The 113202-nt window shown below is 67.1% G+C and carries 102 protein-coding genes (2 of these 102 running past the window's edge); 57 read left to right on the plus strand and 45 right to left on the minus strand.

The window, feature by feature from the left end; genetic code table 11:
- Together CNE_RS29315 and CNE_RS29320 are read left to right on the plus strand one after the other, a co-directional pair.
- On the plus strand, nucleotides 1-662 hold the 3' portion of the coding sequence (locus CNE_RS29315; protein ID WP_013953927.1) for a BON domain-containing protein. 391 nt of this gene lie to the left of the window's left edge; 662 of the gene's 1053 nt are visible here — the last part of the coding sequence; its start codon lies off the left edge, out of view; the stop codon is at nucleotides 660-662.
- 7 nt (nucleotides 663-669) lie between these two features.
- Nucleotides 670-1305, plus strand: coding sequence for a ParB-like protein (locus CNE_RS29320; protein ID WP_013953928.1), 636 nt, complete (start codon nucleotides 670-672; stop codon nucleotides 1303-1305).
- Between the two features lie 37 nt (nucleotides 1306-1342).
- Here CNE_RS29320 and CNE_RS29325 read toward each other — a convergent pair whose 3' ends face one another.
- The 7 genes from CNE_RS29325 to CNE_RS29355 form a co-directional block, all read right to left on the minus strand.
- A complete protein-coding gene (locus tag CNE_RS29325) occupies nucleotides 1343-2197 on the minus strand; it encodes an alpha/beta hydrolase family protein (RefSeq protein ID WP_013953929.1) in 855 nt (284 codons plus the stop codon).
- Complete coding sequence (locus CNE_RS29330) at nucleotides 2184-3377, minus strand: DUF3182 family protein (RefSeq protein ID WP_013953930.1); 1194 nt, start codon at nucleotides 3375-3377, stop codon at nucleotides 2184-2186. The genes CNE_RS29325 and CNE_RS29330 overlap by 14 nt, the downstream gene beginning before the upstream one ends.
- Before the next feature lie 54 nt (nucleotides 3378-3431).
- Complete coding sequence (locus tag CNE_RS29335; RefSeq protein WP_013953931.1) at nucleotides 3432-3998, minus strand: low affinity iron permease family protein; 567 nt, start codon at nucleotides 3996-3998, stop codon at nucleotides 3432-3434.
- 735 nt (nucleotides 3999-4733) lie between these two features.
- On the minus strand, nucleotides 4734-5207 hold the full coding sequence (locus CNE_RS29340; RefSeq protein WP_010810663.1) for a PRC-barrel domain-containing protein: 474 nt from the start codon (nucleotides 5205-5207) through the stop codon (nucleotides 4734-4736).
- An 85-nt stretch (nucleotides 5208-5292) separates the two neighbouring features.
- On the minus strand, nucleotides 5293-5667 hold the full coding sequence (locus tag CNE_RS29345; RefSeq protein ID WP_013953932.1) for a hypothetical protein: 375 nt from the start codon (nucleotides 5665-5667) through the stop codon (nucleotides 5293-5295).
- A gap of 200 nt (nucleotides 5668-5867) precedes the next feature.
- Complete coding sequence (locus CNE_RS29350; RefSeq protein WP_041228732.1) at nucleotides 5868-6674, minus strand: sensor histidine kinase; 807 nt, start codon at nucleotides 6672-6674, stop codon at nucleotides 5868-5870.
- A gap of 141 nt (nucleotides 6675-6815) precedes the next feature.
- A complete protein-coding gene (locus CNE_RS29355; protein WP_013953934.1) occupies nucleotides 6816-8216 on the minus strand; it encodes a sigma-54-dependent transcriptional regulator in 1401 nt (466 codons plus the stop codon).
- Between the two features lie 356 nt (nucleotides 8217-8572).
- Between CNE_RS29355 and CNE_RS29360 the strand changes: the two genes are divergently transcribed.
- Complete coding sequence (locus CNE_RS29360) at nucleotides 8573-9634, plus strand: sigma-54 interaction domain-containing protein (protein ID WP_013953935.1); 1062 nt, start codon at nucleotides 8573-8575, stop codon at nucleotides 9632-9634.
- On the opposite strand, the gene CNE_RS29365 is transcribed toward CNE_RS29360, so the two are convergent.
- On the minus strand, nucleotides 9619-11625 hold the full coding sequence (locus CNE_RS29365; protein ID WP_013953936.1) for a hybrid sensor histidine kinase/response regulator: 2007 nt from the start codon (nucleotides 11623-11625) through the stop codon (nucleotides 9619-9621). The two genes, CNE_RS29360 and CNE_RS29365, sit on opposite strands and share 16 nt — an antisense overlap.
- Before the next feature lie 189 nt (nucleotides 11626-11814).
- Nucleotides 11815-12822 carry an SDR family oxidoreductase gene (locus CNE_RS29370; protein ID WP_013953937.1) on the minus strand — a complete coding sequence of 336 codons (1008 nt, stop codon included), beginning with the start codon at nucleotides 12820-12822 and terminating at the stop codon, nucleotides 11815-11817.
- Nucleotides 12823-13077: 255 nt separating this feature from the next.
- Between CNE_RS29370 and ligD the strand changes: the two genes are divergently transcribed.
- From ligD to ku, 4 genes are all read left to right on the plus strand, one after another.
- Entirely contained in the window at nucleotides 13078-15819 is a 2742-nt protein-coding gene (gene ligD / locus CNE_RS29375; RefSeq protein WP_013953938.1) for a DNA ligase D, read from the plus strand.
- A 144-nt stretch (nucleotides 15820-15963) separates the two neighbouring features.
- Nucleotides 15964-16365: a hypothetical protein gene (locus CNE_RS29380; protein ID WP_013953939.1), complete on the plus strand. Its 402-nt coding sequence runs from the start codon at nucleotides 15964-15966 to the stop codon at nucleotides 16363-16365.
- 308 nt (nucleotides 16366-16673) lie between these two features.
- On the plus strand, nucleotides 16674-18683 hold the full coding sequence (locus tag CNE_RS29385; protein ID WP_013953940.1) for a hybrid sensor histidine kinase/response regulator: 2010 nt from the start codon (nucleotides 16674-16676) through the stop codon (nucleotides 18681-18683).
- 215 nt (nucleotides 18684-18898) lie between these two features.
- Complete coding sequence (gene ku / locus CNE_RS29390) at nucleotides 18899-19918, plus strand: non-homologous end joining protein Ku (RefSeq protein ID WP_013953941.1); 1020 nt, start codon at nucleotides 18899-18901, stop codon at nucleotides 19916-19918.
- A gap of 70 nt (nucleotides 19919-19988) precedes the next feature.
- Here the strand turns inward: ku and CNE_RS29395 are convergent, their stop codons facing one another.
- A complete protein-coding gene (locus CNE_RS29395; RefSeq protein ID WP_013953942.1) occupies nucleotides 19989-20429 on the minus strand; it encodes a BON domain-containing protein in 441 nt (146 codons plus the stop codon).
- 288 nt (nucleotides 20430-20717) lie between these two features.
- Nucleotides 20718-20978: a hypothetical protein gene (locus CNE_RS29400; protein ID WP_013953943.1), complete on the minus strand. Its 261-nt coding sequence runs from the start codon at nucleotides 20976-20978 to the stop codon at nucleotides 20718-20720.
- Between the two features lie 235 nt (nucleotides 20979-21213).
- Here CNE_RS29400 and CNE_RS29405 point away from each other — a divergent pair, with 235 nt between their 5' ends.
- The 9 genes from CNE_RS29405 (at nucleotide 21214) to CNE_RS29445 (ending at nucleotide 29223) form a co-directional block, all read left to right on the plus strand.
- Nucleotides 21214-22170: an oxygenase MpaB family protein gene (locus CNE_RS29405; RefSeq protein WP_404997170.1), complete on the plus strand. Its 957-nt coding sequence runs from the start codon at nucleotides 21214-21216 to the stop codon at nucleotides 22168-22170.
- 745 nt (nucleotides 22171-22915) lie between these two features.
- A complete protein-coding gene (locus CNE_RS29410; RefSeq protein ID WP_013953945.1) occupies nucleotides 22916-23242 on the plus strand; it encodes an RNA chaperone Hfq in 327 nt (108 codons plus the stop codon).
- Between the two features lie 225 nt (nucleotides 23243-23467).
- Nucleotides 23468-24775 carry a flagellin FliC gene (locus CNE_RS29415; RefSeq protein WP_010810679.1) on the plus strand — a complete coding sequence of 436 codons (1308 nt, stop codon included), beginning with the start codon at nucleotides 23468-23470 and terminating at the stop codon, nucleotides 24773-24775.
- A 137-nt stretch (nucleotides 24776-24912) separates the two neighbouring features.
- Nucleotides 24913-25290: a flagellar protein FlaG gene (locus tag CNE_RS29420; RefSeq protein WP_013953946.1), complete on the plus strand. Its 378-nt coding sequence runs from the start codon at nucleotides 24913-24915 to the stop codon at nucleotides 25288-25290.
- 33 nt (nucleotides 25291-25323) lie between these two features.
- Nucleotides 25324-26730, plus strand: a complete 1407-nt coding sequence (fliD, locus tag CNE_RS29425; RefSeq protein WP_013953947.1) for a flagellar filament capping protein FliD — start codon at nucleotides 25324-25326, stop codon at nucleotides 26728-26730.
- 38 nt (nucleotides 26731-26768) lie between these two features.
- Nucleotides 26769-27194 carry a flagellar export chaperone FliS gene (gene fliS, locus CNE_RS29430; protein WP_013953948.1) on the plus strand — a complete coding sequence of 142 codons (426 nt, stop codon included), beginning with the start codon at nucleotides 26769-26771 and terminating at the stop codon, nucleotides 27192-27194.
- A gap of 1 nt (nucleotide 27195) precedes the next feature.
- Complete coding sequence (locus CNE_RS29435) at nucleotides 27196-27537, plus strand: flagellar protein FliT (protein WP_013953949.1); 342 nt, start codon at nucleotides 27196-27198, stop codon at nucleotides 27535-27537.
- 70 nt (nucleotides 27538-27607) lie between these two features.
- Nucleotides 27608-28933 carry a flagellar hook-length control protein FliK gene (gene fliK, locus CNE_RS29440; protein ID WP_013953950.1) on the plus strand — a complete coding sequence of 442 codons (1326 nt, stop codon included), beginning with the start codon at nucleotides 27608-27610 and terminating at the stop codon, nucleotides 28931-28933.
- Nucleotides 28930-29223 carry an EscU/YscU/HrcU family type III secretion system export apparatus switch protein gene (locus tag CNE_RS29445; protein WP_013953951.1) on the plus strand — a complete coding sequence of 98 codons (294 nt, stop codon included), beginning with the start codon at nucleotides 28930-28932 and terminating at the stop codon, nucleotides 29221-29223. The genes fliK and CNE_RS29445 overlap by 4 nt, the downstream gene beginning before the upstream one ends.
- Before the next feature lie 71 nt (nucleotides 29224-29294).
- Here CNE_RS29445 and fliE read toward each other — a convergent pair whose 3' ends face one another.
- On the minus strand, nucleotides 29295-29618 hold the full coding sequence (fliE, locus tag CNE_RS29450) for a flagellar hook-basal body complex protein FliE (protein ID WP_041228734.1): 324 nt from the start codon (nucleotides 29616-29618) through the stop codon (nucleotides 29295-29297).
- Between the two features lie 406 nt (nucleotides 29619-30024).
- On the opposite strand from fliE, the gene fliF reads away from it, so the two are divergent.
- From fliF to CNE_RS29495, 9 genes are all read left to right on the plus strand, one after another.
- Nucleotides 30025-31755 (plus strand): flagellar basal-body MS-ring/collar protein FliF, encoded by a 1731-nt coding sequence (gene fliF / locus CNE_RS29455; protein ID WP_013953953.1) that lies wholly within the window; start codon nucleotides 30025-30027, stop codon nucleotides 31753-31755.
- Nucleotides 31742-32752: a flagellar motor switch protein FliG gene (gene fliG / locus CNE_RS29460; RefSeq protein ID WP_013953954.1), complete on the plus strand. Its 1011-nt coding sequence runs from the start codon at nucleotides 31742-31744 to the stop codon at nucleotides 32750-32752. The genes fliF and fliG overlap by 14 nt, the downstream gene beginning before the upstream one ends.
- Entirely contained in the window at nucleotides 32739-33557 is an 819-nt protein-coding gene (gene fliH / locus CNE_RS29465) for a flagellar assembly protein FliH (protein ID WP_013953955.1), read from the plus strand. Before fliG ends, fliH begins: the two co-directional genes overlap by 14 nt.
- Nucleotides 33550-35025, plus strand: coding sequence for a flagellar protein export ATPase FliI (gene fliI / locus CNE_RS29470; protein ID WP_013953956.1), 1476 nt, complete (start codon nucleotides 33550-33552; stop codon nucleotides 35023-35025). Before fliH ends, fliI begins: the two co-directional genes overlap by 8 nt.
- Entirely contained in the window at nucleotides 35003-35461 is a 459-nt protein-coding gene (gene fliJ / locus CNE_RS29475; RefSeq protein WP_013953957.1) for a flagellar export protein FliJ, read from the plus strand. Before fliI ends, fliJ begins: the two co-directional genes overlap by 23 nt.
- Before the next feature lie 26 nt (nucleotides 35462-35487).
- Nucleotides 35488-36912, plus strand: a complete 1425-nt coding sequence (locus CNE_RS29480) for a flagellar hook-length control protein FliK (protein WP_013953958.1) — start codon at nucleotides 35488-35490, stop codon at nucleotides 36910-36912.
- A 202-nt stretch (nucleotides 36913-37114) separates the two neighbouring features.
- On the plus strand, nucleotides 37115-37531 hold the full coding sequence (locus CNE_RS29485) for a type II toxin-antitoxin system HicB family antitoxin (RefSeq protein ID WP_013953959.1): 417 nt from the start codon (nucleotides 37115-37117) through the stop codon (nucleotides 37529-37531).
- 31 nt (nucleotides 37532-37562) lie between these two features.
- The gene (alkB, locus tag CNE_RS29490; protein WP_013953960.1) at nucleotides 37563-38225 is read left to right on the plus strand and encodes a DNA oxidative demethylase AlkB; all 663 of its coding nucleotides are present in this window, start codon (nucleotides 37563-37565) and stop codon (nucleotides 38223-38225) included.
- Nucleotides 38226-38309: 84 nt separating this feature from the next.
- Complete coding sequence (locus CNE_RS29495; RefSeq protein ID WP_041228736.1) at nucleotides 38310-38798, plus strand: GFA family protein; 489 nt, start codon at nucleotides 38310-38312, stop codon at nucleotides 38796-38798.
- A 59-nt stretch (nucleotides 38799-38857) separates the two neighbouring features.
- Here the strand turns inward: CNE_RS29495 and cysK are convergent, their stop codons facing one another.
- Entirely contained in the window at nucleotides 38858-39775 is a 918-nt protein-coding gene (cysK, locus tag CNE_RS29500; RefSeq protein ID WP_013953962.1) for a cysteine synthase A, read from the minus strand.
- A 427-nt stretch (nucleotides 39776-40202) separates the two neighbouring features.
- Here cysK and CNE_RS29505 point away from each other — a divergent pair, with 427 nt between their 5' ends.
- Together CNE_RS29505 and bcsS are read left to right on the plus strand one after the other, a co-directional pair.
- Nucleotides 40203-42362, plus strand: coding sequence for a glycosyltransferase (locus CNE_RS29505; RefSeq protein ID WP_013953963.1), 2160 nt, complete (start codon nucleotides 40203-40205; stop codon nucleotides 42360-42362).
- Nucleotides 42359-43090 carry a cellulose biosynthesis protein BcsS gene (bcsS, locus tag CNE_RS29510; RefSeq protein ID WP_013953964.1) on the plus strand — a complete coding sequence of 244 codons (732 nt, stop codon included), beginning with the start codon at nucleotides 42359-42361 and terminating at the stop codon, nucleotides 43088-43090. Before CNE_RS29505 ends, bcsS begins: the two co-directional genes overlap by 4 nt.
- A 34-nt stretch (nucleotides 43091-43124) precedes the next feature.
- Here bcsS and CNE_RS29515 read toward each other — a convergent pair whose 3' ends face one another.
- The 3 genes from CNE_RS29515 to CNE_RS29525 form a co-directional block, all read right to left on the minus strand.
- Entirely contained in the window at nucleotides 43125-43754 is a 630-nt protein-coding gene (locus tag CNE_RS29515) for a DUF938 domain-containing protein (protein ID WP_013953965.1), read from the minus strand.
- A gap of 130 nt (nucleotides 43755-43884) precedes the next feature.
- Nucleotides 43885-44397, minus strand: a complete 513-nt coding sequence (locus tag CNE_RS29520) for a GNAT family N-acetyltransferase (protein WP_041228739.1) — start codon at nucleotides 44395-44397, stop codon at nucleotides 43885-43887.
- A 112-nt stretch (nucleotides 44398-44509) separates the two neighbouring features.
- Complete coding sequence (locus CNE_RS29525) at nucleotides 44510-46495, minus strand: PhoX family protein (protein ID WP_013953967.1); 1986 nt, start codon at nucleotides 46493-46495, stop codon at nucleotides 44510-44512.
- Between the two features lie 297 nt (nucleotides 46496-46792).
- Between CNE_RS29525 and CNE_RS29530 the strand changes: the two genes are divergently transcribed.
- Both CNE_RS29530 and CNE_RS29535 read left to right on the plus strand, forming a co-directional pair.
- A complete protein-coding gene (locus tag CNE_RS29530; protein WP_041228740.1) occupies nucleotides 46793-47410 on the plus strand; it encodes an IMPACT family protein in 618 nt (205 codons plus the stop codon).
- Nucleotides 47403-47717: a 2Fe-2S iron-sulfur cluster-binding protein gene (locus CNE_RS29535; protein WP_013953969.1), complete on the plus strand. Its 315-nt coding sequence runs from the start codon at nucleotides 47403-47405 to the stop codon at nucleotides 47715-47717. Before CNE_RS29530 ends, CNE_RS29535 begins: the two co-directional genes overlap by 8 nt.
- Nucleotides 47718-47769: 52 nt before the next feature.
- On the opposite strand, the gene CNE_RS29540 is transcribed toward CNE_RS29535, so the two are convergent.
- A complete protein-coding gene (locus CNE_RS29540) occupies nucleotides 47770-48867 on the minus strand; it encodes an extracellular catalytic domain type 1 short-chain-length polyhydroxyalkanoate depolymerase (RefSeq protein ID WP_013953970.1) in 1098 nt (365 codons plus the stop codon).
- A gap of 132 nt (nucleotides 48868-48999) precedes the next feature.
- On the opposite strand from CNE_RS29540, the gene CNE_RS29545 reads away from it, so the two are divergent.
- Nucleotides 49000-49200: a DUF3606 domain-containing protein gene (locus tag CNE_RS29545; RefSeq protein ID WP_010810704.1), complete on the plus strand. Its 201-nt coding sequence runs from the start codon at nucleotides 49000-49002 to the stop codon at nucleotides 49198-49200.
- Between the two features lie 311 nt (nucleotides 49201-49511).
- Nucleotides 49512-50261, plus strand: a complete 750-nt coding sequence (locus tag CNE_RS29550; protein WP_013953971.1) for a carbonic anhydrase — start codon at nucleotides 49512-49514, stop codon at nucleotides 50259-50261.
- Between the two features lie 30 nt (nucleotides 50262-50291).
- Here the strand turns inward: CNE_RS29550 and CNE_RS29555 are convergent, their stop codons facing one another.
- The 7 genes from CNE_RS29555 to czcI form a co-directional block, all read right to left on the minus strand.
- On the minus strand, nucleotides 50292-51044 hold the full coding sequence (locus tag CNE_RS29555) for a sulfite exporter TauE/SafE family protein (RefSeq protein WP_013953972.1): 753 nt from the start codon (nucleotides 51042-51044) through the stop codon (nucleotides 50292-50294).
- A gap of 13 nt (nucleotides 51045-51057) precedes the next feature.
- The gene (locus CNE_RS29560) at nucleotides 51058-51414 is read right to left on the minus strand and encodes an antibiotic biosynthesis monooxygenase family protein (protein WP_013953973.1); all 357 of its coding nucleotides are present in this window, start codon (nucleotides 51412-51414) and stop codon (nucleotides 51058-51060) included.
- Nucleotides 51415-51440: 26 nt separating this feature from the next.
- Entirely contained in the window at nucleotides 51441-52571 is a 1131-nt protein-coding gene (locus CNE_RS29565) for a cytochrome P450 family protein (RefSeq protein ID WP_041228742.1), read from the minus strand.
- A gap of 150 nt (nucleotides 52572-52721) precedes the next feature.
- On the minus strand, nucleotides 52722-55898 hold the full coding sequence (locus tag CNE_RS29570) for a CusA/CzcA family heavy metal efflux RND transporter (RefSeq protein WP_013953975.1): 3177 nt from the start codon (nucleotides 55896-55898) through the stop codon (nucleotides 52722-52724).
- A 12-nt stretch (nucleotides 55899-55910) separates the two neighbouring features.
- Nucleotides 55911-57179: an efflux RND transporter periplasmic adaptor subunit gene (locus CNE_RS29575; protein ID WP_013953976.1), complete on the minus strand. Its 1269-nt coding sequence runs from the start codon at nucleotides 57177-57179 to the stop codon at nucleotides 55911-55913.
- 16 nt (nucleotides 57180-57195) lie between these two features.
- Nucleotides 57196-58464 (minus strand): TolC family protein, encoded by a 1269-nt coding sequence (locus CNE_RS29580; RefSeq protein WP_013953977.1) that lies wholly within the window; start codon nucleotides 58462-58464, stop codon nucleotides 57196-57198.
- A 94-nt stretch (nucleotides 58465-58558) separates the two neighbouring features.
- Nucleotides 58559-58933: a cation efflux protein, CzcI family gene (gene czcI, locus CNE_RS29585; protein WP_013953978.1), complete on the minus strand. Its 375-nt coding sequence runs from the start codon at nucleotides 58931-58933 to the stop codon at nucleotides 58559-58561.
- Nucleotides 58934-59218: 285 nt separating this feature from the next.
- On the opposite strand from czcI, the gene CNE_RS29590 reads away from it, so the two are divergent.
- Nucleotides 59219-59563 (plus strand): hypothetical protein, encoded by a 345-nt coding sequence (locus tag CNE_RS29590; protein WP_013953979.1) that lies wholly within the window; start codon nucleotides 59219-59221, stop codon nucleotides 59561-59563.
- 52 nt (nucleotides 59564-59615) lie between these two features.
- Here CNE_RS29590 and CNE_RS29595 read toward each other — a convergent pair whose 3' ends face one another.
- The 4 genes from CNE_RS29595 to CNE_RS29610 are packed head-to-tail and all read right to left on the minus strand — an operon-like array spanning nucleotide 59616 to nucleotide 62867.
- A complete protein-coding gene (locus tag CNE_RS29595) occupies nucleotides 59616-59822 on the minus strand; it encodes a zf-HC2 domain-containing protein (RefSeq protein ID WP_013953980.1) in 207 nt (68 codons plus the stop codon).
- A gap of 41 nt (nucleotides 59823-59863) precedes the next feature.
- The gene (locus CNE_RS29600; RefSeq protein ID WP_041228744.1) at nucleotides 59864-60457 is read right to left on the minus strand and encodes a sigma-70 family RNA polymerase sigma factor; all 594 of its coding nucleotides are present in this window, start codon (nucleotides 60455-60457) and stop codon (nucleotides 59864-59866) included.
- Nucleotides 60458-60515: 58 nt separating this feature from the next.
- Nucleotides 60516-62138, minus strand: coding sequence for an AAA family ATPase (locus CNE_RS29605; protein WP_013953982.1), 1623 nt, complete (start codon nucleotides 62136-62138; stop codon nucleotides 60516-60518).
- Nucleotides 62139-62189: 51 nt separating this feature from the next.
- Nucleotides 62190-62867: an alpha/beta hydrolase gene (locus tag CNE_RS29610; RefSeq protein ID WP_013953983.1), complete on the minus strand. Its 678-nt coding sequence runs from the start codon at nucleotides 62865-62867 to the stop codon at nucleotides 62190-62192.
- A 460-nt stretch (nucleotides 62868-63327) separates the two neighbouring features.
- On the opposite strand from CNE_RS29610, the gene CNE_RS29615 reads away from it, so the two are divergent.
- The 8 genes from CNE_RS29615 (at nucleotide 63328) to CNE_RS29650 (ending at nucleotide 72418) form a co-directional block, all read left to right on the plus strand.
- Complete coding sequence (locus tag CNE_RS29615) at nucleotides 63328-64392, plus strand: AraC family transcriptional regulator (RefSeq protein WP_013953984.1); 1065 nt, start codon at nucleotides 63328-63330, stop codon at nucleotides 64390-64392.
- A 305-nt stretch (nucleotides 64393-64697) separates the two neighbouring features.
- Nucleotides 64698-65486 (plus strand): SDR family oxidoreductase, encoded by a 789-nt coding sequence (locus CNE_RS29620; RefSeq protein ID WP_013953985.1) that lies wholly within the window; start codon nucleotides 64698-64700, stop codon nucleotides 65484-65486.
- Nucleotides 65487-65566: 80 nt separating this feature from the next.
- Nucleotides 65567-66856, plus strand: coding sequence for a styrene monooxygenase/indole monooxygenase family protein (locus CNE_RS29625; protein ID WP_013953986.1), 1290 nt, complete (start codon nucleotides 65567-65569; stop codon nucleotides 66854-66856).
- Nucleotides 66857-66931: 75 nt separating this feature from the next.
- On the plus strand, nucleotides 66932-67456 hold the full coding sequence (locus CNE_RS29630; RefSeq protein WP_013953987.1) for a flavin reductase family protein: 525 nt from the start codon (nucleotides 66932-66934) through the stop codon (nucleotides 67454-67456).
- Between the two features lie 100 nt (nucleotides 67457-67556).
- Entirely contained in the window at nucleotides 67557-69155 is a 1599-nt protein-coding gene (locus CNE_RS29635; protein ID WP_013953988.1) for a phytoene desaturase family protein, read from the plus strand.
- A 27-nt stretch (nucleotides 69156-69182) separates the two neighbouring features.
- Nucleotides 69183-69962, plus strand: a complete 780-nt coding sequence (locus CNE_RS29640) for a cyclase family protein (protein ID WP_013953989.1) — start codon at nucleotides 69183-69185, stop codon at nucleotides 69960-69962.
- Nucleotides 69963-70006: 44 nt separating this feature from the next.
- The gene (locus tag CNE_RS29645) at nucleotides 70007-70951 is read left to right on the plus strand and encodes a SphA family protein (protein ID WP_041228746.1); all 945 of its coding nucleotides are present in this window, start codon (nucleotides 70007-70009) and stop codon (nucleotides 70949-70951) included.
- 213 nt (nucleotides 70952-71164) lie between these two features.
- A complete protein-coding gene (locus CNE_RS29650) occupies nucleotides 71165-72418 on the plus strand; it encodes an adenylate/guanylate cyclase domain-containing protein (RefSeq protein ID WP_013953991.1) in 1254 nt (417 codons plus the stop codon).
- A gap of 17 nt (nucleotides 72419-72435) precedes the next feature.
- Here the strand turns inward: CNE_RS29650 and CNE_RS29655 are convergent, their stop codons facing one another.
- Nucleotides 72436-73689 (minus strand): IS256 family transposase, encoded by a 1254-nt coding sequence (locus CNE_RS29655; RefSeq protein ID WP_148271683.1) that lies wholly within the window; start codon nucleotides 73687-73689, stop codon nucleotides 72436-72438.
- A 440-nt stretch (nucleotides 73690-74129) separates the two neighbouring features.
- Between CNE_RS29655 and CNE_RS29660 the strand changes: the two genes are divergently transcribed.
- Nucleotides 74130-74819, plus strand: coding sequence for an ArsR/SmtB family transcription factor (locus CNE_RS29660; protein ID WP_013953993.1), 690 nt, complete (start codon nucleotides 74130-74132; stop codon nucleotides 74817-74819).
- A gap of 26 nt (nucleotides 74820-74845) precedes the next feature.
- The gene (locus CNE_RS29665) at nucleotides 74846-75352 is read left to right on the plus strand and encodes a DUF6630 family protein (RefSeq protein ID WP_013953994.1); all 507 of its coding nucleotides are present in this window, start codon (nucleotides 74846-74848) and stop codon (nucleotides 75350-75352) included.
- Nucleotides 75353-75381: 29 nt separating this feature from the next.
- Here the strand turns inward: CNE_RS29665 and CNE_RS29670 are convergent, their stop codons facing one another.
- Together CNE_RS29670 and CNE_RS29675 are read right to left on the minus strand one after the other, a co-directional pair.
- Entirely contained in the window at nucleotides 75382-76314 is a 933-nt protein-coding gene (locus CNE_RS29670) for a LysR family transcriptional regulator (RefSeq protein ID WP_013953995.1), read from the minus strand.
- Nucleotides 76315-76460: 146 nt separating this feature from the next.
- Nucleotides 76461-78137 carry a phospholipase D family protein gene (locus CNE_RS29675; protein ID WP_041228748.1) on the minus strand — a complete coding sequence of 559 codons (1677 nt, stop codon included), beginning with the start codon at nucleotides 78135-78137 and terminating at the stop codon, nucleotides 76461-76463.
- A gap of 409 nt (nucleotides 78138-78546) precedes the next feature.
- On the opposite strand from CNE_RS29675, the gene CNE_RS29680 reads away from it, so the two are divergent.
- Together CNE_RS29680 and CNE_RS29685 are read left to right on the plus strand one after the other, a co-directional pair.
- Complete coding sequence (locus CNE_RS29680; protein WP_013953997.1) at nucleotides 78547-80082, plus strand: amino acid permease; 1536 nt, start codon at nucleotides 78547-78549, stop codon at nucleotides 80080-80082.
- 70 nt (nucleotides 80083-80152) lie between these two features.
- Nucleotides 80153-81829: an amidohydrolase gene (locus CNE_RS29685; RefSeq protein WP_013953998.1), complete on the plus strand. Its 1677-nt coding sequence runs from the start codon at nucleotides 80153-80155 to the stop codon at nucleotides 81827-81829.
- Nucleotides 81830-81931: 102 nt separating this feature from the next.
- On the opposite strand, the gene CNE_RS29690 is transcribed toward CNE_RS29685, so the two are convergent.
- Nucleotides 81932-82135 carry a type II toxin-antitoxin system RelB/DinJ family antitoxin gene (locus CNE_RS29690; RefSeq protein ID WP_013953999.1) on the minus strand — a complete coding sequence of 68 codons (204 nt, stop codon included), beginning with the start codon at nucleotides 82133-82135 and terminating at the stop codon, nucleotides 81932-81934.
- A gap of 255 nt (nucleotides 82136-82390) precedes the next feature.
- On the opposite strand from CNE_RS29690, the gene CNE_RS29695 reads away from it, so the two are divergent.
- The 7 genes from CNE_RS29695 to CNE_RS29725 all read left to right on the plus strand — a co-directional run bounded on the left by CNE_RS29695 (nucleotide 82391) and on the right by CNE_RS29725 (nucleotide 90018).
- Complete coding sequence (locus tag CNE_RS29695; protein ID WP_013954000.1) at nucleotides 82391-84553, plus strand: TonB-dependent siderophore receptor; 2163 nt, start codon at nucleotides 82391-82393, stop codon at nucleotides 84551-84553.
- Between the two features lie 278 nt (nucleotides 84554-84831).
- Complete coding sequence (locus CNE_RS29700) at nucleotides 84832-86355, plus strand: NCS1 family nucleobase:cation symporter-1 (protein ID WP_013954001.1); 1524 nt, start codon at nucleotides 84832-84834, stop codon at nucleotides 86353-86355.
- 57 nt (nucleotides 86356-86412) lie between these two features.
- Nucleotides 86413-87147 carry an aspartate/glutamate racemase family protein gene (locus CNE_RS29705; RefSeq protein ID WP_013954002.1) on the plus strand — a complete coding sequence of 245 codons (735 nt, stop codon included), beginning with the start codon at nucleotides 86413-86415 and terminating at the stop codon, nucleotides 87145-87147.
- 38 nt (nucleotides 87148-87185) lie between these two features.
- On the plus strand, nucleotides 87186-88157 hold the full coding sequence (gene puuE / locus CNE_RS29710) for an allantoinase PuuE (RefSeq protein ID WP_041228951.1): 972 nt from the start codon (nucleotides 87186-87188) through the stop codon (nucleotides 88155-88157).
- An 89-nt stretch (nucleotides 88158-88246) separates the two neighbouring features.
- Complete coding sequence (locus tag CNE_RS29715; RefSeq protein ID WP_013954004.1) at nucleotides 88247-89065, plus strand: GntR family transcriptional regulator; 819 nt, start codon at nucleotides 88247-88249, stop codon at nucleotides 89063-89065.
- 114 nt (nucleotides 89066-89179) lie between these two features.
- Nucleotides 89180-89599, plus strand: coding sequence for a cupin domain-containing protein (locus CNE_RS29720; RefSeq protein WP_013954005.1), 420 nt, complete (start codon nucleotides 89180-89182; stop codon nucleotides 89597-89599).
- A 68-nt stretch (nucleotides 89600-89667) separates the two neighbouring features.
- Nucleotides 89668-90018: a hypothetical protein gene (locus tag CNE_RS29725; protein ID WP_013954006.1), complete on the plus strand. Its 351-nt coding sequence runs from the start codon at nucleotides 89668-89670 to the stop codon at nucleotides 90016-90018.
- A gap of 78 nt (nucleotides 90019-90096) precedes the next feature.
- On the opposite strand, the gene CNE_RS29730 is transcribed toward CNE_RS29725, so the two are convergent.
- From CNE_RS29730 to CNE_RS29745, 4 genes are all read right to left on the minus strand, one after another.
- Complete coding sequence (locus CNE_RS29730) at nucleotides 90097-90477, minus strand: DUF427 domain-containing protein (protein ID WP_013954007.1); 381 nt, start codon at nucleotides 90475-90477, stop codon at nucleotides 90097-90099.
- A gap of 101 nt (nucleotides 90478-90578) precedes the next feature.
- Complete coding sequence (locus CNE_RS29735) at nucleotides 90579-91571, minus strand: tripartite tricarboxylate transporter substrate binding protein (RefSeq protein ID WP_013954008.1); 993 nt, start codon at nucleotides 91569-91571, stop codon at nucleotides 90579-90581.
- 76 nt (nucleotides 91572-91647) lie between these two features.
- Nucleotides 91648-92805 carry a CaiB/BaiF CoA transferase family protein gene (locus tag CNE_RS29740; protein ID WP_013954009.1) on the minus strand — a complete coding sequence of 386 codons (1158 nt, stop codon included), beginning with the start codon at nucleotides 92803-92805 and terminating at the stop codon, nucleotides 91648-91650.
- A gap of 8 nt (nucleotides 92806-92813) precedes the next feature.
- Nucleotides 92814-93761, minus strand: a complete 948-nt coding sequence (locus CNE_RS29745; RefSeq protein WP_013954010.1) for a hydroxymethylglutaryl-CoA lyase — start codon at nucleotides 93759-93761, stop codon at nucleotides 92814-92816.
- Nucleotides 93762-93982: 221 nt separating this feature from the next.
- On the opposite strand from CNE_RS29745, the gene CNE_RS29750 reads away from it, so the two are divergent.
- Together CNE_RS29750 and CNE_RS29755 are read left to right on the plus strand one after the other, a co-directional pair.
- Nucleotides 93983-94945 carry a LysR family transcriptional regulator gene (locus CNE_RS29750; RefSeq protein WP_013954011.1) on the plus strand — a complete coding sequence of 321 codons (963 nt, stop codon included), beginning with the start codon at nucleotides 93983-93985 and terminating at the stop codon, nucleotides 94943-94945.
- Nucleotides 94946-95128: 183 nt separating this feature from the next.
- A complete protein-coding gene (locus tag CNE_RS29755; protein ID WP_013954012.1) occupies nucleotides 95129-95821 on the plus strand; it encodes an SDR family NAD(P)-dependent oxidoreductase in 693 nt (230 codons plus the stop codon).
- Here CNE_RS29755 and CNE_RS29760 read toward each other — a convergent pair.
- Nucleotides 95808-96764: a LysR family transcriptional regulator gene (locus CNE_RS29760; protein ID WP_013954013.1), complete on the minus strand. Its 957-nt coding sequence runs from the start codon at nucleotides 96762-96764 to the stop codon at nucleotides 95808-95810. The two genes, CNE_RS29755 and CNE_RS29760, sit on opposite strands and share 14 nt — an antisense overlap.
- Before the next feature lie 118 nt (nucleotides 96765-96882).
- On the opposite strand from CNE_RS29760, the gene CNE_RS29765 reads away from it, so the two are divergent.
- A complete protein-coding gene (locus CNE_RS29765) occupies nucleotides 96883-97560 on the plus strand; it encodes a type 1 glutamine amidotransferase domain-containing protein (protein ID WP_013954014.1) in 678 nt (225 codons plus the stop codon).
- Nucleotides 97561-97689: 129 nt separating this feature from the next.
- On the opposite strand, the gene CNE_RS29770 is transcribed toward CNE_RS29765, so the two are convergent.
- The 6 genes from CNE_RS29770 to CNE_RS29795 form a co-directional block, all read right to left on the minus strand.
- Nucleotides 97690-100122 carry a penicillin acylase family protein gene (locus CNE_RS29770; protein WP_013954015.1) on the minus strand — a complete coding sequence of 811 codons (2433 nt, stop codon included), beginning with the start codon at nucleotides 100120-100122 and terminating at the stop codon, nucleotides 97690-97692.
- Nucleotides 100123-100247: 125 nt separating this feature from the next.
- Entirely contained in the window at nucleotides 100248-101831 is a 1584-nt protein-coding gene (locus CNE_RS29775) for a sulfite reductase subunit alpha (protein ID WP_013954016.1), read from the minus strand.
- Between the two features lie 11 nt (nucleotides 101832-101842).
- A complete protein-coding gene (locus CNE_RS29780; RefSeq protein WP_013954017.1) occupies nucleotides 101843-102859 on the minus strand; it encodes an FAD:protein FMN transferase in 1017 nt (338 codons plus the stop codon).
- 5 nt (nucleotides 102860-102864) lie between these two features.
- Nucleotides 102865-103704 carry a DUF4198 domain-containing protein gene (locus CNE_RS29785; RefSeq protein WP_013954018.1) on the minus strand — a complete coding sequence of 280 codons (840 nt, stop codon included), beginning with the start codon at nucleotides 103702-103704 and terminating at the stop codon, nucleotides 102865-102867.
- 18 nt (nucleotides 103705-103722) lie between these two features.
- On the minus strand, nucleotides 103723-104247 hold the full coding sequence (locus CNE_RS29790) for a DUF2271 domain-containing protein (protein ID WP_013954019.1): 525 nt from the start codon (nucleotides 104245-104247) through the stop codon (nucleotides 103723-103725).
- 55 nt (nucleotides 104248-104302) lie between these two features.
- The gene (locus tag CNE_RS29795; RefSeq protein WP_041228750.1) at nucleotides 104303-104959 is read right to left on the minus strand and encodes a PepSY-associated TM helix domain-containing protein; all 657 of its coding nucleotides are present in this window, start codon (nucleotides 104957-104959) and stop codon (nucleotides 104303-104305) included.
- Between the two features lie 462 nt (nucleotides 104960-105421).
- On the opposite strand from CNE_RS29795, the gene CNE_RS29800 reads away from it, so the two are divergent.
- Nucleotides 105422-106978, plus strand: coding sequence for a methyl-accepting chemotaxis protein (locus CNE_RS29800; RefSeq protein ID WP_013954021.1), 1557 nt, complete (start codon nucleotides 105422-105424; stop codon nucleotides 106976-106978).
- Nucleotides 106979-107100: 122 nt separating this feature from the next.
- Complete coding sequence (locus CNE_RS29805; protein ID WP_013954022.1) at nucleotides 107101-107352, plus strand: GlsB/YeaQ/YmgE family stress response membrane protein; 252 nt, start codon at nucleotides 107101-107103, stop codon at nucleotides 107350-107352.
- Here CNE_RS29805 and CNE_RS29810 read toward each other — a convergent pair.
- Nucleotides 107325-110576 (minus strand): transglycosylase domain-containing protein, encoded by a 3252-nt coding sequence (locus CNE_RS29810; protein WP_013954023.1) that lies wholly within the window; start codon nucleotides 110574-110576, stop codon nucleotides 107325-107327. The two genes, CNE_RS29805 and CNE_RS29810, sit on opposite strands and share 28 nt — an antisense overlap.
- A 224-nt stretch (nucleotides 110577-110800) precedes the next feature.
- Nucleotides 110801-111835, minus strand: coding sequence for an aldo/keto reductase (locus CNE_RS29815; RefSeq protein ID WP_013954024.1), 1035 nt, complete (start codon nucleotides 111833-111835; stop codon nucleotides 110801-110803).
- A gap of 301 nt (nucleotides 111836-112136) precedes the next feature.
- Here CNE_RS29815 and CNE_RS29820 point away from each other — a divergent pair, with 301 nt between their 5' ends.
- Nucleotides 112137-113202: the 5' portion of an NAD(P)/FAD-dependent oxidoreductase gene (locus CNE_RS29820; protein ID WP_013954025.1), read on the plus strand. It continues 164 nt past the right edge of the window; 1066 of the gene's 1230 nt are visible here — the first part of the coding sequence; its start codon is at nucleotides 112137-112139; its stop codon lies off the right edge, out of view.

The raw sequence follows: 113202 nt of genomic DNA on the forward strand, positions 1-113202 counted from the left end.
GCTACCGCGATGAAGACCGCTTCGGCCCGCGCGGACGCCGCAGCGAAGCGGACGACCCGCGCCGGCCTGGCCGTGCCTGGCACGGTGAAGAAGACTGGGGTGAACGCGGCGGCCGCGCCATGCACTGGCGCGAAGGCATGGAACGCGACCGCGCGCAGCGCGCCGGCCAGCCCAGCTATGGCGGCGGCTACTTTGGCGACGCCGGCAGCGGTGGCCAGTCGTACAGCGGCGGCCAGCGTGTGTACCCGGATGATCCGGGCTACCGGCGCTACGCGCCTTATGCAGCGCAAGCGGGAGCGCCAGGCGGCCAGCGCGGGCGCCGTCCGGTTGGCCCCAAGGGCTACCGCCGCACCGATGAGCGCGTACGCGAGGATGTGTGCGAACGCCTGGCGATGAACCCGTATGTCGATGTCGGCGACGTCAGCGTGGAAGTGGCCAACGGCGTGGTGACGCTGGACGGCACCGTGCGCGAGCGCCGCGAGAAATACGTGATCGAGGACATTGCCGATGCTGTGTTCGGCGTCACCGAGGTGGACAATCGCCTGCGCGTACAGCGCCAGCCAGGCGCCGCGTGGGCGGCCGGCTCAGAGGTCGGCGGCGACGATGCCGCCGGCACGGCGGCTCCGGGGACCTCGCCCGAGCGCACGCTGAACAAGAGCTGATGCGCCCATGCGTCGCCAGCCTCGCAAGCTGCGCCCCGGCAGCAAGCTGATGGTGCCGCTGGATGCCCTGCGTCCCACCCAAATCACGGTAGGCGGCTACCACGTCGCGCAGAAGGTCCATGTCACCCGGCGCGTGCCGCCGGAACGCCGCGCCGCGTTCCTGGACCGGCACCGCGTACACCTGGTGATCGGTCCGGAACAGGCCCTGTACGTGGTCGATCACCATCACTGGGTGCGCGCATGGCACGATCTCGGGCTCACCCATGTGCCGGGCCTGGTGCGCGCCGACCTGAGCGACATGAACGTGCCGGCGTTCTGGCGCCACATGGTGGCCGAGCATATGGTCCACCCTTACGACGAGCACGGGCGCCGCCGTCCGCTGACGGAATTGCCCGGCGGCATCCACGACATGCGCGACGACCCGTATCGCAGCCTGGAGGCCTTCGTGCAGCTGGCCGGCGGCTATCGCAAGGTCAAGACCGCCTACATGGATTTTCGCTGGGCCGACTACTTCCGCCGCCACGTGGCGGGCCCGTTCGATACCACGCATCACTTTGCCATCGCGCTGGCGCAGGCGTTCCGGCTGGCGCACGCAGCGGGCGCGCGCGGCCTACCGGGCTATATCGGCTCATTGGGGTGCTGAGCGGGTTCAGCCGTCTTTGCCTGCTGTCAGCGACACGCTATTGCGCGCCGGATGCCGTTGCCGGGGCGCTGGCGGACTCGGCGAGCGGCATGCCCGGTTCGTCGGCCGGCACCTGCGGCGCGGGCGGCTCCGCGCGTTCGGCGCTGACCGGGCCGGCGCGCGCGACGGTAATCATCTCGCGCAGCCAGTTGACCAGCAGGCTGCTGTAGGCGCGCTGGCTTTCCTCTTCCGTCAGGCCGTGGTCGGCCCCCTTGATCACGCGGTAGGTCATGGAGCTGGCGTGCACGCAGGCATCCACGTAGCTCATCACCGCGGCGTGCGGCACCACCTGGTCGTGCTCGGATTCAATCACCAGCACGTCGCCGGCAAATTCCGCGCAAGCGCGCAGGGCTCGGTTGCTCTCGGGCGGCACCACGCTGCGACGGTAGGCCACCAGGTCCTGTTCGCGATGCAGCTGGCGCTTGGGCAGTTCCCAGCCCGAGTCCATGTACAGCGCCGGCGCGCGGAACGCCATCCAGCGCACCTGGCGCAGCGTGCTCAGCAACGCAGCCAGGTAGCCGCCGTAGCTGCTGCCCACCACCGCGATGGCGTTGCGGTCCACTTCGGGCTGGCGGACCAGCACATCGTAGGCGGCCACCACGTCGGCCAGGTTGCGCATGCGGCTGACCGTCTCGTATTGCGCCTGGGTCCCGGCGTGCCCGGTCAGGTCGAAGGTCAGGCAGACACAGCCCAGCCCCGCCACCTTGCGCGCGCGGGCCAGGTACTGCTGCTGGCTGCCGCCCCAGCCATGGACGAACAGCACGCCCGGCAGCCTGGTCTGCGGGCTGATCAGGGTGCCGGCAATGGTGCCGCCTTCGCTTTGTATCTGCACTAGGTCTTCATGCGTTGCCATCGGATTCAGGCTCCAGTCGTGCGTATTTGGTCAACGGACCGGCGTGCCGGTCCTCTCCCTGGAAGTAGATCTCGGCGTCGTCCGGCACGCGCACGCCCTTGCCATAGACCTCGCGCGTGGCAGCCACCACGCGGGTGCGGCGCGGATCCTCGAGCAGCGCGGCCAGCGCCGCCAGCTCGGCGCCGGTCGCGCCGCCCACCCGCCAGGACTGTTCCAGCACGCCCCCAAGCACTTGCCCGTGGCCGGCGCTGCCCGCGGGCGGGCCGAAGGCGACGTCGTAGTTGCAGCGAGAAAGCACCATGCCCCCGGCATCGCCATAGCAGGCCAGCGCGGCTTCGTGGTACACCATCGCGGCCCGCACCGCGGCCAGCGTGCGGGCGTCGAACGGATGCTGCAGCAGCGCCTCGAGGCCGCCGCGCACCATCGTCAGCGTGGAGCCGCCATAGACCTTCTGCCCGTGGTTGTTGGCAGTGAGCCCTTGCGTGCCGCAATAGCTGGCCCGCAGGCCCGCCAGCTCCACCTGCCCCACGCTGTAGGTCTGCGGCGCGTCCAGGTCGCGCTCCGCCACCAGGCCATGGGCTTGCACCACATCGGGCGCCATCGCGGCGAGCGCCTCGTCCAGCGAGCGTTCGTCGTGGACCACGCGCTGGCCCAACCCGCCGATGCCGCACGGTTCCTTCAGCCGTACTGGCCCCAGCGCCAGCAGGCGCATTGCCGCAATCCGCGCATCGCTGAGCGTGAAGGCGGTAAAGCCCGGCAGCGTGGCGCCCACTACGCGCCGCACAAAGTCCTCGGACCAGCCCCGCGGCGCTGCGGCGCCGGGCGCCACCAGGCCGTGCGTGATCGCCTTGGTGGCCACGAAGGCGTAGGGCACCACCCCGCCAAACAAGTCGCCCGCGTCCCGCACGCCGAGGTCCTGCGCCAGCGTACGACCTACCAGAGTCTGCGCGGGCACCAGGTATGGCGCAGGCAGCCCCGCATCCGGCGCGGAGTAGGGGCCTGCAAAGGAAAAGCCCGCGATGTCAGCGACCTTGCGGGCAATATTGGCAAGGGTCGTGCCGAGGTGGCTGTCGGCCTTGCCCAGGGACTCGCAACCGTAGACCATCACCGCGCGGCTGCGTGCCGGCGGGTTGCCCGGGGCAGCGCGTTTTCGATGCGTTGACTTGCTCGGTTCGGACACGGGCGGCTCCTTGCTGGTAGCTCTCGCTCGATGGCGTGGGAGGGGCCGCATGGGCTAAGAGCTGGGCGCCACGGTGGGTGAGCGGCTCCCGGCATCGCTGCCGGCCAGCCGGCGCCCGCGCGCTGCGCGCGCCTGCCGCTTGGCGGCGTGGTTCTCGCGCGCCTCGTCCAGCGAATGGCTCGACTTGATACCGTCTTCCTTGTCAGCCAGCTCGGCCAGGTGGCGATAGAAGGTCACCAGCTGGCGCAGTTCTTCCTCATCCAGGTCCTCGATCGACACCAGCATATTGCTGGCTTCGCGGTGCGAGGCGAGAAGTTCATTGAGCTTCAGGTGGACCGCGACCGCGTCCTTGTTCTGGCTCTGCTGGATCAGGAACACCATCAGGAAGGTGACGATGGTGGTGCCGGTATTGATGACCAGTTGCCAGGTTTCGGAATAGGCAAACAGTGGGCCGGTGATGGCCCATGCGGCTATCACGGCGACGGCCAGCACGAATGCGACGGGCGATCCGGCCTGGCGTGTGGCGGCGCCGGCGAAGCGGTCAAAGGCATGCAGCACGCCATGCTTGCTGGACCCGGTGCGATGGCTAACGCCTGGCGGGATTGGGCTGGAATTGTTCATTGTTGCGCTCTCATGGAGTGTGGATGTTTGGAATGGCCTTCATGTGGTTGGTTTAGGGTGTTTGGCGGGCGTGGGTGGTTTTGGCTTTGCGCCATGCGGTCGCTAGTCGCTCTTGGCTCTTTAGCTTTACAAAAAGTAACCAAAAAACGCGTCGCCTATGCGGCTGGCAATCAATTACGCGGCGTTGGTCATATGGGCGGCGGTGCTTGCCGTTTTGGTCGCGGTTCGACCCTGCTAACGCCATGTGAGTGTGGGACAGTGCCTGCGATAACCGGCTTTTGAACGATCCCCAAGTCGGGCGGTGGCCCGCGCTCTCGAGCGATATCGCATCAACGCCTTCGGCTGCGCTTCGCGCAAGCGCCCAATGACCGTCAGCGCATTTTGGGCCAGCGCAGCAGCCGTAGGCGTCCCCGCGATGCCGCTTGCAGCATGCGGCCTACGCCCTGCATGGGGATCGTTCAATAGTGGGTTAACGGAGGCACTGTCCCACACTCACATGGCGTAGCAGGGTCGAACGGGCACCCAAGCCTAACGGCAAGCACCACCGTGTGAACCACCAACGCCGTGGAATTGATTGCCAGCCGCTCAGGCGACGCGTTTTTTGGTTACTTTTTGTCGCTCGGACAAAAAGTGACTCGCCGGCTACGCCGGCGAAACAGCGACGCCCGCCAAGAACGACAAGCAGCCGCATGGCGCAAAGCTAAAGAGCCCAAGAGCCATACCCCACCTTCCCCCTCACCTCCTCCTCTCATCCCAAGGGTCATACCGATCCGCCTCCCAATAAGGCGAAATCCCGTAATACTGGTGAATGCTGGTAGCCCACTGCGAATCCGCCATGCTGGGCCAGTGGTCCTTGTCAAACCCCGGCGCGGCCTTGAGCCGGTCCCTTTCAACACCAAGCACAAAACACTTGCGCCGCGTGTCGAGCGTGAGCGCCGACCACGGCAAGGCGAAGAGCTTTTCGCCAATGCCAAGGAAGCCGCCCATGGCCAGCACTGCGTAGGCCACGCGCCCGCCCAGCACGTCGATCATGATGTGGTCGATGGTGCCGATATCATCGCCAGCGGGGTCAACCACCTTGTTGCCCTCAAGCGTGTCGGCTGCCATCACGAACGGGCCGGGACCCGGGGAATCGCGGTCGATGCCGCCGACGATGGATGCACCGTGCGGCGGCCGTTCTTCAGGGGGTTCAGGTTGGACTCGGGTCATGGCTATCTCCGTTTGGCGGGCTGCGGCGCAGGGCACTGAGCCGCCGCGCCGCGGCACCTGGACTTCAGGGTTGCGGACATGCGCTTCAGCGCTTCGTGGCCGACCCCTTGCGCTGGCTGGCCGGCTTGGCGCCCACGGGCTGCTTTTCGCTGCCCCGCTTGAGCTTCCAGTCGACGTCGTCGCGCGCGGTCTGCGTCTTCTTCTCAGCGTGCATGGCTGCACTCGGCGAGATCGGGTCGCTGGCCGGGAACGTCATCTCCAGTGAGTCGTCCACGGCGGCCTGGTAGGTCTTGGCTTCCTTGCCCCGTTGCTTGTCGCCGGCGACGGCCTTGCTGCCTGCGCCGGCCTTGCCTGCGGATGGCCCGCTCATGCGGGCAGCCCGAGACTTGTCGGATTTCGCGCCGGACGGCTTGTGAGCAACCTGCGCGGCCTTGTCGGATTTGCGGCTGGCTTTGGGCATGGTTGTACCCTCCTTGGTTGGGTCATTCATCCATGCAAGGCGCGGGCCAGAAACGGGAGAGGCCAGCAGAGCGGCCGGGAGCGGTGCGGGCGCTGCCGTAACGCCGCGGGGGCGGCGAGTGCGGCAAAGGCCGGCCGGCAAGCGCTACGCGTAGCGCATGCGACATGCCGGTAAAAACTACATCAATGCGCCGCGCCGCGTCAGGCCTGCATGTGGCGCGGGAACCTGACAACAATGCAGACGCTGATCCTGTCACTATCGCAGCCATCGCTTTCCGCGCTCAGCGCCGCCCCGTGCATTTCCACCATGCGGCGCGTCAGCAGCAGCGCGCTGCTCTGCCGGGCCGGGGTCGCACCGTCCGGTGCCGCCCGGCGCCCGAAGAAATCGGTCAGCGCGGCCAGCCGGCTGGCGCTGCGCTGCTGGTCCAGCGGCGGGCTCTCGGTGATGCGCAGCTTCACGTGATCCGGCTCGCTGAAAACATGCACGGCGACCGAGCCGCCGGCCGGCGCGCGCCAGATGCAGTGCACCAGCAGGTGCCGCAGCAGCGGGGCCAGCCGCACGGCGTCGCCATCGATCAGGTAGGCCGATTCGGACGATTCGACCGTACCGTCGGTGGCGACCGGTGACAGCAGCACGCCCCGGGCTTCGGCCGCGGGGCGACGGTCGGCGACGGCCTGGGCCGTGAGCGCCAGCAGGTCCAGGCGCTGCCAGCGCGGTGCGCCCTCGTCGGCCAGCAGCCGCACGGCTTCTTCCATCTCCTCGATCAGCGCCAGCTGCTGCTGCGTGCCGGAACGAATGCCGTCCAGCGCGCGCTGCGCGGGCGCCGGCGTGGTATCGAAGGCGCGGTCCAGCACGTAGGCCCAGCTCTGGATCGCGTTCAGCGCGGAACGCAGGTCATGCGCCGATTGCTCGATCAGCGCGCTCACCTCTTGCACGCTGCGCACGGCAGCGGCTGGCGAAGAAAGCGGAGCGTCCGGCATCGCGGACTGCGCGGGTTGCTGCGTCATGTGCGGCTCGGCATTGGCACGTCCCCGGCCGCATTGGCCGGGCTGGATGCATTGGACGGAAGCAAGAAACGTGCTGCACAGGGCGCTGCGGTCCGCAGGCACCGGCGCAATCCCCGCAAACGCAGGCACTGGCTCGCGCCGTCAGCCGGTAGCCGACGATCCGGTGTCGTTGCGCGAGGCGCGCAGCCACTCTGGCAATTCGCCGCGCGCGGCATAATCTTCCAGCCGGTTGTACAAAGTCTTCAGGCTGATGCCGAGGATCTCGGCCGCGTGCTTCTTCACGCCGGCGCATTGCTCCAGCGTGGCGAAGATCAGCTGCCGGTCGGCATCGGCCAGGGACATGCCCACCGGCACCGACACCACCGCCGCGCCCGGCGCCTGCGTGGCCGCGACCTGCAACGGCACCTGCACCTCGGTGATGAGATCGTCGTCGGACATGATGAAGGCGCGCTGCACGAAGTTGCGCAGCTCGCGCACATTGCCGGGCCAGGCGTGCAGGCGCAGGCTGTCCAGCACATTGGGCGCGAAGCGGCGCCGGGTGCCCTGCTCGGCATTGAGTTGCTCCAGCATCAGGTTGGCGATCTGGATCACGTCGTCGCCGCGCGCGCGCAGCGGCGGCAGTTCTACCGGGAACACGTTCAGCCGGTGGAACAGGTCCGCGCGCAGCTTGCCGTCGGCCACCGCATCTTCGGGGTTGCGGTTGGTGGCGGCCAGCACGCGCACATCGGCATGGCATTCGCGGTTGGTGCCCACGCGCATGAAGGTGCCGGTCTCCAGCACCCGCAGCAGCTTGACCTGCAGCTCGGCGGGCATCTCGGTGATCTCGTCCAGGAACAGGGTGCCGCCGTCGGCGCGCTCGAAATAGCCCTTGTGCTGGCGGTCCGCGCCGGTAAAGCTGCCGCGCTCGTGGCCGAACATCTCGCTTTCGATCAGCGTGGGCGAGATCGCGCCGCAGTTGACCGCCAGGAACGGCTGGCGCCGCCGCGACGAGAGCTCATGCACGGTCTGCGCGGCCAGTTCCTTGCCGGTGCCGCTTTCGCCGATCAGCAATACCGTGGCTTCAGTCGGCGCCACGCGCGCGAGCTGGTCGTAGACCACCTGCATCACTTCGGAACTGCCCATCAGCCGGCCAAAACGGCCGTAGCGGCGCAACTCGCCGCGCAGCGAATGGATCTCGGCGCGCAACTCGCCGGTGGTGGCCAGGCGCCTGAGCACGGTCTGCAGCCGCGCCACGTTGATGGGCTTGACCAGGTAATCGGTGGCACCAGCGCGCAGCGCTTCGACCGCGCTTTCGACGCTGGCATAGCCGGTCGTGAGGATCACTTCGACGCCCGAGGCGCCAACCTCGTCGAACAGCTCCATGCCGTTGCCGTCCGGCAGGCGCAGGTCGGCCACGATCGCCTCCGGCATGCGCCAGCCGATCTGCAGCCGTGCCTCGCGCAGGGTGCCGGCGGTGGCGGAACTGAAGCCTTCCATGGCCACGATCTCGGCTAGCGCGGCACATGCGTTTTCGTCGTCATCGACAATCAGGATGTGGGGCATACGATCCGTCAGTGAGACCTATTGGAAACTTGGGCGAAATCCACTGGCACCTGCGTTCGCGCGCCACGGCGGCCATTGCTGCCGGGCTCAGGACGCCCGCCGGCGCGCTCCATGCGAGGCGTGGCGCGACGGGCACAGGGGCGGCAAGGATTTCGACTGCGACATGGTCAGCCGGTTGCACAAGTCCACTGCGTAATCCCAGTCTAAGCGCGGGCGGGCACGGTCGTTGCCGGTGTCCGTCTGACACAGCTGTCGGATGTTTCCGCGCGGGGTTGTGCATCTATGGCAAGCCACTGCGCCAAAGGCTAGCATAGGAACTTCCCACGACAAGCCCGATCTCGACCGAGGCCTTCATTGTGCCCGTGACCGCCAGCACACCGCGGCGCAGCAACGCCGCTCCCTCTGGCCAGCCCGCCAGCCACGCCGCCAGCCTATCCGAGCAGGCGCGCGAGGCCGCGCCGCGCCGCGCCATCCCTTCGCAGGTCTCGCTGCTGTGGGAAAGCGCGTCGCCCGTCATGCAGCGCTTGCTGGCCCAGATCGAGCGCGTAGCGCCCACCGATGTCACCATGCTTGCGGTAGGCGAAAGCGGCTCCGGCAAGGAAGTGGTGGCACGCGCGGTGCATGAGCGCAGCGCGCGCCGCAAGGGCCCCTTCATCGCGGTCAACTGCGGCGCGATCCAGCCCACGCTGATCGAATCAGAGCTGTTCGGCCACGAGAAAGGTGGATTTACCGGCGCGATCGAGCAGAAGGCGGGCTACTTCGAGCAGGCCCATGGCGGCACGCTATTTCTCGATGAAGTCACCGAAATGCCGCTCGACATGCAGATCAAGTTGTTGCGGGTGCTGGAAGGCCGCACCTTCCACCGCGTCGGCGGCGACACGCCCATCACCACGGACGTGCGCATCCTGGCAGCCACCAACCGCGACCCGGTCGAGGCAGCGCGTGCCGGCCAGTTGCGGGAAGACCTGCTGTACCGGCTGGCCGTGTTCCCGCTGCATATCCCGCCGCTGCGCGACCGGCCCGATGATATCGTGCCGCTGGCACGTCACTTCCTGGCCGAATACAACGCCATGGAGCGCACCGACAAGGCCTTCTCCGCCGCCTCGCTGGAGCGGCTGGTGCGCTATGACTGGCCGGGCAATGTGCGCGAGCTGAAGAACGCGGTCTACCGCGCCTTTATCCTGGCGGACAAGGTCGTGGAAATCGGCAACCCCAACCTGGCCACGCAGCCGCCGCGACCCACCACGGTGGACGGTGTGGTCAGCGTGCGCGTGGGTACCACGCTGGCCGACACCCAGCGCGAGATCATCATGGCCACTTTGGCGCGCTTTGACGGCGACAAGCGCCAGGCCGCGCGCGCGCTCGGCATCAGCCTGAAGACGCTGTACAACCGGCTGGACGCCTACCGTTCCTTGTAAGGCGCCGGCGCGGCCAGCACGCGCGACAGGGCCTCGATCGCCAGCGGCTTGGTCAGGTACGCATGGAAGCCGGCCAGTTCGCTGCGCCGCTGGTGTTCAGCAGTGCAGCGCCCGGTCAGCGCCAGGAACTGCACCGAGCGCGGGCCGCACGCCTGGCGCAATGCCGGCAGGACGTCAAAGCCCGACATTTCGGGCATCTCCAGGTCGAGCAGCACGCAATCCGGGCGGAATTCGGCGACCATGTCCAGTGCCTGCTGGCCGCCATGGGCCGCGCGCGCCTCATGGCCGAGCAGGCCCAGCAGCTCGGCCATGCTGTCGGCTGAATCGGCATTGTCGTCCACCACCAGCACGCGCCGTCGCGGCACCGGCCCCCGCGGCGGCGTGGCGGCCTCGCGCCGGCGGGCGGTGGCGCGCGGCAGGATCACGGTGAAGGTGCTGCCCTTGCCCGCGCCACCGCTGTCGGCCTGGATCGCGCCGCCGTGCGCCTCCACCACGGCCTTGGCCAGTGCCAGCCCGATGCCCAGGCCGCTGCGGCTGTCGGCGTCGCCCTCCTGCGCGAACAGGTTGAAGATGCGGTCCAGCGCCGCCGGCGCGAGACCCCGGCCGGTATCCGACACGGCGGTGATCACGCGCGCTGGCTCCACGCTCACGTGCACGCTGACGGTGCCGCCGCGCGGGGTGTACTTGACCGCGTTGCTGAGCAGGTTCAGCAGCACCTGCCCCAGCCGCGCGGCATCGGCGCGCACGTAGGGCGAGCTTGCCGGCAGCGCCACCACGAGCTGCTGGCCGGCCGCCTCCAGCGCCGGGCGGATTGCTTCGATGCTGGTGGTCACCACGTCGTTGTACGAGGTTGGCGTCAGTTCCATCTTCAGCTTGCCGGCGGTCACGCGGCCCACGTCGAGCAGGTCATTCACCAGCCGCTCCAGTTGATGCAACTGGCGGTCGATGATCCCCGCGCAGCGGCCCACGCGCGTGTCGGCATCCGGGGTCAGCGCGATCACTTCCACCGCGTTGCGCACCGCCGCCAGCGGATTGCGCAGTTCATGCGCCAGGATGGCCAGGAACGATTGCAGCCGGCGGTTGCCGGCCTCGAGCGTTTCCAGCCGCAGCGCATCGCTCAGGTCGCGGGCAGTCCACAGCAGGCTGGTCGGGCAGCCGGCGGCGTCGCGCACCAGCACCATGCGCGTATGGCAACGCACCACCGAGCCGTCCTTGCGTGCCACGCGCTCGTCGCCGGCCCACTGGCCGCAGGCGTGCGCGGCTTCCAGCGCCGCGCGGTCGCGCCCCGCGGCGGCATCCTGGCGGGAATAGAGCAGTGCCTGCGGCTGGCCGACTGCTTCGGCCTCGGCGTAGCCGGCCAGGGCCTGCGCGCCGACGTTCCAGGTGCGGATGGTGCCGTCCAGGTCAAGGTCGCACACCGCGGTGCCGGGCAGGTTTTCGGCCAGCAGGCGCAGCCGGGTATCGGCCAGCCCGGCGTGCTCGGATGCGGCCTGCTGCACGGTAATGTCGCGGCACGACACGATAAAGCCGGTGGCCTGGCCCGCTGCGGACTCTCCGGACAAGGCATCGGCATGCTTGAGCGCCGCGCCCGGCTCGTCGGTCGCGCCAATGGCCCGCATGCGGCAGGACGCCTGCAGCAGGCTGCCGTCGCGCCGCACGCGCCAGCCCTGGTCGCGCGCGCTGCCGCCAAGTGCGGCCGCCTGCAGCCATTGCTGCGGCAGGCCGGCAGCGACATCTTCAGGGCGATGCAGGCAGGAAAAGTGACGGCCGGTGATTTCCCCGGCGCTGTAGCCGAACACGCGCCGCGCGGCATTCGGCCACATTGCAATGCACCCGCGCGCATCGGTCTCGAACACGGCGCAGTCTTCCACCGCGTCGAGCAGGCGCCCGTACCGTGCCGCCAGCGGGACGCCGGCATCGTCCACCCTGGTGCCGTCCGGCTCGCCGACGGGTGACGCACGGACACCTTTTGCCGCTCGCGGCTCGGACATGAGCACACCTTCTGTGTGATGGGGTGAAGCCAGCAGGCCCCGTGCGCGGGCGGCCTGGCGGCGCCGCGAGGCGGAGGGCCGAATGCCCGCAAATGCGGGCATCCGAGTCAATGATAGGTGTTCGCGGCCCATGCGCCACCAATGTGCGCGGCACCGGACAGCAGGGTCTGTTCCATATGGGAACAGACCTTAGCGCTTGTGCCGCAACTGGTACACCGCGGCAACCGCGGCTGAGGCGCCCACCACCAGTGCAGTGGCCAGCATCGGGTGGCGCGCCGTGGTGGTGTAGGGGCAGGATTGCAGCGCGTTGTGGCTGCCGCTGCGTTCCTGCAGGCCGCTGCCGCTGCCATACAGCGCGTTGTCCTCGAGCGGACCCGCGGGGTGGTGCGTCTGTTGCGCGCGGCCCATGAAGCGGCGCATGAAGCGGTCGAAGGTGTGCGGCGCATGGTACGCCGCGGCCGAGAACGCCTTGGCGGCCGCACCGACGAAGAGCTCGCGGCGCGGGTTCGCGGCGGCAAACAGGATTGCGTCAGCGGCCAGCGCCGGGTCATACAGCGGCGGCGGCAGGCGCGGCTCGACATCGAGGAAATTCTTGGCGTGCATCGCCAGCGGCGTTTCCAGTCCGGCAGGCTTGATCAGCGTCACGCTGACCGGCGCCTGCTCCTGCTCCAGTTCCAGCCGCAGCGAATCCGTAAAGCCCTTGATCGCGTGCTGCGAGGCCGCGTAGGCGCTCTGCAGCGGTAGTGGGCCGTCCGCCGCCTCGCTGCCCATGTTGATGATGGCGCCGCCGTGCTCGCGCAGGTGCGCGGCCGCCGCCAGCGAGCCATGCACGGTGCCCCAGTAGTTGGTATCGAACAGCCGCCGCTGGTCTTCCAGCGGCACATCGCAATGGCGCCCGAAGATGGTCACGCCGGCGTTGTTGATCCAGGTATCGAAGCCGCCGAAGCGCTCGATGGCAGCCTGCGCCACCTTGCCAACCTCTTCATGCTTGCCGACATCGGCCACCACGGTGATGACTTCATTGCCATGCTCGCGCAACTCTTCGGCCAGCTGGTGCAGCGAACCCTCGCTGCGCGCCACCAGCACCAGCCGTGCGCCCTGCTGCGCCGCCTTGCGCGCCGTCACCAGGCCCACGCCGCTGCTGGCACCGGTCAGGACGATGACCTGCGAGCCAATGTTCTTCAGGGTTGGTTTCATCGCCGCTTCCTCCTCGGGGTGGCCCGGCACGGTGCCGGGCATGCCGCTGGGGAGTCGCAAGGAGCGTTCCTGTCCGGCCCTGCTCTGGGCGGCGGCGCCACGGCGGGCGGGCCGCCGCAGATTTACAACGCCCGGTAAGAACCACATGTCGCTACGCGCGCATGGGTTGCCACAGCGCACTGTAGGACGGGCGCCGATTTCAGCGGCGGCATGTGCTGCCTAAGCTGGAGACATCCCACGTAACCGGCGACAGCCATGGCCAAGACCACGCGACCGACAGCGCCACAGGATCCAGGCAAACGCCGCGCCTTAGCAAAAGCCGCCGGCAAGCACACGGGCAAGCGCGCCAGCACGGCGCGCCCGGCGGCACGCGGCGCGCCAGCCGCCAAGGCCGCCCCCGCTGCGCTCGATAAATACCGCCGCATGCGCGACTTCGGCGCCACGCCGGAGCCCGCCGGCGGCGCCGCGCGCACCCGCGGCAAGCCGCGCAAGCGCGCCGGCGAGCTGTCCTTCGTGATCCAGAAGCACGCGGCGCGTCGGCTGCACTATGACTTTCGCCTTGAGCTTGGCGGCACGCTGAAAAGCTGGGCCGTGCCCAAGGGCCCGAGCCTGGACCCTGCCGACAAGCGCATGGCCATCCATGTCGAGGACCACCCGCTGGACTACGCCGGCTTCGAGGGCGTGATCCCGGCCGGCCACTACGGTGCCGGCACGGTCATCGTCTGGGACCGCGGCACCTGGTTGCCGGTGGGCGATGCCGAGGCCGGCTACCGCGCCGGCAAGCTGAAGTTCGAGCTGCGCGGTGAAAAGCTGCACGGCCACTGGACCCTGGTGCGCATGCACGGCAGCCGGCAGAAGGAGCAGGACGCCTGGCTGCTGATCAAGGAGCGCGACGAGACCGCCGTGCCGGCATCGGAGTTCGACGTGGTCGAGGCCTTGCCGGACAGCGTGCTGGGCGGCACGCAGCGCAAGCCTGCGGCAAAGCGCGCAAAGACCGCCCAGCCGCCTGACGAAGCCGCACCAGATGCGCGCAGCACGGCGAAGTCCCTGAAGCCGCCGCGCGGCGCGCCGCGCGCGGCCTTGCCGCTGGCGCTGGCGCCGCAGCTGGCCACGCTGGTGGAACAGCCTCCGTCGGACGCGCAGGCCTGGCATTACGAGATCAAGTTCGACGGCTACCGGCTACTGGCCCGCATCGCCGGCAAGGATGTGCGCCTGTTCACGCGCCAGGGCCACGACTGGACCAGCAAGCTGCGTGCGCTGGCGCGCGACGTCGGCACCCTGGGCCCGCCCGACGGCTGGCTCGATGGCGAGATCGTGGTGCTCGACAAGCATGGCGCGACCGACTTCCAGGCGCTGCAGAACGCCTTCGATACCGCGCGCGTCGAGGCCATCCAGTACTTCGTGTTCGACCTGCCCTACTTTGCCGGCCATGACCTGCGCAAGGTGCCGCTGGTGGAGCGCCGCGCCCTGCTGCGCCGGATCTTCGCGCACAACACCTCGCCGCGCCTGCAGTTCAGCGAGGACTTCGAGGCCAGCCCTGCCGACATGCTCGAGGCAGCCTGCCGCATGAAGCTTGAAGGCGTGATCGGCAAGCGCGCCGACGCCAGCTATGTCAGCGCGCGCACCAATACGTGGATCAAGCTGAAATGCACCTTGCGCCAGGAGTTCGTGGTGGCGGGTTTCACCGACCCGAAGGGCAGCCGCGCCGGCATCGGCTCATTGCTGCTTGGCGTGCACGACAGCGGCGGGCGGCTGCGCTACGCGGGCAATGTCGGCACCGGCTTCGACACGCGCACCCTGGCTGCGCTGCGCACGCAGCTGGACGCGTTGCGCACCGATTCCGCGCCCTTTGAGAGCGTGCCGGCAGGCGTGAAAGGGCACTGGGTGCGGCCAAAGCTGGTGGCCGAAGTCTCGTTCGGCAGCTGGACCCGCGAAGGCCGCGTGCGCCATGCCGTCTTCCACGGCCTGCGCACCGACAAGCCCGCGCGCGCGGTGTCGGTGGAGCGGCCGGCAACGCCGGCAGCCAAGGGCAAGCCGGCGCCAAAAGCAGCAAAGCACACCGGGACACAGCCGAAGGCCGGCACCGCCGCAAAGCGTGCAACCGCCGCCGGCGGCAAAGTCGCGATCAGCCATGCCGGGCGCGTCATCGACACAGCATCCGGCCTGACCAAGGGCGACCTGGTGCGCTACTACGAACGCGCCGCACCACTGATGTTGCCGCACCTGCGCGGGCGTCCGATCGCGATGGTGCGCGCGCCGTCGGGCGTGGGCGGCGAGCAGTTCTTCCAGCGCCATGGCGACACGCTGCGGGTGGACGGCCTCAACGTGCTTGATTCGGGCCTGTGGCCCGGGCATCCCGCGCTGCTGGAAATCGCGTCAGCCGAAGCGCTGGTGTCCGCGGCACAGCTCAACGTGGTGGAGTTCCACACCTGGAACGCCAGCAAACGCAGCCTCGACCGCCCCAACCGGATCGTCTTCGACCTGGACCCGGGCGAAGGCGTGCCCTGGGCACAAATGCAGGAAGCCGCCACGCTGATGAAGGCGCTGCTCGATGAACTCGGCCTCGCCAGCTTCCTGAAGACCAGCGGCGGCAAGGGGCTGCACGTGGTGGTGCCGATCACGCCGCGCGCGGGCTGGGACGAGGTGAAGGCGTTCGCGCATGACGTGGTGCGCCATGTCGCCAAGACCATTCCGCAGCGCTTCGTGGCCAAGAGCGGGCCACGCAACCGCGTTGGCAAGATTTTCATCGATTACCTGCGCAATGGCGTCGGTGCCACCACAGCGGCGGCATTCTCGGCGCGGGCACGCCCGGGGCTGGGCGTGTCGATGCCGGTGTGGTGGGAAGAACTCGATACCCTGCAAGGCGCGGCGCAGTGGACCGTCGCCAATGCGGGCCCAAGGCTCGACGCCCTGGCCGCCGACGACCCATGGGCGGACTACGCCGACACCCGGCAGGCGATCACGCGCGCCGCTGCGCGACTGGCTCGCACCGGCTAGCCATCCCGCCCGTTCTGCCGGATTCCGCAGCTAACGCCAAGCGGCACATTTCTTGCCGCATCCCGGTCATGGCACACGGCCCGGCGCACCCGCCGCGTGCGCCGCGTTGCACTGCTGCCAGTGCAGCGACGACATGGAGACGTGATGATGAGCCAACTCAGGATCGCCGCGAAGATTCGAGCCGCCGCCGCCGACGCCGCGCCACGCAACCGGCGCACCTTGCGTCACCTGCTGGTTTCCTGCGCAATGCTGTCCTTCGCCGCCAGCCCGGTGCAGGCACGCCTGCCGGCGCCAACGCCCGAGCAGCAGCAGGCCGCCGAAGCCAAGAAGACCAAGGAAGCCGAAGCGGCCAAACAGCAGGCCGACGCATTGGGCCGGGTCCAGGACCAGATCGCCGCGCGCTTTGGCAAGGGCGCCACCAGCAGCGGCGCCACTGAGGCCGGCAAGATCCCGCAGAAAGCTGCCGAAGCGACCGGCTCAACTGGACCGCACGGCGGCACCTCCCCCAGCGCCGAAGCGCATGGCGGCGAGGCGGCCCGCCACTGAAGCGCGCAACGCATGCCACGCCGTTCACTTGCGCGCTGCGTGCCGGGCGACGCCTGCCCGGCACGTCTCTTGCCACTGCCAGCGCAACAGCCTGGCACAGACCGCAGGCGTACTGATGCAAAAGGGGGAATGGCGATGGACGACTTCTGCACGCATGTAATAACTACAACCGGCAGCCGCGCCGGCGCGGCAAAGCTTGCAAGCGGTGCGGCGCGGCCGGCGCGGTTTTACACGGCGCCGCGGACCATCCCGGGCCTTGCCCCTGAGCAACCCTCCGCGGGCGCGCAAGCGCCTGTCAGCGTGATGCCATGAAGCCGCACGCCGCCAACCCGGCCCCGCTGATTCTGAATGTCGATGACCGCGAGGGGCCGCGCTACGTCAAGAGCCGCATCCTCCATCGCGGCGGGTATTCCGTGATCGAGGCCGCCAGCGGCCATTCGGCGCTGTCGCTGGTGCGACAGCATGCGCCCGTGCTGGTGCTGCTGGCAGCCCGCCTGCCCGATATCAGCGGGCTGGAAGTCTGCCGGCTGCTCAAGGCCGATCCACAGACCGCGCACACGCTGGTGCTGCTGACCTCGCCGGGGCTGGCGCAATCGCGCCAGCGCGCAGAGCTGCTGAACTGCGGCGCCGACGGCCACCTGGTCGAGCCTGCCGAGCCGGACGAGGTGTTGTCGAGGATCCAGGCGCTGCTGCGGCTGCGCGGTGCTGAGGACGCCTATCACCGCACTTCGCGGGCACTGCATGCGCATGAAGACATGTTCCGCCAGCTGGCCGAATCGCTGGCCGACGTGGTGTGGATCCTCGACCCGGCCGAGCCCCGCCTGCTGTTCGCCAGCCCCTCGCTCGCCGCGGTGTGCGGCGATACACCCGAGCAGCTGGTGCAAGCGCCGCGCCGCTGCCTGGAGCACGTGGCCCCGGCCGACCGGGCGCGCGTGGAAGCGGCCTTTGCCAGCATGCTGGGCGATGGCAGGCTGGACATCGAGTTCCGCCTGACGCGCCCGGACGGCGAGCTGCGCGATATCCGCGCGCAGGCGTTCCCGGTGCGCAGCGCGGAAGGCGCGCAGGCCGACGCCGGCGCGCCGCCGTCACGCATTGCCGGCACCTGCCAGGACGTGACGCTGCAAAACCGCGCCGAACGCGCGCTGCACGACGAGGAACGGCGCAAGGACCAGTTCCTGGCCATGCTGGCGCATGAACTGCGCAATCCGCTGGCGCCGCTGCGCAGCGCCGCGGACCTGTTGCAGCAGCTCTCGCCCTCGCGCGAGGACATGTTCCGCGCGCGCGACATCATCGGCCGGCAGCTGCACCACCTGACGAGGCTGGTGGATGAGCTGCTCGACATCTCGCGCTTCAACCAGGGCCGCATCACGCTGCGCGAGGAGCTGGTGGAACTGCGCACCGCGCTCAGTACCGCGGTGGAAGCCGTGCGCCCCACGATGGAGGCCTGCGGCCATACGCTGCGCCTGTCGCTGCCCGAGCAGCCCCTGCCGGTACGGGGCGACCTGGTGCGCCTGACGCAGATCTTCAGCAACCTGTTGCAGAACGCCGCAGCCTACACGCCCGCCGGCGGCCAGATCGCCGTCGATGCCAGTCTTGAAGACAGCGCGGCGGACACTGCGCCCGATGCCGCGTCCGGTGGCCGCGTTACCGTGCGCGTGCGCGACAACGGCGCCGGCCTGTCAGAGGCGCTGCAGCGGCAGCTGTTCGATCCGCTGGCCCCGCACGACGACGGCACCCAGCCAGAGCCGCTGCGCAGCGCGTTCCAGCAGGACGGTCCCGGTATCGGCCTGACGCTGGTGCAAAAGCTGGTGCGCCTGCATGGCGGCACAATCCGCGCCGACAGCCCCGGCCCCGGACAGGGCAGCACCTTCACGGTGACGCTGCCGCTGGAGCCATGGCAGAAGTGGCACCCAGGCTCCGGCCGCGCTGCGCCGCACCGCGGCGTGCCGCGCCGGATCATGGTGGTGGACGACAACCCTGACGCGCTCGAAGCCATGATGATGACGCTGCAGACGCTCGGCCATACGGTGGTGACCGCCGCCGACGGCCCCAGCGCGCTGGCGCGCGCCACCGACGCCCGTCCGGAGGTAGTGCTGCTGGACCTGGGCATGCCCGCCATGGACGGCTTCGAGACCGCGCGCCGGCTGCGCGCGCTGCCCGAGATGCGCGGCGCCACGCTGGTGGCGCTGACCGGCTTCGGCCAGCCCGAGGACCGCCGCCGCGCGCTGGAAGCCGGCTTCGACCAGCACCTGGTCAAGCCAGCCGACCTGGACGCGCTGACACGGCTGCTGGACGAACTCAGCGCGGGCCACCCCTAGCGCGGTTGCCAGTGCCGGCGGCCGATCCCATCCACCCTTGAACAAGGAAGCTCCGTGCATACCACGCCCGACCCCGACATCCCGCAGCGCAAGCCTGAAACCCCGCCGCCGGAACCTCCGCCGGGCCCGCCCGAACCGGTGGCAGATCCGCCTCCGGGCGATCTGCCGCCACCGCCGCCGCAACGTGCCCGTGCGGCTGGCAAAGGAGCCGTCACGTGTCACGCATCATCTGGAAAGGCGCCATAACCTTTGGCCTGGTCAACATCCCGGTGGTATTGCGGCCCGCGTCGCGCAGCCAGACGCTGGACCTGGACCTGCTGGACGTGCGCGACATGGCGCCGGTGGGCTACCAGCGCATCAACAAGAGCACCGGCAAGCCGGTCGACAAGGAACATATCGTCAAGGGCTACCAGTACGCCAAGGACGAATACGTGCTGCTGAACGAGGAAGACTTCCGCCAGGCCAATGTCGAGGCCACGCAGACGGTGGATATCGTCAGCTTTGTCGACGCGCAGAGCATCCCGCCGTACTACTTCGATACGCCCTACTACCTCGAGCCCGACAAGCGCGGCGAGCGCGGCTACGCGCTGCTGCATGAAACCATGCGCCGCACCGGGCGTGCCGCGCTGGCGCTGGTGGTGCTGCGCGCCCGCCAGCACCTGGCCGCGATGCTGGTGCACGGCGACGCGCTGGTGCTCAACACTATGCGCTTTGCCGACGAGGTGCTGCCCATCTCTGAACTGCGCCTGCCCAAGGCAGCCACCGGCAAACCCACCGGCGCGCACGCGCGCGAGATCGAGATGGCCACCAAGCTGGTCGACGACATGAGCGAAGACTGGGAGCCGGAACAGTACCGCGACAGCTATCGTGACGACCTGATGGCGCGCATCGAAGAAAAGATCGATTCCGGCAAGACCCACCAGCTGACCCCGCCTGCGGCAGAGGAAGAAGCGCCGCGCCAGGGCGCCAAGGTCATCGACATGGTGGCGCTGCTGCGCCAGAGCCTGGGCCAGCGCGGCAAGGAAGACAAGGAAGGCGCCGCGCCCGCGCGCCGCAAGACCCCTGCGCGGCATGCCGCCGCCAGTAAGCAGCCCGCTGCAAAGCGGGCTGCGACCCCGCCTGCCAAGCGCGCCAGCACTGCCGCCAAGACCAAGCGCGCACCGGCCAAGCGCGAGTCGCACGCGCCGGCCGCGCGCAAGAGTGCAGGCACTACGCGCAGGAAGCACGCGGCTTAGGCCGGCGCTGCGGTTCGCCAAATCCCGATGGGGTTCTCCCTCTCCCGCTTGCAGGAGAGGGAGCAATGTCTCAGCGCGACGACACCTTCAGGTTGTCATTGACCGACGTCACGCCCTCGACGCTGCGGATCGCGTCCAGCGCCATGTCGTGCTGCTGCTGGCTCGGCACCGTGCCGCTCACGTCGACCGTGCCCTGCTGGGTCTTCACATGGATGGCGGTGGACTTGAGGTCCTTGGTCGTGAGCAGCTTGGTCTTGATCTTGGTGGTGATGGCGCTGTCCTCGACGGCGCGCTTGGTCTTGTCGACGCTCATGTCCGAGGCGGCGCCCCGGTCAGGGTCGGCACGGCCGGGCATGCCCGGCGCGGAATTGACGGGCGCCGCAGGGGTATTGTCCGCCGCAACCAAGATCAGGCCGCTCTTGTCGAGCGCCAGCGCGCTGCCGGCCGCCGCCAGCGCCGCAGCAACACAGACCATCCGCACCGTGCGCGCGGGGATTCGGGAAAAACGCATGGCTGCCTCCTGTTCGGGTCACCAGCGCATCCGCTGCCGTGCCTTGCCTGGCACGCGGAACCACTGGTAAGCCATTTTTCAGCAAGCTCCATACCTGCCGGCCAGGCCGCGCCAGGCGTCCCTGACGGGGCCCAGGGTGTGTAAATCGGGCCGCCCGTTGTAAAAGCGCCCGCCGCACGGTGTGCTGCATCGCGCGCTATAGCGCCGATGCCGGCGGCACCCGGGTCCTTCCATGCATGGCATGGCGATTGCGAATCAGGGAATGCGGCAGTTCGCCGCGTCAAGGAGCTAGCAATGGGACAGCAGCAACAGCCGGGTCAATCGCAGTCGGGCCAGAAGCCGCAGGATCAGAAGCAGCAGGAACAATCTGGCCAACGCGGCAGCCAGCAACAGCCGGGACAACAACAAGGCGGCGGTCAGATGGGTAACCAGGACCGCAAGCAGGACCAACAACAGCAGCAGGATCGCGGCAGCTCGCAACCGGGCCAGCAAAGTGGCCAACGCAGCGGCCAGCAAAGCGGCCAGGGCGGGCAACAGGGTGGTCAGCAAGGCGGACAACGCCAGCCGTAATCCGCGCCAGCCACGAAAACAGGCAGCTTTCCGGGTATGTGCGGCCGCAACATGCGGTGCGGCCGCAGGGGCATACGCCGGAGATTGGCAGGCCGGGACTCCCGCGAGGGGGCTCCGGCCCTTTTTTCGGCAACCGCAGCGGCGTGACCCCGCGCACATCGTCCCACATCCCGTGTATGCTGGCCCTAACTTCCCCATCCAGGCACCACCTGCCTTGTCCAGCTTTACCGACCCCGCCGCCGGCCGCTCTGCGCAGCCACGACGCGGCCCGCTGAACCATCTCTCCACCAGGCTGCGTGAGCGCGCCGGCGCGCACGTGCGCGCGCTGACCCGCAGCAATTCCGGCCTGACCCTCGACTACGACAACCCGCCGGGCGATCCCGGCCTGTTCGGGCCCGACGCGGTCTGCTGGCGCGTGCATGCCGACTTTCCGGCAATGCTCGCGGGCGGCGTCAGCGCGCTGCTGCTGCAGACGCTGCATCCGCTGGCGCTGGCCGGGGTCTGGGACCACTCCAGCTTTCGCACCGACATGCAGGGGCGCCTGGGGCGCACCGCGCAGTTCATCGCGGGCACCACCTACGGCAGCCGTGCCGATGCCATGGCGCTGATCGGGCGCGTACGGCGCATCCATGCCGGCGTGGTTGGCGTGGCCCCGGACGGGCGGCACTATGCAGCCTCCGATCCGGCGTTGCTGACGTGGGTGCACGTGGCCGAGGTCTCGAGCTTCCTGGCTGGCTACCTGCGCTATGTAGGGCCACTGGGCAGCGCCGAGCAGGATCGCTACTACGACGAGGTCGCGCGCATCGCCGAGATGCTGGGCGCGGCCGACGTGCCGCGCTCGCGCGCTGAAGTCACGGCCTACCTTGAGGCCATGCGGCCTGCGCTGCTGGCCAGCGAACGCACCAGCGAAGTGGTGCGGCTGGTGCGGAAGGTGCCGGTGGCCAACCCGCTGCTGCAGCCGGCGGTGCGCATCATGGCCGACGCGGGCATCGCCCTGCTGCCGCCGTGGGCACGGCACCAGCTCGACCTGGACGGCCCTTCGATACGGCGCCCGGCCGCACTCGCGGGCATGCATGTGCTGGCACCGGCGCTTCGCTGGGTGCTGGGCGCCGGCCTGGCAGCGCGTGCACGGCGGCGCGTGGCCCGCGGCACCGCCACCACGGCCGGCTGAGGGCCGCGCCGGCTATCGGCGTTCAGCGGACACTTCTTGAAGGGAAATGAGAATTGGCGGCAAAAACCCTCGCATTTCGGAGGATTGCGCGCCGCGAAAGTGGCGTTAAATCTGCCTCGGCATTCCGAACGGCCGGTCGGATTTACCAGCCGCACCAGCCACAGCGCCACAGAGCGCGATTCAAACGACGCAGGCAAAAAAGAAGCCTACGCGCGGGGTGCTCGTAGGCTTTCCAGGACTGCTCGAGCCGAAAGGCTCTTGCCAAGAATATAAACGCGCTTACATGAGGTGTAAATCCCGTTTCTATCAGGGGATTCCCTCATGACGATATGAGGTCGTTTGCGCACTTTTGATGATTTGGGCCCTGACGCTACATCAGGGCATTTTTCGCATGGGCTGGCAATTTCCTCACGGGCCCCGTCCACACCGGGCCTGCCGGCCACCCGCCCTGGCCGCAGCATGCGGCAGCGCACAATCGGCTACAATATCCCGGCTTCGAGAGCAACACCTTTTATAGAACGAGGACTCTAGATCCGAATTGGCGCGCGGTTCGTCAACGCTTGTAGAACTTTGTTACTCTCAGCCCCGAAGTATTCCCCTTCTCTTCTGGCAGCACCAACCGGCGACGCCGCAGCTACCGAGAGCGGATGTTTCCCCTGCCGCCCTGGCCGCACCGCACCCCAACGCGCCGGCCAACGGACCATTATCAGCCGCCAGAACCCTAGTGGGCTCTTCCGGAGTCGTTGTGAAGAAGAAGGAAACCCGGCCCAGGTCACCGAGCCGAAAGCAACTGCAGCACCAGCAATTTGCTGCATACAACACCAGCCAGGCGCCTGTGATCGTCCACCTGTCCAACGGCGCGCGACTGCAGGGCCTCGTGCTGGCGTCGGACGACTACGTGGTGCTGCTTGGCCGGCAGCCGGACGACATCCGGCCCACGGTGGTCTACAAGCGAGCCATCTGCCTGGTCACGCTGGCCAATGCGCCGGACGCGCCGGTGGTGGCACCGGATCCGGCCCCGGCGCCGGACTTCCTGCCGATCTACATTCCCCGCACCCGCAAGCGCCGCTAGGCCAACGCCCGCCCCGCACGCCTTCCCGCCCCGCCGCCCCTTGCCGCGCGGCGTCTCCGCCCGCCCTGCCGGCACCACGCGAAACTATCGCGGAGATCACTCTAAACCTTTCCCTTGCCCGGTCGATAACCCAAGCAACGGAGGCACTCTACGCCCTGCAAAGCAGGCCGCCAACGTTACGGCACTAGCCGGAATGCCCAAAACTTTGCATATAGGAGTCGTACCATGGCGCAAGTCATTAACACCAATTCGTTGTCTCTGATGACTCAGAACAACATGAACACGTCGCAATCGTCGCTGAACACGGCGATCCAGCGCCTGTCGTCGGGCCTGCGCATCAACAGCGCCAAGGACGACGCCGCCGGCCAGGCCATCGCCAACCGCTTTACCTCGAACATCCGCGGCCTAACGCAAGCCCAGCGCAACGCCAACGACGGCATCTCGCTGGCACAAACGACGGAAGGCGCGCTGACCGAAGTCAACAACAACCTGCAACGTATTCGTGAACTGTCGGTCCAGGCGGCCACGGGTTCGAACTCGTCGTCTGACCTGAAGTCGATTCAGGATGAAATCAACCAGCGCCTGTCTGAAATCGACCGTACGTCGCAACAGACCGACTTCAACGGCGTCAAGGTTCTGGCCGGCAGCAACAAGCTGTCCGTCCAGGTTGGCGCCAACGACGGCGAAACCATCTCCATCGATCTGAAGCAGATCGACAGGACCACGCTGGGCCTGAGCGGCTTCTCGGTGGCCAAGAACTCGCTGGACGTCGGCCCGAAGATCACCACGATCAACGCTGCCGCTGGTACCGGTTCGTTCAACGTGAGCTTCGCTGCAGGCGACGTCACCAAGATCAACGCCGCAACCGGCAAGACCTTCGCCGCAGCGGACCTCGAACTGCACGAAGTCAAGACGGCTGCCGGCGCGAACTCCGGCCAGTTCGTCGTGAAGGCTGGTGACGACTACTTTGCAGCTTCGGTTGATCGTGCCACCGGCGCCGTAAAGCTCAACGAAGCTGATGTCGCATTCGACGACACCGCCAATGGCATCGCCGGCCCCGTCACGCTGCAAGACCAGGTTGTGCGCGTTGCCAACAATGCTGCAGGCGTAGCCACGGGCTACGTCACCGTCCAGGGCAAGAACTACGTCGCTGCCGGTACCCTGGCCGACGGCGGTGCCGCCGGCACCCTCAACGTGGCCGTTGGCACGATCTCCCTGAGCGGCGCCACCCCCACGGCCGAGTTCACGGGCGTTCCCACCGGCAACGCGCTGAAGAAGATCGACGCCGCGCTGAAGCAAGTTGACGACCTGCGCAGCTCGCTGGGTGCTGTCCAGAACCGTTTTGACTCCGTCATCTCGAACCTGGGCACCACCGTGACCAACCTGTCCTCGTCGCGCTCGCGCATCCAGGACGCTGACTACGCAACGGAAGTGTCGAACATGACCCGCGCGAACATCCTGCAACAGGCTGGTACGTCGGTCCTGGCGCAAGCCAACCAGACCACCCAAGGCGTGCTGTCGCTGCTGCGTTAATCGCGTCGGCGAAACGCGCAAGAAGGCTGGGCCGCAAGGCCCGGCCTTCTTGCCCGAGGAGCATTTCGCAGGCAGCCCGACTGCCTGCAAAGCGTTTCTCCTGGAACTGAGCCCTGCCAACCCGGACGGAGTATTCGATGGCGCCTTCCCCGACAGTGAACCCCTTTACCGTGCGGATGCCAGCCGAAGGCTTAGCCGTTGCCATGCCGTCTGGCGGCGCCACCACCATGGCCAGCCAGGCTACGCAGCGACAGGATCGTGCCGTGGCCAGCGACCACACAGTAGCCGCCCAGGGATTGGAAACCAGCGCCGCCATCGGCGAGCTGGTCGACGCGCTCAAGACCACCACCATCGGCCTGCGCTTCGAGATCGACGACACCACGCACCGCGTCGTCACCAAGGTGATCGACAAGGAAACCGGCGACCTGATCCGGCAGATGCCCACCGAAGAGGTGCTGCGCATTGCCCGCGCCATCGACAAGCTGCAGGGGTTGTTCATCAACCACGCGGCCTGAGCCCTGAATATCAGTTGAAGACGAGACAATAATATGGCAACGATCTCCTCCATCGGCATCGGTTCCAACCTGCAACTGAGCGATCTGCTGGACCAGCTGCAGAAGGCCGAGCAGGCACCGCTTGACGCCATCAATGCGCAGGCCAAGAGCTACCAGACCAAGTTGTCGGCCTACAGTCAGGTGCAGAGCGTGCTGGATGCCTACCAGGGCGCGGCGAAGAAGCTGTCCGATGCTGCCACCTTCGGCGCCGTAAAGGCCAGCGTCGGCAACACGGACGTGATGACCGTCACCACCGCTGCCAACGCCGTGCCTGGCAGCTACAGCATTACTGTCAACACGCTGGCCACCGCGCAGTCGCTGGTGAGCAGCAACGTTGCCGACCAGAAGGCCGCGATCGGCGGCGGCGAGCTCGTGTTCGACTTCGGCGAAGCGCTGGCCACCGGCGGCGCCGCCACTACCACCAAGAAGGTCACCATCCCCGCGGATTCTTCCCTCGAAGGGATGCGCGATGCCATCAACAAGGCCGGCATCGGGGTGACCGCCAGCATCGTCAATGACGGCAGCGCCAGCCCATACCGCCTGGTATTGACGTCGGACAAGACCGGAACGCAAGCCACCATGCGCGTGTCGTCGACCGATGCTGCACTGAACAGCGTGGTTGCGTTCGACCCGGCCGCGGCGCCCGCCGCCAACAAGATGGAACAGAAGGTGCCGCCTGCCAATGCGACGCTGAAGATCAACGGCATCGACGTGGTCAGCCAGAGCAATTCAGTGGTGGACGCAGCGCAGGGCGTGACCATGAACCTTGTCAAGCCAGGCACGACATCGCTGGTGGTGACCCGTGACAACGTCGCAATCAAGGCCGCCGTCCAGGCTTTTGTCACCGCCTACAACAACATTCAGAGTTCCGCCAAGTCGCTGACGGCATTCGATACCAAGGCCGGTACGTCCGCGGCATTGACCGGCGACGGCACGCTGCGCACGATCCAGTCCGGCCTGCGGTCGATGCTGGGCGGCGCCATGGATGACGGCAACGGCGGCACGATCACGCTGATCGACGTCGGCATCAGTTTCGACAAAGACGGCACGATGAAGCTGGACGACACCAAGCTGACCAAGGCGATAAACGACAACCTGGGCCGCGTCACGTCCCTGTTTTCCAGCACCACCGGCGACGGCGGAATCGGCAAGCGCGCCAGCACCTATATCGAGGGCCTGAGCAAGACCGATGGCGCGCTGAAGGTGGCTCAGGATGGCATCACCAAGACGCTGAAGGACCTGGAAGACGACTATGACCGCGTCCAGGACCGCGTTACTGCCACGGTTGCTCGATACAAGGCCCAGTTCACGCAACTGGACCTGGTGGTCGCGCAGATGAACCGCACAAGCAGCTACCTGACGCAGCAGTTCAATGCGCTGAACAACAGCGCCAAAAAGTAACCGTCCCGCCGCATCCCACAGCCTGAAGGAACCCAACCATGTTCGCCCGCGCATCCGCCAATGCCTACGCCCAGGTCGGCGTCCAGACCGGTGCCATGAGCGCCAGTCCGCACAAGCTGATCACCCTGCTGTACGACGGCGCGCGCGCGGCGATTGCGCGGGCGAAGTTCCACCTGGAAGGCGGCAGTATTGCCGAACGCGGCAACGCCATCTCCAAGGCCATCGACATCATCGACAACGGCCTGCGCGCCGTGCTCGACCATGAGGCTGGCGGCGAGATCTCCGCCAACCTCGAATCCCTGTACGAGTACATGGTGCGCCGGCTGATGCTGGCCAACCTGCGCAGCGACGCAGCGCTGCTGGCCGAGGTCGACACGCTGCTCGAAAGCCTGGCTTCGGCCTGGGCGCAGATCGACGACACGGCCGCGGCCGCGGATCAGCAACCCGCCTTGCAGGACAACTGACATGGCTTCCCTTCCCAAGTTTTCCCCGATCGTGGACTGCTACGAGGAAATCCTCGCGCTGTCCGCACGCATGCACGAGGCCGCCCAGGCAGCTGACTGGGACACCGTAGCCAAGCTGCAGCAGGGCTACCTGGCCCAGGTGGATCGCCTGCGCCAGATGGACCACGAGGCACCGTTTTCCGATGCGGAACGCATGCGCCGCTACCAGTTGCTGGACCGCATCCTCACGTACGACGCCCGCATCCGTGACCTGGCCATGCCGCAGCTGAAGAAGCTCGGCGACATGCTGACCAGCTCGCGCCGCCAGTTCGAACTATCCGCCGCCTATGGCGCCACGGCCTGACGCAGCCTGACCGCTGCACTGCTCCCTGCGGCGGGCCGGAAAGCCCGCCGTCTGCATTCAAGCGACCCGTATGACCGGCATCCATCTGCCTCCAGGCCTGGCACCCGGTCAGGCCCCGGACCCACAACCGCTGCGCACCGCGCTTGCCATCGACAAGCTGGCGGCGCTGCAGCCCGTGCCCGAGGCCACCGAGTCGAATGTCCAGAACTCCACTGGCCAGGCGATCCGCCACAGCCAGCAGGCCACCGGCCCCAACGCCTTGGCGGGCCAGGCTGCGTTGCTGCCGGGCACTTCGACGCAGGAATCGCTGAGCGCGGCGGCGCGCGCCATCCTTGCGGTGATGGACGGCACTGAGGCCCAGCCGGTTCGCAGCGCCGGCCCGCTGCTGGCCGCCGCGCCCACGCCAGCGTCCGCGCAGGCCGCCGCGGCGGCCTTTGCCAACACGGTCGGGCAGAGCGGCCTGTTCTACGAATCACACCTGGCGCAGTGGGTTGCCGGGGCGCGCGCGTTGTCCGGCATCCGCCAGGAGCCGCAGGCGCAAGTACCGGTGCCGGCCCGAGCGGCTGCCCCAGGTGGCACTGCGCAGGCCGCAGCAACAACGCTGCCGTCTGCGCTGCTGACCTATGCCGGCGGTGCCGCAGCGGCGGAGCCGGCGCGGCCCTCGGCGCCGCCGCTGATTCCGGCCTCGCAGGTGCTGGCTGAAGCGCTGGCTTCGGCCGGCAATCCGCGCGTGGCCCACAGCCATGCGGCCGCGGAACAGGCGCTGCGGCAAGGCACCGCCACCACGGCGGCTTACAGCCGCGAAGCCGCTGCCGAACCCGGGACCCAGCGCCAGTCCGCCGCGGCGCTGGCCAGGCAGGCCTACCAGACTACCGCGGAGGCTGGCGCGCGCACTGTTGCGCCGGACAGCCTCGCCCCGCACGCGGCGCGCGCCGCCGCGGGCCTGCCGGACATCGCCTCGGCGGACGCCGGCCGGCAGGCCGCGGCAGCCGGCCCGGCCATCCATCCGGCTACCGAAGGCGTGGTCCGCCAGCAGCTGGAACTGCTCGCCACGCAGCAGTTCCGCTTTGCCGGCGAAGCCTGGCCCGGCGTGCCGATGGAGTGGGAGTTGCTGCGCCCCGATGCGGATGGCGCGGCGCAGGCCCATGACGACAACGCCCGGCCATGGTCCAGCCGCCTGCGGCTGCAATTGCCGAGCCTCGGCATCGTCGAAGCGGTGCTGACACTGGGACCGGTAGGGCTCGATGCCCGCGTGGCAACGCCCGAGACCGATGTCGCGGCGCGTTTCATCGCGGCACGGCCGCTGCTGCGCAACCAGCTGGAGGCGCAGGGCATCGTGCTGCAGCGCCTGAGCGTGCAGACCCAGGACAACATGACAGAAGGAGAGGCGCGATGAGCGAAGCGGCGCAAGACCGCGGCACGGCGATCGCGCTGTCCTACCAGCACAGCGACAAGGCCCCGCGCGTAGTCGCCAAGGGCTATGGCGTGGTGGCCGAAGCCATCATCGCCCGCGCGCGCGAAGCGGGCGTCTATATCCACGATTCGCCCACCCTGGTGAACTTGCTGATGCAGGTCGACCTGGACAGCCACGTGCCGCCGCAGCTCTATGTGGCCGTGGCAGAACTGCTGGCGTGGATCTACCACCTTGAAGCGGGCATGGACGCAGGCGCTGAAGCGCAGACCTGACCCGGACGACAAGAGCCCCTGACCGCTTGCGCGCGCCAGGGGCTCTTTGCTTTCTGGGCAGGCCGGTAGGCTTACACCGCCATATTCATCATTTCCTGGTATGCCGCCACCAGCCGGTTCCGCACCTGCACCCCGGTCTGGAACGACACATTGGCCTTCTGCAGATCGATCATCACGTCATTGAGGGCCACGCCGGGCTTGCCCAGCTCGAATGCCTCGGCATGGCCGTAGGCACGCTCCTGCGCGGCGTTGATGCGCCCCAGCGAACGCTGCAGCTCGCCGGCAAAGCCGCCGCCGACCGGCGCGGCGGACTGGCTGGCACTGTTGCCCGAGGCAACCTGGGACATCCCGCGCAGTTGCTGCAGCATGCCCTCGATGGAAGAGATAGTGGTCATTTGGCTCGTCGTATGCCGGTCCACCGGCAGAGTTCGTCTTGTGGCGCGCCCTTGCATCACATAACGGCCTACCGGCAGGCGGGCCTCAGGCGGTTCGCAGCCAGTTTCAGCCCCCGCAGAGTACCCGCCGCCTCCGCTCTCCCATGGGCCGAAATCGGACAAAAAACCGCGTCTGTTCGCCGGATTGTCGCGCTCAAGTCTGGCCGATCATTGCCACCGTGCCGGAAGAGCGCGGGCTGTCGTCCCGTGCTGGCTCCGGAAATCACCAGACAACCATCGATTCGGGAGTACGCGTGTTTTCTCTGCAGCGTAATGTGAGCCGTGCCGTGAGCCGCGCCGACGACCAAGGCGGTCAGCATCGCCCGTGCCGTCGCGAGCATCGCGGCGCCGGATCCGGAGCACGCGCATGACCGCGGCCGTGGCACTGCCCGGGCGCCCGGCAGAAGTGCTCGAGCGCCTGAAGGCCAACCCGAAGCTGCCGCTGATGCTGGGCGGCGCAGCCTTGGCCGCGGCCATCGCGGTGGGCGTGCTGTGGTCGCGCAGCCCGGACTACAAGGTGCTGTACAGCAACCTCTCCGAGCGCGACGGCGGCGCGGTGCTGCAGTCGCTGCAGCAGATGAACGTGCCTTACAAGTTCGCCGAAGGCGGCGGTGCGGTGATGGTGCCGGCCGAGAAGGTGCATGAGACCCGCCTGCGCCTGGCATCGCAGGGCCTGCCCAAGAGCGGCACCGCCGGCATGGAGCTGATGGACAACCAGAAGTTCGGCATCAGCCAGTTTGCCGAGCAGGTCAACTACCAGCGCGGACTGGAAGGCGAGTTGGCGCGTTCGATCGAATCCATCGCCGCGGTGCAGTCCGCCCGCGTGCATCTGGCCATCCCCAAGCCGACGCTGTTCGTGCGCGAGCGCCAGAAGCCGACCGCGTCGATCGTGCTGCAGCTGTACCCGGGCCGCGCCGTCGATGAAGGCCAGGTCGCGGCCATCGGCCACCTGGTGTCGTCCAGCGTGCCGGAGCTGACGCCCAAGTCGATCTCGATCGTCGACCAGCACGGCAACCTGCTGTCGAACACCGGCAACGAGCGCATGCTCGACGCGACCCAGCTCAAGTACGTCCAGGCGCTGGAGCAAAATTACCTGAAGCGCATCGAAGCGATCCTGACGCCGATCGTCGGCAAGGACAACGTGCGCGCGCAGGTGACCGCCGACGTGGACTTTTCCATCGTCGAGCACACCGACGAGAGCTACAAGCCGAATCAGGACCCGACCCGCTCGGCCATCCGCAGCCAGCAGACCAGCGAATCGACCCAGCAGGGTGCCACGCCGCCGGGCGGCGTGCCCGGCGCGCTGTCGAACCAGCCGCCGGCCGCCGCCGCCGCGCCCGTGACCACGCCGCAGACGCCGCGTGCGGGCCAGGCGCCGGGACAGGCCGGTGCTCCGGCTGCCGGGCAGCCCGGACAGCCGGCGCAAGCTGCCCAGCCAGGCCAGGGGGCCCCGGGCGCCAATTCCACGGCTTCCAGCGGCCCCAGCAGCAATCGGCGCGACTCCACCGTCAACTACGAGCTGGACCGCTCCGTGCGCCACGTGCAGCAGGCACCGGGCGGCGTGCGCCGCCTGTCGGTGGCGGTGGTGGTCAACTACCGCCAGCAGGCCGATGCCAAGGGCAAGCTCGTGGCCGAAGCGCTGCCGCCGGCACTGCTGGCGCAGATCGAGAACCTGACCAAGGAAGCGATGGGCTTCTCGGCCGACCGCGGCGACTCCATCAACGTGGTCAACAGCCCGTTCACCGCCGAGCGCGAGAAAGCCGCGCCCGAGGTGCCGCTGTGGAAGCAGCCCGACATGATCGAGCTGGGCAAGACCCTTGCGGGCTACCTGCTGCTGGCAGTGCTGGCGCTGTTCGTGTGGTTCAAGGTGGCGCGCCCGATCCTGCGCCGCTACACCTCGCCGCCGCTGCCGGCGCCGGAAGCCAGGGACGAGACCGAGGCGGTGCTGCTGCCGCCGGACGAGCCCGCCAACCCGGAAATCCTGCGGCTTGCCGCCAAGTATGAAAGCGACCTCGCGCTGGTGCGCGACGCCGCACAGCGCGACCCGCGCCTGGTCGCCAGCGTGATCAAGAACTGGATTGCCAATGACAACCGCTAAGGGCATGTCCGAATCTGGCCTGCAAAAGAGCGCCGTCCTGATGATGGCGATCGGCGAGGATGCCGCGGCCGAGGTGTTCAAGCACCTGTCGCAGCGTGAAGTGCAGGAGCTGGGCTCGGCCATGGCCACGCTCAGCTCGGTCACCCGCGAGGAAATGGCCGAGGTGCTGGGCGAGTTCCGCTCCGAGACCGAGCAGTACCTGGCCCTGAACGTCGATTCCAACGCCTTTATCCGCAGCGTGTTGAACAAGGCGCTGGGCGAGGAACGCGCCCAGTCGGTGATCGAAGACATCCTGGAATCACGCGATCCGGGCGGCGGCATCGATTCGCTGAACTGGATGGACGCCACGGCCATTGCCGAGCTGATCCGTGACGAGCACCCGCAGATCATCGCCACCATCCTGATCCACCTGGACCGCCAGAAGTCTTCCGAAGTGCTGGCGCTGTTCACCGACCGCCTGCGCAATGACGTGATCCTGCGTATCGCCACCTTCGGCGGCGTGCAGCCGGGCGCGCTGCAGGAACTGACCGACGTGCTGACCAAACTGCTGGCGGGCCAGAGCCTGAAGCGCAGCCGCATGGGCGGCGTGCGCACCGCGGCCGAGATCATCAACCTGATGAGCACCGCGCACGAAGAGGCCGTCATCGACGGCGTGCGCCTGCACGACGGCGACCTGGCGCAGAAGATCATCGACGAGATGTTCCTGTTCGAGAACCTGCTGGAGGTCGACGACCGCGGCATCCAGCGCGTGCTCAAGGAAATCGCCACCGAGTCGCTCATCGTCGCGCTCAAGGGCGCGCCGCAGGAGCTGCGCGACAAGTTCATCCGCAATATGTCCACCCGCGCCGGCGAGATGCTGCGCGAGGACCTGGACGCGCTGGGCCCGGTGCGCGTGTCGCAGGTCGAGGCCGAGCAGAAGGCAATCCTGCAGGTGGTAAGACGCCTGGCGGATGCGGGCGAAGTGCAGATCGGCGGAGGCGACGATGCCTATGTCTGAGGCAAACCCTGAGCGCGGCCAGGCCGCACGCCGCACGCCGCGCGGCGACCCGCTCTCTTCCCTTGCCGGCAACGGCGCGGCCGCCGATCCTGGCGGCTTTGCGCCGTTCGAGCCCCCGCGCCGCGCGCGTGGCGGCGCAGCCGGCTGGCAGCGCTGGCAGATGGGCTCGCTCGATCCCCGGGATATGGAGCCGCCCGAAGCCCTGGCCGCCATGCCATCCGAGCCCGCACCGCCGCCGATCGACTTCGAGGCGCTCGACGCGATGCGCGAAGGCGCGCGCAAGGAAGGCTATGCCCAGGGCTACACCCAGGGGCAGACCCAGGGCTACGGCGACGGCCACCGCGAAGGCTACGCCCGCGGCCTGGAAGCCGCACGCAACGAGGCCACGCAGCTGCAGGCGCTGGCCACCAACTTCCGCAGCGCGCTCGGCGGCGTGGACGACCAGGTCGCGCGCGCGCTGGTGTCGCTGGCGCTGGACGTGGCGCGCCAGCTGGTGCGCACCGCCCTGGCAAACGACCCCGCAGTGCTGCTGCCGGCCGTACGCGAGCTGCTGACAAGCGAACCAGCGCTGTGCGGATCGCCCAGCCTGCTGCTGCATCCCGACGACGTGGCGCTGGTGGAAACCCACCTGCATGGCGAACTGGCGGCCGCCGGCTGGACCGTGCGCGCCGATCCGTCGGTGGCGCGCGGCGGCTGCATCGCCAGTGCCGCCAGCGGCGAGCGCGATGCCACGCTGCCTACGCGCTGGACCCGCGTGGTCAAGGCGCTGGGCCGCGACGATCCGTGGGAGCCGCCACATGCCTGATGCCGCCGAGCAAGCCACGCCCGCGCCGGATTCCGCGCTGGCTCATGCGCAACGCTGGATCGGCGCGCTGGACAGCGCCGCGGCCGGCATCGCCGGGCTCGACAGCAAGCGCAGCTGCGGCCGTCTGACGCGCGCCGCGGGCCTGGTGCTGGAAGCCGTGGGCCTGCGCCTGCCGGTGGGCAGCGACTGCCTGATCGAGCTGCCCGCCGGGCAGTTCACCACCGACAGCAATGCCCCGCGCACCGCGGAAGCGGAAGTGGTGGGCTTTGGCGCCGACCGGCTCTACCTGATGCCGCAATCGGATGTGGTGGGCTTGCTGCCGGGCGCGCGCGTCTATCCGCTGGAACCATCGCCGCAGCCGGCCGGCATCACCGCGCCGCGCGAGCAGGGCTCCAAGCGCCTGCCGGTTGGCGCCGGCCTGCTGGGCCGCGTGCTGGATGCCGCGGGCCGTCCGCTCGACGGGCTGGGCCCGATCACCGCCGCCATGGAGGTGCCGCTGGCCGGCGAGCAGATCAACCCGCTGATGCGCGCGCCGATCGAGACTGTGCTCGATACCGGCGTGCGCGCCATCAACGGCATGCTGACCGTCGGACGCGGCCAGCGCATGGGGCTGTTCGCGGGCTCGGGCGTGGGCAAGAGCGTGCTGCTCGGCATGATGGCGCGCTATACCAGCGCCGACGTGATCGTGGTCGGCCTGATCGGCGAACGCGGCCGCGAAGTGAAGGAGTTCATCGAGAACATACTTGGCCCCGAGGGCCGCGCACGTTCGGTGGTGGTGGCCGCGCCGGCCGATACCTCGCCGCTGCTGCGCATGCAGGGCGCCGCCTATGCGACGCGGCTGGCCGAGTATTTCCGCGACCAGGGCCAGCACGTGCTGCTGATCATGGACTCGCTGACGCGCTACGCCATGGCGCAGCGCGAGATCGCGCTGGCCATCGGCGAGCCGCCGGCCACCAAGGGCTACCCGCCCTCGGTCTTTGCCAAGCTGCCGACGCTGGTCGAGCGCACCGGCAATGGCCCCGAGGGCGGCGGCTCGATCACCGCGTTCTACACGGTGCTGACCGAAGGCGACGACCAGCAGGACCCGATCGCCGATTCCGCGCGCGCCATCTTGGACGGCCATATCGTGCTGTCGCGCAGCCTGGCCGAATCCGGCCACTACCCGGCCATCGACGTGGAAGCATCGATCAGCCGCGCCATGACCGCGCTGATCCCGGCCGCCCAGTTCGGCTCGGTGCGCCGCTTCAAGCAGCTGATGTCGCGCTACCAGCGCAACCGCGACCTGATCAGCGTGGGTGCCTACGTGCCGGGCAACGACCCGGAGCTGGACCTGGCGATGCGCCTGCACCCGCGCATGGAAGCTTTCCTGCAGCAAGACATCCACGAGCGCGCCGGCTACGACGACGCCATCGCCCAGCTTCACAGCCTCTTCGACAGGAGTGAACATGCCCAGGCATTCACCGCTTAATACGCTGGCTGACCTCGCCCAGAACGATACCGACGCCGCCGCGCGCGAGCTGGGCAGGCTGCAGGGACTGCGCACGCAGGCTGAGCAGCAGCTCAACCAGCTCACCGAGTACCGCCATGAGTACCGCGCGCGCATGCAGGTGGTGGCCGCCGAAGGCATGACCTCGAGCCGCTGGCAGGATTTCTCGCGCTTTCTCGATTCGCTCGACCATGCCATCCGCCAGCAGGGCGCGGCCCTGGCCAAGGCCGAGGCCGACCTGCTGGCAGGGCGCAACCACTGGCAGCACCAGAAGCGCCGCCTGAACTCGTTCGACACGCTGATCGCGCGCGCCGAAGCGAAGGAAGACCAGGTTGCCGCGCGCCGCGAGCAGCGCGCCAACGACGAATACGCAGCCCGCCTGGTCCGCACCACGGCCAGCCGCCTCAGCGAAGCCTGACCCGGGCCACACCCGTAGCCAACCCCATGATCGATATCAGCCAGATTGTCAGCAGCGCCGCCAATGCGGTCGAGAGCGCCAGGCGCGCCACCGCCGACGCAACCGCAAGCGGATTCGGCGACGCGCTGTCGCGCGCTCGCGAAAGCAGCAAGGCCCCCGCGCCGCCGGCCAGGGAAACCACCGCGCGCGACCAGCCCGCATCGCGCCAGCCCGCGGCGCAGGCCGATGCCGGCAAGCCGCAGCCAGTCGCCGCGGCCGGCAAGAAGCCCACGGCCGGCCACAAGGATGAAGACCAGGACCAGGACGACACCACGGCAGCCACGCCGACGGACGCCGCAGCCGCTGCCGCAGCGGCCCTGGCACTGATGCTGCCTGCCGCCGCCCCGACCAGCCCTGCTGCCGCACCGTGCGCGCCAGGTTCCGCCCTCGCGGGCGTTGCCGACACCGGCGGCGGCGCCGCACTGCAGGCGGCGCTGGCAAATGCCACGCAGCCGGCCACGGCAGATGTCCAGGCCGATGCCATGCCGGCGGCCGCCACGCCGCAGCCGGACACGCTGCAGGTCGTCACCACCGAAGCCCGGCCCGCACAGCCTTCGGTAGCCGACACGCTGGCCACCATCGCATCCCAGCGCGCCGCGATGCAGGCCGGCACCAGCGCAGGCACCGACGGCAAGGCCGGCACGGCCCAGGCCATCCCGGGCGACGTACTGGCCGTCCAGCAGCAGGACACCACCGGCCAGTCTGCCGGCGGATCGGGCAATCGCCCCGACAGCGGCATCGCCCAGCACCGCGCCGATCCGCTCGCCGCCAACCCCGGCACGGCGGATACCAGACCCGTGGCAACACCGTTCGCCGTCGCACAGGCTGCCGCCCGCACCGGCGAGGCTACCGCCGCCAGCCCCGACAACACGCAAGCCGCGGCCGCCGCCTTGGCCGGCCAGGCCACCCCGTCGGCTACTGCAGCCGCTGCAGCCGCCTCCGCCCGTCCCGTGGTCACCCCGCCGCTGTATGACAGCCAGTGGCCGCAGGCCCTTGGCCAGCAGATGATCCGCATGAGCACGCAAGGCCAGCAAAGCGCCGAACTGCAGCTGAACCCGCCCGACCTCGGGCCGCTCAAGGTCGTGCTCAACGTGGTCAACGACCAGGCCCAGGCCCAGTTCGTCTCGCCCCACCAGGCCGTGCGCGCCGCGGTGGAAGCGGCGCTGCCGCAGCTGCGCACCGCGCTGTCGGAAAGCGGCATCCAGCTTGGACAGACTTCGGTGGGCGCAGACGGCTTTGCCAGCCAGGCGGGCAATGGCAACGGGCAGCAACAGCAGGCACCGGAGAATGGGCGCGGGCAAACCAGCTTTGGTGCCGGCACGCTGGCGGCTGTTGAGCCGGCGGCGGTGGCCAGTACGACGGCCCGTCCCGCACGCGTGCTTGGGCGTGGCGAGATCGATACGTTTGCCTGAGTTCGCGCTACGCAGCGCGTGGTGATTGCGCCAAGGAAGAATGCAAGGCCGCCCGACGGGCGGCCTTTGTCATGTCAGCGGCGGCCGGTTCATGTATTTCGCTCACAATCCTGCAACCAGATTTAACGGATTGCTGCTAGAATCAGTAAACATTTTTGCTTACCATACACCCGGCATCCGTTGTCGCAGGAGGAGTCCCAATATGCTGCGATTCCCTGCCAACATCGTCCCGGACGACGGTGGCTTTGCTGTGTCGTTTCCCGATATCCCCGAAGCCCTGACCAGCGGCGACACCATCGAGCAGGCCCGCGAGATGGCCGCCGATGCGCTCGCTACGGCCATGGAGTTCTATTTCGAAGATGGCCGCCCGGTGCCGCTGCCGTCGAAGGCAAGACGCGGCCAGCATCTGGTAGAACTGCCGGCCAGCGTGTCGGCGAAGGTGCTCCTGCTTAACGAGATGATCGCGCAGGGCGTGACGCAGGCGGAACTGGCGCGCCGGCTGCATACGCGCAAGCAGGAGGTGCAGCGTATCGTCGACCTGGACCATGCGACCAAGATCGATACGATCGAGGCTGCATTCCGGGCCTTGGGGAAGCGGCTGGAACTGACGGTCGCCTGACCGCGCCAAGGCGTCCGCAATCCTCCATCTCATGACTTTCGACCTGTTCGACGACCTGCCACCGAGCGGCTCCGGCAGCCCCGCCATCGAACCCCTCGCCGACGGCGCCGTAGTCCTGCGCGGCCTGGCCCGTGCGGATGCCGAAGTGCTGCTGGCCGACGTCCAGGCCGTCATCGCGCTTGCCCCCTGGCGGCACATGATCACCCCCGGCGGGCTGAGAATGTCGGTGGCGATGGTCAACTGCGGCACGGTCGGCTGGGTCTCCGATGCGCGCGGCTATCGCTATGACCCCGTCGATCCGCTGAACGGAAAGCCGTGGCCGGAGATGCCGGCGAGTTTCCGGCAACTGGCCACCACCGCGGCGGCGCAAGCGGGCTTTGCCGGTTTCGAGCCGGATGCCTGTCTTATCAATCGCTATGAGCCGGGCACCCGGCTCTCGCTGCACCAGGACCGCGACGAGCGCGATTTCAGCGCGCCCATCGTCTCGGTCTCGCTGGGGCTGCCCGCGGTGTTCCTGTTCGGCGGCATGCGCCGCGCGGACCGTCCGCAGCGGGTGCGGCTGGCGCATGGCGACGTGGTGGTGTGGGGCGGGCCGTCGCGACTGGCCTTCCACGGCGTGGCGCCACTGGCCGATGGCGACCATCCGCTGCTGGGGCGGCTGCGCATCAACCTGACATTCCGCAAGGCGCTCTAGCCATCACCGCCGCCTTGGCGCTTTGCCGGGGGTTTTCTACAGTCAATGGACTGTCCTGAACGCCACCGTGCAAAGGCCCACACCATGCATCTAGACGGCTCCTGCCATTGCGGCGCCATCCATTTCTCGCTCGAATCCGACTCGCCCTACCCGTATATGCACTGCCATTGCTCAATCTGCCGCAAGACGGCGGGGAGTGGCGGCTACGCGATCAACCTGGGCGGCGATGCGGCCACGCTGCGCGTGCGCGGGCGCAAGCACCTTGGCATCTATCACGCCGTGCTGCGCGAGCCCGGCAAGCGCGCGCGGCGCTCGCCGGCGCAGCGGCATTTCTGCGTGAAGTGCGGCAGCGCGCTGTGGCTTTGGGACCCGCGCTGGCCAGAGCTGGTGCATCCGCATGCATCGGCCATCGACACAGCGCTGCCGCGCCCGCCGGAGGTGGTGGAGGCTGCGCTGGATTCTGTCGCGCCCTGGGTCGACGTGCCCAAGGGCAAAGGCCATGTGCACTGCGACACCTGGCCGAAGGAATCGCTGGCGGACTGGCACAAGCGGCACGGCCTGTCGTCGCGCTGAGCGGCTGCCCAAAGCGTTCTGAGCGCCCGGGCCGCACGGGCCAGGGCGCTCATGCCTGCTTATGCGGGCAGGAACCCTTCGACGGTCAGGTAGCGCTCGCCGGTATCGTAGTTGAAGCCCAGCACGCGCGCGCTGGCCGGCAGTTCGCGCAGCTTCTGTGCGATCGCGGCCAGCGTGGCGCCGGACGAGATGCCGACCAGGATGCCTTCCTCGCGCGCGCAGCGGCGTGCCATCTCGCGCGCGGGCTCGGCATCGACCTGGATCACACCGTCCAGCAACGACGTATCGAGATTCTTCGGGATAAAGCCCGCGCCGATGCCCTGGATCGGGTGCGGCGCCGGCGCGCCGCCGGAGATCACCGGCGAGGCCACCGGCTCGACGCCGAACACCTTGAGCTGCGGCCACTTGTCCTTGAGCACGCGGGCACAGCCCGTCAGGTGACCGCCGGTGCCGACGCCGGTGATCAGTACATCCAGCCCCTCGGGGAAATCGTTCAGGATTTCCTGCGCGGTGGTGCGCACGTGCACGTCGACATTGGCCGGATTCTCGAACTGCTGCGGCATCCACGCGCCTGGCGTGGCGGCGACCAGTTCCTCGGCGCGCGCGATCGAGCCCTTCATGCCCTTCTCGCGCGGGGTCAGGTCAAAGGTGGCGCCATAAGCCAGCATCAGGCGGCGGCGCTCCACCGACATGCTGTCCGGCATCACCAGCACCAGCTTGTAGCCCTTGACCGCGGCCACCATGGCCAGGCCGATACCGGTATTGCCCGAGGTCGGCTCGATGATGGTGCCGCCCGGCTTGAGCACGCCACGGCGTTCGGCGTCTTCCACCATCGACAGCGCGATGCGGTCCTTGATCGAGGCGCCGGGGTTGCTGCGCTCCGACTTGATCCAGACCTCGTGGCCGTTGCCGAACAGCCGGTTGATGCGGATATGCGGGGTATTGCCGATCGTCTGCAGGATGTTCTGGACCTTCATCTTGTTCTCCGTGGCGGGCGCGATGCCGCAGGCCTGTAAGGCACTGGCATCGCAGGATCGAATGACGGGACGATTCTAGAGCAAAGCGCCACGCAGGCGGAACGCTTCATGCCAGGATCCTATCGTCTGCAATGCCCTCCTTAACCATTGACCGTATGCCCTGCGCAGGCCACCGCTCTATCGCGCAGGCGCTCGGCGATCAACTCACGCAACCGTGGAATCTGCGCGTAGATTTTGGTCACTAGCCAGCTCGTCCCCGCCCCTGCCTTAAATGATCTTCATATCAGAAATAAACAACAACCGTCTGATGCGACATGAAGTCGTCAAAGAGCTCCCGCCTATGGCACCATGCGGACTAGTCGTATGACTATGCCGATATAGGTCTCCGCTTGTAGCTCGACGGGCAAGGCGCCCATTGGAAGCCAACATGAAGACTGAGCAGCCCAAACGCTATATCGCCTTGCTAGTGGCCGTCTACGTGTCTTGCGGATTCGCGTATCTCGCCTGGCGCGTAGGAACCGTCAACATGGACGCGCCGTGGCTGTCTCTGCCGTTGTATGCCGCTGAAGTCTACGGTTATCTGAGCGGACTTCTGTTCGTGCTGATGACCTTTCGGCTCAGCGTGCGGGAGGTAGTACCGCCGCCAGCGGGACTGAAGGTCGATGTATTCGTGCCCACTTACAACGAGTCCGTGGACCTGCTGCGCCGTACGCTGCTGGCGGCCACGCGGATGGAGTACCCGCATGTTACCTGGCTACTCGATGACGGCCGGCGGCCAGACATGCGCAAGCTGGCCGAGGATCTGGGCTGCCGCTACCTCACCCGCGATAACAACTCCCACGCCAAGGCCGGCAACCTGAACCACGCGCTGCAGTTCTGCGAAGGCGAATTCATTGCGATCTTCGACGCCGACCATGCTCCTCGCAAGGATTTCCTGGTGAAGACACTGGGATTCTTCCACGATGCAGACGTTGCGTTCGTGCAGACACCGCAGGACTTCTTCAATATCGACTCGTTCAACCACCGCATCGGCAAGAAGCGGGTCTGGGATGAGCAGGCGCTCTTCTTCAAAGTCATACAGCGCGGCAAGGACGCACTGAATGCGGCCTTCTTCTGCGGCAGTTGTGCGGTGATCCGACGTTCCGCGGTGGAGAGAATCGGCGGCTTCGCCACCGAGACCGTTACGGAAGATGTCCATACGGCCGTCAAGCTGCACAAGCTGGGATTCAAGTCTGTGTACTACGCCGAATCACTCGCCTTTGGCCTGGCGCCGCACAGCATTGACACCTACCTGAAGCAGCGCATGCGTTGGGGAATGGGAGCGATGCAGGTGTTCCGGCGCGAAAGAATTCTTTTCAGCCGAGGCCTGACGCTGGGCCAGCGACTCAATTATTTCGCGTCGGCACTTTACTTCTTCGAAGGTTGGCAGAAGCTTGTTTTCTTTCTGACACCGCCGGCAGTATTTCTCTCGGGCGACCTACCCATCGTCGCATCGCTCAACACCTTCCTGCTGCTGTTCTGCCTGTACTACCTGCTGTCGATGTTGGTTCACCTTGAGCTGGGACGCGGCTACAACTCGCTGCTTCTCAGCGAGCAGTACGCCATGACTCGATTCTTTGCCTTCATGTCAACGAGCGTTGGACTGTTTCGTCGCAACATCCCGTTTGCCGTGACCGACAAGCAGCTTTCCGATACTGGCAGGATGTGGCTCTGGATGTCGCCGGTGCTGGTGCTGGCGGGGATTACGGCAATCAGCGTGCCGACAGGCCTGTACCGGATGCATACAGGGAGCATTCCGGTCGGTGCAGGCGTCGTCACGCTCATATGGACCTGCGCGACCCTTCTCACGGCAGCAATGGTGATCGTGTACGCTCACCGCCATGCAAGCAACCGCCGCACCGAGTACCGCTTCCCGCTGCGGCTGCCGATCACGCTGACCCTTGATGGCACGTCATACCTTGGCTTGACATCGGACCTTTCCCCCAACGGCGCGCTTTACATCGGGGAGCCAATTCCAACGTTATCCCGCGGCGACACGGTAAACATAGCCATCCACCTGCCCAATCTGATCGTATGCGATGCGGCCGCCGCAACGTTCGTAAACCGATCTGCGGGTTGGGCGGAAAAGGCCGCGGCGGGCGTCGCCGGGGAGGCCACAGTGGGACTGCGCTTCAACTGGGATGCGCAGGGCAACACCGGCGCACTCGAGACGTTCCTGTACGGCAGTCGGCTGCAGCTTGAAATGGGCAACCTTTCCGAAACCGAGACCCCGCCTCTTACTCGCCTGGCTGAATTGCTGAGCCGCGACGGGGGCGCGCCACTGCTGACGCAGAACTGGGCGCCGGGACTGCTGATGCAGCCGCTGCGCGCCGGTGTGTTGCCGGTGGTCATTGCCACGATCGAGGGCGCGGCGCCGCTGCTGTTCAGCAGTATCGAACTCGATCTGGACACTGGTGCCACGTTGCGTCGCACAGCGAAAGGCATGGCCACGGAACATGCGGTCAGGCTGACGCCCACGGGCAGGCTAGCGACGCCAACCGGCGATTTCCACCTTTACAACATTACGCCGCACGCGACGACGGTATGAAAGAAAAAGGCCGCATGACGCAGGACACGCGCAAGAATATTCGGGCCGACCGTGCGCTCGCCATCGTAACCCTCTGTGGCGCGGCCATCGTCCCGTTGCCGGCTATGGCGGGCACGTTGTTCGGCGGGGCAAGCTTCGCCGGTGGAGGTGAGCGTAGCGAATACGCTGGTGTCACCGGCAATTGGCTGCCGGTGCCCTTCCTCACCCAGAAGCTCGTCGTCAGCGACTACCACTACAAGTACGGCTCGAACGGCACGACGGTGTCAGTGAACGGACAGTCGGCCGAGGCGGCGCTTGGCGTACAGAAGGGCTGGAAGACCGGCTGGGTTGAAGCCACGGCCGGCGCGCGCTATCGCTACAATCGCGTGTCGCCAGAAGGCGCCGATAACCGTGCCGACGGCGGCGAATGGGGCCTGGCATTGACAGTCCTCGGCCAGCAGGAGTTCGCGCAACACTGGGCCGTCAACGGGATCGCGAGCTACAACATCGGGCCCAAGGCGTATTGGGCGCGCGGCCGGATTCTCTACAAGATTTTCGGCGATGCGTGGGCCGGCGCGGAGGTCATCAAGCATGGCGATCCGTTTTACCACTCCACGCAGGGCGGTCTGGTGCTGACCGGCATCTCGCTCGGCCGGACCGTGAAGCTTGGCTTCTATGGTGGTGTCAAGAAGACCGGTGGGCAGCCGCGCGCATTCTATGGCGGGCTGGAAATCAGCAAGGCGTTCTGATGGCGCTTGTGCCGCACCCAAGAAAATACGCTAACTATTTGATTCCATTGACATGGAACGTTAGGCTGAAGTTGTTGGCCGGCATTGGCACCGGCTCGTCGCAGCGCATGCCCTGCGCCTCGCCCAGCGCGATCACGGCTTCCATGTCGCGCACGCCCCAGTCGGGGTCGGTGGCGCGCAATTGCGCGTCGAAGGCCGCGTTGCTCGGCGCCGTATGCGCGCCGCCGCGGCGATAGGGGCCGTACAGGAACAGCACGCCGCCAGGGCCCAGCAGCTTGCCGGCGCCCTCGAACAGCGCCTCGGCCGCGGCCCATGGGGCAATATGGATCATGTTGATGCACACCACCGCATCCGCGGCATCGATGCCCCATGGCTGGCGGCAGACATCCAGCGCCAGCGGCGCGCGCACATTGGCCAGGCCCGCATGCGCGGTCCAGGCTGCGATCGACGCGCGCGCGGCGGCTTCCGGATCGCTTGGCTGCCAGGTCAGTCCCGGCAGCGCTGCGGCAAAGTGCACGGCATGCTGGCCGGTGCCGCTGGCAATTTCCAGTACCGTGCCGCTGGCGGGCAGCACGTTGCGCAACACCGCAAGGATAGGCTCGCGGTTGCGCTCGGTGGCGGGCGCCATGCGGCGTGCGTCGGGGTCTTGGGTCGAGCCGGTCATGATGGCATGCTCAGCGGGGGAAAGCGCCTAGCGTAGCAGAATCGGCCCGCCGGGGGGCGCTCCGCCCTGAGGGGCAGCGTGTCAGCTGATGAGGGGCGGCAGCCTGGGCAGGATGCGATGCCGCTGTACCTCAACGGCGCCCCGGGATCTGGTAGATCAAGCGCTCAAACTTGAGGGTCGTGGCCTGGCCCACGACCGTGCCGCCAAGCGACTCTGCGATCCGGCGGCTGGGCCAGTTCTGTTCGGCCACGGGATAGACCAGGTGCGCCGGCGACAGGTTGTCCTGCGCCCATTGCGCCAGCGCGGTGACCGCTTCCAGGCCGAAGGCATGGCCGTGGCAGTCCTCGCGGATCCAGATGCCGAGTTCCGGCGCGGGCGTGTCGGCGTGGTGCAATCCCGCCAGCCCCAGGAACAGCCCGTCGTCGGCACGCCGGATGGTGAGCACACATTCCGAACCTCGCGCCATGCCTATCAGCCAGCCTTGCCACACGGCTTCGAAAGCCGCCGGCGTGGGCGATGGCTCCCAGTCCATGAATCGCGCAAGCGTCGGGGTGATGCAGGCAAAGGCCTCGGCTGCGTCGTCGCCGCGAAAGGGCAGCAGGCTGAGGCGCGCGGAGTGGATGTGCGGAAGCTGGTCAGGCATGACGGGCGGGAGGCTGGGCATGATGCCGGAGTTGCCATGTTAGACGATCGCGCCCCAACAAAAAACGGCGGGCCGAAGCCCGCCGCCTTCATCCAGGCACTGCGCTACCGCGTCAGGCCTTGGCCAGCCTGACGCCAGTCGGGTCGCCCGTCAGGTAGCCCACGGCGGCACCGAAGCGGTCCTTGTAGTTGGCCATCACCTTCGCCTCAAGCGCGGGCCGGACCTTGTCGTGCAGCGGCGATTCCCAGTCGCCAACGTGCTGGAAGTTGCTCATCACATAGGTCCAGCCGTTGATCTCGTCCACCGCGTGCAGGCCCGTGGATTCGGCGCCGACCGGGCACGACAGCACGCGGCTGAGCACCTTGGTATCGACGTTGTACGCCCACAGGAAATTGTTGACGTGGGTATTGCTGTCCTCGCCGACAAACAGCGTGCGCAGCTTTTCCGAGAACTTCAGGTTGTCGGGCGTGGCGACCTTGTCAGGGTTGGCAAAGTTGCCCAGCGCATCCTGCTGCTTCATCTTGCCGCCGCCCAGGTCTTCGCTGACCAGCGCCGGCACCGCCGCCATGTCGACCGGCACCCATTCGCTGTTGATGGCCGTGCCGGTCTTGTCGGCCTGGCCGCCCTTCAGGTTCAGCTCATAGACGGCGCCGGAGTACGGGCCTTCCACCTGGATGTCGCCGGCGTTGGCGGCATTGGCCGTGAGCATGCTCGACTCGATGCGCGACATTGCCGAGTAGGCCTTCTTGTCCTTGATGTTGACCGTGGTGCCTTCCATCTTGGTGAAGCCCAGGCTGCCGCCGACCAGTGCGGCGTAGCGGTGCGTTTCCAGGAACGCCGCGGCCTTTTCCATGCCCGGCATCAGCTTCACCCAGTTCGGCTTGCCGTTGTAAAGGATGCGGGTGTAGCTGACATCAGCCGGATCGGCGGTCTTGACGTCCATGATGTCGGCCAGCTTGATGCCGCCGTCGACCAGCGCGCGGATTTCGGCACTGGTGGCGCTGCCCAGCCTGATCCACGACAGCGTGGCGCTGCCCGGGCCCACGCCCGAGGTCTGGTGCCACTTGGCCACGTACAGCGTGCCGGACGACAGGTCGCGGGCGCGGTCGGCGATAAACAGGAACAGGCCGCCGTTGGTGGCATCGTCGCCCATCAGCACGGTGCGCTCGTCAGGCATGACCTGCACCAGTTCATGCGAGATGCGGCCCAGGCAGTAGTGCTTCTTGATGGTGCCGGTGCCGTCCGGGTTGACCGTGACTTCCGGCAGGTGGCCGTAGTTGTAGGCGTTGGCGCGCGCCGGGTCGCCGTACAGGTTCTGGCTGTAGCCCTGCAGCTGCGTGACCGCGCTGGCGTTCAGCAGGTCGGTCTCGTACTCTTCGCTCGACAGGTGGGTGTTCCACGGCGACAGGCTGGCGCCGCAGGTGATCCACAGGCCGTTGACGCCCGAGGTATCGACGTTGTGGTACTTGACCGGGGTCAGCTTGCCGGTGGCCGGGTCCTGGTCCAGCGTCACCACCGCGATGGGCGACGGCAGCAGGCCGTACATGCTGGCATTGCCCTGGTTGCGCGTGGTGTACTCGAACTGCACCACCGCAAACACCGTCTTGCCCTTGACGCCGGGCACGGTCGGGTTGGCCAGGGTCAGCAGCGAGCTGCCGTCCGGCGCGTCGGAGAAGAACTGGCGTTCCTTGCCGGCCACGGAGGTGTCCATGATCGGCTTGTTGTTGATGTCGTAGTAGCCGCCGGCCAGGATGGTGCCGCCCTTGCCGTCGGGCAGGGTGTCGCCGGTGATGAAGAACGGCTGGTAGGCCAGCTTGTAGGTCTGGCTGCTGCCGTCGCTGAACGACACCTTGAGGCTGGAGCCCACCGTGGTTGTCGCCATCGCGTCCGGCGTAGCCAGCGTCGGCGCGCTCATGCCGACGAACTCGGCCGTGGTGAACGTGGCGGCCTGGGCCGGCGGAAGCGGCGCGGCGACAGCGTCGTCGCCACCGCCGCAACCTGCCAGCAGGCCGGTGGAGGCAAGGCCAAGCGGCAGCATCGGCGCGCCGGCCAGGAGCTTCAGGGCCTTGCGGCGGCCAGCATTGGGTTGTTCAAGCATGTTCTCGATCCGGGGAAGAGGAAGGGATATGTTGTTCACTGCGTATTTGCGCCGGCCCCCGCGGGTGGGACCGGGCACCTGTTGGCACAGGCGGGCGGCGGGCGGCATTGCGCATGGCCGGAGCGGATCGTAGGCGCAGTTTGTGACAACAAGTTGACGATACGACACAAAAGCGGCGCTTTCGGCCAGGCCCCGGATGCCGCTGCGGTACACTCGCCCTTTGCATCCGCGGCTCCACAGGCGCGGATCCGTTGAATGCCGGCAGCCTCCGTTTCTGCCCCCCTTCCGCCCTGCCGCTTGCCCACATACACGCTAGCCACCCCCGTCCAGGCCGAGATCGAAATCCGCAAGAGCCGCTTCCTGGCGCTGGCGCTGCCCGTTGCCGACCGTGACGCCGCCTTGGCGGCACTGCAGGCGCTGCGCGCCGAGCACCCCACCGCCACCCACGTGTGCTGGGCATTGCTGGCTGGCGGCGCCTCGGGCATGTCCGACGATGGCGAGCCCTCCGGCACCGCCGGCCGCCCCATCCTGGAAGTGCTGCGCCACCATGACCTGGACGGCGTGCTGGCGGCGGTGGTGCGCTATTACGGTGGCGTCAAACTGGGGGCGGGCGGGTTGGTGCGCGCTTACACCGATGCCATCGCGGCCGCGCTGAAAAAGGCCGAGCGCGTGGAACGCATCGCCTACGGCACCCTGACGGTGTCAGTCGACTATGCCGACGAGCCGCGCGTGCGCCGCTGGCTCGACTATGAAGCGCAGCCAGGCTGCACGCTGGCCGGCACCGCCTATGGCGCGCAGGCCACGCTGGTCCTGCGCATGCCCGCAACCCAGCTCGACGCCGCGCGCGATGCCCTGCGCGACGCGACCCACGGACGCGCCCAATTCCCGGAAGCGGAGGATGAGGCCCATGGCTGAACGCGAGCCGGTTGCGCCGGACGACCGCGCGGAATTCACCGCAAGCGTGCTGCCAGGCAATACCCGCTTCGCCGCGCCGGTGGCGTTGAGCCTGCTGGAAGCTGCACTGCTCGAAGGCGTGGCGCTGCCCAACTCTTGCCGCAATGGCACCTGCCGCGCCTGCGCCAGCCGGCTGCATGCGGGGACGATCCGCTATCGGATCGAATGGCCGGGGTTGAGTCTGGATGAGAGGGAAGAGGGGCTGATCCTGCCGTGTGTGGCTTGTCCGGCCAGTGATGTGGTGATTGAGCCTGTCAGGCTGGGGTAGGTCTCAGGCCTGAAGAGAACCTCACCCGTTGTGCGGCGTCAAGACTACTCTCTCACCCCCAAACCGCCAGAAAAAACCGCAACGCCAGCTTCAACCCATCCGGCCCCGCCGGATCGGAGAACGCCTGGCCGCCTGCCCCGCCGCTCCAGGCGTGACCCAGACCCTCGATCCGCACTAGGCGAACGTAAGGGGACTTTCCCTCCATCCAGTCGAAGACATCCATGGCACGGCGCATGCCGCGCTGGATGCGCCGTGCCGGCACCGCGGACAGCGGGTGCACATCCTCCGGCTGCAGGTGCATCCACATGCCCGCCGCGGCGGTGGCATTGCTGAAGTCGACCACGTGGTCGGCATCGCCATGCAGCAATAGCAACGGCGGCGGGCGGTGCCCCGCCAGCCCGAACCGCAGCGCCTGCATGGCCTTGGCATCGGGCCCGTGTCCCCCGCGCATGGCACGCGCTGCCTGGGCGGCATTGGTGGCGCTCCAGGGCACCGCGCCGGAGTGCGAGCCGACCGCGGCGAAGCGCTCCGGGTAGCGTAGCCCCAGCATCAGCGCCATCGCGCCGCCCGCGGACAGCCCCAGCACGCTGACGCGGTCGACGGCAACCGGATGGCCGCGGCAAGCCTGGTCGATCAGCGCCATCAGCAGCCCGGCTTCGACGCCACCCTGCGCGGCGGGCCGGAACCAGTTCCAGCAGCGCTGTGCATTGGCCTGCGAGGTCTGTTCGGGCAGCAGCACCACCCAGCCGGCTTCGCGCGCCACGGCGGCGGCGCGCGTGACCGCGGCAAAGCTGGCGGCGTCCTGGCCGCAGCCATGCAGCAGCACCAGCATCGGCGCGCGACGCGACGCCGTGACGCCGGCCGGCACGAAGATGCGGTAGCGGCGCGGTGCCAGTGGCGCGCCCCATGCGCCTTCCTCCCAGCGCCCGCTGCCGCGGTTCTGCGGCGCCTGCACCGGCGATACCACGCCCGACAGCGCGCGCTGGGTGGCGGCCGTGACTGCAGCCGATTGCTTCACCGCGTTGCGCACGATGGCCTCGGTCATCGGCTTGGTCAGGTTCTGGTTGACGGCGCGCTGCATGCGGCGCGCATTGCGGGCCGCGGCCTTGTTCAGCGTGGACCAGAGTTTTGCACCGGATGAGCGGGGCATGCGGCGTCCTGTCGGCTGGGGTAACCCGTACATCATATGCGCAAGCTCAGGCCGTCTTGCATGCAACGCGCGCCGGATGACTGCCTACAATGCAAGGGCCGTGTCGCCCCGAGACATGGACAGGAGGCAAGCATGAGCGATGTGACAAACGAGTTCAGGCCGCTGGATCCTGGCCGCATCAACCTGATGGATCCGCTTGAAGTGCAGTACTGGTGCCGGGAGCTGGGCTGCAGCACCAGCGACCTGGAGAACGCCGTCGATGCCGCGGGCGACCATATCTCCGCGGTACGCGCGCAACTGGAGTCGAACCAGGCCGGCGCGCGGCCTGGCTGAAATCCCGAGACAAACGGTGGCAGGCAGGCATCCCCGGCTGAGCGGGGATGCCTGTGGAGCGTGCCACGTGAGATGTCGGCGCCGTGTCCGTTCCATGACGGCATGCGCGGCATGCATCAATCGCATGCGTGCATGCAGTCCATACCCCTGTTAAATGCAGTGCAGACCGGAATTCAGCAATGCCTTATTCGCTGGACGGCAGTTTTGCTGCATGATTCCCGGCCGGGCAAAGACCCGGCACTCAAGACTGGGACAGCTTGATAACACCACGTCGGAAACCAAGGGGTTACCAACACTAGGACGCATCGACAATGAACATCAGGCTGCCGATTATCACCGTTTGCACCGCCTTGCTTGCACCTGCCGCGTGGGCCGGCAATGACCCGCACTGGAGCTATATCGGACCAACCGGTACCAGCCACTGGGCCAAGCTCGACCAGGACTACAAGACCTGTGCGCTGGGCAAGCACCAGTCGCCCATCGATATCCGCACCGGCAAGACCCAACCCGCGGACCTGAAGCCGATCGGCTTTGGCTACGCCGCGGCGCCCGCCACCGTGGTCAACAACGGCCACACCGTGCAGGTCAACCTGCCCGCCGCGGGGCAGATCGAACTCGACGGTGTGGCCTACAAGCTGCTGCAGTTCCACTTCCATACGCCCAGCGAAGAGAAGATCAACGGCAAGACCTATCCGCTGGTCGCGCACCTGGTGCACCAGAATGCAGAAGGCAAGCTGGCGGTGGTGGCGGTGCTGTTCAAGTCCGGGCGGGAGAATGCGGCGCTGAAACCCGTCTTCGCGAGCCTGCCGGCCAAGGCCGGGGAGTCGCGTGAACTGACGGCGCCGCTGGATGTGGCGGCGTTGCTGCCGGCCCGGCAGTCGTACTGGGCCTTCACCGGCTCGCTGACCACGCCACCGTGCAGCGAGGACGTGCGCTGGCAGGTGCTCAAGACGCCGGTGGAAGTGTCGCCTGCGCAGTTGGCCGCATTCCGCCAGCTTTATCCGATGAACGCCCGTCCGGTGCAGCCGCTGAACGGCCGCACGGTGCAGGCCAGCCACTGAGCGTGCAGGGCGGGGAGCATGGGGGCTTGATCACAGCCCTCGCAGCGCCAGTTCGCCGCCCAACACCAGCAGCCCGCAGAAGAACAGCTTGCGGAAGCGCTCGGCGCTGATCCGGTGGCGCAGCCACTGGCCCAGGAACATGCCGCCGAGCGCCGGCACCAGCGCCAGCGCCGAGGCGCCCAGCACCGGCAAATGCAGCAGCGACCCGCCCATGGCCAGGCTCACCGCCAGCGCAATGGTCGATACCGTGAACGACAGCCCGAGCGCCTGCACCAGGCTTTCCTTGTCCAGCCCGAGCCCCTGCAGGTAAGGCACGGCGGGAATCACGAACACACCGGTCACCGCCGTAATGCCACCCGTGACCAGCCCGATCAACGGCCCGAGCCACCGCTCCGCCCCCGCCGGCACCACCAGCTTCACCGCGGCCAGCCCGACCACCGCGTACAGCACCAGCGCCACACCCAAGGCCGAGGTCGCGTGCGTCATCATGCCGGCCGGCACCCATGCCGCACACAGCCAGGTGCCGGCACAGATCGCCACCAGCATCGGCCACAGCCGTTGCATCAGTTGCCCGAAGCGCGCGCCGCTGAACAGCTGCACCACGTTGGTCACCATCGACGGCGCCACCAGCAGCGCCGCCGCCTGCGCGGGCGGCATCACCAGCCCTAGCATGCCCACCGCAACCGTGGGCAAGCCCAGGCCCACCACCCCTTTGACAAAGCCTGCCAGCAAGAACGTCAGGCCGATAAAGGCGGCTTGGGTGCCGATCGCTTCCATCGTCATCGCTGCGCCTCCTTCAGCCCGCCTTGTGGTCATGCACCGCGCGGCTGTCCGCCGGCGCCTGGTCGCGCTCATTCAGCCCGTAGTCGCGCAGCACCTGCGCCACGCGCAGCCGGTAGCCGGCAAACACGCGGCCGCGACCGGCCGCCTGCGCCTGGCGATGCGCCAGCGTATTGCGCCAGGCGATCACCGCGGCCTCGTCGCGGAAGAACGACAGCGACAGCAGCTTGTTGGGGTTGGTCAGGCTCTGGAAGCGCTCCACCGAGATAAAGCCGTCGATGGCTTCCAGCTGCGGGCGCAGGTGCGCGGCGATGTCGAGGTAGTTGTCCTGCCGGCCCGTTGCGGGCTCGACTTCGAAGATGACTGCGATCATGTTGTCTCCTGGGGCAATGGCGGGGATCAAAGGAAATGCGGAATGCGCGCGTTTAGCGACGGACGATAGCGGAACGCCTGCGCCAGCGCGGCCGGATCGGCACCACGCGCACGCAGCGCTGCCACCGTGGCAGCAGCCAGCGCCTGCGCCACGCGGTCACCGGGACAGGCATGGCGGCCGTGGCCGAAGGTCCATGGCCGCTCGCCGGCTGCGGCACCACTGCACGACGCCGCGGCCAGCAGCACCAGCACCGCATCGCCGGCCTTGACGGCGTGGCCGCACAGTTGCGCATCGGCGGCCAGGAAGCGGCGCGTATTCTGCACCGGCGGATCCTCCCGGGCGACCCGCGCCACCACGGCATCGAGCGGCAACTCTGACTGCGGCGTGTCGCGACCCAGCCGCAGCAGCGTATTCCCGGCCAGCGCCGCGGTGGCTTCGCAGGCCTGCACCAGCAGGCCGATGATGTTGGCGGCGACAGCCTGCGCGTCGATGCCGGCGGCATGCGCGGCTTGATGCAGCGCCGGAAGCGGGCCGTCGCCCGGCGTGGCACCGGCAAGCCACGCGCCCAGCCATTGCGCGGCGTCAGCACCGGCACGGACGGTGTGCGCATCGGCCAGCTGCGACTGCGCGGCGGCGAAGGCCGCGACGCGTTGTGCGACCTCGGCCGCCTTGCCACCTTCGGCAATGGGCAAACCGAGCAGGTCGGCCACTGTCACCACAGGCAATGTGAAGAGCCAGCGGTTGACGCGCTCGCCAGACGTACCGGCGGCAGCGCCAGCATCGATCATCGTTGCCATCGCCGCCGCGCGCCGCGCTGTGGCGGCCGCGTCAAGGCCCGCCAGCATCGGCATCAGGATCTGCTTCAGTGGTGCGTGGGCAGCGCCGTCGTTCATCCGGATCAGGCGGCCGAACAGGTCACCGGCTGCGGTGCCGGCCAGCGCGGGCGGTACTGGCTGCGCCGGCGGGCGTACGCGGCAGTCAGGATGGGCCAGCACTGCCGCCACTTCACGCGGGCCGGCGGCGACCCACAGGCCGAGACGGTCATCGCGGTAGAACGGCTGGCGGGTGGCCAGCTCCCGGTAGTACGGGTAGGGGTCGGGATCGGTGACGGCGCGAAGCGGGTCGATCCCGGTATCGGGCAGGGTGGCTGTCTGCATGGCGGCACGTTGGGGACTGGATGTGCTGCCAGTTTGCCGCGTGCGCGGGGGTGAACGCTTCATGGCGTCATGAAAGGTCGATTGCCTTTGCAGAAGCCACTGGGTTCCCGCCTTCGCGGAAACCCAGTGGCTTCAACGTGGCTTCGCAGCTTACGTTTCCACCCGCGCAAACTCCCCCTCCCCCTGCGCCGCGTCCGCCACCGCCTCGTCGTTCCGGTGCGCCAGCCGGTACAGCACCGGCAACACCAGCAAGGTCAGCGCCGTCGACGACAGGATGCCGCCGATGACGACTGTCGCCAGCGGGCGCTGCACTTCGGCACCCGTGCCCGTTGCCAAGGCCATCGGCACGAAGCCAAGCGAGGCAACCAGCGCCGTCATCAGCACCGGCCTCAGCCGCGTCAATGCCCCATCGCGGATCGCCGCATCCAGCCCATGGCCATCCTCGCGCAGCGAGCGGATAAACGACAGCATCACCAGCCCGTTGAGCACCGCCACGCCGCACAAGGCGATAAAGCCCACCGCCGCCGAGATCGACAGCGGAATGCCGCGCAGCCATAGCGCCAGGATGCCGCCGGTCAGCGCGAACGGGATGCCGGTGAAGACCAGCAGCCCGTCCTTGACGTTGCCGAACATGGCGAACAGCAGCACGAACACCATGCCCAGCGCCAGCGGCACTACTATGCGCAGCCGCGCGGTGGCCGACTGCAGCTGCTCGAAGGTGCCGCCCCAGCTGGTCCAGTAGCCCGCCGGGATCTGCACGCGCGCGCGGATGGCAGCCTCGGCCTCGGGCACGAAGCTGCCGATATCGCGCCCGCGCACATTGGCGCTGACCACGATGCGGCGCTTGCCGTTCTCGCGCGAGACCTGGTTGGGGCCCGGCGCGATCTCCACGCTGGCGACTTCGCTCAGGGGGATATAGCTGGTGCGCGCCGCTGCCTCCTTCGGCAACGGCACCGGCAGGCGCCGCAGCGCTTCCACGTCCTCGCGCACGGCATCGGGCAGGCGCACCACGATGTCGAAGCGCCGGTCGCCGCTGAAGAAGGTGCCCGACACCTTGCCACCGATGCCGATCGCCACCGCATCCTGGATATCGCTCAGGTTCAGGCCGTAGCGCGCCGCCTTGTTGCGGTCGATCTGCACCGTCAGCATCGGCAGGCCGGTGGTCTGTTCGACCTTCACCTCGGCCGCGCCGGGGATGCCCTGCAGCACTGCCGCGATGCGATTGGCGGTCTGCTCCAGCACGGCGTTGTCGTCGCCGAACACCTTGACCGCCACGTCGGAGCGCACGCCCGAGATCAGCTCATTGAAGCGCAGCTGGATCGGTTGCGAGAACTCATAATTGTTGCCCGGCAGCTTGCCCACCTCATCGCGGATCGCGGCGATCAGCTCGTCGCGCGTGCGGCGGGGCTCGGGCCATTGCGACACAGGCTTGAGCATGATGTAGCCGTCGGAGATATTCGGCGGCATCGGGTCGGAGGCGATCTCCGCGGTGCCGGTGCGCGCAAAGATGCGCTCGATCTCCGGGAATTTGGCCTTCAGCGCGGTTTCCACCTGCTGCTGCATCGCCACCGATTGCGTCAGGCTGGTGCCGGGGATGCGCAAGGCCTGGATCGCCAGGTCGCCCTCGTTCAGGCTGGGCACGAACTCACTGCCCAGGCGCGTGCCAATGGCCAGACACAATGCCACCGCCACGCCGGCAAACGTCAGCACCACCGGCGTCGCGGCCAGCGAGCGCTCCAGCAGCACCGCGTAGCGGCGGCGCGCCCAGGCCATCAACCGGTTCTCGCGCTCGGCCACGCGGTTGCCGATGAACAGCGCCACCGCCGCCGGCACGAAGGTCACCGACAGCACCATCGCGCCCAGCAGCGCCAGCACCACGGTGAAGGCCATCGGGTGGAACATCTTGCCCTCCACCCCGGTCAGCGCAAAGATCGGCAGGTACACCACCATGATGATCAGCTGCCCGTACAACAGCGGCCGGCGCGCCTCGCGCGCCGCGGCAAAGACTTCATGCAGGCGTTCGCCGCGCGTGAGGGGCCGGCCGTGGCGCTCCTGCGCATGCGCCAGCCGGCGCACGCAGTTCTCGACGATCACCACGGCACCGTCGACAATGATGCCGAAGTCCAGCGCCCCCAGGCTCATCAGGTTGGCACTGATGCGGTATTGCACCATGCCCGTGAAGGTGAACAGCATCGACAGCGGGATCACCAGCGCGGTGATCAGCGCCGCGCGCAGGTTGCCCAGGAACAGGAACAGGATGGCGATCACCAGCACCGCACCTTCCAGCAGGTTTTTCTTGACCGTGGCAATGGCCTTGTCGACCAGCGTGGTACGGTCGTACACCGTGACGGCCTGCACGCCCTTGGGCAGGGTACGGTTGATCTCGGCCATCTTGCGGTCCGCCGCCTGCGACACCGTGCGGCTGTTCTCGCCGATCAGCATGAACACGGTGCCCAGCACCACCTCGCGGCCGTTCTCGGTGGCCGCGCCGGTGCGCAGCTCGCCGCCGGTCTGCACGGTGGCCACGTCGCGCACGCGGATCGGCTGGCCCTGCGCGGTGCCGACGATCACGTCGCGGATATCGTCGAGCGAGCGCACCTGCCCCGGCACGCGCACCAGGTACTGCTCGCCGCGGCGCTCGATATAGCCGGCGCCGACGTTGTCGTTGTTCTTCTCCAGCGCGCTCACCACGTCGGCCAGCGACAACCCGTACGACGCCATGCGCTCCAGGCTGGGCGCAACCACATAGGCGCGCGCATGGCCGCCGATGGCATTGACCTCGGTCACGCCGGGCACGTTGCGCAGCTGCGGGCGGATCACCCAGTCCTGGATCTCGCGCAGGTCCGACAGCGTATACGGCGTGCCGTCCGGCTTGCGCGCGCCGGGGTCGGCCTCGACCGTCCACAGGTAGATTTCGCCCAGCCCGGTCGAGATCGGGCCCATCGCGGGCGTGATGCCGGCGGGCAGCTTGTCGCGCGCTTCCTGGATGCGCTGGTTGACCAGCTGGCGCGCAAAGTGGATATCGGTGCCGTCGCGGAAGATCACCGTCACCTGCGACAGCCCGTAGCGCGACAGCGAGCGGGTCTGCTCCAGCCCGGGCAGGCCCGCCATCACGGTCTCGACCGGATAGGTGATGCGCTGCTCGGTCTCCAGCGGCGAATAGCCCGGCGCTGCGGTGTTGATCTGCACCTGCACGTTGGTGATATCGGGCACCGCGTCGATCGGCAGCCGGGTGTAGCTGTACAGGCCCAGCGCGGCCATGCCCAGCACCGCCAGCAGGACCAGCCAGCGTTGCTCGATGGCAAAGCGGATCAGGCGTTCAAACATGCGTGCCTCCGCTCAGTGCTCATGCCCGGCGCTGGCTTTGCCCAGCTCGGACTTGAGGATGAAGCTGTTGGCCGCGGCGTAGCGCGCGCCGGCCTGCAGGCCCTCGGTCACCTCCACCAGCTTGCCACCAGCGCGCCCGGTCTTGACCGGCTGCACCGCAAACCCGCCCGGCACGGCGATGAACACCACGCTCTTGCCGTCGACCTGCTGCACCGCGTCGGCCGCCACCGTCACCGGCACCTGCGCCGGCGCGCCCAGCACGCTGACCGTGACGAACAGCCCCGGGCGCCACGCCATGCCGGGATTGGCCAGCGTCACGCGCGCCTTGGCCGTGCGCGTCTGCTCGCCCAGCAGCGCGCCGACGTAGGACACCTTGCCCTCGGCCTGCGTGTCCGAGGCGCTCGAGCGCACCGTGACCGCTTCGCCCACACGCACCTGGTCCAGGTCGCGCGCGGACACCACGAACTCCGCCCACACCGAACTCAGGTCGGAGACGGTGAAGACGCTGGTGGCTTCCTGGACCGCTTCGCCCAGCGCCAGGTGCTTCTCGACCACGATGCCATCGAACGGGGCACGCAGCGCAAACTGGTTCAGGCTGCCGCCCTTGCCCGCGCTCTTCTCCGTGGCGCCAATCGCGGTCAGCTTCTGGCGCGCGTTCTGGACCGCGATCTGCGCTTCCTCAAGCGCCGTGCGGGCCTGCTGGTAATCCTGCTCGGCGGAGATCTTCTCCTGCCACAGCGTCTTCTCGCGCGCGTAGGTGGCACGCGCCAGCGCCTCGCGCTTCTGCGCCGCCAGCAGCTCGCTGCGCTGCTCGGCCAGCGTCGTGCTGGCGAGCAGCGCCAGCACTTCGCCCTTGCGTACCTGCTGGCCAAGGTTGGCCGGCACCGCCTGCGCAACGCCCGCCACGCGCGGCACCACGTGCGCGGTGCGGTCTTCATTGAAGCGGATCTCGCCGGGGAAATCGACGCTGCTGCGCAGCGGCGCCGCGGCGGCGGTGGCGATGCCGATGCCGGCCTGCTGGATCTGCGCGGGCGTCAGCGCGATCAGGTGCGGCTTGCCTTCGGCTTCCGGCTTCGCCGCGGGAGCGCTGGCGTCAGCGTGCGCGGCCGCATTGTCTCCTTCCTTGCCATGTTCGTGCTCGTCGCCATGCTCGGCTTGCCCGTGCCCGGCCTCGCCGGTGGCGCTGCCGCCCTTGCCGGTGAACAGGATCGCCGCGCCGCCCAGCAGCCCCGCGACCAGGATGGCCACCACGGCGGCCCGTTGTTGCTTGCTCATTGCCATGTCTTCGGCGTCCGTATCAGTGTCCGAGGATGCGGTCGATGCTGGCCGCCGCGTCATAGGTGCGGGCCAGCACGTCCAGGTAGCGGATGCGCGCCTGGAACAGCGTGCGCTGGGCATCCAGCACATCGAGGAAATTGAATTTGCCGGCCTCGAACCCGCGCGAGGCGGCGGCATAGGCCTGCTCCGCCGCGGGCAGCACCGAGGCCTGCAGCGTCTGCGCCGCGGCGCGCGATACCGACAGCTGCGTCGACGCCTGCTGCAGCTCACCCACCAGGCGGATGCGCGTGGCCGCGTGCGTGTCCTGCGCCTTGTCGGCCCGGCGCAATGCGGCGTAGAGGTTGCCCTGGTTGCGGTCAAACAGCGGCAGCGGGATCGCCACGCCCAGCACGGCCATATTGCGGTTGGCCTCGTTGTCGCGCTTGGCGCCCAGGCTCACGGTCACGTCGGGATACTGGCGGCTGCGCGCCACGGCGACTTCGGCGCGGCTGCGCTCGGCCACGAGGCGGCTTGCCGCCAGTTGAGGCGAGTCTTCCAGCGCCGCTTGCAGCGCTGCCGGCGCGGGGCGCGAGGGCAGTGCGTCAAGGTCGCCCTGCGCCTGCGCAAAGTGCGGCAAGGCGTTGCCCCACAGCGTGGCCAGCGACTGACGTGCGGATTGCAGCGCGCCGGTAGCCTCGGCCAGTTCCAGCTCGGCATTGGCCTGTTCGACCCTGGCGCGCGTTTCTTCCAGGGGCGCGACCTTGCCGGCGGCCACGCGCCGCCCGGCCGCCGCGGCCGCCTTGCTGGCGATGCCGACCGAGCCTTCGGCCAGCTTGACGCGTTCCTGCGCCACCAGCACGCCAAAGAAGCGTGCGATCACAGCGGCGCGCAGCTCGGCGCGTGCGCCGCCCAGCTCGGCCTGCGCCAGTTCGCGCCCGCGCTCGGCCACACCGATGCGCGCGGCGCGCTTGCCGCCGAGTTCGATCGGCAGGTTGATCTGGCCGGTGGTGGAGCGCGTGGCCTTGCGCGTGTCTTCCATCGACACGGCCAGTTCGGGATTGGGCAGCACGCGCGCCTGCGTGACATCGCCCTCGGTGGCGTCAAGCTCCTTGCCCGCCGCGGACAACGCGAAGCTGCCGGCTTCGGCCAGCGCCAGCGCGGCGTCGAGGCTCAGCGTGCCGGCAGGCTCTTGGCCCGAGGCCGGCAAGGATGCCGATGGCTGCGCCATGGCAGGGGGCGGCGTCTGCGCGACGCCATGTGGGCTGAATAGAACGGCCGCCAGCCCAAGCGGCAGCAAAAGTCTTCGCATCGAATTGCACCAGGAAAGAAACCGGGAGAATTCGGCGAGACGCCTGACGTCAGGAAATCAGGAAGACCATGAAATGGAAGCGTCGTCTCGCCGGTTAAGCGAGACGCGGCCACTGCGGACGGTCGGGCGCCCGCGCACTGTGCGAAGAGAAGCTGGGCTGCGGCGCCGGTGGCGCCAGTTCCACCCGGCGCATGGCGTGCACGTCGGGCGCGTCGGCCCGTGCAAACGGCAGCGAAGCGATATGGCAGACGCCGCAGTCGGGATCGGGCAGGCCGAGCTTGGCCTTGTCCTGCGCCTTCTGCGCGGGCTGGTCCTGCTTGCCGCTGTCGGCCTTGTGCTGGTGCTCATGGTGCCCGAAATGGGCCTTGGCCGGAGCCGCCACCTCATGTCGGCAATACGCGGCGGCTCCCGCCCAGGCGAACTGGAGCGGCAGGACGAGCGCAAGAAGGATGAGGATGAGCCGTTGCATAAGGGAAGTGGCAGCTGCCCTGGCCGCCTGGCATCAGGCAACGGGGGATTGCAGCGAGCCGCAAGTTTAACCGAGCCGCGCCGGGCATTCCGGCGACGGGGACATTACATTTGCGTCATGCCACGGGCCGCTTCCGCCCTCGGCCGTAACTTCAATTTTTTTGAATAACTTGTCCGGCAACTGGCCTGTTTCCGTATCGATGGCGCTTCTATAGTTCTGTACATGAACGGCACGCACACAACGCAAAGCCTTCTGACAAATTCAACGAGCTTAAGGAGAACCATCATGACCAAGACCACCCGCCTCGCTACTGCCCTGCTCCTGTCGCTGGCTGCCCTGGGCGCCGCGCAAGCCGCCACCGTCGCCGAGCAGCTGCCCGGCGACAAGTACGGCTACAGCTTCCGCAGCACCGTGCCCGGCGACAAGTATGGTTATGAGTTCCGCAGCCACGATGTGTTCACGGAAGGCGCCCGCGTGGGCAAGGCCGATCCGTTTGTCGACGGCGCCCGCACGGTGGCCGGGCTGGAGCGCAGCGGCGTGTCGGCATCGCCGTCGCGCAGCTTCGACACCTTTACCGAAGGCAGCCGCGCTGGCCGCTTCGACCCCTACGGCGAAGGCGCTCGCGCCTGAGCGATACCGGCACCCAGCCAGCAAGAAGGCCAGCGGATCCGCTGGCCTTTTGTCATTCGTCGCGCCCCAGCCTGTGCATGGCCTCGCGCAGGGTCCGCATCTGGGCGCTGAAGCTGGTGCAGGCGTCACAGATCGCCAGGTGGGCGCGCATGCGCAGCCGCTCGCCCCATGACAGCGGCCGGTCCAGGCCCTTCATGGTGAGGTGATGCACCTCTTCACAGTTCGGCAGCAGGCGGCGGGAGGGGCGGGAATCTGGCATGTAGGTCAGTGACTTATCCGTTGCATGGGCGGGGGCCGGGCTCAACCGGCCTTGCCGGGCCGGCCGCGCTGGCCGAACCAGTGCAGTTCCAGGCATCCGCGCAGGCGCATGCGGGCGCGGTACAGCATCGCCCAGGCATTGGTCGCGCTGATCTGCAAATGCTGACAGATTTCTTCGGTGTCCAGCTCCAGCCACTCGCGCATCATGAAGATCCGGCCGGTGCGCTCCGGCAGGCGGTCCACGCAAAGCTGCAGGATCTCGAAGAACTCGCGGCGCTCAAAGGCGCGTTCCGGGTTGCCCCAGTCGGACGGCGGGTCCTGGTAGTGGCCGTTGCGCGTGAACAGCACATCGAAGGCATCGTCGTCGGATTGCGGCTGGCCTTCGGCATCGGTGGCCAGCGCCAGCCTGACCTCACGTTTGCCGCTGCGCAGGGTGTCGATGATCTTGTGCTTGAGGATGCCAACCAGGTAGGTGCGCAGCGTTGACTGGCCGGCGAAGCGCTCAGGGTGCTCCAGCGCCGCCAGCAGCGTTTCCGAGACGGCATCCTCGGCCACCGCCTCGTCGCGCAGCTGCAGGCGGGCAAAGCGCAGCAGGTAGGGGCGTATGGCCTGGAGTTCGGCGGGGTCGAGGCTCATCGGGGATCGGGGCGCGGTTGCCTGCACAGATGGCCCATGATACCCGCGCACCGGCGCCTTACCCTATCCCGCGGAACTGCCCGCACAGCCGGAACACGTCTTCCGACAGCGGGATCCCCTTGGCCTTGCCGTAGCGGGTTGCCAGCTTCAGCAGCTCCTTGATGTCGCGTCCGCTCGCCTTGGGGTAGGCGGCGGTCAGCGCATCGATCAGCGCGTCGCCCAGTTCCGCGCCGAACTGCCCGGCCTGCAGGCGCCACAGCCGCATGGCGTCTTGCTTGCACGGCGTTTCGTAATGGATGGTCGCGATGCAGCGCGACAGGATGGCATCGTCGACGTCGCCGATGCGGTTGGTGGTCATGAACAGCAGGCCGTTGAAGTACTCCAGCGTGCGCAGGAATTCCGCGACGATGGCGTTGTGCTCCAGGTCGTTGTCGCGGCAGCGGATATAGACGTCGGCCTCGTCCAGCAGCAGGATCGCGTTCCAGCGCATGGCCCGGCGCAGGATCGTCATCAGCGTGGCACCGACCGACGCGGCAGTGGTGCCCAGCTGCCCGGAATGCACGCGGTACAGCGGCTTGCCCACCACCTCGGCGTAGATCTCCGCGGTCAGCGTCTTGCCCAGGCCTGGGGCGCCCTGGCACAGGATGGTGGTACCGCCGGACTTGCCGGGCACGAAGTCCGGCACCAGCATGTCCATGTGCGAGGTCAGGATATCGATCAGGTCGCGGTGATGCGCGGGCAGGACCAGCTTGTCGCGCAGGGCCGGCTGGTAGCGATACTCGGTCAGGTGCTGCACATGCACCCAGATGTTGCGATGCCACTCCAGGTGGAACAGGTGCACGTAGCCATGCAGCGGCACGCGCTCAAAGCCCTCCATGACCCCGGCATCGCGCCAGAACGACGGGTCGCAGGTCATCTCGAAGCGGCGCTCCAGCCGTTCCTCATCATTCACGCAGCGCGCGCCCGCGGTGTCGGCAATCGGCGTCAGCTCGGCGGGTCCCTTGGCATCGAGCGAGAACGCCGCGCGGGTGGCGACAAACTGCGCGCCGAAGCGGCGCTGGTAGCGCACGAAGCGCTGCGCATGCTGCTCGTATTCGTGCCGGAATTCCGCGCACTCCTTGTAGAAGCCGAACTCGGCCAGCAACTCCGGGATGGTGCGGTTAGCGATGTCGTCGCGGGTGATCACCATCGACGTGGTCATGCCGGAGCGGCGTAGGTGGTGGTCAGTCAGCGTGGAGTTGGCCGACTGCATGGTGTTGGCCAGCATGTCCACCACCACATAAGGCATGCCCTGCTCGGGCGACACATAGCGCATCCGGCGCACCAGCCAGGGCAGCAGCACGCCGTCGCGGCTGCGCTGGTACAGCCAGCCATCGATGGCATCGCGCGACAGGTAGGCGGCCAGCCCCGCCACCAGCTGGTCCAGCCCCGGAATCACGCGCGCCTGCGGCGCGTTGTAGACATTGTCCAGCGCCAGCATCTGGAACATCAGCGCGCGCTCGTTTTGCGTCTTGCTCAGCGTGTAGAGCGAGCTCAGCGACTGCGCATCGAATAGCTTGCTCGACACCAGCATATTGCCGTGGCAGACGCCGTGCTCCTGCAACTGCCGCGCCAACCGTGACCCGGTTTCGATCATCGCCAGCAGGGGGTGGATCAGCGCCTCTGGAATCTCGAAATCCATGTACCGCACTCCCGTTGAATGGCGTGGCCGCGCCGGCCAGCGGCCGGGGTTTCACTGCAGGAAGAAATCGATCGCGCGCTCGACCACGGGCGGATGGATGACATGCAGGCCATCGAACTCGACGTACTGCACGTCGTAGCCCGCGGCCTTCAGCCTGGCCGCATGGGCGCGGCCGCTGGTGACAACCGGCAGTTGCTCGTCAGCCAGCCCGTGCGCGACAAACACCCTGGGAGCGCCCTCCTGCATGAACACCGACATGAAGCCGCCGGAGAACGCAATCACATGGCTGGCAATGTCGCCGTTGGTGATGCCGATCGACAGCGCGTAGCTGGCCCCGTCCGAGAAGCCCGCAAAGGCCAGCCGGCCCGCGTCGACCCGGTAACGCGATGTCACCGCGATCAGCGCCTGGCGCAGCCGCTCCAGGTCGGGGCCGTTGCCGCCGATCACGATGTCCCAGGTCGGGTAGAGCGAATGCGGCGCCAGCACCAGGAACTTGTGGCGCCGCGCATGCGGCTCGATATGCGGCAGCACCTTTTCCGGAAACCCGCCCGCGCCGTGGAACATCACCAGCAGCGGCACCGGCCCGCTCTCCGGCAGGCCGTCCGGAACGAACAGCACGGCATCGCGCTCCGGGGCCACGCCCAGCGGGTTACGCCCGGGTGGCAGCGGGCCGTCGACGGGATCCGCGTAGGTGAATGACAGGCGACCGAACAGCGAGGGATCAAGCATGGCGGCAGGAGGCGTTATGCACACGTAATATATTGTATATCACATATCTAAGTATAGACCATGAACCCGGAGACCGACGGCGGCCTCCCTCCTCCGCAAGCAAACCTGCACCAGTCCTATTCCTGGTTCTCCAGCAGCGAGAAATACCGCCCGCGCAGGATGCCCTGCATCAGGTCCGCCAGCGGCATCTGCCCCCTGCGCCTCCCGTCGAGGCGCCGACCGGATTACCCGCGTCGGCTCGAAGCGCATATTTCCATAATCATATTTTTATACCTAAACTATATGGACAAGAAGGAGCGTGGCGACGATCGCGCAGAGATTCCCTGGCGGTCGGCCAACAGGGCAGCCCGGCCGCCTTCTTGGCGCGCGCAGGAAGTTTAGGTATAAAGTAACTGATTGCGCGGGCTTCCTTCGCTTCGCAGGCGAGCCAGGCACGCTGCAATCCTGCAGGAGTGAGACGATGCAGACCGCCCCCCAGTCACCCGCCGACATCCCGTCTTCTCCGGCGCGTGACCACAACTGCGCGCCGCAAGGCATGCTGGCGAACTACCCCTCATTCCGCTCCGAGGATGTGAAGGAGGCCCAGGGCAAGATCGCTTCGGTATTTTGCCCGCATGAACTGCGAGTGGTCGGTGCACTGCAGCAATTGCATGTCCAGCACAACCTGGTACGACTGCATGAGACCGCACTCAACTTCCTTGCCTATGGCGCCCATGTAGAGATCGACCCTGGCTGCCTAGAGCACTTCTATCTCGCCCAGATCCCGGTTGCGGGCCATGCCGAAATCAAGTGTGGCTCGCAGGAGATACTTTCCGACGTCCGCACCGCCAGCTTGCTGAGTCCAGACACCCCAACCCGAATGCACTGGCATGAGGATTGTGCGCAAGTCTTGCTCTGGATTCAGAAGGAAGCCATCGAGCAACGTTTCGCATTGCTGACCGGGCGCGATCCCAGCGGGCCCCTTTCATTCGATCCGGCGCTGCCCCAGCACGCATGGAGCCAGTCCGTACTCGACCTTACCAGGAATATCGACCAGCACGGCACCAACTGGCTCCAGTTCCCGGCCGCGGTGGCGTCGATGGAGGACTACCTGCTGCGGACGCTGCTGCTGCTTCAACCGCACACCCACACCTATCTCCTTGCGCGCAGCGCCGAGCCCGCCAGGCCACGTCATATGCAGCGGGTGATAGATTATGTCCGCGCGAATGCCGACACACCGCTGACCGTCGCCGACCTGGCGCAAGTCGCCTGCGTGAGTATCCGGGCGCTGGAAGAAGGCTTTCGCCGCCATCTCAATACGACGCCGTTAGCCTATCTGCGGGATGCGAGACTGGACTGCGTCCGACAAGCGTTGATTGCTGCCGCCGGAGCGGAGCAGGCCTCCATCACGGATCTTGCATATCGCTTTGGCTTTACACATCTCGGCCGGTTTGCGGCCTATTACAAGAAGCGCTTCGGCGTTTCTCCGTCGGCGACCCTGCGCAGGGGTGCAGCGGAGCGCCATGTCAGCGATGCCGGGCGTTGATAATCAGCGGGCTCTTTAGACCTCGCAATACCCCTGCGGCATCGACCCGTTTCACTGACTTGCAGTCGTTGATACAACAACGCCAGGCCGCGCTCGCGGGTGAACGGATACCTGCACGCCCGGACATCCGGCAAGGCTGCCGCCCCACCTTTTCCTGACTCCACCGCCTCCTTTTCCCGGTCCGCCAGCGACGGCTCGTTATCTGGATATTGGCCGGCGGATTGTGGATAGCAGCGTCATCACCGCTACACCAAACTACGTTGCACATGGCTACATGCGAGCCAATACAACAAGTGGAGACGGACATGCAAGGAATCGAAGGCAAGACGGCGATTGTCACCGGTGGCGCGACCATGATTGGCGAGGCCGTGGTATCGGCCCTGGTCTCGGCTGGCGCCAACGTCGTTGTCGTCGACATCGACCAGCAAGGCGGCCGCAATGTTGCCGAGCGGCATCCGGAGCGCTGCCGCTATGTGGCCGTGGACGTGACCAGCGATGCCGACATCGCTGCCTGCATCGCCGACACCATGGAGACCTTCCGCGGCATCGACCTGCTCGTCAACTGCGCCTGCACCTACGTGGATAACGGTGCCGATTCCACACGCGAGCAGTGGCTGGAGTCCTACAACGTCAATGTAGTCGGCGCGGCGATGATGCTGAAGGCGTGCGTGCCGGAGATGAAAAAGCGCGGCGGCGGAGCGGTCGTCAACTTTGCCTCGATCTCCGCGGGCGTGGCGCAGTCGGGGCGCTGGCTGTACCCGATTACCAAGGCAGCGATGCAGCAATTCACACGTAGCGCCGCATTGGATCTAGCCCCGGACAACATTCGAGTCAACTCCGTCTCGCCGGGCTGGACGTGGTCCTCCGTCATCAGCGCGCTGAGCGGCGGCGACAAGGCGAAAGCCGACGGTATCGCTGCAGATTTTCACCCACTAGGCCGGCTCGGCAAGCCAGAAGAAGTCGCGCAAGTGGTTCGCTTCCTCCTGTCAGATGCTTCCGCCTTTGTTACCGGCGCCGACTATGCATGTGACGGCGGATACGGCGCCCTCGGCCCCGAGGGTCGGCAAGCAGCCATCAACCGACTGACGGCATAAACCGGCCGGTGATTCCGGGCGACCTCGGTTCGCCCGGCACGAAGTGAATTGCACACAAGACAATCCCACAGGAGAGACACATGATCCCCCATTCCATCGACAAGATCACGCCACGCAAGATTGCGATTGTTGGCGCGGGTCAGGCAGGACTATTGCTCGGGTGCGGCCTGCTGGATCAAGGCTATGAGGTCACGCTAGTGACAAACCGCACCGCTGACGAGGTATGGGGCGGCAAAGTGATGTCGTCCCAGTGCATCTTCGACCAAGCACTCCAGATCGAGCGCAATTTCCGGATGAATCAATGGGAAAGGCAGTGCCCCACGGTGGACGGCATCGGCCTGACCATCCCCACCGACGACGGCAAGGGCGAAGTTGCCATCCACTGGCGCGCCCGCCTGAATTCCTACGCCCAGTCTGTTGATCAACGTGTAAAGATGCCAGGCTGGATGGCGGAGTTCGAAAGCCGTGGCGGCATTCTACGTATCGAAAATGTCGAGATTCCCCAGCTTGAAGCCTTGGCCGAATCTCATGATCTTGTTCTCCTGGCCGGTGGCAAGGGAGAGATCGTCAATCTGCTGACACGCAATGATGCACGCTCGCCTGTTCGTCATCCCCAACGCCAGTTGGCACTGGCTTACGTGACGGGCATGCAGCGCAGTGGTCCGTTTGAGTGCGTCAACTTTAATCTGATTCCCGGCATCGGCGAGTACTTTGTCTTCCCGGCCCTCACCACCCAGGGCAGTTGCGAAACGCAAGCCTGCGACATCATGGTCTTCGAAGCCATTCCTGGCGGCCCGATGGACCGCTGGGCAGACATCAAGTCCGCCGACCAGCATCTGGATGTCTGCCTGGGCATCCTGCGCGACTACCTGCCGTGGGAAAGCGAGCGCTGTGCCAATGTACGACTCACCGATGCCAATGGGATCCTGAGCGGACGCGTCACCCCGACCGTGCGCAACCCTACTCTTTCCCTGCCTTCCGGCCGGCATGTAATGGGGCTCGGCGACGCGGTCATGGTCAACGATCCGATCACCGGCCAGGGCTCGAACAACGCCACCAAGGGCGCTCTGCACTATTTCGAGGCCATCCTGCGCCATGGGGACAAGCCCTTCGATAAGGCATGGATGCAGCAGACCTTCGACGGCCTTTACGAAGGCTATGCCGAACCGGTCATCCGTTGGACAAATTCCCTGCTTTTCCCGCCGCCAGACCACATCGTCAAACTGCTGGCCACAGCGCAGCACGCGCCGCGCATCGCCCAGCGCATCGCCAACGGATTCAACGATCCGCGCGACTATGGCAGCTACTGGTTCAACGAGGAAGCCACCGAGGCCTGGATCGCTGAAGAGTCGCAGTCCAAGGCCGCCTGAGGCAAAAAGATCACCCACACGAAAGCAAGCAGCCTGCTCACCGTGCAACGGTTGAGCAGGCGACAGGAGACAGCCATGACCGACGCTCGCGAATTTCGGAATGCCCTCGGCCGCTTTGCCACGGGCGTAACCATCGTCACAACGCGCACCCCCGACGGAGAACCCTGGGGCGTGACCGTGAATAGTTTCAGCTCGGTATCGCTGGAGCCTCGCCTGGTGCTGTGGAGCCTCGCCAAGAAGTCCTACAGCCTCGAGGCATTCCAGAAGACCGGGAGTTTCGTGATCCACGTCCTGGCAGCCGACCAGGAACATGTCTCCAACCGCTTCGCACGAGGCGCGGAAGGCAAGTTTTCGGGCGTCCCCTGCACGGATGGCATCGATGGCTCGCCTGTCCTGTCAGGTTGCGCAGCGGTATTCCAATGCCGAAACACGCATCAGTATGACGGCGGCGATCACATCATCTTCCTGGGCGAGGTCCGGCACTTTGACACATCGGATCGGGAATCCCTGCTCTTCTACAAGGGAAACTACGCGCGTACCGCTAACGCTCTTACGGAGCTGTCAGAGCTGATCCGCACCGAATACGTCGCCGCGACCTGATTCCGGTACCGCACGCGGCAATTCGTCTAAAGGAAGCTGGCCAACGCCGCGACCGAACGTATTTGCCCGCCTCTCTTATCCTTGCCCCCGGGATAATCCAATGAGTACGTATGACGCCGTCATTGTCGGCAGTGGTATCAATTCGCTCGTCTGCGCTGCCGTCCTAGCCAGACGCGGCAAGCGTGTCTGCGTGCTGGAACGCAATAGCACGCTGGGCGGATGCATTCGCACGGAGGCCCTGAATGCACCGGGCTATCTCCACGACACGTTGTCCACGGCACATCCGCTGTTTGTCACATCGCCAGGCTACGCGGAGCTGAAGGATGAACTTCATCAGGCAGGGCTCAGCTACCGCAATAACAGTACACCCACTGGCGTACTGTTACCCGATAACCGTTCGCTGGTTCTGAGCACGTCCCGTGAGCGCAATGTCAGCACATTCAATACGCTGGCAAGCGGCGACGGTGATGCCTTTCAGGCCGCCATGCAAGAGGTCGAGCAAAACGCCGGCCTGGTGTTCTCGCTGCTTGGCAACGAACTGTGGAGTGCCGGTGTTGCAAAGACCGTGGCCGGCCGCCTGTGGAAACAAGGCGTGCATGACACCGTCGCCTTCTTTTCCCCTGCACTGATGAGTTGCCGCAGCTGGCTGGAGACCCGGGTCAAATCCGACCTGGTCCAGGCGCTGCTCGCGCCGTGGGTACTGCATACAGGCCTTGGCCCGGAAAGCGCCATGTCTGCATTGATGGGAAAAGTCGTCGCCTTCACGCTGGAGGCGGTTGGCCTGCCTATCGTCCAAGGAGGCAATGCCCGTACTGTCGACGCCTTCCGCAGAATCATCGAGAGCAGGGGTGGTGCTTTCCACGTCAATGCCGACGTCGAGGACATCCTGGTCGAGGGCGGCTCGGCGCGCGGCGTTAGGACGCGGGACAACCGCGTTTTCATGGGCAAGGAGATCATCTGCAACGTCACGCCCGGCCAGCTTTACGGAAAGCTGCTGGCCGCCAAGCACGTTCCCCCTGGCCTACGTCAGCAGGCGGCCGAGTACCGCTACGGCAAGGGGAACATGCAGATCCATTTGGCGCTGTCCGCCCCTCCGGACTGGCCCCAAGAACATCTGCGCGACGTCATCTACCTGCACCTTACCTCGGGTCTGGACGGTGTCTCCAGGGCAGTCAGCGAAGCAGAGCGAGGCCTGCTTCCAGCCGAAGGCACGATTTGCGTTGCCCAGCCTTGCGCTGTTGACCCTTCCAGAAGCCCGGCCGGAGGCTGGGTGCTCTGGATTCAGGTTCCGGAGTGTCCGCGTCAAGTCAAAGGCGATGCGCTTGGAGAGATCGCTGTTCCCGCGGATGGTCGCTGGACCGCCGAACTCCGTGAGCGCTACGCCGACCGGATTATCGACCGCATTGCTCGCCAGGTTCCAAATCTCAAGGCGAGCGTCGTCGGGCGTACGGTCCTCTCCCCGGCGGATCTTGAGTCGATGAACGTCAACCTCGTCGGCGGTGATCCCTATTCCGGCGAATGCAGCATCGACCAGTTCATGTTCTGGCGTCCGGTCCCTGGCGTCAAGGATCACGCTACCCCGGTTAAACATCTGCACCACATCGGCGCCTCGACCCATCCAGGCCCCGGTCTTGGCGGTACCTCCGGTTACCACGTCGCAAACGCGCTCGCAAAGAAACGGGCGAAATCTAACTCATAAGTGAAGCAACCACAGGAGACAACAACCATGAGCAACAGCCTCGCCCACTTTGCAGCAGAGCTGCTGTCCGGCCGCATCCGCGTGGTGGATCTGACGCTGACCTTGAGTTCTGAATTTCCGACCATCTCGCTGCCTCCGGAGATGGGCCAGACCTGGCCCTTCCGGCAAGAAACCATCTCGCGCTACGACGATCGCGGACCGAACTGGTACTGGAATAACTTCTCCTGCGGCGAACATACCGGGACCCACTTCGACGCACCAGTCCATTGGATCTCTGGTAAGGACTTGCCGGACAATACGACCGACACCATCCCTGCCGAAAAATTCTTCGCCACCGCCTGCGTCATCGACTGCTCGAGGGAGGCCGCGGAAGACCCGGACTACTTGCTCACTGTCGACGCCGTCAAAGCCTGGGAAGCACGGCATGGCCGCATCCCTCCGCGCTCCTGGGTCCTGATGCGCACCGACTGGTCCAAGCGCAATAGTCCCGAGGCGTACCTGAATGCGCGTGACGACGGCATGCACACACCCGGCCCTGACCTGGGCGTCGTCCAGTGGATGATTGAACAGCGCGATGTCCATGGATTTGGCGTCGAAGCAATTGGCACCGACGCGGGCCAGTCCTATGGCTGGGAGTTACCGTTCCCGTGCCATTACCTCACGCATGGCAACAACCGCTACGGTCTGCAATGCCTGACCAATCTCGACCAACTCCCGCCGCAGGGTGCATTGATTGTCGCCGCCCCGCTGAAGATCAAGGACGGTTCAGGCAGCCCGCTTCGCGTCCTGGCTCTTATTCCCGGCTGATATTCCGCTAACCCGCCCATCACCACAAAAAGGAGGAGAACGAAGTGAAGAAACGAGCAATCTCGGCCGTACTGGCCGGTTCGCTTGCGCTAGTCGGCAATCAGGCGCTCGCAAAGGAGGGCGCAGACCAGTATCCCAATGGAGCTGAAAGCTGGATGTCGGGAGCATTGCCCCCGCCCGGCACCTATCTCCTCAACTACACCGGCTATTACGGCGGTAAGCTCAAAGACGGCAACGGCGACAACGCAAACATCGCCGGCAATCCTGCAAAGGTTGACGCCTGGTTCGACGCGTTGCGGGTGGTGAAGGTCACCAACATCACGCTTCTTGGCGCGAGCTGGGGCATGCAGGCCATCGTTCCGCTCGTCTACCAGTCCATGAATTTGCCCCAGATGGGCGGCCGTCGCAACGCCACCGGCTTGGGTGACATCACGATCGACCCGATAGTGCTCGGCTGGCATGGTGCGAACTGGCATGTCACGACGGGTCTGGACATCTACGCGCCCACGGGCCGCTACGACCAGAATGATCCCAGGGCCAGCATCGGCGCGAACTACTGGGCCTTCGAGCCAGTTGCGGCATTCACCTGGCTGCACCAGAGTGGCTGGGAAATCTCTGCCAAGTTCATGTACAACATTAAGGGGAAGAACAAGGACTCCAACTTCGGCGGCATGACAGGAAGCTACCAGTCCGGACAGGAATTGCACGTCGATTACGCCCTGGGCAAGCACATCGGCCCGTGGACTGTCGGCTTGAGCGGGTACTACCTGAAACAGGTCACGGACGACAAGTTCAATGGCGCCGTGGTGCCAGAAGTGCCTGGGGTGTGGAGCCGTGGCCGTCGCGGCGAGGTGCTGGCTATCGGCCCCAGCGTCTCCTACACCAACGCCAAGGGAACTAGTTTCATCACCCAATGGCAGCATGAAGCGTATGCCAGGAACCGGTTTGGCGGCGACAAATTCTGGGTCAAGGTGGTCACCGCTTTCTGACGGAATGGGCCCGCAAGGCCCTGTGCTGTGCTTCTGTAGCCATGCGAGAAGACGGCGCTGATTTTCGCCTCGGTGCGAACGGCAACGTGGCCTGCCGGTCAGGGCGTGCCGCGCCGTTGCAGATATGCTCCAATAGCAAAAGCCCTGCCGTCGAAAGCCAGCCCGTCAGGCTGACTCCTGTATGAATTTGCGGCGGAGCGGAAGAGGTGAAGCATGGCCCTTATTAGCCGCCAGCTGTTCTCGGCCAGCCCGCAAATTCAGGTGCGAGATGTAACGCTTTCCGCACACGACGACTTCCAAACCCAGCGAGCCAAGCTTGCAAGCATCATGCTGGACGCAATGTACCAGTTCGTCGGCCTGCTAGACGTCGACGGCAAGATGCTCGAGATCAATCGCGCAGCGCTCGAGGGAATCGGCATTCAAATGGATGACATTCGCGGAATGCCATTCTGGGAGGCCAGATGGTGGGTCATCTCTCGGGAGACCCAGCGCGTCTTGCGAGAGCTGATCCGGCGCGCAAGCCAAGGCGAGTTCGTCCGCGGTGACTTCGAGGTATACGGCCAAAAGATGGGCGAGGAGACGATCATTGTCGACTTCTCGCTATTACCTATTAGAGATTCGGATGGCAAGGTGGTGTTCCTGCTGCCTGAAGGGCGCAACATCACGGAAAAGAAGCGCACCGAAGCAGCGCTTGCGCGGAAAAACGAGGAGCTTCAAGCCAGCTGGGATCTAATCTGCCGTCAGCGCGATGAACTTCAGAGTCTTTACGATCGACTCATGGTCGAACAGACGCTTTCGGAGCGGTTGCTTTTGAACCTGCTGCCCTCTCCGATAGCTGAACGACTGAAAGCACGTCCGGAAATCGTAGCCAACAGCATTCCTGAAGTCATAGCCGACAGCTTCCCGGAAGTGACGGTCTTGTTTGCGGACATCGTGGCATTCACCCGTTTCTCGGTGGGCATGAGCGCCGAGCGCCTGGTCGCAGTGCTCAATGAGATCTTCACCGAATTCGACACAATCGCGGATCGTCGCGGACTTGAGAAGATCAAGACAATCGGGGACGCTTACATGGCAGCAGCTGGGCTACCGGAACCAGTTTCTGACCATGCTGTCCGCGCTGCCGACATGGCACTGGACATGATAGACGCGCTCAGACTGTTCAATCGACGCACCGGCTATAACCTCCGAATGCGAATTGGCATCAATAGTGGATCGGTCGTGGCCGGCGTTATCGGTAAGCGCAAGTTCATTTACGACTTATGGGGCGATGCCGTCAACACTGCCAGTCGGATGGAATCCCATAGTCTGGCTGGACGGATTCAAGTTACCGACGCAACTCGCAATCGATTGGGAGAATCCTTTCAGTTCGAAGAACGCGGCATCATCGTGGCAAAGGGGGTCGGTGCAGTGCATACCTGGTTCCTGACTGGCCGCCGCGAGGGAGGTGTCAGGAATTCTGTGTGCTGAGGTCGGTTAAATAGATCTCAGCGTAGGGCGTTGGTGAAGTGGTCACCGAAGAGAATGGCGAACTGGTTGGCCGCTTGTTTCCAGGTGATGGGGGGCATCTTCCAATCTTTCTCGATGTTGCGCAAGGCCAGGTACAGCAGCTTGCTGGCGGCTTCGTCGCTGGGGAAGTGGCCCCGGTTCTTGACGATCTTGCGCAACTGCATGTGCATGCTCTCGATGGCATTAGTGGTGTAGATGATTCTGCGCACTTCCGGCGGATAGGCGAAGAACGGGATGACCTGCTCCCATTGCCGCCGCCACATGTCGGCCACCGTCGGGAATTTGCGGCCCCAGTCGCTGCCGGCAAAGGCATCCAGCGCAGTGGCAGCGGCATTGGCCGTGGCAGCCTGGTAAATCGGCTTGAGTGCGGCCGCCAGGTCCTTGCGCTCCTTCCAGCTCGCCAGGTTGAGCGAGTTGCGGATCAGGTGGACGATGCAGGTCTGGATTTGCGCGGCCGGGTAGACGGCCTCGATGGCCTGGGGGAAGCCGCGCAGGCCATCGACCACGGCGATCAGGATGTCCTCCAGGCCGCGGTTCTTCAGTTCGTTGAAGACCTTGAGCCAGAACTTGGCGCCTTCGGTCTGCTCGATCCACAGGCCGAGGACTTCCTTGCGCCCATCGGCGCGGATGCCCAGCGCGAGGTACACCGCCTTGTTCCTGACGGTGCCTTCGTCGCGGATCTTCAGGCGCAGCGCGTCGAAGTAGACAATGGGGTACATCGCCTCCAGCGGGCGCTGCTGCCATTGTTCGACCTCGGCCAGCACTTCGTCGGTGATGGTGGAAATCAGGTCAGGCGAGACCTGCAGCCCATACAGTTCCTGCAAATGGCCCTGAATCTTACGCACGCTCATCCCGCGTGCATACATGCTGATTACGTGGTCGTCGAAGCCGGACAGCCGGCGTTGGTACTTGGCGACCAGTTGCGGCTCGAAGGTGGCTTGCCGGTCGCGCGGAATGTCCAGTTCCAGCTCGCCGTTGGGCGTGATGACGGTCTTTGCACTGCTGCCGTTGCGGTGATTGCCGCTCTTGCCTTGCTTGGCCTCGCTGGCCAGATGGTGCGTCAGTTCGGCGGCAAGCATACGCTCGGCCAACTGCTTCTTGAGCAGGCCGGCCAAGCCTGATTCACCGAGAATCGACTCGGCGTCCTTGTTCTGTACCTGAGCCAGCAGTTGATCGATCAACTCATCCGGAAACAGCTTCGGCGCGCTCGATTTCTTGCTCTTCTTGGTCATGCTTGTTGTTTCGGTCATAAGGGCGTTTCTTTCGATATCGTCTCATGACCTCAACACACAAGAAATCTGACAGGCTCGCCGCGAGGCGCTATAGCGATAGTTGTTTCCCCCTGACCAGATCCCCCGAGCCACCTTCGCTTCCACGTTTTTCGACTGCGCGTCACGACGCTGCAAGCCCCGCATTTATCAGCAGCTGTTGCAGATCACTATTCCGGCTAATGGCAGCCACTATTTCACCGAAGGCCGGCCATTCAATTGGCTCTCGTCGCATCCCTTATCTCCCCACTCCGGAGCCTCTTCGAAGTCTGGCTCGGCGGCGCAGAACAATCGTGTTAAGTCCAGACATGTCATGTCGCCAAGCCTGACTCAGCGAATGTCCGAGGTCAACGACCCGCCCATCTCCTATACTCCGCATGACACATTTCATCCGGAGCCAAACCATGGATTACACGCCCGGCATCAGCCACCTCGCCGGTCTGCTCGCCGATCCCGGCCGCGCGGCCATGCTGTGGGCCCTGATGGACGGCAGCGCCCGGCCCGCCGGCGAGCTGGCGCTGATCGCGGGGCTGTCGGCCTCTTCCACCAGCGGCCACCTGGCCCGGCTGACCGAAGGCGGGCTGCTGGTGGCCGAGACGCGCGGGCGCAACCGCTACTACCGCCTGGCCGCGCCGGAGATCGGCGTGGCGATCGAGGCGCTGGCTTCGGCGTCGCTGGCCAGCCAGCCGCCGCGGCTGCGCGACGTGCCGGTATCGCGCACCGCTCCACCGGCGCTGCGCCAGGCGCGTACGTGCTATGACCACCTTGCGGGAGAACTCGCGGTGGGCCTGTTCGAGCGGATGACGCATTCAGGCTGGCTGATGCTGGACGGACAGCGCGTAGACCTGAGCGGCGACGGCGCGCAGGCGCTGGCAGGGTTGGGCGTGGATGTGGAGGCCGCCCGGCGCAAGCGGCGCCAGTTTGCCTGCACCTGCCCGGACTGGAGTGAGCGCAAGCCGCATCTGGGCGGCGCGCTCGGCGCGGCGCTGTTGGGCAGCCTGCTGGCGCTCGGCTGGGTCGAGCCTACGCGCACCTCGCGCGCGTTGCGCGTGACACCGGCCGGCCAACGCGAGATCATGCGCATCGCGGCCTAGAAGACCGCAGCAACAGGAGAAAGTAGATGGCCACACCACTGGACGACGACACGCAGGACGCGATTGCGCGTTTCTTCGCCCTGATCAACCTTGGCGACAGCGCGCAGACCTCGGCGCAGCAGTCGATGTTTGAAGATGCCCTGCTCGATGCCGAGGACGATGACACCGATGGCCAGGAACTGCTGTGGGTGATCCGCGAGGTCATCGACTGGCAGTCCGGGTTCTTTGTCGACTGGAAGGATGCCCAGTCCTTTATCGGCTGCCTGAACCAGCTGTGCGAACGGATCGACCTGGAGATCAACTGGGGCAGCGATGACCCCGAGGAAGAAGCCTTCCTGGAGACCACCAGCGTGCCCGAACTGATGGAGCTGGCGCACAACCAGTTGCGCGTGGCCGGCTATACGCTGTGGAACTGGGATACGGGCGGCGATGCCTACGGCGGCTGGATCACGCGCAGCGAGGATGATGAGGAGATGCTGGATCTTGCCGAAGTGCTGCACTTTGATGTGCGGCCGGCCGAGCAGCCTTATTGACCGATGCCTGCGAGCGGAGGCCGCGGCAGCTAAGCGTTCTCCCTCCGCTTGCCGGCCGGGCGCCGCGCCTCCGGCACCCCCAGCGTCTGCTCCAGCACGTCCAGCAGCAGCCGCACGCTGGCCGGCATGAGCTTGCGCGCCGGCATCAGCACGTAGACCTTCAGCGGCGATGAGGCATAGCCCGGCAGCACGCGCACCAGTTGCCCCTGTCCGACCGCATCCTGCACGAAGCGCGGCGACAGCCGCGTCACGCCCAGCCCGTCGAGCGCCGCCTTGAGCCGCAGCTCGGCGTTATGGGTGCAGATGCGCGGCTCGACATCCAGGCGTGCAATCTCCACGCCGTCGCGCAGGAACTCCCAGTGCCGGTCGTCGGCGTTGCCCAGCGTCGGCCAGCCCTGCAGGTCCTGCGGCGTGCGCGGCAGCCCGCGCGCCTTGATCAGTGCCGGCGCGGCATAGAAAGCGCGTTCAATCAGCACCACGCGCTTGCTGGCGAACGAGGTGTCGTGCAGCGCGGTGTCGGTCATCACGAACGCAAGGTCGTAGCCGTGCCGGATCAGGTCGGGCTGGTCCCAGCTGACATCGACTTGCACGCGCAGGCCCGGGTGGGCGCGCAGCACGCGCGTCAGGCTTTCGGACAAATGCTGGGAGCCGACTTCATAAGGGGTGGAGATGCGCAGCAGGCCGCTGACTTCGGCGCTGTCCGAGGTGGCCTCGGCACTGATGTCATGGAGTTCGGCGAACAGCGGCGCCACGCGCTCATACAGGCGCTGGCCGCGTTCGGTCACGCGCACGCGGCGCGTGGTGCGCTCGAACAGGCGGATGCCAAGCTGGCTTTCCAGCCGCGCCACCGCGGCGCTGGCGGAAGATTTGGGTACCTCGGCCAGCTCGGCTCCCTGGGTGAAGCCGCCGCCTTCCACCACGCGGCAAAAAATCTCCCAGTCCTTCCATTCGATTGTCTTCATGCGGCGCCTCGTCATTGCGGTGCGCCGCGATTGTCCCACAGCGCGAACAATGGCGCTGTGGGCGGCGACCCTAAATCGAACAGGATCACCGAACGCACCAGCTTGCCGCGGCGCAGTTCGTCGAAGGCATTGTTGATGCGCGCCAGCTACAGTTCTTCCTTGATCGGGAGCACGCGCAGCACGCCGATGCCCAGATGCTGCAGCGGGCCCATGCCGGGTTCGCTGTCGTAGACCATGAGCTGCCCCTTCTCGCGCGTGGTCCAGGTCAGGCGCCGGTTGCCGCCGTCGCCATCGGTCTGCATCCCGACGCGGTAGGTCATGTCGAGCAGCGCGTTCTCGGTGGACTTGATCATGCGCTCGGCCAGCGCGGGGCTGTCCAGCACGATGCCCATCTCGGTATTGAGCTTGGCCGAGCGCGGGTCCATGTTGAGCGAGCCGATGAATACCAGGCGCCGGTCGACGATGTAGTTCTTGGCGTGCAGGCTGGCGCGGCTGGACGACAGCCAAGAGCGCGAGCGTGAACCGCGCGCGGCCTTGCCGCTGCTTGCCAGTTCGGCGTAGGCGCTGGGCTTGAGCTCGTACAGCTCTACGCCCGCGGCCACCAGGGCCAGCCGGTGCGGGGCGTAGCCGGCATGCACCGGGCTGACATCGGTGGCGGCAAACGAGTTGGTCAGGATGCGCACGCGGATGCCGCGCTTTGCCAGCGCGATAAGCCAGGCCTCGCCGTCGTCGTCCGGCACGAAGTACGGCGAGATCAGCAGCACTTCCTTCTGCGCGCCGTTGATCATTTTCTCGAGCCGGGCGGTGGCGTAGCCGGGATCGTCATCGGTCTGGTGCGTGATCTTGGCGGCCGAATCGGAGACCACGACTGCGTTGCCGCTGTAAGCAGGCATATGGCCGCTCTCGATGCTCTTGGCCAGGCCCGACTCCAGCAATTCCTTCACGTAGGGACTGGCGATAGCCTGGTCGCCGCGTGCCTCCAAACCTTTGCGCAGGCTGCGCATCTCAACCGGCGCTTCCTTGCCTGCCGGGATCAGCGCCACCACCGGATATGAGGACTGGTCGTTCCAGTATTCGTCGAACACGGCCGACACCTGCGGCACCGCCGGTCCGGCAATCAGCACATCGAGGTCGCTGAAGTCCATGTCGGTGCGCGCGGAGAAGTAGGCATCGCCGATATTGCGCCCTCCCACCAGCGACATCTGGTTGTCCACCGTCATCGACTTGTTGTGCATGCGCCGGTCCAGCCGCTTGAAGCCGGCCAGCATTTCCAGCCAGCGCACGCTGCGGTTGGCAAAGGGATTGAACAGGCGCACTTCGATATTGGGATGCGAATCGATGGCCGACAGGATCTGGTCCATGCCGCCGGTATGCAGGTCGTCGAGCAGCATGCGCACGCGCACGCCGCGGTCGGCCGCGTCGAGGATGTCGCCCAGCACGGCGGCGCCGGTGCCGGTGGTCTCGAAGATATAGGTCTGCAGGTCCAGGCTGCGCTGCGCCGCACGCGCCATCGCCAGCCGCGCAGCGAGCGCGTCGGGCCCGGACGACAGCGGATAGAACAGCGACTCGCCGGGGCGCTGCGCCAGGCGCGGCGCCAGCACCTTGCCCAGCGGGGTATCGGCGGTACTGGCCGGAGCGCTCGAGGGGGTGCGCTGCGCCGAGGCCGGCAGGCTGGCGCACCCTGCCAGCACCCCGGCCGCCAGCGCGGACACCAGCATCAGCGCCGTCATCCGGCGCAGGCCCCGGCAGCGGCTGGCGCCCGCATGCCCCGCGGCACTGAGTGGCCGGGCATCGAACGGGACATGGCAGAGCGTCTGGAACATCCGTGAGGTCCCCCTGCGGCGGGATGGGATGGGGCTGGCTCCGCGCACCGGCCGGCATGCAGCGCCTGCTACTTCGCACGATATACCGTGCGCCGTGGCCGCAACAGCGGTGCCATTCCTGTTCCACGCCGGGTGTTTGTCCTACACCTCATGGACAAACAAGGCGCCACGCGGCGAATGCCGCACATATGACGGCGCACGGCCCGCGCAGCGGCTTTCCCTGCACAGCGATTTCTCTTATGATGCCGCCCAATATACCGGCCGGTAGAACCGGGAGGTGGCACTGGCGGCGGGCCGCCGGGACCCATGCGGCTGGCGCTTTGGCGCAGCTTGCCGCCTCTTGGCGATGCCGGCATAGTTGCGCCCCCTTCGCGCCTTTAGTCCTGACGCGCGCCCAGACCGGATCCTGATGTCAAGCCAACCTTCCCAGCCCATCTCTTCCGGCGCCCCCGCGCCGACGCTGCGCCGCACCCTGCGGGCACGCCATCTCACCATGATCGCCATCGGCGGCTCGATCGGCACGGGGCTGTTCGTGGCCTCGGGTGCCACCATCGCGCAGGCCGGCCCCGGCGGCGCGCTGGCCGCCTATATCCTGATCGGAGCGATGGTCTATTTCCTGATGACCAGCCTTGGCGAGCTGGCGGCCTACATGCCGGTGTCGGGCTCGTTCGCCACCTATGGCGCGCGCTATGTCGATGAAGGCTTCGGCTTCGCGCTCGGCTGGAACTACTGGTACAACTGGGCGGTGACCATCGCGGTGGAGCTGGCCGCGGCCCAGCTGGTGATGCAGTACTGGTTCCCCGACACGCCCGGCGTGCTGTGGAGCGCGCTCTTCCTGGGCCTGATGTTCCTGCTCAACGCGATCTCGGTGCGCGGCTTCGGCGAGGCCGAGTACTGGTGCGCGCTGGTCAAGGTGGTGACAGTGATCGCCTTTATCGGCATCGGCACGCTGATGATCTTCGGCATCCTGCGCGGCGATGTATCGGCCACGCACGGGCTGGCCAACCTGACCATCGGGGATGCGCCCTTTGTCGGCGGCCTGCCGGCGCTGATCGGCGTGGCCATGATCGCCGGCTTCTCGTTCCAGGGCACCGAGCTGATCGGTGTCGCCGCCGGCGAATCGGCCGATCCCGCCACAAACATCCCGCGCGCGGTGCGCCAGGTGTTCTGGCGCATCCTGCTGTTCTATGTGCTGGCGATCCTGATCATCGGCATCCTGATCCCCTACACCGACCCGAACCTGCTCAAGAACGACGTGCAGACCGTGGGCGTAAGCCCGTTCACGCTGGTGTTCCGCCATGCGGGCCTGGCCTTTGCGGCAGGCGTGATGAACGCGGTGATCCTGACCGCGGTGCTGTCGGCCGGTAACTCGGGCATGTATGCCTCCACCCGCATGCTGTACAACCTGGCCACCGAAGGCCGCGCGCCGCGCATTTTTGCGCAGCTGACGCGCAACGGGGTGCCGCTGATGGCGCTGCTGGCCACCACCGCGGTGGGCGCGCTGTGCTTCCTCACCTCGCTGTTCGAAAGCCGGTCGGTCTACCTGTGGCTGCTGAACCTGTCCGGCATGACCGGATTTATCGCCTGGCTGGGCATTGCGGTCAGCCATTACCGCTTCCGCAAGGGCTTTGTCGCGCAGGGGCTTGACCTGGACCGGCTGCCTTACCGCTCGCCGTTCTTCCCCTACGGGCCGGTCTTCGCATTTGCGCTGTGCCTGATCGTCACGTTGGGCCAGAACTACCAGGCCTTCACCAGCGGCAAGATCGACTGGGTCAGCGTGGCCGCCACCTATATCGGCATCCCGATCTTCCTCCTGATCTGGCTGGGCTACCGCATTGCGCGCAAGACGCGCTTCGTGTCCTATGCCGAGATGCATTTCCCCGCCCTGCCGGCCAGACGCGATGCCGCCCCGGCGCGCGCCGCCGTACCGGCAACCGGTGAATAAGCGCCATTCCCGGGCGCTCACAAGCAGCAGTACATAAAAGCAAGAAAGCACAACAACAAGGAGCATCGCTTTGAAGAGAGCAATCCGCATGAGCATGCTGGCGCTTGGCGCCGGCATGGCACTGAGCCTGTCCGCGCATGCCGCGCCGACACTGGTGGAATCGGTGCAGGGCTACACCCTGAAGCAGGACAAGATCACCAGCTTCACCGGCCTGGTGTTCGACCAGGGCAAGGTGCTGGCCACCGGCGACGCCGCCGCGCTGCGCGCGCAGTACCCCGATGCCAGACGCATCGACGGCCAGGGCAAGACCCTGCTGCCGGGCCTGATCGACGCCCACGGCCATGTGTTCCGCCTGGGCTTCAAGACCACCGAGATCTCGCTGTCCGGCACCAGGACCCTGGCCGAGGCGCAAGGCATGATCCGCGCCTACGGCGACAAGAACCCGCAGCGCAAGTGGCTGCTGGGCTATGGCTGGAACCAGGTGAACTGGAAGCTGGGCCGCTTCCCGACAGCGGCCGAGCTGGACGCGGCGGTGTCGGACCGCCCGGTGCGGCTGGTGCGCGTGGACGGCCACGCCGCGTGGCTCAACACCAAGGCGCTGCAGGCCGCCGGCATCACCCGCGACACCAGGGACCCGGCCGGCGGGCGAATCGAGCGCGACGCCGACGGCAACCCCACCGGCGTGCTGGTCGACAAGGCCATGGCGCTGGTCAACAGCGTGATCCCGCCGTACAGCGACGACGACCGCCGCGCCGCACTGGCCGCCTCGCTGGCGCACATGAACGCGCTCGGCCTGACCGCCGTGGGCGACGCCGGCGTGACCGTTGCCGAAGACAAGATCTACCGCGAGTTCGCCGACCAGGGCAAGCTGACCACGCGCATCTATGGCATGATCCGCGACACCGGCGACGACTTCAAGGCGCTTTCGGCCAAGGGGCCGCTGGTGGGCTATGGCAACGACCGCTACTACCTGCGCGCGGTCAAGCTGTACGGCGACGGCGCCCTGGGCAGCCGCGGCGCCGCGCTGATGGCGCCGTATTCGGACGACCACGTGCACAGCGGCCTGCTCTTCATGAGCGACGCAGCCATGCAGGCCGCCGTCAAGACCGCGATCAAGTCCGGCTACCAGGTCAATATCCACGCCATCGGCGATGCCACCAACCACCAGGTGCTGGATGCCATGGAAGCGGCCTACAAGGATGTGGGCGGGCGCCAGTTGCGCAACCGCGTCGAGCACGCGCAGGTGATCGCGCTGCCGGACATCCCGCGCTTCAAGACGCTGGACCTGATCGCCTCGATGCAGCCCACGCACGCCACCAGCGACATGAACATGGCCGAGGACCGCGTCGGCAAGGACCGCATCAAGGGCGCTTATGCCTGGCAGACGCTGCTCAAGCAAGGCACCGTGATCGCGGGCGGCTCGGACTTCCCGGTGGAATCGGCCAACCCGTTCTACGGCCTGCACGCCGCGGTGACCCGCACCGACCATGAGGGCCGCCCGATCCGCGGCTGGCATCCGGAAGAGGCCATGACCCTGCCGCAGGCATTCCGCGCCTTCACTCTGGATGCGGCCTATGCCGAGCACCAGGAGAAGACGCTGGGCTCGCTCGAAGCCGGCAAGTGGGCCGACTTCATCCTGGTCGACCAGGATCTGTTCAATGCCAAGCCTGCCGACATCTGGAAGACCCAAGTGCTGGAGACCTGGGTGGCGGGTGAGCGGGTGTACGTGAAGGACGGCAAGCGCTGAGCGTTTCCCAGACATCCCGCGCGCACGCGGCGAATTTCACCAGCTAGCCATGGCTAGCACTCCTCTCTCCCGCACGCGGGAGAGAGGAGCTAACTGACCGCATCAGTCGCCTGCACGACAGAGATCGGCCCTTAGATCGTCCAGCGACTCGAACCTGCGCAACCCGCCGGCCCGTGCTTCCCTCAGCGCACCAATAGTCGCCGCATTTGGCGTCATCAACGCCAAAGGAAGTGCCTTGTCTGTCGCTATGCGCTTCAGCAGCATGCGCACTGCATCGGACACCGGCAGGCCCATTGCTTCCAGCACGGCAGAAGCCTCTTCCTTGGTTCGCAGGTCAATCGGACACGAATGTTCGACATGGCCATGGCAGGCTCCAGCAATCGATAGGGGAGCAGGGAGGCTAGCGCGAACCGGCTACGCCAGCCACCGTTGCTTTCATCGCAACACCCCCTCCCACACCTTGACCACCGCAACGAGCGTAGGCATCATTCGGCTTTTCGCAAATGCGAATAAGTCGCATTTGTATTTACATACAGACCCGCCTGCCTCCTGTTGTCCCTCATGAGCCGCCAAGTCATTCGCGCCGCGCGCCTGCGCGCACCCAAACCCTGCCACCTCGCCGCGCTGGCACAACTGGCCGTCCTGGCCGGCTTTCCGGCAACCGCCGCGCTGGCACAGCAAGCCGCGGCGCCAGCGGATGCGCAATCACTACCTGCAGTGACCGTCAGCGCCTCGGCGGTCGACGATTTCGGCCTGCAGCTTGAGAAAAAGGCCAGCACCGGCGCGCTGGGCTCGCGCACGCAGCTCGACACCCCGTACTCCACCACCATCGTCACCGGCGAAGACCTGGCCGACCGCCAGGTGGCCAAGCTGGGCGATGTGTTTGCGATGGATGCGTCGGTCAGCGACAACGGCAATGGCTACAACAGCTGGTCCAGCTACCTGAGCGTGCGCGGCCTGCAGATCGACTGGCAGAACGGCTTCAAGATCAACGGGCTGCCGTTCGTGGCCTACGGCATCACGCTGCCCTACGAGCACATGGAGCAGGTGGAACTGCTCAAGGGGCTGCCGGGCTTCATGTACGGCTTTGCCACCCCGGGCGGCATCGTCAACTACGTCACCAAGAAGCCGACCGACACCTTCACCGCCTCGTTCGAACTGGGCTACCGCGCCGCCAATGTCTGGAGCGAGCACGTCGACCTGGGCGGGCGCGCCGGCCCGAGCAATATGTTCGGCTACCGCCTGAACGTGACGCACGAGGAAGGCACGCCCTACAACGCGCGCAATATCCAGCGCGACAGCGTCTCGCTGGGCCTGGATGCGCGCCTGACCAGGGACCTGACGTGGACCTTCGACTCGATCTACCAGGACCGCCGCGCCACTGGCCAGATGCCGTCGTTCAGCCTGTGGAGCTACGGCGACACGGCCCTGCCGGCCGCGGTGTCCGGCCGCATCCGCAACTTCGCCGGTGCCGACCAGCACCTGAACACCAACCTGCAGCTGTACAGCACCGGCCTGCGCTACCAGCTCAATCCGGACTGGGCGGTCAGCACCAAGTACAGCTTCACCAAGGTCAACCGCAGCCGCAACGAAAGCACCTACAACCTGCTGAACCAGGCCGGCGACTACAACGACCAGCGCTACGACACCGCGCAGAACCAGCAGGTGGGGCAATGGCAGGCGATGCTGGAAGGCAAGTTCCGCACCGGGCCGTTCGGGCACCAGTTGGTAGCGGGCCTGTCGTGGCAGAAGCAGATCGACCGCTATGACAACAACGGCTTCGGCGCCGTCATCGGCACCGGCAACATCTTCGAGCCCAATACCAACACGTACTACAGCTCGACCGCCTTCAACAAGGTGCGCAACAGCGACATTACGCAGAAGTCGGTGTTCGCCAGCGACACCGTGCAGCTGAGCGAGCGCTGGTCGGTGCTGGCCGGCCTGCGCGTGACCAACTTCGAGCAGAACGGCTACGTGCCGGTGACCTCCAGCTACAGCAAGAACGGCGTGGTCACGCCCACGCTGGCGCTGATGTTCAAGCCGGTGCCCACGGCCACGGTCTACGCCAGCTACGTGGAAGCGCTGGAGCCCGGCTCGATCGTGCCGGATGGCTACACCAATGCACGCCAGTTGCTCAGCCCGATCCGCAGCAAGCAGTATGAAATCGGCGTCAAGGCCGACCAGGCCGCCTGGAGCGCCACCGCCGCCGCCTTCCGCATCGAGCGCGGCGCCGAGTACGACAACATCAACGGCGGCGTGCCGACGCGCCAGCAGGACGGCACCTCGATCTACCAGGGGCTGGAGCTGGCTGGCGTGTACCGGCTGGGCTCGCAGTGGGAATTCGGCGCGAGCGCGATGTACCTGGACTCGTACTACGACAAGGGCATGGCCAACAACGGCAAGCGCGTCGCCGGTGCGCCTGACCTGGTGCTGGCCGGACGCATCAGCTACCGCGTGCCGTTCGTACCGGGCCTGCGCCTTGGTGTCGATGGCAAGTACACCGGCAATACCAAGCTGAACGCGGGCAATACGCTGGAGGCCGGCGGCTACACGGTGTTCAATCTCGGCGCGAGCTACAACACCCGCGTCGCCGGCAAGGACCTGACGCTGCGCGCCGCGCTGAACAACGTGACCAACAAGCGCTACTGGGGCTTCCAGTATGAGAACTACATCCAGCCGGCCGATCCGCGCAGCGTGAGCCTGACGGCCAGGATTGCGTATTGAGGTTCACCCGAACGCAACGATGCCTCGCAGAACCCCGCTCTCCGGAGCGGGGTTCTTTTTTGGTCCAGCGAAAACTGGCTTCCCGCCCCCGGGGCGACTTCAGGGAAATCGAATGTTGACAATCACCAATCCGTGATCTACAACATCGTCTACACACTTAATACCTTTTGTAGACAATTTAGTAGACAGCAGAAACCAGCTTCCCATCGGCGCACACCAAAGAGCCCAACGGCCGCACGTCGCCTATCGTCAAGACACACATCTGCCAGGAGACTCAGATGATGCAAACGACCGCAACGACCGCAGACGCACCGCAGGTGCAGGCGGGGGGTGCCGCACACGGCAACGCCCTGATCAAGCCGAGCTATGACGAACGCCTTACCAACGAGGACCTGGCGCCGCTGCGCAAGCAGACCTGGGGCACCTACAACATCTTTGCCTTCTGGATGTCGGACGTGCACAGCGTGGGCGGCTACATCACCGCCGGCAGCCTGTTCGCGCTGGGGCTGACCAGTTGGCAGGTGCTGGTGTCGCTGCTGGTCGGCATCCTGATCGTGCAGTTCTTCTGCAACCTGGTGGCCAAGCCCAGCCAGGTGACCGGCACGCCCTATCCGGTGATCTGCCGGGCCTCGTTCGGCGTGCTCGGCGCCAATATCCCGGCGGTGATCCGCGGGCTGATCGCAGTGGCGTGGTACGGCATCCAGACCTACCTGGCTTCCAGCGCCTTCCTGGTGCTGGCGCTGCACTTCTTCCCCGCGCTGGCGCCGTATGCCGACGTGAAGCTGCACGGCTTTGCCGGGCTCTCCACGCTGGGCTGGGCCGCATTCATGGTGCTGTGGGTGCTGCAAGCGCTGGTGTTCTGGACCGGCATGGAGACCATCCGCAAGTTCATCGACTGGGCTGGCCCGGCGGTGTATGTGGTGATGATCGCGCTGGCGATCTGGCTGGTGAACAAGGCCGGCTGGGAGAACGTCAATTTCACGCTGAGCTTTGTCAAGTACACCGGCTGGGAAGCGGTGCCGGTAATGCTGAGCGCGATTGCGCTGGTGGTGTCGTATTTCTCCGGCCCGATGCTGAACTTCGGCGACTTCTCGCGCTATGCCAAAGACTTCGAGTCGGTCAAGCGTGGCAACTTCTGGGGCCTGCCGGTCAACTTCCTGGGTTTCTCGCTGCTGACCGTGATCACGACCTCGGCCACGCTACCGGTGTTCGGCAAGCTGATCACCGACCCGGTGGAAACCGTCAGCCATATCGACAGCACCTTCGCCATGCTGCTGGGCGCGTTCACCTTCATGACCGCCACCATCGGCATCAATATCGTCGCCAACTTTGTTTCGCCGGCATTCGACTTCTCCAACGTCTCGCCCAAGCACATCAGCTGGCGCACCGGCGGCATGATCGCGGCCGTGGCTTCGATCTTCATCACGCCGTGGAACCTGTACAACAACCCGGCGGTGATCCACTACACGCTGGACGTGCTGGGCGCCTTCATCGGGCCGCTGTTCGGCATCCTGATTGCCGACTACTACCTGGTGCGCCGCCAGCATATCGACGTCGACGACCTGTACACGCTGAACCCGCGCGGCCGCTACTGGTACCGCAACGGCTTCAACCCGGCGGCGGTGACCACCATGATCCCGGCGGCCATCATCCCGATCCTGTGCGTGGTGGTGCCGGCGTGGCAGCCCGCGGCCAACTACAGCTGGTTTATCGGCATGGGCATCGCGCTGGTGCTGTACCGGCAACTGGCGCTGCGCATGATGCCCGGCCACTTCGGCAGCCGCGCCGCCAGCCAGGCCTGATCCCCGAACCATTCTTTCGACTGCACGATTTCGACCGCACCTAGCAAAGCCGCGCCCATGAAGCTGAAGATCATCAACCCCAATACCACCCAGAGCATGACCGACAAGATCAGGCAGTGCGCCGTCGCCGTGGCGGCACCGGGCACGCGCATCAGCGCGGTCAGCCCGCGCATGGGACCGGCTTCCATCGAAAGCCACTATGACGAGGCGCTGTCCGTGCCCGGCATCCTCGACGAGATCCTGGCCGGCGAGCAGGAAGGCGTGGACGGCTACGTCATTGCCTGCTTCGGTGACCCCGGCCTGTACGCGGCGCGCGAGGTGGCGCGCGGGCCGGTGATCGGCATTGCCGAGGCCGCCATGCATATGGCCAGCGTGGTCGGCAGCAGCTTCAGCGTGGTGACCACGCTTGCGCGCACCTGCAATATCGCCTGGCACCTGGCCGAGCGCTACGGCATGAAGCGCTTCTGCAACAACGTGCGCGCCTGCGACCTGGCGGTGCTGGAACTGGAGCGCCCGGGCTCGGACGCGCGCCGCATCATCACCGAGGCCTGCCGCCAGGCGCTGGTTGAAGACCGCAGCGAATGCATCGTGCTGGGCTGCGCCGGCATGACCGACTTGTGCGACGAGATCGCCGACGCCATCGGCGCGCCGGTGATCGACGGCGTGGTGTGCGCGGTCAAGATGGCCGAGGCGCTGGTCTCGGTGCGACTGGGCACCAGCAAGCGCGGCGACTGGGCGCGGCCGCTGCCCAAGGCGTATGCGGGCATGCTGGCCCCTTATGCGTTGAACTGAACCGTATGACTTCCCGATCCATTTCCGACTCCACCGCCATGCTCCAGTCCCGCTATCCACGCGATCTCATCGGTTACGGCGCCCGGCCGCCGCACGCCCGCTGGCCGGGCGGCGCGCGCGTTGCGGTGCAGTTCGTCCTCAACTACGAAGAAGGCGGCGAAAACTGCGTGCTGCACGGCGACGCCGCCTCCGAGCAGTTCCTCTCCGAGATCGTCGGCGCCGCGGCCTACCCCGACCGCCACATGAGCATGGAGGGCATCTACGAATACGGCTCGCGTGCCGGCGTCTGGCGCCTGCTGCGCGAGTTCGAGAAGCGTGGCCTGCCGCTGACCATCTTCGGCGTGTCGATGGCGCTGCAGCGCCATCCTGAACTGACCCGCGCCTTTGTCGAACTGGGCCATGAGATCGCCTGCCACGGCTGGCGCTGGATCCACTACCAGGGCATCGACGAAGCCACCGAGCGCGAGCACATGCGCATCGGCATGCAGATCATCAAGGACCTGACCGGCGAGTTGCCGCTGGGCTGGTACACCGGCCGCGACAGCCCCAACACGCGCCGCCTGGTGGTGGAGCACGGCGGCCTCCTGTACGACTCGGACTACTACGGCGACGACCTGCCCTTCTGGACCGAAGTCGAAGTCACCGGCGGTAAGAAGAAGCCGCACCTGGTGGTGCCGTACACGCTCGACTCCAACGACATGCGCTTTGCCACGCCGCAGGGCTTCAATACCGGCGAACAATTCTTCCAGTACCTGAAGGACGCGTTCGACGTGCTGTACGACGAAGGCGACCCGAGCGGACAGGACAGCCCCAAGATGCTGTCGGTCGGCATGCACTGCCGCCTGCTCGGCCGCCCGGGCCGCTTCCGCGCCCTGCAGCGCTTCCTCGACTATGTGCAGGGACACGACAAGGTGTGGATCTGCCGCCGTGTCGACATCGCCCGGCATTGGGCGCAGGTGCACCCGTTCGCAGCCGCGGGCACGATGCGCGAGGAAGTTGCCCCGGCCTGACAAATGGCGCCCGTGTCGCCATATTTGTGTACGATATAGCCGTCTTTCGTCGCCATTTCCGGCGACAGGCTGAATGTCCGTCCCCTGATATGGCAACCACATCGAAGAAGGCGGCGCCCGGCACCGCAGCAAAAACGCCGCGCCGGCCCGCGTCCAAGGCAACACTGAAAACGGCACCCAAGGCCACCGCCAATGCCGCGCCGGAGGAAAGTGCCGGCCCGGAGGCCGCCACCAGCGAGGCTTCCGCCACCGAGGCGATCTACCTGAGCCTGCTGACCGCGATCATGGAGCACCGCCTGCTGGCCGGCACCAAGCTGGTCGAGGAACGGCTGTGCGAAGTGACCGGCGCCAGCCGGGCGCGTATCCGCCAGGTCTTCGCGCGCCTGGCGCATGAGAAGCTGGTCACGCTGGTACCCAACCGCGGCGCCTTTGTCTCCAGCCCCACGGTGGACGAGGCGCGCGAGGTGTTCCAGGCACGCCGCGTGGTCGAGCCCGCGCTGGCAGCCGAACTGGCCCAGCGTGCCACGCCGGCCAAGGTCCGCAGCCTGCGCCGCCACGCGATGGAAGAAGACAACGCGCGCGCACGCGGCGACCGCGCCGCGATGATCCGCCTGTCAGGCGAATTCCATATCCTGCTGGCCGAGATGGCCGGCAATGCCATCCTCGAAAAGCTGATCCGCGAGATGGTGTCGCTGACCTGCCTCATCATCACGCTGTACGACCGCCCCGGCGCGCCGGCCTGCGCCGAGCATGAGCACCGCCAGCTGATCGACGCCATCGAGCAGCGCGACGCCGCGCGCGCCAGCGCGTTGATGGCGGAACACCTGGAACACATCGAGGGTTCGCTCGACCTGAGCGTGCCCGACAGCGGCGCGCCGGACTTCTACAGCATCTTCAGCAAGGGTTGACGCACGGTGCGGGGCACCAGCGCGCGCCCCGTGACCGGCATTGCACTCCGCGCCCGGCAGCCTAGACTGGCTGCATAACAATGCCGCGCGCAACGCGCCGCAGGGAGGTCCGCCATGGCTGTCACTGCCGAACCCGTCACAACCGCCCGTCCACCGCTGGCCTTCGAACGGCTTTTCGCGGATGCCGACGGCGAATCCCACTTTGGCCCCCTTTCCGTTGCCATCACCGAGCGCCTGTTCGCACCGCCCGCGCGCGCCTTCTGGGTGTCGCCGCTGGACGAGGCCGCGCGCCAGGGCTTCCTGCTGGTGCCGGCCGGCTGGGTGGGCGCACTGCACCCGTCGCCGCTGCGCATGTGGATCTTCGTGTTGGCGGGGGCAATGGAGTTCGAAGCCAGCGATGGAGAGCTGCGGCCGCTGTCGGCGGGCAGTGCCCTGCTGCTGGAAGACACCACGGGCAAAGGGCATGTCAGCAGGGTCATCGGTACTGCCGATGCCACGTTGGCCGTGGTGCAGTTGCCGGAGAACCGAAGCTGAGCCCGCGGCGTACCGGCAGGGCTGTCGGCTCGGACTGCGGCCGCGCAAAACTATCATGGAGGCGCCAGATGAATGCCCCCGAGCCAGCGGCTGCGCCCAAGCCCGCGCCGCAACTGGTGCCCAACGGCTACCGCCAGGGCATCATTACCGCGATCACAGTGCTGCTCGGCTTCTCGCTGGCGTTCTGGCGATTCTGGGGCTTCGAGAGTCCCGGCCACTGGAACCTGCGCGCGCTGTTCGCCGCGGTATCGCTGCTGGCCGCGGTGTCGCTGCAGATCGTGGCGCTCTACCGCGCGCTGCGCATCGAGGACGATGCAGTGGATGAGTACCGCAAGACCGTGCGATGGTTCATCGCGTCGGCGGTTGCGCTACTGGTCGGGCTGGCCGTGGCCATGATCGACGCGGCACTCGGCCCCTAGGGCGCTGACTATGTCCAGCACATGGGGCGTGCCGAATCCGCAGATGGCTATTGCCACCATGCCAGGCGGCGCGCGCGCTCAGGCGCCGAGGATCTCGATGCTGTCGACGCGGTCGGGGTAGAAGGCCAGGTGCGAGGCGATCGCCGCCACCGCGGGGTAAGGCGTCTCGTAGCTCCACACCGCATTGCGCGCGCGCTCGCCGCCGGCGGGGATGGAGAAATAGCTGCAATCGCCCTTGTATGGGCAGTACGTCGTGTGCGCGGTACGCTCCAGCTGCGTCATGTCGACATGCTCGCGCGGGATGTACTGCACCGGTGGGTAGGTCGCCTCTTGCAGGGTCAGCGCCGCGTCGCTGTCTGCAATGGCAATGCCCGCCACCCTGACCACCACCCTGCCGGCAGTCGGCGTGATGGTGATCGGGTGGTCGGGGCCGGGGATCCTGACTGGCTTGTCGGTCATGGCGCGTCCTCCTGCAGGGCATCGTCACGGGGGCGATGCTGCATTCTAGGCGTTCGCCGCGCGGCCTGCAGGCCGTGCCCGATGGTTCAGCCCAGCCGCCGCTATTCGACCTTGACGTTGGCCTTCTTCACCAGGGCGGCGTAGCGCGTGGCCTCGCTGCGGAAGAAACTGGCGGCCGCCTCGGGTGTGCCGGGCTCGATCACGGTGGCCTGCTTCTTCATGGCTTCCAGCACTTCGGGCGAGGTGAAGGCCCTGGCAAATGCGTCATGCACGCGCTTGACCTCTGCCGGGGGCATGCCGGCGGGGCCGACCACGGCAAACCAGCCGGCGACGTTGTAGCGGGGCAAGCCTTGTTCGGCGATGGTGGGGATGTCCGGCGCGGCGGCCGAGCGCTTGTCGCCGCACACGCCGATCGCACGCAGCGTGCCGGCCTTCAGGTGCGGCGCCACTGCGTTGAGCGCGACCACGCCCAGCTCCACCTGTCCGGCGATCAGGTCGTTCATCATCGGCCCGGTGCCCTTGTACGGCACATGGCGCGCACTCACGCCGGCCTCGTCCAGGAACATCTCCCCGGCCAGGTGGATGATGGTGCCATTGCCGGACGACCCGTAGTTGTAGCCGTCGGGCTTGGCCTTGAGCAGCGCCACCAGTTCCTTCACGTTCCTTGCCGGCACCTTGGGATTCACGACAAGCACCAGCGGCGTGGTGCCGATCACGCTTATCGGGGTGATGTCCTTGATGGCATCGAACGGCATCGTGCGGAACACGCTCGGGTTGATGACATGGTTGTTCGAGACCAGCCCGAGCGTGCTGCCGTCCGGCTGCGCCTTGACCACGGCCGCGGCCCCGGTGATGCCGCCGGCGCCGGGCAGGTTCTCGATCACCACCGGCTGGCCAAAGGCCTTGCCCAGGGCCGGACCGGCCGCGCGCGCGATGGTGTCCACGCCGGAGCCGGCGCTGATCGGCAGGATCAGGCGCACCGCCTTGCCGGTGCTGCCCTGCGCGAGCGCGCCGATGCCGGGCGCGGCCAGCGCGGCGGCCATGGTGGCGGCCAGCGCCAGCCCTGACTTGAGAAGGATGCGACGGGGGTCCATGGGGTTGTCTCCGTATCGTTATCGTAGGATCTTTGCGGGCTGCCGCTGTGCCGCGGCATGCCCGTCGTGGTACCGGTCAGCCGTTGCGGCCCTGGCCGAGCTGCGACAGGATCTCTTCGTTGTGCTCGCCGGCCCTGGGCAGCGGCCGCCGCACGCCCGGGCGGCGCCCGCCCATCAGCAGCGGCAGCAGCACCGTGGGCGTGGTCGAGCCATCGTCGGCCTGCATCGGCACCAGCCCGCCGCTGGCAAGCAGGTGCGGATCGTCGAGCAACTGGTCCGGGCGCACGATCGGCGCATACGGGATGCCGGCGGCTTCGAGCTTGGGCGCCAGTTCTGCGCTGCGGTGGTGGCGCAGGATTGCGCCCAGCTCATCGAGCAGTTGCGGACGCACCGCCACGCGCGAGGCATTGCTGACGTACTCGGGCTTGTCGAGAAGCTCCGGGTGCTCCAGCACCTGGCACAACGTCACGAACTGCTTGTCGCTGACGGCGCCGATAAACAGCTGCTCGTCGCCGGCCAGCGTGAAGACGTCATACACGCTCCACGCCGACACGCGCGACGGCATCGGCGGCGGCGCCTCGCCGGTCATTGCAAACTGCTGCATATGCTGCGAGGCGAGGAACACGCAGTTCTCGAACAGCGCGCTCTGGATCTCCTGGCCGCGCCCGGTGCGGTCGCGCTCGCGCAGCGCGGCCAGCACGCCGATGGCGCCGAACATGCCGCCCATGATGTCGTTGACCGAGGTGCCCGCGCGCAGCGGACGCCCGCTTGGGCCGGTCATGTAGGACAGGCCGCCCATCATCTGCACCACCTCGTCCAGCGCCAGCCGGTTCTCGTACGGGCCGGGCAGGAAGCCCTTGTGCGAGACGTAGATCAGGTGCGGGTAGTCGCGCGACAGCGTGGCGTAGTCCAGCCCCAGCTTCTGCATCAGGCCGGGCCGGAAGTTCTCCAGCAGCACGTCGCTCTGGCCCGCCAGCTCGGCCGCGGCGGCGCGCCCTTCCTCGGTGGTGATGTCCAGCACCACGCTCTTCTTGTTGCGGTTGAAGGCGCGGAAGAAGCCGATGCCCAGGCCCGGCAGGTTGCGCGTCTTGTCGCCGCCGGGCGGCTCTACCTTGATCACTTCGGCGCCCAGGTCGGCCAGGATCATGCCGCAGGTGGGGCCCATCACCATATGCGTGAATTCGACCACGCGGATGCCGGCCAGCGGCAGGGAGTTTCTGTTGTCTTGGGTCATCTTGCGTCTCAGGCAGCGGCGCCAGCGTGCTGGGCCGGGAAGGTCTTGGGCAGGCCGGCGCGCCACAGCGTGCCGTGCAGGGTTTCGTCCTTGAGCCAGCCAGCCACGTCTTCACGCAGCGCCAGCAGGCGGCCGATATCGATGCCGGTGTCGATGCCCATGCTGCCGAGCATGTAGGCCAGGTCTTCGGTCGTGACATTGCCGCTGGCGCCGGGCGCGTGCGGGCAGCCGCCGATGCCGGCCAGGCAAGCGTCAAAGCGGCTCACGCCGGTTTCCAGCGCCGCGTGGACGTTGGCCAGGCCAAGCCCGCGGGTATCGTGGAAATGGCCGCACCAGAAGCGATCGCCGGCGATATCGACGGCGCGCGCAAACAGCTCGCGCACCATGCGCGGGTCGGCATAGCCGACGGTATCGGCCAGGCTGACGCGGTCGGCGCCGGCATCGAGCAGCGCCTGCATCAGGCGCAGCACTTCATCGGGATCGACATGGCCCTGCAGCGTGCAGCCGAACGCGGTGCCGACACCGCCCTCAATCAGCGTCTTCGCGCCGCTGGCATCGCGCGCGGCGCGGATGCGGGCGACTTCCGCCACCACCTCGTCCGGCGTCTTGCGCAGGTTGGCCAGGCTGTGCGCATGGCTGGCCGACAGCGGCACGAGCATCAGGTCCGCACCGCTGGCCAGCGCATCCTGCGCGCCGCGCAGGTTGGGCACCAGCACTGAGACGAACAGGCCCGGCAGCGTGCGCGCGAACGCGACCAGCTGCGCGGTATCGGCCAGTTGCGGCAGCAGGTGCGCGGGCACGAACGAGCCGACTTCCAGCTCACGCAGGCCGGCCGCGTAGGCGCCGCGAATCCACGCTTCCTTGCTGGCCGTGGGCAGGATGGTGCGGATGCTCTGCAGGCCATCGCGCAATCCGACTTCGCGGATAACGGCGTGGCGGGGAAAGGGAACAGACATGATTCAGGGGCTTCCGGTTTGCGCCCCGCGGTGGGGGCGACGGAAGAACTCTATGAGTTTCTGCCAAAGAGCTGAAGCGGTGATTTATGCACGACAACATTCCGAACCGGAATGTCTGCCTGGCGCCGCACAGCGACATCCAGGAATTCCCGGATGCATGATTACCGGCAACCAAAGAGGGCTTACCATTCCATTCCGGAAACCCGCATTCCCTCACAGCCATGCGAGACCTCGACCTCACCACCCTGCGCCTGTTCATCGCCGTCTGCGAAACCCGCAACATGGCGCGCGCGGGCGAGCAGGAGCACATCGTGGCATCCGCCATCAGCAAGCGGTTGGCGCAACTGGAGGAGACCGTGGGCGCAACCCTGCTGGAACGCCGCCGCCGCGGCGTGATCCCGACGCCCGCGGGCGAGATGGTGCTGGCGCATGCGCGCGCCATGCTGGCGGCGGCGGACCGCGTCGCGCGGGACATGGCCGACTACGGCGCCGGCATCCGCGGGCAGGTGCGGCTGCTGGCCACGGTGTCGTCGATGGCCGAATCGCTGCCGGACGATATTGCCGCCTTCCTGCAGCAACCGGTCAACCGCGACGTGCGCGTGACCATCGAGGAAAGCCTGAGCAGCGACGTGGTGCGCGCGCTGCGCGAGGGCTCGGCGCCGCTGGGGATCTGCTGGGACGCGGCCGACCTGGAAGGCTTCCAGACCCGGCCCTACCGCACCGACCACCTCGCGGCAGTGGTACATGCCTCGCATCCGCTGGCGCAGGCCGCCGACTGCCGCTTCGAGGACACGCTGGACTGCGACCATATCGGCATGCCCGCCCAGACCGCGGTGCAGACCATGCTGACGCGCTATGCGGCCATCCTCGGGCGCGGCATTGCCTACCGCGCGGTGGTCTCGACCTTCGACGCTGCGCTGCGCTGTGTGCGGGCCAACCTGGGCATCACCATCATCCCGGCCGAGATCGCCGCGCCGATCGCGCCCACCTTCGGCCTGCGCGTGATCCCGCTGCGCAACGACTGGGCGCGGCGGCGCTTTGCCATCTGCTTCCGCGACCTGGAACTGCTGTCACCGGCGGCGCGGCTGCTGGTGGCCTTCCTTGAACAGACCGCGGCAGCGGAAGCGGCGGCCGCCCCCGCGGACACCGCGCCAGTGCGCAAGCCACGGCGCAATCGGCAATGACGCCGACCCGGCGCGCAACTTCCTGTGCCGTTCAAGGGTTAGCCCGAGGCAATTTCGCAAGGAAATGTTGGGGAGCGGTGCGTAGACTGGCTTGCGTTTTTCGCCCCGGCCCACGATGGCAAAAGCCGGCCCCGGGCGATGCTGACCCCGACCATGCGCGCCACGACGGCGCAGGAGCACGCAATGAACTTCAACGACAAGAACGTATTGATCACCGGCGCACACGGCAACCTGGGCCGCGCCGTGGCGCAGGCCTTTGCGCAGGCAGGCGCGCGCGTGGTGCTGCTGGACCGGCATGTGGCGCCGCTGCCCGAAGCGGGCACGGGCCACCTGGCGCTGCAGGCGGACCTGCTTGATGCCGCCCAACTGAGCGAGGCCGTCGCGCAAGCGGTTCAGGCCGGCGGGCGCATCGACGTGGTGTGCAACCTGGCCGGCGGCTTCGCCATGGGCCCAAGCGTGCATGAAACCAGCGCCGACGCCTGGAACCACCTGTTCGACATGAACGTGGGCACGGTGCTGAACATGGCGCGCGCGGTGGTGCCACACATGCTGGCCGCCGGCGGCGGCGCCATCGTCAACGTGGGCGCCAACTCGGCGGCGCGCGGGCTGGCGCAGATGAGCGCCTATTGCGCCTCGAAGGACGCGCTGGCGCGCGTGACTGAATCGATGTCGGCAGAGCTGCGCGACCAGGGCATCCGCGTCAACGCGGTGCTGCCCAGCGTGCTGGATACGCCGGAGAACCGCCAGGCCATGCCGGATGCCGATGCCACGCGCTGGGTCAGCCTGGACGCGCTGGCCGATGTGATCCTGTTCCTGGCCTCGGATGCGGCTCGCGCCGTGCAAGGCGCGCTGCTGCCGGTGGTCAACCGCGCCTGACGCGGGGCTTGCGCGCGGCCGGCTCGGCCGCGCTGATGCCGCTAGCCACCTCCTGGATCTGCTGGCGCAGCCAGCGCCGCAGCCGGTCAGCATCGGTGCGCGCGTGCCAGATCTGCATCATGTCGACCTGGGGCAGTGCGAACGGCACCGGCAGCAGCACCAGTTCACGATCGCGCGCCACCGCCTCTTCCGCGACCGAGCGCAGGCAGGTCAGCAGCAGTTCCGTGCCGCGCACCAGCCGGCTCGGGGCAAGGAAGCTCGACAACCCCGCCACTACTGTGCGCTTGTGCCCCTGCCGGGCCAGCGCGCGGTCGACCACGCCGTTGAGGTCGCCGGTCAGCGTGGTCAGCAGGTGCTCGCACGCCAGGAAGGCGTCGAGATCGAGGCCGTCGGCGATGCGCGGATTGGCGCGCGAGGCCAGCACCACGAAGTCCTCGCTGCATAGCCGCTGCTGATGGAAGGTATCAGGCAGGTTCTCATAGAAGCCCGCGATCGCCAGGTCGCAGGTGCCCTTCTCCAGTTCCTCGCGCGGCAGCTCGCCGCGCGTGTTGTGCGTGACCAGCACCACGCCCGGCGCCTGGCTGCGCAGCCGCGGCAGCAGGGCGGGCAGCAGCAGCTGCTCCATGTAGTCGGTGGTGTAGATATGCAGGTGCTCGCTGCGCGCCAGGTAATCGTGGCCGGCACAGGCGTCATAGAACGCGTCGAGGTCCCCGACCAGCCGCTGCACCTGCGGCGCCAGCGCATGCGCGCGCGGCGTAGGCGTCAGGCCACGCGGCGCACGCACGAACAGCGGATCGCCCAGCTCGTCGCGCAGGCGGTTGAGCTTGTGGCTCAGCGCCGGCTGGCTCAGCGCCATACGCGCGGCCGCGCGCGAGGCATTGCCCTCCTGATACAGCACGTGGAACACGTACAGCAGGTTAAGGTCCTTGCTGCCGATATTCATTTTTTGGATAGCAGAGATCGAATAATAGAAGTTTTCGAATCATAGTCCGCTGCCTAGGATGTTGCCAGTGCCGCGGCATTTCAGCCCGGCTGCTTGTGAACCGACATGGAGCGGAACAATGAACATCCTGATGGTGCTGACCTCCCACGACCAGTTGGGCAATACCGGCCACAAGACCGGCTTCTGGCTGGAGGAATTCGCCGCGCCCTACTACGTCTTCAAGGACGCCGGCGCCGACATCACGCTGGCCTCGCCCAAGGGCGACCAACCGCCGATCGACCCGAAAAGCGACGATCCCGGCGCCCAGACCGATGCCACCCGGCGCTTCCAAAGTGACCCGGCCGCCAAGGCTGCGCTGGCCAGCACGCTGACGCTGGACCAGGTGAAGGCGGAAGACTTCGACGCCATCTTCTATCCGGGCGGCCACGGCCCGCTGTGGGATCTGGCCGAAGACAACCGCTCGGTCGCGCTGATCGAGCAGTTCGACCGCGCCGGCAAGCCGGTGGGAGCGGTATGCCACGCACCGGCGGTGTTCCGCCATACCAAGAGCGCGGACGGGGAACCGCTGGTCAAGGGCAAGGAGGTGACCGGCTTCACCAACAGTGAGGAAGAAGCCGTGCAGCTGACCAAGGTGGTGCCCTTCCTGGTGGAGGACATGCTCAAGGCCAACGGCGGGCGGTTCACGCGTGGCGAGGACTGGGCCAGCTATGTCGTGGTCGCAGGGCGACTGGTGACGGGGCAGAATCCGGCATCGTCTGATGCGGTGGCGGAGGCGTTGTTGAAGATGTTGAAGTAAGAGAAAGCGGCAAGCGCCGCGTCCGCTGCCGCCTCTCGGTTCCCGCCGGCTTGCACCCCTCGCCCGCTTGCGGGAGAGGGGTGCGCTGCCAGGCTTCATGGCTACTTCAGACGCATGAGTTCCCCACCCTCACTGCGGCACCAACTCCAACCGTTCCCGGCTAGCCTTCTCCACCGCCTTGCGCGTATACACCAGCGGGAAATACTCCCCCTTCGCCCACAACGGCGCCAGGTCCCGGTAATGCGGGCTGGCCGGATTCCCTGACTGCCCCGGCGTGTTGACCACGCGCGAGGCATCCCAGTTGCCCACGTCCAGCACCATGCGGAACGACGCGCCGGCGGTCAGGCGGAAGTCCGTGTTGCGGTAGCTGGTGTTCATCGGCGTGAAGGCCGAGCCGCCGATCGGGCCGGCGTTGACGTTGAACTGCTGGCGTTCCGCGTCGCTCAGGATCGGGTCCATCGGATGCGTGAACACGGCGGTGTGGAGCTTGCCCCATTGCCATGCGCGCGGATCGGGGCCGAGCTTGGCTTCGAGTTCGGCCATGGCGGCTTTCAGCGATTCCAGCATCACCGCATTGCGCCGCTCCACCGGCATCCGCGGCCCGGGCTGCTCCCGCACCGCCAGCACGCGCGCGGCATCGCCCGCGCCCACCAGCCGCGCGGCTTCTGGCGGCAGCGCGGCGCGCACCACGGCCTGGCGCAGGTGCTTGCTAAACCAGACCTCGAACAGTGCCGCGGCGGCGCTGTCCGCGCGCTCGTTGCCGTCCCAGTTGCGCAGCAGGTCCAGGCCGCGGGCCAGTTGCGGGTCATCGCTGCGCACATCCTGCAGCATCGCGACCGCGCGCTGCGCCGGCAGCGACACGGTGTCGTTCTGCCACGCCATCGAGTCCTGCACCGAGCTGCGCGCATTGGCTCCCACCAGAGCCTTGAGCCGGCGCGCGCGCGAGCTGTCGCTCCATTCGTAGCCCACGCCAAGTTTCGCGGCGGGGTGCTCGGGCGGGATGTTGTTCTCGTTGGCGGTGACGATATAGCCTGGCGCGGGATTGAAGGCCCACGGCAGCTCGTCCATGTTGCGGTAGCCGGCCCACTCGTAGCGGCCATCGCCCGCCACCGGCGTGAGGCCGTCCCAGTTGGGCCGCTTGACGGTCAGCCCTCCCGGGATCCAGCCGATGTTGCCGCTGGTGTCGGCATAGACCTGGTTTTCGCCGGGCGCGCCCCAGCGGTTCATGGCGGCGCGGAATTGGTCCCAGTTGCGCGCGCGCATATAGTCCATCGAGCCGAAGTACGGCGCCATGCCGTAGTCGAGCCACGCGGCGCGCAGCGCCCAGGCCTGTGCGCGGCCGGCATCGGCGACCAGCACCGGGCCGTGGCGCGTGAAGTCGATGGTGACTTTGCGCGGGGTGGACTCGCCCTTGACCACGATCTCTTCGGTGATGGTCTCCATCGGTTCCCAGCGGCCCTTGTACTTGTACTCATGCGGGTTGGCCGGATTGAGCTCGTAGCCGTACAGGTCCTCCTGGTCCATGTAGAAGCGCGTCAGGCCGAAGGCGATGGTGCCGTTGTGCCCGATCGAGATGCCGGGCAGGAACGGCTCGCCCGCGCCGATTACCGACATTCCCGGCGCGTTCAGGTGGCTGATATAGCGCAGGCTGGGCGCGCCGTGCGAGCGGTGCGGGTCGTTGGCCAGGATCGGGCGGCCGGTGGTGGTGCGCTTGCCGCCGATGACCCAGTTGTTCGACCCGAGGCTGCGGCCGGTGTCGCTGTTGGGGTCCACCAGTGCGTAGAGCTGGTCGAGCGGGATGCTGGCGGCCTGCGCATTGCCCCACGCCTCTTTCGGGAAGCGCGCTGCGGCGGTGGCCAGTTCGTAGGCGCGGCGCAGTTCGGCGGCGGGAACCGTGCAGGGGTCGATGCCGGGACTGAGCCTGGGCTCGATCTGCGGGTCGAGTTCGCGGCGCAGCCAGTCGGCACGCGGGGCGTCCTGTTTGGCCTGGCAATAGAGCTGGGCGCGTTCGACTTCGCCGGTGAAGTTGAGCGTCAGGCCGTGGTGGCGGATGCGCACGATGTCTTCGGCCTGCCAGCGCGCAGGCTTGTAGTTGAGCTTGCGGAATTCGGGCGGCAGCAGCTCGGGCCTCTGCTCGGTCAGCGCCACATAGGCGTTCACCCCGGCCACGAAGGCCTCGGCCACGCGCTTGGCGTCGGAGCCATACGCCAGCCATTCGCGGTACATGTCGCCGCGGAACAGCACCGCGCGCGCCATGCGGTCGCCATCGGCATAGGCCGGGCCGAAATCCCTGGCCATCTCGCCAAGTCCGCGCTTGCGCCACAGGTCGATCTGCCACAGGCGGTCGCGCGCGGCCATGAAGCCCTGGACGAAGAAGGCGTCGTAGAGCGTGCCGGCATAGATATGCGGCACGCCCCAGCGGTCGACCAGCACGCTGGCGGGCTTCTCCAGGCCGGGCACGGCAAGCAGGTTGTTGCGGGCGGGGACTTCGGCCATGGCGGCCGGGATGGTAGTGGCGAGCAGGGCCAGCGCAGCGATCAGGCGGCGGGGGGTGCGTAACATCAGGTCTCCTCGGTGTTGTGATTGGCTGCAGATGTCTTGCAGTTCACACGGAAGATAGTGCATCCCCGCCCAGCGCGCGAGCCATACGGCCGATCTCCGCACGGCGCGTGTCGCTGCGGGTTCGCTCAGTAGACGTCGCGCCGGTAGCGGCCGTCGTCGGCAAGCCGGCGCAGCGCGTCTTCGCCGAGGATCCCCGCCAGTGCGTCATGGACGCCGCCGGCCATGCCCTGCAGGCTGCCGCAGACGTAGACGGCCGCGCCGTCCGCCACCCATTGGCGTACCGTCTCGCCCTGTGCGCGCAGGGCGTCCTGCACGTAGCGCGGCGCGCCGCCGTCGCGCGACCAGGCATGGTCCACGCGCCGCAGCGTGCCGTCGGCCTGCCATGCGGCCAGTTCCCCGGCAAAGAACGCGTCATGCTGCGCCGAGCGCTCGCCGAACAGCAGCCAGTTGCGGCGCTGCCCGGCCGCGGCGCGGGCCTTGAGCTGGGCGCGCAGGCCGGCCAGCCCGGTGCCATTGCCGACCACGATCAGGGGCCGGTCATCGGCCGGCGGGTGGAAGCTGCGGTTGGTACGGATGCGCAGCGCGATGCGGGCGCCCACGGCCGCGTGCTCGGTCAGCCAGCCGGAGGCCAGGCCGAGGCGGCCGTCGCCGTAGCGGGTCTGCCGCACCAGCAGTTCGAGGTGCCCGTCCTGCGGCAGCGAGGCGATCGAATACTCGCGGTGCGGCAGCGGCGGCAGCGTGTCCACCAGTTGCTGCGGCGGCAGGCCCTGCATCGCCGCGAAGTGCGGTTCGGGCAATGGCATGCGCGTGGCCACGGCCTCGACCAGGGTGGTGTCGCGGCCATCGCAGCGCACGGGCGTGGCGCCGTCCAGGCCAAGCCGCGCCAGCAGCCGTTCAACCTCGGCCGGCGCGTGGCACGGGCCGATCTCGGCGATGTCGCCGGCTTGCCAGTCCATTGCCGCATCGCCCTGCGGCGCCAGCGACAGGTGGAACGCCGGCGCGCCCTGGCTGCCGGGGTTCAGATGGTGGCGTTGCACGAGCCGCCAGCTGTCATAGCGCGGGCGTTCCCAGTCGGCAATCTCGGCGCCGCCGCTCAGGGCCGACAGGTGGTTCTGCCAGTGGCGCAGGGCGCCGGCGTCGCCGTTGTCGACTTCGACCAGGTCAAACAGCGGCTGCGCACGGTGGCGCTGCAGCCAGCCGTCGAGCGCGTGGCCGAAGGCGCAGAAGCGCGCGTAGCTGCTGTCGCCGAGCGCGAGGATGCCGTAGCGCAAGGACTGCAGGCCATCCGCGCCAGCCAGCAAGCGGCGCGCAAAGCCGGACGCGCTGTCGGGGGCGTCGCCCTCGCCGGTGGTGCTGACCAGGAACAGCGCCTGACGGCATGTCTGCAGGCGCCGCGCATCGACATCGGCCAGCGACAGCAGTTGCACCGGCACGCCCGCGCCCTGCAGCGCGGTGGCGGTCTGCAGCGCCAGCTGTTCGGCAAACCCGGTCTGCGAGGCATAGGCAACCAGCGTCGCACCCGCTTCCGTACCACCCAGTGCCGCCACGCGCGCGCGCCGCTGGCGATGGTGTGCAAGCACCGCGCTGCAGAAGCCCGCATAGGCTGCCACCACGCCGGCCGCCATGGCCATGCGCGACGGCCCCAGCACGGACAGCGCGACGCCGCCGGCAACGGCAAGCCAGCTTGCGCCAGCGATGGCGGACGGCATGGCCTTCGCGCTCATGCCAGCATCGCGGCAAAGGCCGGCGACAGATGTTCGTCGAAGCCGTCCGGCGTGCGCACCAGGAAACGCGCAGCAATGCCGTGGCGGCGCGCGTGCGCCATGCCGGCCTCCGGGCCCAGCACGGTCAGCGCGGTGGACAGCGCATCGGCCAGCATGCACTGCCCATGGATGACCGTGACCGAGGCCAGCGCGTGGCTGGCCGGATAGCCGGTGCGCGGATCGATGGTATGGGCGTAGCGGCGACCGTCACTGTCGAAATAGCGGCGATAGTCGCCGGAGGTGGCGACGGACAGGCCGTGCAGCGCCACCCGCGTCTGCCCCGCGGCATCGCTGTCCAGGCCGGGTGGTGATTCCAGCGCGACCCACCACGGCATGACGTCGGGCTTGACGCCATGGCCGCGCAGTTCGCCGCCGATCTCAGTCAGGTGGTGGTCCAGGCCCTGTTCACACAGGTAGCGCGCTACCGCGTCGACGGCAAAGCCCTTGGCGATGGCGCAGAAGTCCAGCGACAGGCCGCCTGGCTGCCGGGCGCGCCGGCCCGCCGCATCGACTTCGATGCGGGCCCAGCCGCAGCGGCTGCGCGTGGCCTGCACCGCGTCTGGCGACGGTGGCGCGCTGCGCGCCGGGGCGGGGCCGAAGCCCCACAGGTCCACCAGCGGGCCGGCGCTCGGATCATAGGCGCCGCCGCTGTCGCGCGCCACCTGCAGCGCGCATTGCAGCACCGCGAAGCAATCATCCGGCAGCGCGTGCCAGTTGCCCGGCGCCGCGCGGTTGAAGCGACTCAGGTCGGAATCCGCTTCCCAGTTGCTCATCTGCGTGATCACGCCATCGAGCACGGCCTGGATGCCGGCGGCGATGCCGTGAGCATCCGCCGCGGGCGGCAGCAGCGCCGCCACCGACCAGGTCGTGCCCATGGTCACGCCGCCCCAGCGCTGCAGCCGCGTGTCGGCGGCGGGCGGCTGCGGCGGCGCGGTCAGCGCAACGGGGACCAGGACGCGGTTCAAACCCGGCATCCGGCTTATTGCGGCAGCACTTCCACCGTCACCGCATAGACGGCGCGGCGCGACCTGGCCTGCTTGAAGGTGGTCTTGTCGTCCTTCACCTCCGCTTCCATCCAGTACATGCCGGCGGCCGGCCACTTGACGCTGAACTTGCCGTCGGCGTCGGTGGTGGCGCTGAACTCCTGCAGCTGGTCGCGGTAACGGATGCCGCCCGGCACCACCGAGACCTTCAGGTTGCTGGCGGGCTTGCCGTCGAGCAGCAGGCGGAAGCTGGCGGTGTCGCCCGCGACCAGGTCGTTCGGGTGCGTGATCGGCGCCAGTTCCAGGCCGCGGCCGACGGTGCGCAGGCCCTTGTCGCTGGGCTTGCCGGCGGTGACGAAGGATTCGATGCGGCCTTCGGCCTGGGTGACCTGCAGGTCCTGCGCATTGGCCGGGACTTCCCTGGCGAAGTTCTCGGCGGTGCCACGCCAGCGCTTGGCCTGGCCGTCGACCTTGTAGCTGGCGAACAGGCCGTTGTTGACCACCGCCACGCGGTACGTGCCGGGCTGAGTCAGGTGCAGGTCGAAGGTGCTGCGGTACTTGCCGGTGGCCGCGTTCTCGGCCTTGACGGCGCTGCCGTCGGGCGCGGTCACCTGCAGGTTGTCGAGCCGCATCGGCACGTGCTCGAAGTAGAACAGGTCGTTGGAGACTGCGGCATCCACGGTCACCCACGGATCGCTGCCGGACAGCACCGTGGCCGACGGCAGCAGCCACTGGCGGTGCGCGTGCGCGGCCAGCGGGGCCAGGGCAGCCAGGGCGAGCACGGCCACGCGGGTGGCCATGCGGGAAGACGCGGCGGAAATAAGGGAAGGTTTCATCGTCTGGCTCCGGAAGGATTACGGCTTCAGTTCGACGGTCACTCCGCCGAGTTCGTGTTCGCCCTTGGCGCGGGCGGTCTGTGCGGCTTGCGGCGGCCACGTGAACGGCACGCGCAGCAGCTCGCGCCCGCCCACTTCACGCGCGGCTTCCACCACCAGCTGGTAGTTGCCCGCGGGCAGCTTGCCCAGCGGCGCCTTGCCGTCGCTGAAGCTCACGCTGTGCTCGCCCGGCGCGCGCGTGGCGCCGGAGACGCCGTCGGCCGGCATGTGCAGGTCGCGGCCGGCCTTGCGCCACCACTGGCGCATGTCCTTGAGCCACTTGGTGCCTTCGCCGTCCTTGAGCTTGCCGTCGTACCAGACCGCCAGGGTCTGCACCGGGCTCTGGTCGGCGCGCTCGACCCACATCGCCACGTAGGGGCGGTGGTACTCGGCCACGGTCAGGCGCGGGATGTCGACCTTGACGCTGAGATCCGCGGCCAGCGCGGGGCCGGCCAGGGGAACCGCGGCCATGCCGGTCAGGGTGACGGAGAGCAGTCGGCGCATATCGGAGAAACCTCGTCAGTGAGATGCAGGAAGGAAAACGGTTGGAACGGTTGATTCAATGGATAAGCAGGATCGCCAGCAGCACCGGCACCACCAGCCCCAGCCCCACCAGCGGCCAGGTCCCCACGCGCCCGGCCGCATGCAGCTTGAGCAGGAACAGGCCGGTTACGCTGAAGACCAGGCACGCCAGCGCGAACACATCCAGGAACAGGCTCCACGCAGCGCCGGTGTTGCGGCCCTTGTGCAGGTCGTTCAGGTAAGAGATGGCGCCGCGCGTGGTTTTCTCGTACTGGGCTTCGCCGCTGTCGAGTTCCAGGCTGACCCAGGCGTCGCCGCCCGGGCGCGGCAGCGCCACGTAGATCTCGTCGGCGGACCATTCGGCCTCGCGCCCGCTGGCGTCGATGTCCAGCGCCTGCGCCAGCCAGTCGGCCAGCACCGCCGGCACCGGCGCCTTCTTTTCACGCGCCTGGGCATCGCCCGCCGGCGCTTCGGCTCGCACCTGGTCGAGCACGCGCGTGGGCATGGTGGCGTGGCGGGTCTCGACCGCGGGCCTGGCCTCGATCTGTGCGGCGTGGTTGAGCGTGAAGCCGGTGATGGCAAACAGCAGCATCCCGATCAGGCAGATCGCGGAACTGATCCAGTGCCACTGGTGGAGATGCTTGAGCCAGAAGGCACGGCGCTGCTGGCCGGAGGCCGGCTGGGTTTCGGTCATTGCGGTTGGTCGGCGGGCGCAGCCCAGTGGCGGCCCGGTCTTGCCCTGTGTACGGATAGCTGGAGCGCCCCTTGTGCGCATCACATAGCGCTCAGGTGTGCCATTGTCTGCACAATGACTGTGCGGAAGAGAGAAGGATAATCGTTCGCATTTGAAATCGCAAACGATCCGGGGAGGGCGCTGGGTTACAGCGCATTACAACGTAAAGCAGCGGGACGGGATCACTTGTCGTCGGCGATCTGAATCGCTGGAAGAGATGTACAAAGTACAAGCATGTCGGCACGATGCAACCAATTAACCATATCACCCGAAGGGGTGAATTTACCCCAATCAAGTTAGCTGCCTCCCCCGCCGTTAAGGCGATGACCCGCACGCATGCGACAGGCGCCACCGATGCATGGTGCCGCCGGCGTGCCGCCGATGAGAAACGCGCCGAGCGCGGAAAATGGAGGAGTGGAAGCAATGCTGCACAACCTGAGCCTGAAGAAGAAGCTGTTATTGCCGCTGGTGCTGAGCTGGGTCTGCCTGCTCGGCATCACGCTGTGGAACGCCTGGCAGATCCGCACGTTACGCATGGAAGAGCGGCGCCTGGACCTGGCCCACGTCACCGACACCGCGTTCTCGGTGGTGGCCGAGTACGAGGCGCTGGCCAAGGCCGGCAAGCTGACGCAGGACGAGGCCAGGAATCAGGCCATCGAGCGCGTGCGCGCGATGCGCTTCGGCAGCGATGGCTATTTCACGCTGATGCGCTCGGACACCGTGGTGCTGATGCACCCGTTCAAGCCGGAGATGAACGGCAAGGCCATGGAAGGCACCAAGGACCCCAACGGCGTCTACCTCTTCCGCGAAATCGCCGAAATCGGCAAAGGGCCTGGCAAGGGCTTTATCGAATACCTGTGGCCCAAGCCCGGCGCCGAGGCGCCGCAGCCCAAGCTGAGCTACGTGGCCAACTTCCGCCCGTGGGACTGGAACTTCATCGCGGGCCTGTACCTGGACGACATCGAGGCGGCGTTCCGCGCCGAGCTGATGAAGGCGTTTGGCATCCTGCTGGGAGTTGGCTTGCTGATGTCGCTGGTGATGGTGCGCGTGGCGGCCAGCCTGCAGCGCCAGTTGGGCGGCGAGCCCGCCATCACGGCGCACATCGCCGGCCGCATTGCCGAAGGCGACCTCGGCAGCCAGGTCGAGGTGCGCCCCGGCGACGAGCACAGCGTCCTCTATGCGATGCAGCGCATGCAGGCGCGCCTGACCGGCGCGATCGGCAGCATCCGCGGCTCGGCCGATTCGATCGCGGGCGCGGCCAAGCAGATCGCCGCGGGCAACGCCGACCTGTCGCGCCGCAGCGAAGAACAGGCCGCGTCGCTGCAGGAAACCGCCGCCAGCATGGAGCAGCTCACCAGCACCGTGCGCCAGAGCGCCGAGAACGCGCGCCAGGCCAGCCACCTGGCCGAAGGCGCGTCGGACATTGCGGTGCGCGGCGGCACCATCGTCAGCCAGGTGGTGGACACCATGGGCGAGATCAAGAACGCCTCGGGCAAGGTGGTTGACATCATCGGCGTGATCGAGGGCATTGCCTTCCAGACCAACATCCTCGCGCTCAATGCGGCCGTGGAAGCGGCGCGTGCCGGCGACCAGGGCCGCGGCTTCGCGGTGGTGGCCGGCGAGGTGCGCACGCTGGCGCAGCGCAGCGCCACCGCCGCCAAGGAGATCAAGGCGCTGATCGGCAACTCAGCGCAGCGCGTCGACGACGGCGCGGTGCTCGTGGAAAGCGCGGGCAAGGCGATGGACGAGATCGTCGGCGCGGTCAAGCGCGTGACCGACCTGATGGCCGAGATGCGCGCGGCCACCGAGGAGCAGACCGGCGGCATCGAGCAGGTCAACCAGGCGGTGTCGCAGATGGACCAGATGGCGCAGCAGAACGCCGCGCTGGTGGAAGAAGCCGCGGCCGCCGCGGCCTCGCTGGAAGACCAGGCGGATGCGCTGCATCACGCGGTCGGCCAGTTCCGGCTGGCGCAGGCCTGACAGCAGCGCCGCCGCTTGTCACTTGAGCGTCATACGCACCCGAGTGCTGCGTGTATCATGAAGCGCAGCCGGCCGCCCCATGCGGCCGGCATGGACTCAGACCACTACCGGGAGAGCGCATCATGATGGCATTCATCGGCACCGTGTTCGTTGGCCTTATCGTCGGCCTGATCGCCAGGGCGGTCAAACCCGGCGACGACAAGATGGGCTGGATCATGACCATCGTCCTGGGCGTGCTGGGCTCACTGGCTGCCGGCTACGTCGGCCGCGCCCTGGGCTGGTACCAGCCGGGCCAGCCGGCCGGCTGGATCGCGTCAGTGATTGGCGCGATCGTGCTGCTGGTGATCTACGGCATGGTCCGGCGCAAGGGCTGACTGGCGCGGCGCACGCCAGCGGCGTCCTGCGCATCGGCCAGCGCCGGCGTGTCCGGTGCGCGCACCGGGCTGGCAGGATTGGCCGGCGCGGGCGACACCCTGGGCACAACCTGTGCTTGGGCCAGCGGCGCGCCGGGCACCGCCTCGGTCAGTGTCGGCGTGCGCGGGGCGCGCAGCCCTGGGGACGTATCGCGGCAACGCAGCAGTGCGCGGTCGCCGCCTGGCGCCATCGCCGAGATCTGCGGCGCGATGGCGCGCAGCACCCTGACCGCCAGCGCGCTTGTATAGCTGTAGCGCGCCGCGTAGGGTTCCCTGGCATTGACCACCACGGTGCCGAAGAAGCGGTCGCCGAGCGTAAACACGAAGGTCGCCGAGCGGTTGACCGAGCGCGATGAAATCAGCCGCCCGCCCGGCCCGTAGACCTGGAACCGCTGATCGCCGGTGCCGGTCTTGCCCGCCACCGTCAGCGTGGTGCCATCGCGGCCCGGCATGGTGAAGGCACCCCGGATCGACCTGGCGGTGCCGCCTTCCACCACATCGATCATCGAGCGCCGCACCACCGCGGTCACTTCTTCCGGCAGCAGGCGCTTGCCCGGCGCCGGCTGCAGCACGTAGCGCGTGGCATAGGGCGTGCCATCGGCAAAGGCGAGGCTGTACACCGCGGCGTTCTGCGTGGCCATCCCGCCTGACATCAGGATGCCCGCCAGTTCCGCCAGCGCGGCGGGGCGGTCGCCCGAGGCGCCGATGGCGCTGGCATAGGACGGCGTCAGCGAATCGAACGGATAGCCCAGCCGCTGCCAGCGCCGGGCAATGTGCGCGAAGGCGTCCTGCTCCAGCAGCGTGCGGATGCGGTTGTCCTGGCCCGCCTTGCTGTGCGTCTTGAACAGCCACTTGTACACTTCCTGGCGCTCGGCGGTGCTGGCGCGCAGGATCTCCGACAGCGTGGCGTTGGGGTGCTGGTCCAGGTACTCCACCATCCACAGCTCCAGCGGGTGCACCCGCGACAGGTAGCCACGGTCGTTCAGGTTGAACTTGTCCTTGCCGTACTTGCGGTACAGCGCCGGCAGGTCTTCCTTGGCCAGCTGCTTGTCGCCCAGGCGCGCGCGCATGATGCGCACATAGCTTTCCTCATCCAGGGTCGGCCGCGCACTCAGCAACGTCACCGACATGCGCACCGCATTCAGGTGCGGTATGGTCATACGCACGCGGCCCAGCAGCGTGTCCAGGCGCTGCGCCGAATCCTTGCCGCGGTAGCGCTGGTAGAAACCGGTCATGTAGGCGCTGCCTTCCTGGTCGGCGAAGCGTTCCAGGTACTCGCGCCGGCCGGGCGCGTTGCGGTCCTCGAACAGGTCGCCCATGTCAGGCTTGGCATGGAACATCTCATAGCGCACGATGTCGCGCATCATGCGGATGAACACCAGGTTGACCGAGTGCTGGAAGCCCATGCGCACGGTCATGATGCGCTCACCCTCCCAGCGCTCGAAATTGGTGAAGCTCTGCAGGCCGCCGCCGGTGTAGAAGCCTTCGCCGGCACTGCCGGAGTACTTGCGCTCCATCGCCGCCTCCAGCATCGGCATCAGCTCGCGCTCGTCCGGCTTGCGCGCCTTCATCAGGTAGTCCACCGCCCAGCGGCTAAGCGCATCCTGGCGCGCCAGACGCACGGCGGCCAGCTGGTCGCGACTCATGCCGGCGTAGCGCGCGTTCAGTTCGCTGATGATCTCCAGGTAGGTCACCAGCGTGCGCAGCTTGGCCGTGGAGCCCAGGTTCAGGCGCGCGCCGCTGTTGATATCGAAGGGCTGGTCGATATTATCGGCCTGCACGCGCACCACGCTGGCGTTGCCCACGCGCTCGTACAACGTGAAGCTGGTCATCAGCTTCGACGGGTCGTCGTTGTCGCGCAGCAGGTTGTGGCCGTACAGGCCCATGGCACGCGCATCAGCCTTGTTGTTCACGCGCTGCAGCGTCTCGGTGATGATGCGCTGCGCTTCGCGGTTGATGGTGCTGTCCACGGTCAGGTCGAGCCGGTCCATGTCGTAGCGGCCCTCCACCCCGGTCAGCCGGGTGATATCGGAGCGCACGCGGTTGACGGCCTTGCGCGTGACAAACGGCTCCTGCGGCGGGCGCTGCGGCGGCGTGGCCTTGTCCAGCGGCTGCGCCAGCGCCGCGTCGCGCAGCTCGGGCGTGATGATGTTGTTGGCCGCCAGCAGGCGCAGGTAGCTGCCAGTCAGCGCATCCAGGTTGGTATCGTCGCGGCGCAGGTGGTAGGACGGGCGGCGCTGCGAGATGATCAGCGACAGCGCGCGCTTGAAGGCCTGCGCCTGGCGCGGTTCAGGGGCGCGCACGTCCATGTCCTTGAGCAGCCGGTTGACCTCGCCGAAATCCTCGCCGTACCAGACCCACAGCGCATCGCCGATGCCGTTGATCTCGCCAAAGCCCTCGCGCGCCGACAGCGGCACGGTGTTCAGGTAGTCCACCACGATGCGCTCGCGTGCACGCTGGGTGTCGGGCCCGTCCAGGTAGGCGCGCAGCGACGCCGACGCCATCTGGCGGAATTTCTCCTGGATCGACGCGGTGCGGCCTTCGGGCGAGTGCCGGTATTTCTCGATCTGCGTGGCCAGCGTGCTGCCGCCGGGCGCGTCATGCGACTTGTCGGCCAGCCGGATCACCTGGTCAAGCACCGCGCGCGACAGCCGGCGCCAGTCCAGCGCCGGGTTCATATTGGGGTATTCCGGATTCAGCAGGCCCTGATTCTCGACATACAGCAAGGCGCTTATCAGCAGCGGCGGCACCGCGCCGAAGTCCGGGTACTGGCGCTGCGGATAACGCTCGAACGCCAGCGTCAGCCCGTTGCAGTCGCGCAGCAGCAGGCCCGCCTGGTTCTTCTCGCGGTAGGGCGTGAACAGGCCTTCGTCGATCAGCCGCACCATGTCGGGCGACATGCGCGCCTGCTCGGCGGGCACGTAGCCGCGCTGCTCCAGCCGCTGCGCGAACAGCGGCATGCGGCCGTAGCCCATGCGGGCGTCGTAGGGGCCGGAATGCGGGAAACGGATGCTGTCGCTGGCACCCGGCTGGATCTCGAATGTCAGCCGCTGCCCCAGGCTGCCAATCAGCCGCGCCTGCAAGTGCGAGTTGCGCACTTCGCTTGCGACAAAGCTGTACACGACATAGGCGCCCCCACCAAGGGCGACCGCCAAGCCAGCGAAGATCCAGCCACGACGCGACACGTTTGGGCTTCCCTGTTGGGCCGATGCAGCGCGCAAGGGCTGTCATGCACCGGCTCGAAGCGCAATGTTCTCGCGGCGCGCGCACGCCGCGCGCCGCCTGTCTTGATATTAGTAGGAGTAAAGGCAGCCTGCAGCAAGCGCGCGCACGCGCATCGTGCCGTTGCATACAGGCATCACTCCAGGCAGCGCCTGCGCCACATTGCGCCCCCTGTCCGAAACGGTCATCAGGCTGCCTGCGCGCGTGCCACGGGTCGTCCCCCGAACGGGTAGCCCGGGTCGTTGTAGCCGTGCGTCGAGGCATGGCCCGGCGACACCAGCGCGTCGACCATCGATTCTTCCGCGGGCGTGATGACGGCACCGGGCGCGCCCAGATAGTCCTCAAACTGCGCCAGCGTGCGCGGACCGGCAATGACCGACGAGATGATCGGGTTGGCCAGCACCCACGCCGTGGCGAATTGGCCCGGCGTCAGCCCGCGCCCTTCGGCATGAGCCTTGAGCTGCTGTGCAATCACCAGCGATTCTTCGCGGAACTCGGTTTCCATCATGCGGCGGTCGGCACGGCCGGCGCGCGTCCCCTCGCCCGGTGCCTGCCCGGGCGCGTACTTGCCGGTCAGCACGCCGCGCGCCACCGGGCTGTAGGGCACCACGCCCAGCCCGTAGTGCTCGCATGCCGGCAGGATCTCCACCTCCGGCATCCGGTTCAGCAGGTTGTAGTAGGGCTGGCACGCCACCGGGCGCGGCACGCCCAGCTCGCCGCACAGGCGTGCGATTTCCGCGATACGCCAGCCGCGGAAGTTCGACACCGCCCAGTAGCGGATCTTGCCGCTGCGCACCAGGTCGCCCATTGCCCGCACCGCCTCTTCCAGGTTCGTGCCGGGATAGTCGCGGTGCAGGTAGAGAATGTCGATGTAGTCCGTCGCCAGCCGGTGCAGGCTGTCCTCCACCGCGCGCAGGATCCAGACCCGCGAATAGTGCCCGTGGTTGGGCGCCGCCTGCATCGCGTTGCCCAGCTTGGTGGCAAGCACCCAGTCGTGGCGGTTGGCAGTCAGCAGGCGCCCGACCATCTGCTCCGACGCGCCCTTGGTGTATACGTCGGCGGTGTCGATGAAGTTCACGCCGTGGTCGCGCGCGCTGGCGACGATGCGGGCGGCTTCGGCCTCATCGGTCTGGTCGCCGAACATCATGGTGCCCAGGCAAAGTGCCGAAACACGCAGGTTGCTGGCGCCGAGGCGGCGGTAGGGCATGGTTGTGGCAGGCATGGTGGCTCCTTCGGATGGGGTGGGATGGCGTCGGGATGGTAGAAGCAAAGGGCACAGGCGGAAATGGCAGGCTGTGACCACAGTTCCACATTTTGCCGCGAGTTGGCGTAGCTTGCTGGCCCCCTGAAGCTTTCTGTGCGGCCCATCGATAATCCAGCCCGGGAGAATTGGTTTCAATATGTTGCAGGCCGGCCAACGGGAGCCAATTTGCAGTCATATTCTTGCGTTTGCCGCGTGAGGATGACGCTTTTCCCGACCCTCGCCGCCTTCCCCATGCAATAGAAGAGAAGAATCGAACCTTATGAAAACGGAAACCACGGATGTCGTCATCATCGGCGCAGGGCCCGCGGGCTCGGTCGCGGCCGGCTTGCTGCGCAAGCATGGGATTCCGGTGCTGGTGATCGAGAAGGAGACGTTCCCGCGCTTTTCCATCGGCGAAAGCCTGCTGCCGCAGAGCATGGCCTACATCGAAGAGGCAGGCATGCTGCGCGCGGTGGTGGAAGCGGGCTTCCAGTACAAGAACGGCGCCGCCTTCTCGCGCGGCGACCAGCAGACCGCCTTCGACTTCCGCGAGAAATTCTCGCCCGGCTGGGGCACCACCTACCAGGTGCAGCGCGCACGCTTTGACGACGTGCTGATCCGCGAAGCGGCGCGCCAGGGTGCCGAGGTGCGCTTCTCGCACCTGGTCGAGGACGTCGACGTCAGCGGCACGCAGCCGGAGGTGACCGTGCGTGCGCCGGACGGCAGCCGGTACCTGGTGCGCGCAAAGTTCCTGCTTGATGCCTCCGGCTTTGGCCGCATCCTGCCGCGCCTGCTGCAGCTGGAATCGCCGTCGGGCTTCCCGGTGCGCAGCGCGCTCTTCACCCACGTGGAAGACCGCATCGCGCCGGGCGCCTTCGACCGCAACAAGATCCTGATCAGCGTGCATCCCCAACACCCGGACGTCTGGTACTGGACCATCCCGTTCTCGGACGGCCGCTGCTCGCAGGGCGTGGTTGCCGAAAAAGCATTCCTGGACCGCTACACCGGAACCGAGACCGAACGGCTGCGGGCGCTGGTGGCCGAGGAGCCCGGCCTGGCGAAGCTGCTCGGCAACGCGCAGTGGGACACCCCGGCGCGCCAGATCGCCGGCTACTCGGCCAATGTGAAGTCGTTGTGGGGCAACGGCTATGCGCTGCTCGGCAATGCCGGGGAGTTCCTGGACCCGGTGTTCTCGTCCGGCGTGACCATCGCCTTCAAGTCGGCCAGCCTGGCGGCGCAATGCCTGGTGCGCCAGCTTGCCGGCGACACCGTGGACTGGGACAAGGACTTCGCCCAGCCGCTCAAGGCCGGCGTGGACTGCTTCCGCGTGTTTGTCGAAGCCTGGT

It is taken from the genome of Cupriavidus necator N-1 (assembly GCF_000219215.1).
GTDB lineage: Bacteria > Pseudomonadota > Gammaproteobacteria > Burkholderiales > Burkholderiaceae > Cupriavidus > Cupriavidus necator.

What these genes read in the sequence shown, in the direction of transcription:
- fliI (WP_013953956.1), top strand. Translation starts at nt 33,550, where the DNA reads ATGCCTGATGCCGCCGAGCAAGCCACGCCCGCGCCGGATTCCGCGCTG.
- CNE_RS29640 (WP_013953989.1), top strand. Translation starts at nt 69,183, where the DNA reads ATGAGCAACAGCCTCGCCCACTTTGCAGCAGAGCTGCTGTCCGGCCGC.
- CNE_RS29355 (WP_013953934.1), bottom strand. Translation starts at nt 8,216, where the DNA reads ATGCCCCACATCCTGATTGTCGATGACGACGAAAACGCATGTGCCGCG.
- CNE_RS29815 (WP_013954024.1), bottom strand. Translation starts at nt 111,835, where the DNA reads ATGCCTGCCACAACCATGCCCTACCGCCGCCTCGGCGCCAGCAACCTG.
- CNE_RS29435 (WP_013953949.1), top strand. Translation starts at nt 27,196, where the DNA reads ATGGCTTCCCTTCCCAAGTTTTCCCCGATCGTGGACTGCTACGAGGAA.
- CNE_RS29380 (WP_013953939.1), top strand. Translation starts at nt 15,964, where the DNA reads ATGATGAGCCAACTCAGGATCGCCGCGAAGATTCGAGCCGCCGCCGCC.
- CNE_RS29650 (WP_013953991.1), top strand. Translation starts at nt 71,165, where the DNA reads ATGGCCCTTATTAGCCGCCAGCTGTTCTCGGCCAGCCCGCAAATTCAG.
- CNE_RS29575 (WP_013953976.1), bottom strand. Translation starts at nt 57,179, where the DNA reads ATGGCAATGAGCAAGCAACAACGGGCCGCCGTGGTGGCCATCCTGGTC.
- CNE_RS29515 (WP_013953965.1), bottom strand. Translation starts at nt 43,754, where the DNA reads ATGACCGGCTCGACCCAAGACCCCGACGCACGCCGCATGGCGCCCGCC.
- CNE_RS29485 (WP_013953959.1), top strand. Translation starts at nt 37,115, where the DNA reads ATGCTGCGATTCCCTGCCAACATCGTCCCGGACGACGGTGGCTTTGCT.
- CNE_RS29805 (WP_013954022.1), top strand. Translation starts at nt 107,101, where the DNA reads ATGATGGCATTCATCGGCACCGTGTTCGTTGGCCTTATCGTCGGCCTG.
- CNE_RS29555 (WP_013953972.1), bottom strand. Translation starts at nt 51,044, where the DNA reads ATGACGATGGAAGCGATCGGCACCCAAGCCGCCTTTATCGGCCTGACG.
- CNE_RS29600 (WP_041228744.1), bottom strand. Translation starts at nt 60,457, where the DNA reads ATGAGCCTCGACCCCGCCGAACTCCAGGCCATACGCCCCTACCTGCTG.
- cysK (WP_013953962.1), bottom strand. Translation starts at nt 39,775, where the DNA reads ATGAAGGTCCAGAACATCCTGCAGACGATCGGCAATACCCCGCATATC.
- CNE_RS29675 (WP_041228748.1), bottom strand. Translation starts at nt 78,137, where the DNA reads ATGTTCCAGACGCTCTGCCATGTCCCGTTCGATGCCCGGCCACTCAGT.
- CNE_RS29335 (WP_013953931.1), bottom strand. Translation starts at nt 3,998, where the DNA reads ATGAACAATTCCAGCCCAATCCCGCCAGGCGTTAGCCATCGCACCGGG.
- CNE_RS29325 (WP_013953929.1), bottom strand. Translation starts at nt 2,197, where the DNA reads ATGGCAACGCATGAAGACCTAGTGCAGATACAAAGCGAAGGCGGCACC.
- CNE_RS29765 (WP_013954014.1), top strand. Translation starts at nt 96,883, where the DNA reads ATGAACATCCTGATGGTGCTGACCTCCCACGACCAGTTGGGCAATACC.
- CNE_RS29790 (WP_013954019.1), bottom strand. Translation starts at nt 104,247, where the DNA reads ATGCGCCGACTGCTCTCCGTCACCCTGACCGGCATGGCCGCGGTTCCC.
- CNE_RS29320 (WP_013953928.1), top strand. Translation starts at nt 670, where the DNA reads ATGCGTCGCCAGCCTCGCAAGCTGCGCCCCGGCAGCAAGCTGATGGTG.
- CNE_RS29605 (WP_013953982.1), bottom strand. Translation starts at nt 62,138, where the DNA reads ATGGATTTCGAGATTCCAGAGGCGCTGATCCACCCCCTGCTGGCGATG.
- CNE_RS29770 (WP_013954015.1), bottom strand. Translation starts at nt 100,122, where the DNA reads ATGTTACGCACCCCCCGCCGCCTGATCGCTGCGCTGGCCCTGCTCGCC.
- CNE_RS29755 (WP_013954012.1), top strand. Translation starts at nt 95,129, where the DNA reads ATGAACTTCAACGACAAGAACGTATTGATCACCGGCGCACACGGCAAC.
- CNE_RS29540 (WP_013953970.1), bottom strand. Translation starts at nt 48,867, where the DNA reads ATGCCCCGCTCATCCGGTGCAAAACTCTGGTCCACGCTGAACAAGGCC.
- fliH (WP_013953955.1), top strand. Translation starts at nt 32,739, where the DNA reads ATGCCTATGTCTGAGGCAAACCCTGAGCGCGGCCAGGCCGCACGCCGC.
- CNE_RS29525 (WP_013953967.1), bottom strand. Translation starts at nt 46,495, where the DNA reads ATGCTTGAACAACCCAATGCTGGCCGCCGCAAGGCCCTGAAGCTCCTG.
- CNE_RS29670 (WP_013953995.1), bottom strand. Translation starts at nt 76,314, where the DNA reads ATGAAGACAATCGAATGGAAGGACTGGGAGATTTTTTGCCGCGTGGTG.
- CNE_RS29740 (WP_013954009.1), bottom strand. Translation starts at nt 92,805, where the DNA reads ATGACCCAAGACAACAGAAACTCCCTGCCGCTGGCCGGCATCCGCGTG.
- CNE_RS29720 (WP_013954005.1), top strand. Translation starts at nt 89,180, where the DNA reads ATGGCTGTCACTGCCGAACCCGTCACAACCGCCCGTCCACCGCTGGCC.
- CNE_RS29735 (WP_013954008.1), bottom strand. Translation starts at nt 91,571, where the DNA reads ATGGACCCCCGTCGCATCCTTCTCAAGTCAGGGCTGGCGCTGGCCGCC.
- CNE_RS29520 (WP_041228739.1), bottom strand. Translation starts at nt 44,397, where the DNA reads ATGCCTGACCAGCTTCCGCACATCCACTCCGCGCGCCTCAGCCTGCTG.
- puuE (WP_041228951.1), top strand. Translation starts at nt 87,186, where the DNA reads ATGCTCCAGTCCCGCTATCCACGCGATCTCATCGGTTACGGCGCCCGG.
- CNE_RS29610 (WP_013953983.1), bottom strand. Translation starts at nt 62,867, where the DNA reads ATGCTTGATCCCTCGCTGTTCGGTCGCCTGTCATTCACCTACGCGGAT.
- CNE_RS29785 (WP_013954018.1), bottom strand. Translation starts at nt 103,704, where the DNA reads ATGAAACCTTCCCTTATTTCCGCCGCGTCTTCCCGCATGGCCACCCGC.
- CNE_RS29545 (WP_010810704.1), top strand. Translation starts at nt 49,000, where the DNA reads ATGAGCGATGTGACAAACGAGTTCAGGCCGCTGGATCCTGGCCGCATC.
- CNE_RS29350 (WP_041228732.1), bottom strand. Translation starts at nt 6,674, where the DNA reads ATGACGCAGCAACCCGCGCAGTCCGCGATGCCGGACGCTCCGCTTTCT.
- CNE_RS29615 (WP_013953984.1), top strand. Translation starts at nt 63,328, where the DNA reads ATGCAGACCGCCCCCCAGTCACCCGCCGACATCCCGTCTTCTCCGGCG.
- CNE_RS29580 (WP_013953977.1), bottom strand. Translation starts at nt 58,464, where the DNA reads ATGCGAAGACTTTTGCTGCCGCTTGGGCTGGCGGCCGTTCTATTCAGC.
- CNE_RS29445 (WP_013953951.1), top strand. Translation starts at nt 28,930, where the DNA reads ATGAGCGAAGCGGCGCAAGACCGCGGCACGGCGATCGCGCTGTCCTAC.
- CNE_RS29800 (WP_013954021.1), top strand. Translation starts at nt 105,422, where the DNA reads ATGCTGCACAACCTGAGCCTGAAGAAGAAGCTGTTATTGCCGCTGGTG.
- CNE_RS29705 (WP_013954002.1), top strand. Translation starts at nt 86,413, where the DNA reads ATGAAGCTGAAGATCATCAACCCCAATACCACCCAGAGCATGACCGAC.
- CNE_RS29480 (WP_013953958.1), top strand. Translation starts at nt 35,488, where the DNA reads ATGATCGATATCAGCCAGATTGTCAGCAGCGCCGCCAATGCGGTCGAG.
- CNE_RS29715 (WP_013954004.1), top strand. Translation starts at nt 88,247, where the DNA reads ATGGCAACCACATCGAAGAAGGCGGCGCCCGGCACCGCAGCAAAAACG.
- CNE_RS29590 (WP_013953979.1), top strand. Translation starts at nt 59,219, where the DNA reads ATGACCAAGACCACCCGCCTCGCTACTGCCCTGCTCCTGTCGCTGGCT.
- CNE_RS29745 (WP_013954010.1), bottom strand. Translation starts at nt 93,761, where the DNA reads ATGTCTGTTCCCTTTCCCCGCCACGCCGTTATCCGCGAAGTCGGATTG.
- fliE (WP_041228734.1), bottom strand. Translation starts at nt 29,618, where the DNA reads ATGACCACTATCTCTTCCATCGAGGGCATGCTGCAGCAACTGCGCGGG.
- CNE_RS29665 (WP_013953994.1), top strand. Translation starts at nt 74,846, where the DNA reads ATGGCCACACCACTGGACGACGACACGCAGGACGCGATTGCGCGTTTC.
- CNE_RS29570 (WP_013953975.1), bottom strand. Translation starts at nt 55,898, where the DNA reads ATGTTTGAACGCCTGATCCGCTTTGCCATCGAGCAACGCTGGCTGGTC.
- CNE_RS29680 (WP_013953997.1), top strand. Translation starts at nt 78,547, where the DNA reads ATGTCAAGCCAACCTTCCCAGCCCATCTCTTCCGGCGCCCCCGCGCCG.
- czcI (WP_013953978.1), bottom strand. Translation starts at nt 58,933, where the DNA reads ATGCAACGGCTCATCCTCATCCTTCTTGCGCTCGTCCTGCCGCTCCAG.
- CNE_RS29750 (WP_013954011.1), top strand. Translation starts at nt 93,983, where the DNA reads ATGCGAGACCTCGACCTCACCACCCTGCGCCTGTTCATCGCCGTCTGC.
- CNE_RS29780 (WP_013954017.1), bottom strand. Translation starts at nt 102,859, where the DNA reads ATGCCGGGTTTGAACCGCGTCCTGGTCCCCGTTGCGCTGACCGCGCCG.
- CNE_RS29415 (WP_010810679.1), top strand. Translation starts at nt 23,468, where the DNA reads ATGGCGCAAGTCATTAACACCAATTCGTTGTCTCTGATGACTCAGAAC.
- CNE_RS29630 (WP_013953987.1), top strand. Translation starts at nt 66,932, where the DNA reads ATGACCGACGCTCGCGAATTTCGGAATGCCCTCGGCCGCTTTGCCACG.
- CNE_RS29395 (WP_013953942.1), bottom strand. Translation starts at nt 20,429, where the DNA reads ATGCGTTTTTCCCGAATCCCCGCGCGCACGGTGCGGATGGTCTGTGTT.
- CNE_RS29345 (WP_013953932.1), bottom strand. Translation starts at nt 5,667, where the DNA reads ATGCCCAAAGCCAGCCGCAAATCCGACAAGGCCGCGCAGGTTGCTCAC.
- fliS (WP_013953948.1), top strand. Translation starts at nt 26,769, where the DNA reads ATGTTCGCCCGCGCATCCGCCAATGCCTACGCCCAGGTCGGCGTCCAG.
- CNE_RS29795 (WP_041228750.1), bottom strand. Translation starts at nt 104,959, where the DNA reads ATGACCGAAACCCAGCCGGCCTCCGGCCAGCAGCGCCGTGCCTTCTGG.
- ligD (WP_013953938.1), top strand. Translation starts at nt 13,078, where the DNA reads ATGGCCAAGACCACGCGACCGACAGCGCCACAGGATCCAGGCAAACGC.
- CNE_RS29535 (WP_013953969.1), top strand. Translation starts at nt 47,403, where the DNA reads ATGGCTGAACGCGAGCCGGTTGCGCCGGACGACCGCGCGGAATTCACC.
- CNE_RS29625 (WP_013953986.1), top strand. Translation starts at nt 65,567, where the DNA reads ATGATCCCCCATTCCATCGACAAGATCACGCCACGCAAGATTGCGATT.
- CNE_RS29655 (WP_148271683.1), bottom strand. Translation starts at nt 73,689, where the DNA reads ATGACCAAGAAGAGCAAGAAATCGAGCGCGCCGAAGCTGTTTCCGGAT.
- CNE_RS29495 (WP_041228736.1), top strand. Translation starts at nt 38,310, where the DNA reads ATGCATCTAGACGGCTCCTGCCATTGCGGCGCCATCCATTTCTCGCTC.
- CNE_RS29700 (WP_013954001.1), top strand. Translation starts at nt 84,832, where the DNA reads ATGATGCAAACGACCGCAACGACCGCAGACGCACCGCAGGTGCAGGCG.
- CNE_RS29620 (WP_013953985.1), top strand. Translation starts at nt 64,698, where the DNA reads ATGCAAGGAATCGAAGGCAAGACGGCGATTGTCACCGGTGGCGCGACC.
- fliJ (WP_013953957.1), top strand. Translation starts at nt 35,003, where the DNA reads ATGCCCAGGCATTCACCGCTTAATACGCTGGCTGACCTCGCCCAGAAC.
- fliD (WP_013953947.1), top strand. Translation starts at nt 25,324, where the DNA reads ATGGCAACGATCTCCTCCATCGGCATCGGTTCCAACCTGCAACTGAGC.
- CNE_RS29760 (WP_013954013.1), bottom strand. Translation starts at nt 96,764, where the DNA reads ATGAATATCGGCAGCAAGGACCTTAACCTGCTGTACGTGTTCCACGTG.
- CNE_RS29385 (WP_013953940.1), top strand. Translation starts at nt 16,674, where the DNA reads ATGAAGCCGCACGCCGCCAACCCGGCCCCGCTGATTCTGAATGTCGAT.
- CNE_RS29695 (WP_013954000.1), top strand. Translation starts at nt 82,391, where the DNA reads ATGAGCCGCCAAGTCATTCGCGCCGCGCGCCTGCGCGCACCCAAACCC.
- fliG (WP_013953954.1), top strand. Translation starts at nt 31,742, where the DNA reads ATGACAACCGCTAAGGGCATGTCCGAATCTGGCCTGCAAAAGAGCGCC.
- CNE_RS29635 (WP_013953988.1), top strand. Translation starts at nt 67,557, where the DNA reads ATGAGTACGTATGACGCCGTCATTGTCGGCAGTGGTATCAATTCGCTC.
- CNE_RS29420 (WP_013953946.1), top strand. Translation starts at nt 24,913, where the DNA reads ATGGCGCCTTCCCCGACAGTGAACCCCTTTACCGTGCGGATGCCAGCC.
- CNE_RS29365 (WP_013953936.1), bottom strand. Translation starts at nt 11,625, where the DNA reads ATGTCCGAGCCGCGAGCGGCAAAAGGTGTCCGTGCGTCACCCGTCGGC.
- CNE_RS29725 (WP_013954006.1), top strand. Translation starts at nt 89,668, where the DNA reads ATGAATGCCCCCGAGCCAGCGGCTGCGCCCAAGCCCGCGCCGCAACTG.
- CNE_RS29660 (WP_013953993.1), top strand. Translation starts at nt 74,130, where the DNA reads ATGGATTACACGCCCGGCATCAGCCACCTCGCCGGTCTGCTCGCCGAT.
- CNE_RS29505 (WP_013953963.1), top strand. Translation starts at nt 40,203, where the DNA reads ATGAAGACTGAGCAGCCCAAACGCTATATCGCCTTGCTAGTGGCCGTC.
- CNE_RS29550 (WP_013953971.1), top strand. Translation starts at nt 49,512, where the DNA reads ATGAACATCAGGCTGCCGATTATCACCGTTTGCACCGCCTTGCTTGCA.
- CNE_RS29560 (WP_013953973.1), bottom strand. Translation starts at nt 51,414, where the DNA reads ATGATCGCAGTCATCTTCGAAGTCGAGCCCGCAACGGGCCGGCAGGAC.
- CNE_RS29565 (WP_041228742.1), bottom strand. Translation starts at nt 52,571, where the DNA reads ATGCAGACAGCCACCCTGCCCGATACCGGGATCGACCCGCTTCGCGCC.
- CNE_RS29370 (WP_013953937.1), bottom strand. Translation starts at nt 12,822, where the DNA reads ATGAAACCAACCCTGAAGAACATTGGCTCGCAGGTCATCGTCCTGACC.
- bcsS (WP_013953964.1), top strand. Translation starts at nt 42,359, where the DNA reads ATGAAAGAAAAAGGCCGCATGACGCAGGACACGCGCAAGAATATTCGG.
- alkB (WP_013953960.1), top strand. Translation starts at nt 37,563, where the DNA reads ATGACTTTCGACCTGTTCGACGACCTGCCACCGAGCGGCTCCGGCAGC.
- fliF (WP_013953953.1), top strand. Translation starts at nt 30,025, where the DNA reads ATGACCGCGGCCGTGGCACTGCCCGGGCGCCCGGCAGAAGTGCTCGAG.
- fliK (WP_013953950.1), top strand. Translation starts at nt 27,608, where the DNA reads ATGACCGGCATCCATCTGCCTCCAGGCCTGGCACCCGGTCAGGCCCCG.
- CNE_RS29595 (WP_013953980.1), bottom strand. Translation starts at nt 59,822, where the DNA reads ATGCCAGATTCCCGCCCCTCCCGCCGCCTGCTGCCGAACTGTGAAGAG.
- CNE_RS29730 (WP_013954007.1), bottom strand. Translation starts at nt 90,477, where the DNA reads ATGACCGACAAGCCAGTCAGGATCCCCGGCCCCGACCACCCGATCACC.
- CNE_RS29775 (WP_013954016.1), bottom strand. Translation starts at nt 101,831, where the DNA reads ATGCCGTCCGCCATCGCTGGCGCAAGCTGGCTTGCCGTTGCCGGCGGC.
- CNE_RS29340 (WP_010810663.1), bottom strand. Translation starts at nt 5,207, where the DNA reads ATGACCCGAGTCCAACCTGAACCCCCTGAAGAACGGCCGCCGCACGGT.